Origin of the sequence: Geotalea daltonii FRC-32 (assembly GCF_000022265.1) — a bacterium.
Classification (GTDB): Bacteria; Desulfobacterota; Desulfuromonadia; order Geobacterales; family Geobacteraceae; genus Geotalea; species Geotalea daltonii.
Map to the genome: position 1 here is coordinate 3,554,462 of NC_011979.1, position 115,343 is coordinate 3,669,804.

General features: G+C 54.8%; 92 protein-coding genes, 2 pseudogenes and 1 riboswitch (2 of these 95 running past the window's edge). Of the genes and pseudogenes, 55 read left to right on the forward strand and 39 right to left on the reverse strand.

From position 1 onward, the window contains the following. The 3 genes from shc to GEOB_RS16070 all read right to left on the reverse strand — a co-directional run. Positions 1-1,541, reverse strand: the 5' portion of a protein-coding gene (gene shc, locus GEOB_RS16060) for a squalene--hopene cyclase (protein WP_012648305.1). Its footprint begins 604 nt before the window's first position; 1,541 of the gene's 2,145 nt are visible here — the first part of the coding sequence; the start codon lies at positions 1,539-1,541; its stop codon lies off the left edge, out of view. Positions 1,542-1,629: 88 nt separating this feature from the next. After that, positions 1,630-2,250, reverse strand: coding sequence for a TetR/AcrR family transcriptional regulator (locus tag GEOB_RS16065; RefSeq protein ID WP_012648306.1), 621 nt, complete (start codon positions 2,248-2,250; stop codon positions 1,630-1,632). A gap of 91 nt (positions 2,251-2,341) precedes the next feature. Next, on the reverse strand, positions 2,342-4,819 hold the full coding sequence (locus tag GEOB_RS16070) for an AMP-binding protein (RefSeq protein WP_012648307.1): 2,478 nt from the start codon (positions 4,817-4,819) through the stop codon (positions 2,342-2,344). 212 nt (positions 4,820-5,031) lie between these two features. On the opposite strand from GEOB_RS16070, the gene GEOB_RS16075 reads away from it, so the two are divergent. After that, complete coding sequence (locus tag GEOB_RS16075) at positions 5,032-5,586, forward strand: hypothetical protein (RefSeq protein ID WP_012648308.1); 555 nt, start codon at positions 5,032-5,034, stop codon at positions 5,584-5,586. A 70-nt stretch (positions 5,587-5,656) separates the two neighbouring features. On the opposite strand, the gene GEOB_RS16080 is transcribed toward GEOB_RS16075, so the two are convergent. After that, entirely contained in the window at positions 5,657-7,693 is a 2,037-nt protein-coding gene (locus GEOB_RS16080; protein ID WP_012648309.1) for an amylo-alpha-1,6-glucosidase, read from the reverse strand. Continuing rightward, positions 7,690-9,579 (reverse strand): malto-oligosyltrehalose trehalohydrolase, encoded by a 1,890-nt coding sequence (gene treZ / locus GEOB_RS16085; RefSeq protein WP_041267174.1) that lies wholly within the window; start codon positions 9,577-9,579, stop codon positions 7,690-7,692. Before treZ ends, GEOB_RS16080 begins: the two co-directional genes overlap by 4 nt. 284 nt (positions 9,580-9,863) lie before the next feature. Here treZ and GEOB_RS16090 point away from each other — a divergent pair, with 284 nt between their 5' ends. The 17 genes and pseudogenes from GEOB_RS16090 (at position 9,864) to GEOB_RS16170 (ending at position 26,592) form a co-directional block, all read left to right on the forward strand. Then, positions 9,864-10,988: an SDR family NAD(P)-dependent oxidoreductase gene (locus GEOB_RS16090; RefSeq protein ID WP_012648311.1), complete on the forward strand. Its 1,125-nt coding sequence runs from the start codon at positions 9,864-9,866 to the stop codon at positions 10,986-10,988. Then, positions 10,985-13,063: an NAD-dependent epimerase/dehydratase family protein gene (locus GEOB_RS16095; RefSeq protein WP_012648312.1), complete on the forward strand. Its 2,079-nt coding sequence runs from the start codon at positions 10,985-10,987 to the stop codon at positions 13,061-13,063. The genes GEOB_RS16090 and GEOB_RS16095 overlap by 4 nt, the downstream gene beginning before the upstream one ends. Beyond that, the gene (locus GEOB_RS16100) at positions 13,060-14,025 is read left to right on the forward strand and encodes an MDR/zinc-dependent alcohol dehydrogenase-like family protein (RefSeq protein WP_012648313.1); all 966 of its coding nucleotides are present in this window, start codon (positions 13,060-13,062) and stop codon (positions 14,023-14,025) included. The genes GEOB_RS16095 and GEOB_RS16100 overlap by 4 nt, the downstream gene beginning before the upstream one ends. Before the next feature lie 52 nt (positions 14,026-14,077). Continuing rightward, complete coding sequence (locus tag GEOB_RS16105; protein WP_012648314.1) at positions 14,078-15,079, forward strand: Gfo/Idh/MocA family protein; 1,002 nt, start codon at positions 14,078-14,080, stop codon at positions 15,077-15,079. Then, positions 15,060-16,262, forward strand: a complete 1,203-nt coding sequence (locus GEOB_RS16110) for a glycosyltransferase family 4 protein (RefSeq protein WP_230198971.1) — start codon at positions 15,060-15,062, stop codon at positions 16,260-16,262. Before GEOB_RS16105 ends, GEOB_RS16110 begins: the two co-directional genes overlap by 20 nt. An 8-nt stretch (positions 16,263-16,270) precedes the next feature. After that, positions 16,271-17,407 carry a CgeB family protein gene (locus tag GEOB_RS16115; protein WP_230198972.1) on the forward strand — a complete coding sequence of 379 codons (1,137 nt, stop codon included), beginning with the start codon at positions 16,271-16,273 and terminating at the stop codon, positions 17,405-17,407. After that, entirely contained in the window at positions 17,404-18,513 is a 1,110-nt protein-coding gene (locus tag GEOB_RS16120) for a CgeB family protein (protein ID WP_012648317.1), read from the forward strand. The genes GEOB_RS16115 and GEOB_RS16120 overlap by 4 nt, the downstream gene beginning before the upstream one ends. Next, positions 18,510-19,625 (forward strand): CgeB family protein, encoded by a 1,116-nt coding sequence (locus GEOB_RS16125; protein ID WP_012648318.1) that lies wholly within the window; start codon positions 18,510-18,512, stop codon positions 19,623-19,625. The genes GEOB_RS16120 and GEOB_RS16125 overlap by 4 nt, the downstream gene beginning before the upstream one ends. Next, complete coding sequence (locus tag GEOB_RS16130; RefSeq protein WP_012648319.1) at positions 19,606-20,391, forward strand: TIGR04290 family methyltransferase; 786 nt, start codon at positions 19,606-19,608, stop codon at positions 20,389-20,391. Before GEOB_RS16125 ends, GEOB_RS16130 begins: the two co-directional genes overlap by 20 nt. Before the next feature lie 350 nt (positions 20,392-20,741). Then, positions 20,742-21,224, forward strand: a complete 483-nt coding sequence (locus GEOB_RS16135) for a DUF4234 domain-containing protein (protein ID WP_012648320.1) — start codon at positions 20,742-20,744, stop codon at positions 21,222-21,224. Positions 21,225-21,339: 115 nt separating this feature from the next. Then, a complete protein-coding gene (locus GEOB_RS16140; protein ID WP_012648321.1) occupies positions 21,340-21,618 on the forward strand; it encodes a hypothetical protein in 279 nt (92 codons plus the stop codon). A 55-nt stretch (positions 21,619-21,673) separates the two neighbouring features. Continuing rightward, complete coding sequence (locus GEOB_RS16145) at positions 21,674-22,126, forward strand: hypothetical protein (protein WP_012648322.1); 453 nt, start codon at positions 21,674-21,676, stop codon at positions 22,124-22,126. Positions 22,127-22,726: 600 nt separating this feature from the next. After that, a pseudogene (locus tag GEOB_RS20775) lies at positions 22,727-23,080 on the forward strand (transposase); the annotation flags it as partial. A 78-nt stretch (positions 23,081-23,158) separates the two neighbouring features. Then, entirely contained in the window at positions 23,159-23,389 is a 231-nt protein-coding gene (locus GEOB_RS20780) for a hypothetical protein (protein WP_230199061.1), read from the forward strand. 179 nt (positions 23,390-23,568) lie between these two features. Then, positions 23,569-24,690, forward strand: a complete 1,122-nt coding sequence (locus GEOB_RS16160; protein ID WP_154650512.1) for an NHL repeat-containing protein — start codon at positions 23,569-23,571, stop codon at positions 24,688-24,690. Between the two features lie 122 nt (positions 24,691-24,812). After that, positions 24,813-25,331 carry a hypothetical protein gene (locus tag GEOB_RS16165; RefSeq protein ID WP_012648325.1) on the forward strand — a complete coding sequence of 173 codons (519 nt, stop codon included), beginning with the start codon at positions 24,813-24,815 and terminating at the stop codon, positions 25,329-25,331. A 514-nt stretch (positions 25,332-25,845) separates the two neighbouring features. Beyond that, positions 25,846-26,592: an SAM-dependent methyltransferase gene (locus GEOB_RS16170; RefSeq protein WP_012648326.1), complete on the forward strand. Its 747-nt coding sequence runs from the start codon at positions 25,846-25,848 to the stop codon at positions 26,590-26,592. Here the strand turns inward: GEOB_RS16170 and GEOB_RS20565 are convergent. Beyond that, positions 26,541-26,768 (reverse strand): type II toxin-antitoxin system ParD family antitoxin, encoded by a 228-nt coding sequence (locus GEOB_RS20565; protein ID WP_268741656.1) that lies wholly within the window; start codon positions 26,766-26,768, stop codon positions 26,541-26,543. The two genes, GEOB_RS16170 and GEOB_RS20565, sit on opposite strands and share 52 nt — an antisense overlap. Positions 26,769-27,246: 478 nt before the next feature. Here GEOB_RS20565 and GEOB_RS16175 point away from each other — a divergent pair, with 478 nt between their 5' ends. The 17 genes from GEOB_RS16175 (at position 27,247) to GEOB_RS16255 (ending at position 45,591) form a co-directional block, all read left to right on the forward strand. Next, the gene (locus GEOB_RS16175) at positions 27,247-28,311 is read left to right on the forward strand and encodes a metallophosphoesterase family protein (RefSeq protein ID WP_012648327.1); all 1,065 of its coding nucleotides are present in this window, start codon (positions 27,247-27,249) and stop codon (positions 28,309-28,311) included. 9 nt (positions 28,312-28,320) lie between these two features. Next, a complete protein-coding gene (locus tag GEOB_RS16180) occupies positions 28,321-29,235 on the forward strand; it encodes a 4Fe-4S dicluster domain-containing protein (RefSeq protein ID WP_012648328.1) in 915 nt (304 codons plus the stop codon). 37 nt (positions 29,236-29,272) lie between these two features. Next, positions 29,273-31,834: a pyruvate formate lyase family protein gene (locus tag GEOB_RS16185; protein WP_012648329.1), complete on the forward strand. Its 2,562-nt coding sequence runs from the start codon at positions 29,273-29,275 to the stop codon at positions 31,832-31,834. Next, positions 31,831-33,756, forward strand: a complete 1,926-nt coding sequence (locus GEOB_RS16190; protein WP_012648330.1) for an aldehyde ferredoxin oxidoreductase family protein — start codon at positions 31,831-31,833, stop codon at positions 33,754-33,756. Before GEOB_RS16185 ends, GEOB_RS16190 begins: the two co-directional genes overlap by 4 nt. Before the next feature lie 209 nt (positions 33,757-33,965). Then, a complete protein-coding gene (locus GEOB_RS16200) occupies positions 33,966-34,832 on the forward strand; it encodes an alpha/beta hydrolase (RefSeq protein ID WP_012648332.1) in 867 nt (288 codons plus the stop codon). A gap of 102 nt (positions 34,833-34,934) precedes the next feature. Beyond that, positions 34,935-35,081 (forward strand): hypothetical protein, encoded by a 147-nt coding sequence (locus tag GEOB_RS20190; protein ID WP_012648333.1) that lies wholly within the window; start codon positions 34,935-34,937, stop codon positions 35,079-35,081. Positions 35,082-35,371: 290 nt separating this feature from the next. After that, complete coding sequence (gene pyrR / locus GEOB_RS16205; protein ID WP_012648334.1) at positions 35,372-35,908, forward strand: bifunctional pyr operon transcriptional regulator/uracil phosphoribosyltransferase PyrR; 537 nt, start codon at positions 35,372-35,374, stop codon at positions 35,906-35,908. Positions 35,909-35,962: 54 nt separating this feature from the next. Next, positions 35,963-36,898, forward strand: coding sequence for an aspartate carbamoyltransferase catalytic subunit (locus tag GEOB_RS16210; protein WP_012648335.1), 936 nt, complete (start codon positions 35,963-35,965; stop codon positions 36,896-36,898). A gap of 117 nt (positions 36,899-37,015) precedes the next feature. Next, positions 37,016-38,293 carry a dihydroorotase gene (locus GEOB_RS16215; protein WP_012648336.1) on the forward strand — a complete coding sequence of 426 codons (1,278 nt, stop codon included), beginning with the start codon at positions 37,016-37,018 and terminating at the stop codon, positions 38,291-38,293. Positions 38,294-38,383: 90 nt separating this feature from the next. Next, positions 38,384-39,505 carry a glutamine-hydrolyzing carbamoyl-phosphate synthase small subunit gene (gene carA / locus GEOB_RS16220; RefSeq protein WP_012648337.1) on the forward strand — a complete coding sequence of 374 codons (1,122 nt, stop codon included), beginning with the start codon at positions 38,384-38,386 and terminating at the stop codon, positions 39,503-39,505. A gap of 82 nt (positions 39,506-39,587) precedes the next feature. After that, positions 39,588-40,514 carry a radical SAM protein gene (locus GEOB_RS16225; RefSeq protein ID WP_012648338.1) on the forward strand — a complete coding sequence of 309 codons (927 nt, stop codon included), beginning with the start codon at positions 39,588-39,590 and terminating at the stop codon, positions 40,512-40,514. Then, positions 40,511-40,840, forward strand: a complete 330-nt coding sequence (locus GEOB_RS16230) for a DMT family protein (protein WP_012648339.1) — start codon at positions 40,511-40,513, stop codon at positions 40,838-40,840. Before GEOB_RS16225 ends, GEOB_RS16230 begins: the two co-directional genes overlap by 4 nt. 104 nt (positions 40,841-40,944) lie before the next feature. Next, positions 40,945-41,157, forward strand: a complete 213-nt coding sequence (locus GEOB_RS16235; protein ID WP_012648340.1) for a type II toxin-antitoxin system VapB family antitoxin — start codon at positions 40,945-40,947, stop codon at positions 41,155-41,157. Next, a complete protein-coding gene (locus GEOB_RS16240; RefSeq protein WP_012648341.1) occupies positions 41,144-41,497 on the forward strand; it encodes a type II toxin-antitoxin system VapC family toxin in 354 nt (117 codons plus the stop codon). Before GEOB_RS16235 ends, GEOB_RS16240 begins: the two co-directional genes overlap by 14 nt. 52 nt (positions 41,498-41,549) lie before the next feature. Continuing rightward, positions 41,550-44,792 carry a carbamoyl-phosphate synthase large subunit gene (carB, locus tag GEOB_RS16245; RefSeq protein WP_012648342.1) on the forward strand — a complete coding sequence of 1,081 codons (3,243 nt, stop codon included), beginning with the start codon at positions 41,550-41,552 and terminating at the stop codon, positions 44,790-44,792. 83 nt (positions 44,793-44,875) lie between these two features. Then, positions 44,876-45,352 (forward strand): transcription elongation factor GreA, encoded by a 477-nt coding sequence (gene greA, locus GEOB_RS16250; RefSeq protein ID WP_012648343.1) that lies wholly within the window; start codon positions 44,876-44,878, stop codon positions 45,350-45,352. A 41-nt stretch (positions 45,353-45,393) separates the two neighbouring features. After that, positions 45,394-45,591, forward strand: a complete 198-nt coding sequence (locus GEOB_RS16255; protein WP_012648344.1) for a DUF1858 domain-containing protein — start codon at positions 45,394-45,396, stop codon at positions 45,589-45,591. Between the two features lie 189 nt (positions 45,592-45,780). Here the strand turns inward: GEOB_RS16255 and GEOB_RS16260 are convergent, their stop codons facing one another. From GEOB_RS16260 to GEOB_RS16285, 6 genes are all read right to left on the reverse strand, one after another. Further along, positions 45,781-46,632: a metal-dependent hydrolase gene (locus GEOB_RS16260; protein ID WP_012648345.1), complete on the reverse strand. Its 852-nt coding sequence runs from the start codon at positions 46,630-46,632 to the stop codon at positions 45,781-45,783. Between the two features lie 186 nt (positions 46,633-46,818). Continuing rightward, positions 46,819-47,565: a GltB/FmdC/FwdC-like GXGXG domain-containing protein gene (locus tag GEOB_RS16265; protein WP_012648346.1), complete on the reverse strand. Its 747-nt coding sequence runs from the start codon at positions 47,563-47,565 to the stop codon at positions 46,819-46,821. 73 nt (positions 47,566-47,638) lie between these two features. Beyond that, complete coding sequence (locus tag GEOB_RS16270; RefSeq protein ID WP_012648347.1) at positions 47,639-48,745, reverse strand: class II glutamine amidotransferase; 1,107 nt, start codon at positions 48,743-48,745, stop codon at positions 47,639-47,641. Between the two features lie 17 nt (positions 48,746-48,762). Continuing rightward, a complete protein-coding gene (locus tag GEOB_RS16275; RefSeq protein ID WP_012648348.1) occupies positions 48,763-50,040 on the reverse strand; it encodes an NAD(P)/FAD-dependent oxidoreductase in 1,278 nt (425 codons plus the stop codon). Further along, entirely contained in the window at positions 50,037-50,486 is a 450-nt protein-coding gene (locus tag GEOB_RS16280) for a 4Fe-4S dicluster domain-containing protein (protein WP_012648349.1), read from the reverse strand. The genes GEOB_RS16275 and GEOB_RS16280 overlap by 4 nt, the downstream gene beginning before the upstream one ends. 48 nt (positions 50,487-50,534) lie before the next feature. Beyond that, positions 50,535-52,064, reverse strand: coding sequence for a glutamate synthase-related protein (locus GEOB_RS16285; RefSeq protein ID WP_012648350.1), 1,530 nt, complete (start codon positions 52,062-52,064; stop codon positions 50,535-50,537). 350 nt (positions 52,065-52,414) lie between these two features. Between GEOB_RS16285 and yhbY the strand changes: the two genes are divergently transcribed. After that, a complete protein-coding gene (gene yhbY, locus GEOB_RS16290) occupies positions 52,415-52,735 on the forward strand; it encodes a ribosome assembly RNA-binding protein YhbY (RefSeq protein ID WP_012648351.1) in 321 nt (106 codons plus the stop codon). Between the two features lie 66 nt (positions 52,736-52,801). On the opposite strand, the gene GEOB_RS16295 is transcribed toward yhbY, so the two are convergent. Together GEOB_RS16295 and GEOB_RS16300 are read right to left on the reverse strand one after the other, a co-directional pair. Next, positions 52,802-53,371: a YXWGXW repeat-containing protein gene (locus tag GEOB_RS16295; RefSeq protein WP_012648352.1), complete on the reverse strand. Its 570-nt coding sequence runs from the start codon at positions 53,369-53,371 to the stop codon at positions 52,802-52,804. Positions 53,372-53,441: 70 nt separating this feature from the next. After that, positions 53,442-53,518: riboswitch (cyclic di-GMP riboswitch) on the reverse strand. Between the two features lie 115 nt (positions 53,519-53,633). After that, positions 53,634-54,785: a deoxyguanosinetriphosphate triphosphohydrolase gene (locus GEOB_RS16300; protein WP_012648353.1), complete on the reverse strand. Its 1,152-nt coding sequence runs from the start codon at positions 54,783-54,785 to the stop codon at positions 53,634-53,636. Between the two features lie 361 nt (positions 54,786-55,146). Here GEOB_RS16300 and rsmD point away from each other — a divergent pair, with 361 nt between their 5' ends. The 5 genes from rsmD to lepB all read left to right on the forward strand — a co-directional run bounded on the left by rsmD (position 55,147) and on the right by lepB (position 59,047). Beyond that, the gene (rsmD, locus tag GEOB_RS16305; protein WP_012648354.1) at positions 55,147-55,710 is read left to right on the forward strand and encodes a 16S rRNA (guanine(966)-N(2))-methyltransferase RsmD; all 564 of its coding nucleotides are present in this window, start codon (positions 55,147-55,149) and stop codon (positions 55,708-55,710) included. Positions 55,711-55,719: 9 nt separating this feature from the next. Beyond that, on the forward strand, positions 55,720-56,205 hold the full coding sequence (gene coaD, locus GEOB_RS16310) for a pantetheine-phosphate adenylyltransferase (protein WP_012648355.1): 486 nt from the start codon (positions 55,720-55,722) through the stop codon (positions 56,203-56,205). 36 nt (positions 56,206-56,241) lie between these two features. Then, positions 56,242-56,436, forward strand: coding sequence for a DUF1858 domain-containing protein (locus GEOB_RS16315; protein ID WP_012648356.1), 195 nt, complete (start codon positions 56,242-56,244; stop codon positions 56,434-56,436). Between the two features lie 102 nt (positions 56,437-56,538). Next, positions 56,539-58,338 (forward strand): translation elongation factor 4, encoded by a 1,800-nt coding sequence (lepA, locus tag GEOB_RS16320; RefSeq protein WP_012648357.1) that lies wholly within the window; start codon positions 56,539-56,541, stop codon positions 58,336-58,338. Between the two features lie 49 nt (positions 58,339-58,387). Further along, positions 58,388-59,047, forward strand: a complete 660-nt coding sequence (gene lepB / locus GEOB_RS16325) for a signal peptidase I (RefSeq protein WP_012648358.1) — start codon at positions 58,388-58,390, stop codon at positions 59,045-59,047. Positions 59,048-59,117: 70 nt separating this feature from the next. On the opposite strand, the gene GEOB_RS16330 is transcribed toward lepB, so the two are convergent. The 6 genes from GEOB_RS16330 to dnaE all read right to left on the reverse strand — a co-directional run bounded on the left by GEOB_RS16330 (position 59,118) and on the right by dnaE (position 65,615). After that, on the reverse strand, positions 59,118-59,552 hold the full coding sequence (locus tag GEOB_RS16330; protein ID WP_012648359.1) for a pyrimidine dimer DNA glycosylase/endonuclease V: 435 nt from the start codon (positions 59,550-59,552) through the stop codon (positions 59,118-59,120). Positions 59,553-59,568: 16 nt separating this feature from the next. Beyond that, a complete protein-coding gene (locus GEOB_RS16335; RefSeq protein WP_012648360.1) occupies positions 59,569-60,291 on the reverse strand; it encodes a pseudouridine synthase in 723 nt (240 codons plus the stop codon). Between the two features lie 12 nt (positions 60,292-60,303). Continuing rightward, complete coding sequence (locus GEOB_RS16340) at positions 60,304-60,624, reverse strand: nucleotidyltransferase domain-containing protein (RefSeq protein WP_012648361.1); 321 nt, start codon at positions 60,622-60,624, stop codon at positions 60,304-60,306. Continuing rightward, the gene (locus tag GEOB_RS16345; protein WP_012648362.1) at positions 60,617-61,042 is read right to left on the reverse strand and encodes a nucleotidyltransferase substrate binding protein; all 426 of its coding nucleotides are present in this window, start codon (positions 61,040-61,042) and stop codon (positions 60,617-60,619) included. The genes GEOB_RS16340 and GEOB_RS16345 overlap by 8 nt, the downstream gene beginning before the upstream one ends. Positions 61,043-61,127: 85 nt before the next feature. Continuing rightward, positions 61,128-62,084: an acetyl-CoA carboxylase carboxyltransferase subunit alpha gene (locus GEOB_RS16350; RefSeq protein ID WP_012648363.1), complete on the reverse strand. Its 957-nt coding sequence runs from the start codon at positions 62,082-62,084 to the stop codon at positions 61,128-61,130. Between the two features lie 60 nt (positions 62,085-62,144). Continuing rightward, the gene (gene dnaE, locus GEOB_RS16355; protein ID WP_012648364.1) at positions 62,145-65,615 is read right to left on the reverse strand and encodes a DNA polymerase III subunit alpha; all 3,471 of its coding nucleotides are present in this window, start codon (positions 65,613-65,615) and stop codon (positions 62,145-62,147) included. A 204-nt stretch (positions 65,616-65,819) separates the two neighbouring features. Here dnaE and wrbA point away from each other — a divergent pair, with 204 nt between their 5' ends. From wrbA to GEOB_RS16375, 4 genes are all read left to right on the forward strand, one after another. After that, positions 65,820-66,437, forward strand: a complete 618-nt coding sequence (gene wrbA / locus GEOB_RS16360; RefSeq protein WP_012648365.1) for an NAD(P)H:quinone oxidoreductase — start codon at positions 65,820-65,822, stop codon at positions 66,435-66,437. Positions 66,438-66,587: 150 nt separating this feature from the next. Beyond that, positions 66,588-67,976 (forward strand): TatD family hydrolase, encoded by a 1,389-nt coding sequence (locus GEOB_RS16365; RefSeq protein ID WP_012648366.1) that lies wholly within the window; start codon positions 66,588-66,590, stop codon positions 67,974-67,976. Positions 67,977-68,099: 123 nt separating this feature from the next. Beyond that, positions 68,100-68,480: a desulfoferrodoxin gene (locus GEOB_RS16370; protein ID WP_012648367.1), complete on the forward strand. Its 381-nt coding sequence runs from the start codon at positions 68,100-68,102 to the stop codon at positions 68,478-68,480. A 123-nt stretch (positions 68,481-68,603) separates the two neighbouring features. Continuing rightward, positions 68,604-69,848, forward strand: coding sequence for an MFS transporter (locus GEOB_RS16375; protein ID WP_012648368.1), 1,245 nt, complete (start codon positions 68,604-68,606; stop codon positions 69,846-69,848). Positions 69,849-70,432: 584 nt separating this feature from the next. On the opposite strand, the gene GEOB_RS16380 is transcribed toward GEOB_RS16375, so the two are convergent. Beyond that, positions 70,433-71,443, reverse strand: a complete 1,011-nt coding sequence (locus GEOB_RS16380; protein WP_012648369.1) for a transglutaminase-like domain-containing protein — start codon at positions 71,441-71,443, stop codon at positions 70,433-70,435. Between the two features lie 355 nt (positions 71,444-71,798). Here GEOB_RS16380 and GEOB_RS16385 point away from each other — a divergent pair, with 355 nt between their 5' ends. Then, a complete protein-coding gene (locus tag GEOB_RS16385; RefSeq protein ID WP_012648370.1) occupies positions 71,799-72,704 on the forward strand; it encodes a selenium metabolism-associated LysR family transcriptional regulator in 906 nt (301 codons plus the stop codon). Between the two features lie 442 nt (positions 72,705-73,146). On the opposite strand, the gene GEOB_RS16390 is transcribed toward GEOB_RS16385, so the two are convergent. The 14 genes from GEOB_RS16390 to GEOB_RS16455 form a co-directional block, all read right to left on the reverse strand. Beyond that, complete coding sequence (locus GEOB_RS16390) at positions 73,147-73,842, reverse strand: Bax inhibitor-1/YccA family protein (protein ID WP_012648371.1); 696 nt, start codon at positions 73,840-73,842, stop codon at positions 73,147-73,149. 71 nt (positions 73,843-73,913) lie between these two features. Next, positions 73,914-74,468: a YaeQ family protein gene (locus tag GEOB_RS16395; RefSeq protein WP_012648372.1), complete on the reverse strand. Its 555-nt coding sequence runs from the start codon at positions 74,466-74,468 to the stop codon at positions 73,914-73,916. A 49-nt stretch (positions 74,469-74,517) separates the two neighbouring features. Beyond that, the gene (locus GEOB_RS16400; RefSeq protein ID WP_012648373.1) at positions 74,518-75,021 is read right to left on the reverse strand and encodes a tRNA-uridine aminocarboxypropyltransferase; all 504 of its coding nucleotides are present in this window, start codon (positions 75,019-75,021) and stop codon (positions 74,518-74,520) included. A gap of 44 nt (positions 75,022-75,065) precedes the next feature. Then, positions 75,066-76,397 (reverse strand): DEAD/DEAH box helicase, encoded by a 1,332-nt coding sequence (locus tag GEOB_RS16405; RefSeq protein WP_012648374.1) that lies wholly within the window; start codon positions 76,395-76,397, stop codon positions 75,066-75,068. 73 nt (positions 76,398-76,470) lie between these two features. Further along, positions 76,471-76,671: a cold-shock protein gene (locus GEOB_RS16410; protein WP_012648375.1), complete on the reverse strand. Its 201-nt coding sequence runs from the start codon at positions 76,669-76,671 to the stop codon at positions 76,471-76,473. A 161-nt stretch (positions 76,672-76,832) separates the two neighbouring features. Further along, complete coding sequence (locus GEOB_RS16415) at positions 76,833-77,123, reverse strand: putative quinol monooxygenase (RefSeq protein WP_012648376.1); 291 nt, start codon at positions 77,121-77,123, stop codon at positions 76,833-76,835. Positions 77,124-77,190: 67 nt separating this feature from the next. Continuing rightward, entirely contained in the window at positions 77,191-78,402 is a 1,212-nt protein-coding gene (locus GEOB_RS16420; protein ID WP_012648377.1) for an HD domain-containing protein, read from the reverse strand. Positions 78,403-78,421: 19 nt separating this feature from the next. After that, the gene (locus GEOB_RS16425; protein WP_012648378.1) at positions 78,422-79,579 is read right to left on the reverse strand and encodes a polysaccharide deacetylase family protein; all 1,158 of its coding nucleotides are present in this window, start codon (positions 79,577-79,579) and stop codon (positions 78,422-78,424) included. A 301-nt stretch (positions 79,580-79,880) separates the two neighbouring features. Further along, a complete protein-coding gene (locus GEOB_RS19485; protein WP_012648379.1) occupies positions 79,881-84,137 on the reverse strand; it encodes an IgGFc-binding protein in 4,257 nt (1,418 codons plus the stop codon). Then, positions 84,134-89,974: a carboxypeptidase regulatory-like domain-containing protein gene (locus tag GEOB_RS16435; RefSeq protein WP_012648380.1), complete on the reverse strand. Its 5,841-nt coding sequence runs from the start codon at positions 89,972-89,974 to the stop codon at positions 84,134-84,136. The genes GEOB_RS19485 and GEOB_RS16435 overlap by 4 nt, the downstream gene beginning before the upstream one ends. A gap of 19 nt (positions 89,975-89,993) precedes the next feature. Continuing rightward, on the reverse strand, positions 89,994-90,377 hold the full coding sequence (locus GEOB_RS16440; RefSeq protein ID WP_012648381.1) for a hypothetical protein: 384 nt from the start codon (positions 90,375-90,377) through the stop codon (positions 89,994-89,996). Positions 90,378-90,451: 74 nt separating this feature from the next. Continuing rightward, positions 90,452-90,934, reverse strand: a complete 483-nt coding sequence (locus tag GEOB_RS16445; protein WP_012648382.1) for a hypothetical protein — start codon at positions 90,932-90,934, stop codon at positions 90,452-90,454. 110 nt (positions 90,935-91,044) lie between these two features. Continuing rightward, positions 91,045-91,527, reverse strand: a complete 483-nt coding sequence (locus GEOB_RS16450; RefSeq protein WP_012648383.1) for a hypothetical protein — start codon at positions 91,525-91,527, stop codon at positions 91,045-91,047. Positions 91,528-91,534: 7 nt separating this feature from the next. Further along, positions 91,535-96,664, reverse strand: coding sequence for a transglutaminase domain-containing protein (locus GEOB_RS16455; RefSeq protein ID WP_012648384.1), 5,130 nt, complete (start codon positions 96,662-96,664; stop codon positions 91,535-91,537). Between the two features lie 419 nt (positions 96,665-97,083). Here GEOB_RS16455 and GEOB_RS16460 point away from each other — a divergent pair, with 419 nt between their 5' ends. Then, positions 97,084-97,371 carry a DUF1540 domain-containing protein gene (locus GEOB_RS16460; protein ID WP_012648385.1) on the forward strand — a complete coding sequence of 96 codons (288 nt, stop codon included), beginning with the start codon at positions 97,084-97,086 and terminating at the stop codon, positions 97,369-97,371. 48 nt (positions 97,372-97,419) lie between these two features. Here the strand turns inward: GEOB_RS16460 and GEOB_RS16465 are convergent, their stop codons facing one another. Continuing rightward, positions 97,420-97,923 (reverse strand): nitroreductase family protein, encoded by a 504-nt coding sequence (locus GEOB_RS16465; RefSeq protein ID WP_012648386.1) that lies wholly within the window; start codon positions 97,921-97,923, stop codon positions 97,420-97,422. 15 nt (positions 97,924-97,938) lie between these two features. Further along, positions 97,939-98,265 (reverse strand): annotated as a pseudogene (locus GEOB_RS16470) (peptide chain release factor-like protein); the annotation flags it as partial. A gap of 107 nt (positions 98,266-98,372) precedes the next feature. On the opposite strand from GEOB_RS16470, the gene GEOB_RS16475 reads away from it, so the two are divergent. Next, on the forward strand, positions 98,373-98,942 hold the full coding sequence (locus GEOB_RS16475; RefSeq protein ID WP_012648388.1) for an HD domain-containing protein: 570 nt from the start codon (positions 98,373-98,375) through the stop codon (positions 98,940-98,942). An 18-nt stretch (positions 98,943-98,960) separates the two neighbouring features. Beyond that, the gene (locus GEOB_RS16480) at positions 98,961-100,052 is read left to right on the forward strand and encodes an AAA family ATPase (protein ID WP_012648389.1); all 1,092 of its coding nucleotides are present in this window, start codon (positions 98,961-98,963) and stop codon (positions 100,050-100,052) included. Positions 100,053-100,403: 351 nt separating this feature from the next. Here the strand turns inward: GEOB_RS16480 and GEOB_RS16485 are convergent, their stop codons facing one another. Further along, positions 100,404-103,025, reverse strand: coding sequence for a cation-translocating P-type ATPase (locus GEOB_RS16485; protein WP_012648390.1), 2,622 nt, complete (start codon positions 103,023-103,025; stop codon positions 100,404-100,406). A gap of 101 nt (positions 103,026-103,126) precedes the next feature. Between GEOB_RS16485 and GEOB_RS16490 the strand changes: the two genes are divergently transcribed. Next, a complete protein-coding gene (locus tag GEOB_RS16490) occupies positions 103,127-104,353 on the forward strand; it encodes an endonuclease Q family protein (RefSeq protein ID WP_012648391.1) in 1,227 nt (408 codons plus the stop codon). A gap of 2 nt (positions 104,354-104,355) precedes the next feature. Here GEOB_RS16490 and GEOB_RS16495 read toward each other — a convergent pair whose 3' ends face one another. After that, positions 104,356-105,066 carry a DsbC family protein gene (locus GEOB_RS16495; protein WP_012648392.1) on the reverse strand — a complete coding sequence of 237 codons (711 nt, stop codon included), beginning with the start codon at positions 105,064-105,066 and terminating at the stop codon, positions 104,356-104,358. 342 nt (positions 105,067-105,408) lie between these two features. Between GEOB_RS16495 and GEOB_RS16500 the strand changes: the two genes are divergently transcribed. The 5 genes from GEOB_RS16500 to GEOB_RS20570 all read left to right on the forward strand — a co-directional run. After that, complete coding sequence (locus tag GEOB_RS16500; RefSeq protein WP_012648393.1) at positions 105,409-107,631, forward strand: peptidase domain-containing ABC transporter; 2,223 nt, start codon at positions 105,409-105,411, stop codon at positions 107,629-107,631. 39 nt (positions 107,632-107,670) lie between these two features. Further along, positions 107,671-108,252 (forward strand): hypothetical protein, encoded by a 582-nt coding sequence (locus GEOB_RS16505; RefSeq protein ID WP_012648394.1) that lies wholly within the window; start codon positions 107,671-107,673, stop codon positions 108,250-108,252. Next, positions 108,249-108,425, forward strand: coding sequence for a hypothetical protein (locus GEOB_RS20195; protein ID WP_012648395.1), 177 nt, complete (start codon positions 108,249-108,251; stop codon positions 108,423-108,425). Before GEOB_RS16505 ends, GEOB_RS20195 begins: the two co-directional genes overlap by 4 nt. Beyond that, positions 108,425-109,063, forward strand: coding sequence for a hypothetical protein (locus tag GEOB_RS16510; RefSeq protein ID WP_012648396.1), 639 nt, complete (start codon positions 108,425-108,427; stop codon positions 109,061-109,063). The genes GEOB_RS20195 and GEOB_RS16510 overlap by 1 nt, the downstream gene beginning before the upstream one ends. A 173-nt stretch (positions 109,064-109,236) precedes the next feature. Then, positions 109,237-115,343, forward strand: the 5' portion of a protein-coding gene (locus tag GEOB_RS20570; RefSeq protein ID WP_195892555.1) for a putative Ig domain-containing protein. The gene runs 5,434 nt beyond the window's last position; 6,107 of the gene's 11,541 nt are visible here — the first part of the coding sequence; it begins with the start codon at positions 109,237-109,239; its stop codon lies off the right edge, out of view.

Sequence of the window (115,343 nt, forward strand, 5' to 3'; positions counted from 1 at the left end):
TCGGCGGTGCTGGGATCCAGCAAGGCCCCGTGGTCGGCAAAGGGGATATCGTTCAGGTAGAAATAGTCGTTATCCACATCAAAGGCCCCCCAACCGCCGTCCGTGCTTTGCATCCCCTGCACCCACCTGATCGCCCGTTCAATCTTTTCACGATATTCCGGTTTTTCCAGCGCCCCGGCACGGAACAGGCTCATCAGTACTTTTGCTGTATCATCCACATCGGGATAGCGGCTGTTTTCGTACTGGAAGGCCCACCCTCCCGACTCCAGCCCCGGACATTTCTCCGACCAGTCTCCCGGTGTGGCAATCTGCTGGCTGAACAGCCATTTGATGGCCCTGTCCGTTACTCCCGAGTTGTTTTCGGCATAACCTGACTCACACAGGGCCGACAGACTCATGCAGGTGTCCCAGATGGGGGAGTTGCAGGGCTGACAGAAACTGAACTCCGTGTTGCCGGCTGTATCGGTCAGGTAGGTTGGAGATAGTTCAGGCGCTGCTGAAGAGTTGTCTATGGCAATGCCGCCACTGTCATCATCCATGGGGATGGTGCCTGTCTTCAGATTGCGGTGCACCATCAGGTTATCGACCGCCTCCAGGCCGCGCAAATAATCGGCATCGTCATCGCTGCACCCCAGCGTCTTCAGGGCCATGACTGCATTGGCCATAGCCGGGTAGATGGCGCCAATGCCGCCGTCTCCCTGCATTCTGGCCCGTGTCCAGCGTTCAGCCTCGGCCAGGGCATGTTGTTTGATCCGGCCGGGGACCAGGTGCATGGTGCGTTTCAGCACCCGGTCCAGGGCGATGAAGACGTTTTTGCGCCAGGCATGGTGACGGAACTTATCCAGATGGACCAGCATGTCCGGCGGAGTGGTGAACAACTCGGTGATCCCCTCGTTGTATTGCAGACGGCAGATCGGTTGTGTAGCGTAAAGGATAAGTAGCGGCACAATTACAGTCCGTGACCAGTAGGCTACCTTGTTCAGGTGAAAGAAAAACCAGCGCGGCAGCAGCATGATCTCGATCGGCATGGCCGGTGCGGTATGCCACGGGATCTGACCGAAGGTAGCCAGGGTGATGCGGGTGAATACGTTGCACTTGGCCGCCCCGCCGAGGGAGAGAATCAGCTGGCGCGCCCTGACCATATGGGGAGCGTTCTTGTCGTGCCCCAGCAGCTTGAGGGCAAAATAGGCCTTAACGCTGGCACTGATATTGACATTGCCGTCAACGGCATACAGCGGCCAGCCGCCGTCAGGCAGCTGGCGCTCCTGCATGTAGGCGGCCAGCCGCTCGGAAATCTCCGGATCGATCTCACGGCCGATAAAGCGCTGCAGCATCACGTACTCCGCAGGGATGGTCACATCCGCCTCCAGGTCAAAGACCCAGTGTCCGTCGTCCTGCTGCTGCCCGGCCAGCTGTGAAGCAGCCACACTGGTCACTTTTTCCAGATCGGCAGCGTCCATGATGGCGCAGGTTTCGCTCCCCCTGGCTTGGGTGGTTTTGCCCCCCTCGATCACACTGAAAGTACCTTTATGCTTATTCATGTTTTTCCTCCATAACGCCAAACATTTACATTAACACTGTTAAGTAAAGTAATAAAAAAAACTGCCTGCGCGCAGCGTTGTCGTCGTTTCAGGGGTGATCCGCCCGATAGCCCGAGAATATCCCGTCCAGCATCATCTCTGTCATAATGGCCGGGTCCGGCATGGGGAAATCCTTGGTAAAGATTGTACTGGTAACCAGTCCGTGCATGGCGCTCCACAATACTGTAGAGAGAGTGTAGCAATCCAGGTGGCGGAAATAGCCACTCTTGATGCAGTTGTCGACCAGTTCGCAGAACTGCTTCCAGCAGCGCAGTGACATGGTGTCGCGGGAAAGGTAATCCTCCGGCTTGCCGTACAGCTGCGGGTTGGAAAAGAAGACCACTTTGTACAGTTCAGGATGCTTCAGACTGTAGCTGACATAACAGAGAAAGGCCTGGCGCAGGTGCTGCTCCGGTGGGGCGTCTGCGATCATGCCCTGCAGCTGCTCCTGCAGAAGGTTCGCATAGAAGTTTTCGCAGATGTGCAGCAGCAGGTCGTCCTTGTCGCGAAAATAGAGGTAGATCGTGGTGGGAGAGTACTCAATGCGCGACGCCAGCTTGCGCATGGAAAACCCGTTATAACCCTCCTGTACAAACAAAGCCAGTGCCGCTTCCAGGATCTCGGCCTTGAATTCGTTCTTATGTCTTTGTCTGCGTTCTTTTAACCCCATACTTAACACCGTTAATTTCAGTTTTTAGATTAATAGCAGTTGCGGAGAGATTATTCAAGACGTTTGTTGTCTGCCGGTGCACGCCCCGCCTTCACAGCCTCTCCACCGCCCCCCGCGCCAGCTCCACAATCGTATCCGGTTCCTCCCGGCTCAAGTAAAGGGGGCTGCCGAAGGTTACCGTCACCCTTCCCCGTTTGGGCCAGCTTGCTCCCCGGGGCAGAACCTTCTCGACCCCCTCGATCTTCACCGGTACTACCGGTATGTCCAGTTCCTTGACCATGATCCCCAGCCCCCGCTGGAACGGCAGCAGTCGGCCGTCAATGGAGCGTTCCCCTTCCGGGAAGATGAGGATGTTGTGGCCGGAGTCCACGAGCCTGCCCATGAAGCGGAAGGATTTGCGGAAACCGCTGCTCTGGGGCAAGGGAAAGACATTGTGAAAGAAGGTGGCATATTCGTAGGTGAGCCGTTTCCAGAGCCACTGCAGGGCGTTGTGGTAATTGCGGAAGAAGAACTCCTCCCAGGCAGCGGTTGCGGTGTTGTAGCGGATCTCCCGGGGCAGGGCGAACATGATCGCCGACTGGTCGATGTAGCTCAGGTGGTTGGAAACGAAGAAGACTGGCCCATTTATCTCTGCCAGCCTTTCCCGGCCCCGCGCCTCAATTGTGGCCATACTGCGGAAAAGAGGATAGGTGAAAACCGCATCCCAAACCATGCGCAGTGCCCTGACCGGCTTCGAGTTGGTCCAGAAGCGGAAATGATTTTTGCCATCGACTTTCTCCCGTTTCTCGATGATGCGGCGGAGCTCCTGCACCCTGGTCTCCGGGCCGATGACGGAATCCTCCAGGTCCAGGCGGAATTCCTGCTCCAGGTAGTTGACCAGCTCCAGCCTGGCGATGGATGTGAGCCCCAGATCGGCTACCAGCCTTGACTCCTCCTTCACCTCGTCAACACCGGCTCCCGTTACCCGGGCGATCAAAGTGATCAGCCGGTCAGCCGCGGCGCCCGCACCTGTCCCCTTTTCTCCTTTTTGCAGCTTTTCCTTGACCTGGAATTTCCTGATCTTCAGGGTTGTTGTTTTGGGAAATTCCGCCTCTGGCCAGACGGAGAAGCCGGTTACCTGGTGCAGGGAGTCGAGCCGCTTGTTGACCTCAGCGACGATTTCTTCCGGCTTTCTGCCGCTGCCGTCCAAAAGCAGCACGGCATGGACCTCCTCGCCCCCTCCCCTGTCCATGCCGATGACGCACGATTCACGCACACCCTTGGTCCGGTTGAAGATATCCTCGATCTCGTCCGGATAGACATTGATCCCGGCGCCGGTGACGATGAGCTCCTTGGCCCGTCCCTTGATGGTCAGCCAGCCGTCTGCCGAGACTTCCCCCATGTCCCCGGTGCGGAACCGGCCGTCGGCGGTGAACGCCTCCCGCGTTGCCGCCTCGTTGCGGTAATAACCGGGGGTGATGTTCTTTCCCCTGGCGAGGATCTCGTTGTCCTCGATGGTGATCTCTATACCGGGAAGAGCTTTCCCCACCGCTCCCGCCACCTGCTTGTCCATGGTGTTGGCGGCCAGAACCGGCGAGCATTCCGTAAGGCCGTAGCCTTCGACAACCCTGAACCCCAGGTTCTGCCAGAATAGGAAGACATCCAGGGAGAGGGGTGCCCCTCCTGAGACGAAGAGGCTGAAGTGGCGGCCGAATTTGCGCTGGATCGGGAAAAAGAGCAGCTTCCGCGCCCCCGGGGAGAGCGCCTCCCCCTTTTTCATCAGGAATCTGAAGAGATTACCGAGCCCCTTCTCATCCAATTCCCGTTCCATGGAGCTCTTCAATAGCTGGAGCAACCGGGGAACGGCGATCATGGCATAGATGTCCTCTTCCCCAAGCGCCTCCATGATGGCCGATGGCTTCAAGGTCCGCAAGTAGACGATGGTGGAGCCGTTGTAAAGCGGGGTAAAGAATCCCCCCATCTGCTCGAACATGTGGGAAAGCGGCAACAGCGAGAGAAAGTTGAATTGTGAGGTTACAACAGGGATGTGCTCATTCACCTGAATAATATTGGCCATCAGATTGCCGTGGGTGAGGATGACCCCCTTCGGATTCCCTGTCGTACCGGAAGTGTAGATAAGTTCGGCAACATCGTCGGTCGCCGGCCTGGCAATTTCAGCGAACGGTTCAAGACCGGCAAGATCGTATTCCAGGTCCTCCAGCAGAATGGATGATGCATGGTTCAGAGGCTCGATCTTGAAGCGGCTCTGGATGACGACTTTGGCCTCGGTAAGTCCGGCAATGGTCTCAGCCCGCTCCCTTTCCGACATGAAATCGACGGGTACCGCTACAGCTCCGCGAACAATGGCTCCCCAGAATGCCACAGCCCACCACGGAGAGTTCGGTCCCCAGATCAGCACCCGGTCCCCGGTTGCCACACCCCGGTCAGCCAGCAGGCGGGCCATTTTTCCGGAAAGCAGGTGAAACTCCTGGTAAGAGAAGATGAACCTGCGGACGCCGGTTCTGTTGACGAAGGCGGTATCCTTTCCTCTTGCGGGGAATGTCTCAAAAAGATCGATCAAGGTCTGCATGCAATTTCCTTTTCCCGGCTTACCTGAAAATGTCGCTTTTTTCCTGACAGTATATGGCGGTCGCCACCCAACGCAAGAAGATATTATGGGGGTCCCTGCTGCAATTAATTATTTTAAATTTGAACATCTTAACCCGGATGATATAGTTTCATCTATAGCTCTGCGCTACCTTTACATGTGCGCATAAACAAACAGAAAGAGGAGGAACAACGATGAAGAATGTAAAACGTATGGTTTTTACCGCTGCAGCGTTGATTGCTCTATCGGGATTTGCTTTCAGCGCAAGTACCAGCGGTAGCAGTATGGGCAGCTCTTCCGGTTCAGACAGTTCATCCGGCATGACCGGCAGCGGTTCTGGCGGATCGACAACCGGTTCTTACGGCAGTGACACCGGCAGCGGCATGGGTGGCTCGACCGGTGGGTCGACAAGTGATACATACGGTACTGGTTCGGGCACAGGTGGCTCCACTAGTGACACTTATGGGACCGGCACCGGTGGTTCGACCAGTGATACTTATGACACCGGTACTGGCGGAGCAACTGGCGGCACATTTGGAACGTATACCGGCGCAGGCACAGGTGGTTCCACTGGCGGCACTTATGGATCGGATACGGAAATGGGGACCGGCGGCTCCATGGGTGGCACCTATGGCACAGGCACCGGCGGAAGAAGTAGCGACATGGAGAAAGGGAAATCCGGTCACATGGGAACCATGGGTTCATACACCAGTTCGAGCCGCGGACACATGGGTACCAAAGGCTACTGATTTTCTACACGGATCCACATGAAAAATGGCCTGCTTATGCAGGCCATTTCTTTTTTCCGGCAATGAGTCATCATCCGGTCTTCAACCAACATCTGAGCATCTCCGCCACGCTCCACGCCTGTGCCACGCACCCCCGCGGCGAATAGGGCTCTTCCGCATCGAACACCTCATTGATGCTGCCGACACATTTCTGATTCAGCTGGTCTTCCAGCCCTTCCAGGAACCCCCTTGCTTCCGCCTTGCCTTCCGGATGCTGCCGCAGCCAGGCATCGACGAACGGCCCCAGAAGCCAGGGCCAGACCGTCCCCTGATGATAGGCTGCATCCCTGGACCGCAGATCGCCGAAATATTTTTCCTTGTAATCTGGGTGCCCGGGGGCCAGCGTCCTCAAACCCACCGGCGTCAGCAAACGCTCTTTGACGACGGACAGGACCCTCTCCCATCGGGATGGTTCCAGCACCGGATAACGCAGTGACATGGCAAATATCTGATTGGGGCGACAGGCCGGGTCGTCTCCCCGTTCACCATCCACAACATCATAAAGGTACCCCCCCTCCTCGTACCAGAAACGTTTGTTGAAGGAGCGGCTCGTCTGGTCGGCGAGGGAACCAATCTGAGCCGCAAGCTTTTCGTCGGCCTCCTCACGGCTCCATTTCTCCAGAAGCCGCAGCGCATTGTACCAGAGGGCATTGATTTCCACCGCTTTGCCCCGCCGAGGGGTAACGACCCAGTCGGCCACCTTTGCATCCATCCAGGTCAGCTGGTAACCTTCGGCACCCTGCCACAGCAGGCTATCCGCCGGGTCGATGCCGATACCGAAACGTGTTCCTGCCAGATGCCGGTCTATTATTTCCTTCAGTTTGGGCAGGATCAACACCAGTGTCGCCCGGTCCCTGGTGACTTCCACATAACGGTCCAGGGCATGGAAGAACCACAGGGTCGCATCGGCGGTGTGATAGAGCCCTTCCGTCTTCCCTTCGGGGAACATGTTTGGAATGAGGCCGTCGCGGATATAATGGGAAAAGGTCCTGAGAATCCAGCCCGCTTCATTGATCCGCCCGGTGCAGAGGGTGAGACCCTCAAGGGAAATCATGGTGTCCCTGCCCCAGTCGGTGAACCAGTGGTAGCCCGCTATGACCGTGCGAATCTCATCTCCCATGGCATTGGCACGGACATAATCCTCCACTCTTCCGGTTGGAGAGATAATGAACTGATCGGCGGCAAAGACCAGTTCGGCCGGCAAGCCTGACCGTGCCCCCGGATCGGCGGCAGCCAAAAGCAGACGCCGGCGCTCCTTCTCCAATCTGAAGGCTTCACTGGGGGACAAGGCAGCGATGGTTTCCCATTTTTCCGTGGAAGCGACGAGGGTGGCATCTTCTCCCCTGGCCAGATCGATGGCAAAATAGCCGGGACTCCAGAGATCTCCTCCGTCTTCATAGCCACGGTTGTGCTCGATGCGGTAAAAGATATCCGGAATGGTCTTTTCTTCCAGGGTAAAGGTCCCGTGCAGCCCGTGGAGCACCAGGCGAAGCTGTGGCGACCTTCTGCCGGAGGATATCTGGTAGCGGTTTTCCACTGCCGAGAAAACATAGGAATCAATGGCGGGGGTGTTAACCGGCGCATCGTGGGGGCGGAAATGGACCGTCGGCTGCAGCTTGAGCCGTACCTTCTGCTCCCCCTCGAGCATCTTGTAGTTCACATGAACCGTATTCTGCTTGTGCAGAAGGAATATCCTCTTTTCGATGACTGCGCCGTTGATGTGGTATTGCCACACCGGCAGCCCGTCTTCCAGGACGAATGAGAAGAGGTTTTCGGAACCGAACAGCTCCACTGAACCGTCCCCACGCTCGTTACCTCCCAGCATGACGACGCTTCCGTCTTCGAACCTGATCCGTTCCGTAACCTTGCTGAAAACCATATTGCGACCCATTGGGGTTGGATAGGCGGCAACGAGCAGGCCATGATAGCGGCGGGTCAGGGCACCGCTCACCGTCCCGGAGGCATAGCCGCCAAGGCCGTTCGTCACCAGCCATTCCCTTTTCAGCAGCACTTGATCGCGGGTCATGTTCGGCCCGGTAAAAGGCATCTCCCTGCGTATTGATGTCATGATCCTCCTCCGTTGGGGGCCGGAGCCAGCACTACTGCGGCATGGCCCAGAATTCTCCAGAAATTTTCCGTCTCCGGCTCAGGATACCCGGAGCCGCCATACTCGGGCTTTTCGCTGGACCAGGCCACCTTCCACACGCCACCCTGGGGTGGTGCCAGCAGCGGTTCAGGCGCCGGCCTCAACCGCAATTCCCGCCCGAGATTCACCAGCAGCAGCCTTTCATCATCATTATGAAAAAAACGAATGACAAAACCCTCTGCACCAAGGACAGCCCCGTCAATGAAAGAAGATGCACCGGCACTGAAAACCGGGTCTTCCCGCCTCAGCCTGATAAGATCCCGGTGCATGGTGTAGATCCTGTCATGTTTCTGCCTTTCCTCCAGATTGAGCCGTGATCTCTCGAAAGTGTTCATGGCTGCCGGACTGTCCAGACTGTCGATTATCTCCTGGGAGGCAACATTGGTGAACTGGCTGAGAAATTCCACCCTCCCCTTGCGCACCATGTTTGCAACCTCTGCGCAGAGGTCGGCGAAGTATAGAAACGGGGTCGAAGCGGCAAATTCCTGCCCCTGAAAAAGCATCGGCGTACTGGGCGCCAGGAGCAGTAATGCGGTGATGGCCCGGTAGCTGCCGGGGCTCGTCAACTGGTGGATGCGGAATCCCCAGGCAGAGTTGGCGATCTGATCATGGTTCTGGATGAAGTTGACAAAACAGGATCGCTTCACCCCCCTGGTGGAGCTGCCACGACGCTTGCCCTGCCAGAAATAACGCTGGCCCTGGTACAGGTACCCGTATTTCACTGCCGATACCAGTTCCTGGGAGGTCCCCAGATATTCGCTGTAATAGGCCTCATTGTACCCGGTGACGGCCGCATGGGCAGTGTGATGAAAGTCATCGTTCCAGACCACATCGAAACCATAGCCTCCCTGCTCGGGTGGTTGCAGACATTTAATCTGCTGGGGCTCGTTTTCCCCCACCAGGAATATGGATTTTTCTCCGGCTGTCTTTCGCACCTTTTCGTTGATGCAGGCAATGATATGCCGGGGAGAAGCATCATAGATCTGCTGGGTGGCATCGACGCGCAAACCGTCCAGGTGGAACTCGTCGATCCAATAGGCAGCATTGGCCATGAAAAATTCCCTGACCGGACCGGCCCCATCGCCATCGAAATTGACAGCCTCGCCCCATTCATTCCGGTACCGGTCGGTGAAATAATGATCGGAAAACTGCTTCAGGTAGTTTCCCTCAGGGCCCAGATGGTTATAGACAACATCCAGAATTACTCCTATTCCGCAGGCGTGGGCCGTATCCACGAAAGACCTCAGGTCGTCGGGACACCCGTATAATCTGGTCGGAGCAAAAAGGTCGACGCCATCATAGCCCCAGCCGAACTTGCCCGGAAACTCCGCCACCGGCATTAGCTCCACGACGGTAATTCCCAGCTGGGCAAGCTCCGAAAGCTCTTTTGCCGCCCCTTGCCAGGTACCATCTCTGGAAAAAGTGCCGATGTGCATTTCATAGACGACGTTGCCCTCTTTGCCTATGCCGCGCCAATGGGAGTCGGTCCAGTTGAAGCTTGGATCGATGATGCAAGAAGGTCCGTGGGGTCCGGAAGGCTGAAAACGCGAGGCGGGATCGGGAAAAGCAACGCTGCTGTCAAGACGATAGCGATAAAGCCAGCCAGACATTGCGTCCCGGCAAAACCCGGAGAAATATCCGCCCGCCTCGGCGGTGAGCCTGAAAGAGAAACTTTCACCCTGTTCTCCGTCAAGACTCCCCTCCATCAGGACTTCCACAGTTTTCCGTTTCGGTGCCCAGACGCGAAAGTGGACACCTCCATGGGCCATGACATCAGCTCCAATGGGCAGTCTTCTGGCACCGATCATGCGGCCCCCCCCACAAATAAATGTATTTTAATATTACCATACTCCAGCCATAAAAAAATTATTTGACACTAATGCCAGCACTGTTAATATTAGTATTGTTTAATTACCTTCAATTCATTACAAATGGCCCCTCCCTACGAGGAGGGACAGGAATGGGGGGGTGAAACTCTACCATCACTTCCTTCTGCTTCACCCTCCCCCTCGCCCCCTCCCGCTTCTGGAGGGGGTATAAAAACTTCGGCAGGCAGAAAATCCCTAACCGCCAATCTGAAGGAGGATTTTTTATGACCTGTGGCAGCGTGCTTGTAACGGGTGGAGCCGGTTTTATCGGTTCGCACCTGGGGGACGAACTGCTCCGGCACGGCTACCGTGTCAGGGTACTTGACAGCCTTCTCCCCCAGGTTCATGGGCCGGCAGCCGGAAGGCCCGAATATCTGGATAGTGAAATCGAGCTGATAAAAGGGGATGTACGTGATCCCGATGCGGTAAAAAAGGCACTGGAAGGGATGGATGCGGTTTTTCATCTTGCCGCAATGGTCGGTGTCGGCCAGAGCATGTATGAAATCGAGCGCTATACGTCGGTGAACAATAACGGCACGGCAGTGCTCATGGAAGCTATCGTCCACAGTGGCAGGGTCGAAAAGGTTGTCGTTGCATCCAGCATGAGCATATACGGTGAAGGGCTTTACCATGACAGCCTGGGAAATGAGTACCATGGCAGTCAGCGCTGCCTGGAACAGCTTAAGACCGGCACATGGGAACTTTACAACGATGAAGGGGAGCACCTGGTCCCGGTTCCAACCCCGGAAACGAAAAATCCGAGCCTGGCCTCGGTTTATGCCCTTTCGAAGTATGATCAGGAGAAGATGTCCATCATCGTCGGCAATGCCTACCACATTCCAGTGGTCGCCCTGCGATTTTTCAATGTCTTCGGTACCAGGCAATCCCTGTCCAATCCTTACACTGGTGTACTTGCCATATTCGCCTCCAGGCTGTTGAACAGCAACTGCCCCTTGATCTTTGAGGACGGGTTGCAGCAGCGGGATTTCGTCAGCGTCTACGACGTGGTCCAGGCCTGCAGGCTTGCCCTTGAAGTCCCACAGGAATCCTGCCAGGTGTTCAACGTCGGCAGCGGTACGAGCCACAACATCCTCGAGGTGCTTGAACAGCTCGCCCAGCTGCTGCAATGCGAGCAGATCAAGCCGGCAATCACCAACAATTATCGGGCAGGAGATATCAGGCACTGCTTTGCCGATATTACGGCAGCCCAGAATCTGCTTGGTTACCGGCCGCGGGTAAGTTTCGAGGAAGGGCTGACGGAGCTGGCAGAATGGCTCCGGGGACAGATCCCTGAAGACTATGCCCCGGTTGCCCATGCCGAACTATCCGCCCGGGGGCTGACCCTATGAGTTTTCAGGCCAAAGATCTGAAAATGAGGGAAACGCTCCCCGACCATCTTGGCCTGGTGGAATGGTTCCGGCCCGGTGAATTCAGTAGGGTGGAGAAAGTCCTGTCCATGATGAAGAAAATCGGCATCGGACGTCTGCGAACCGGCGTGTCATGGGCTGACTGGTATACAAGCGCAGGAACAAGCTGGTACGAGTGGTTGATGCCGCGACTGGCCGCAGAGGTGGAGATTCTTCCCTGCTTCCTCTACACGCCGCCTTCCATCGGCATCGAGCAGAAAACCTCCTCTCCCCCTGTGTGCAACAAGGATTACGCAGATTTCCTGGACCTGTTCACCAGCCGCTTCGGCCGGTTCTATGAATATGTCGAACTGTGGAACGAGCCCAACAACCTGAGCGAATGGGACTGGACCCTTGATCCCCACTGGACGAAATTCGGCGAGATGATCGGTGGTGCCGCTTACTGGATGAAGCAGCGAGGCAAAAAAACCATTCTGGGGGGCATGAGCCCCGTGGATGGTCACTGGCTCTGCCGCATGTTCGAACTGGGGGTCATGGAATACATAGATATTGTCGGCATTCACGGCTTCCCCGACATCTTCGATTACACCTGGAAGGGATGGGACAGAAACATCGTCATGGTGCGGGAAGTACTGGAAAGCAAGGGGAGCAGTTGCCGGATCTGGGTTACGGAAGCGGGATTTTCCACCTGGCAGTATGACGAACTGAAGCAGATGGGGGTCTTCCTCGAATTTCTTCAGGCGCCAGCCGACAGAATCTACTGGTACGGGGCAGATGATCTCGATCCGGCTCTTGCCGCAGTCAACCGCTTCCATCTGGATGAAAGGGAGTACTCCTTCGGCCTGAGGAAGGCTGACGGGACGCCGAAGCTTTTATGCCGGCTCCTGGAGAATGGCGGCGTTACAGCCGTTCGCCAGGTGACTGAGGGATTTCCAGCCACGACAAGCTATCTGGGAGAGAAGCAAAAGGGAGTGCTCATTACCGGCGGCGCCGGCTTTATCGGCACCAACCTTGCCGACCGGCTACTGGCTGCAGGAGAACGGGTGATCATCTACGACAACCTTTCCCGCCCCGGAGTGGAAAAAAATCTTTTCTGGCTGCAGGAAAAATACGGCGACAGGCTGGATGTGAGAATTGCAGATATCCGCAACAGCCTTCTGCTGGAGCAGGCAGTGTCGGAGGCGAAGAACGTCTTCCATTTTTCTGCCCAGGTGGCCGTTACCACCAGTATTGAAAATCCCGCAGCCGACTTTGCCGTGAATGCCGCCGGGGCCTTTGCCCTCCTGGAAGCCATCAGGAAGGCCCCCGCACCCCCGACCCTGCTGTTTACTTCCACGAACAAGGTGTATGGGGCAATGGAAGGAATGCAGCTACAAAAGAACAACCAGCGCTACGAGCCGGTTGACCGGTCACTCCAGTCTTTCGGTATGGGGGAAGATGTTCCCCTGAATTTTCTCAGCCCTTACGGCTGCTCCAAAGGGTGTGTCGACCAATATGTGCTGGATTACGCCCACACTTACGGCATTGCGGCAGCAGTTTTCCGTATGAGCTGCATCTATGGCCCCCACCAGTTCGGCACCGAGGACCAGGGATGGGTTGCCCATTTCGCCATCCAGACCCTGTGCAACAATCCCATAAGTCTCTATGGCGACGGATGTCAGGTGCGCGACCTGCTTTTCGTTGAAGACCTGGTGGATGCATTCCTCCTCGCCCGCCAGTTGATGCCGGAAATAAAAGGACAGGCCTTCAATATCGGCGGCGGGCCGGAAAGATCGACAAGTCTCCTTGAGCTTCTCCAGCTTCTCCAGGAAATCCACGGCGACCTGCCTTCCGTAAGCTTTGGTAATTGGCGTACCGGCGATCAGCGCTACTACATATCAGACATACGCAAGTTCTCGGCGGTTTCCGGGTGGGAACCCCGCCATTCGGTAGAAGAAGGGGTGAAAAAGCTTTACCACTGGCTGTCGGCCTCGCTGACAACCGGCAAGAGAAACCTGTCCAGGGACTACCCCCATCCCCCCCTTTATCCCTCGGCAGCAGTGGAGGCTATGACTTGATACATTCCATGCAGGCAGCAATCATTACCGGTCCCGGACAGGCAGGACTGACCGAGATTCCCATACCCGATCCCGGCTCAGGCGATCTTTTGATCAGGGTAGAAGGATGCGGCGTATGCCCGTCAAATCTGCCCCTGTGGCAGGGAAGGCCATGGTTCACCTATCCCGCTCCCCCCGGGAATCCGGGGCATGAAGGTTGGGGAACCGTCGAAGCCACAGGCCACGGCGTCAAGGGTTTTGCCGAAGGTGACCGGGTGACCTTTCTTTCGTCCCAGGCCTATGCCGAATACGATCTGGTTCCCGCCGAAGCGGCAGTAAAGCTGCCCTCCAGCCTGGATGGAAAGGCATTCCCCGGCGAACCGGTCGGCTGTGCCGTCAACGTCTTCCGGCGCAGCCAGATCCGGGCCGATCAAACGGTGGCGGTCATCGGCGCCGGATTTCTCGGTATCATTTTTACAGCGCTCGCAGCAGCCCAGGGAGCCAACGTGGTCGCCATAACCAGACGGAGGGCATCGCTCGACCTGGCAAAAAAATATGGCGCCGCCGAATCGGTGACTTTGGATGATCACCAGGGCATCATCGACCGCCTGAATAAAATTACCGGAGGAAAAGGCTGCGACCGGGTCATCGAGGCCACCGGCCATCAATGGCCCTTGGACCTGGCGGGAGAACTTGTCGGCGAGCGCGGCACGCTGGTCATAGCCGGATACCACCAGGACGGCCCCCGGCAGGTCAACCTCCAACAGTGGAACTGGAAGGGCATCGATGTGATAAATGCCCACGAACGGGACCGGAAGGTCTATCTGGAAGGGATAAGGGAAGGCATCAGGGCTGCAGAATCGGGTCTGTTCCGTCTCGATGATTTGGTAACCCACGATTTCAGCCTCAGGGAACTGGACAAGGCATACGCCGCAATTACCGAGCGCCCCGAAGGATTCATCAAGGGAATAATCCGCATGTAGTTCAAGAGGACACCCGGGAAATTCCCCCTCTAAAACACAGGAAGGAAAGAGCATGACTAAGCACCACGCCCGCCGGCCGCGACTCGGCTTTCTCGGCACAGGCTGGATCGGCAGACATAGGATGGAAGCCATTCATCGTTCCGGCGAGGCGGAAATTACCGCCATTGCCGACAGGTCGCCGGAAAATGCCCGACAAGCCGCCAAGATCGCCCCGGAGGCAATACTTGTGGATTCCCTCGACGATCTTTTGTCCATGAAAAAACTGGATGGCATCGTCATTGCCACTCCAAGCGCCTGCCATTCGAGCCAGGCAATACAGGCACTGGACGCCGGTTTTTCAGTTTTCTGCCAAAAACCCCTGGCCCGCACCGCCGAAGAAACGGGACAGGTAATAGACGCAGCCCGCAAGGCAGACCGGCTCCTGTCGGTTGATTTCTCCTACAGATATACCGATGGCTTCCAAAAAATCAATAGCCTGGCCAAATCCGGCGGGCTTGGCGACATCTATGCCGCCGATCTCGTCTTCCACAATGCCTATGGTCCGGACAAGCCCTGGTTTTACGATGCCGCCCTTTCCGGCGGCGGTTGTCTAATGGACCTGGGGATACATCTTATAGACCTGGCCCTGTGGGTCCTTGATTTTCCAAGGCTCAAGGCTGTCTCAAGTTCGATCTATGCCGGAGGGACCAGGCTGAACGGTCCAGGAATGGTGGAAGACTACGCAGTGGCATCCCTGGGGCTTGAAAACGGCAGCATTGTCCGCATCGCCTGCTCCTGGAACCTCCCGGCAGGTCAGGATGCCGTGATAGAGTCAACCTTTTTCGGCACCAAAGGTGGAGCCCGCTTCAGCAATATCAACGGCTCTTTTTACGACTTTACGGCAGAAAGGTTCACCGGAACCTCACGGGAAACACTCTCCGTTCCACCTGAAGACTGGGGCGGAAGGGCCTCAGTAGCCTGGGTGCAACAATTGAGAAACGGGGGCGGGTTCTCGCCTGCCACGGAAAATCTGCTGTTTACTGCAGCAGCACTGGATGCAGCCTATGGTCGTTAAATCGGCAACTAGAAAAAGATTCAGCGTCTGGAACCAGCAACAGGGCCTTTCCAGCGAAGCTTCGGCAGCGCCCCGGCGCATTCTCATGACCACAGACACCGTCGGCGGAGTATGGCATTACTCCCTGGAACTGGCAAGGGGGTTGGCGAAATTCGGCGTGGAAGTGGCGCTGGCCACCATGGGCCCCCTCCCCACGGCGGAACAACGGCGCCAGGTCGCCCGCATTCACAATATCACCCTTTTTGAAAGCAGTTATCGCCTGGAATGGATGGAAGACCCCTGGGAGGATGTGGAGAAATGCGGTGCCTGGCTGATGAACCTGGAAGATGAACTGAAGCCCGACCTGGTGCACCTGAATGGTTATGCCCATGCCGACCTGCCCTGGAACTGCCCATGCATGGTGGTTGCCCATTCCTGCGTTATTTCCTGGTGGGAAGCAGTGAAGAAAGAACCGATTCCACAGCGGCTCGGCCCTTACCGGGAAAGGGTGGCGCAGGGCCTGGCACGGGCTCACCTTGTGGCAGCACCGACAGCAGCAATGCTCAATGCCGTGGAAACGAGCTATCTGCCCCTGGCCAATACCAGGGTTATCTACAATGGACGCTGCCGGAAAAGGTACCGACCCGACAACAAGATAAATTTCATCCTCTCCGTGGGGAGGATCTGGGATGAGGCAAAAAATATCAACGCCATCGCCGAGCTTGCCGGCTCTCTCCCCTGGCCCGTGTTCATAGCCGGTGAGCAAAAGCACCCGGAGGGGGAAACGACCTTCCTGGACAACGTCAACCACCTGGGAAATCTTCCCCCGGCCAGGCTTGCTCCCTGGTTTGCGACGGCAGCCATATATGCCTTGCCGGCCCGTTATGAGCCTTTCGGCCTGACCGTACTCGAAGCGGCCCTGTCAGGCTGCGCCCTGGTCCTGGGGGATATTCCGAGCCTGCGCGAATTATGGGAAGGAGCGGCTGTCTTTGTGCCGCCCGATGACGCCGATGTTCTGGCCGATGTTCTCCAGTCCCTGTGTCAGGATCGCACTCTCCGGGAAAGAATGGCAGAGAAGGCTTTTGAAAGAAGCCGCTTTTTCAACCCGGACAAAATGGCAGCGGAATATTTTGCCGCCTATCTTTCCCTGAATTCCGGCCTCCGCCGTCAGGCGCCAGATGAAGCCGTGAACTTCAGCAGTTGAAAGGAACCATGATGCGTATTGTAATGTTCTACCATTCCATAATATCCGACTGGAATCACGGCAATGCCCATTTCCTGCGGGGAATAGTGACGGAACTTCTGGGGAGAGGCCATCAGGTGGAAGTTTATGAGCCGAAGGAAGGCTGGAGCCTTACCAATCTCCTGCGTGAACAGGGGGAGATTGCCATCAGGCAGTTCCGCAGGATGTACCCGCTACTGGACAGTAAACAGTATGTTGCCGAACGTCTGAACCTGGACCAGATTTTTGAGGGGGCCGACCTGGTAATAGTCCATGAATGGAACGACCACGAGGTTGTCAGGAAAATCGGCGAGCACCGGAAAAGAAACGGCTATTACCACCTCCTGTTCCACGACACCCATCACCGGTCGGTCACCGACTATGATTCCATGAACGCCTACGATCTGTCGGGCTACGATGGCGTACTGGCCTATGGTACCAAGATCAGGGACATCTACCTGAAAAGCGGCTGGACCAAGCGGGGCTGGGTCTGGCACGAGGCTGCGGATATCCAGGTCTTCCAGCCCCACAGCCCGATGGATTATGCCGGTGATGTGGTCTGGATCGGCAACTGGGGAGATGACGAGCGCAGCGAGGAAATCTGCGAGTTCTTTGTGGAGCCGGTGAAACGGCTCAAGTTGAAGGGGATGGTCTATGGGGTCAGGTACCCGGAAAAGGCCCTGAAGCTTCTGGAAAAAGCGGGCATTGAGTATGGAGGCTGGCTGCCCAATTTCGATGTGCCCAAGGTCTTCAACCGGTACCGGCTGACCATGCACATACCGCGTCGTCCCTATGCCAGCGCCCTGCCCGGCATACCGACCATCAGGCCCTTCGAGGCCCTGGCATGCGGCATTCCGCTCATTTCGGCACCATGGTCAGACTGCGACAGGCTGTTCACGGCAGGGGAAGACCTGCTCTATGCCGAGGACGGCTTCCACATGGAAAGACAGATGAAGGCAGTCCTGGACCAGCCTTTGAAGACCGAACAGATGGTCAACCATGGCCTGAAGACCATCAGGGAGCGCCACACCTGCAGCCACAGGGTCGATGAGCTGCTGCGCATCTGCACAGAGTTGGGCATGGACACCAGCCTGCCCAGGAACAGGAAAATCGGGGGAAAAGGATGAAAGGTTTTTCCATCGCATTTTTCGGGTCGAGCCTGGTCTCTTCCTACTGGAACGGAGCAGCCACCTATTACCGTGGCCTGATCTGCGCCCTCCATGCACGGGGCCACAGGGTAACTTTTTACGAGCCGGATGCCTTTGATCGGCAGCAGCACCGGGACATGGAAGATCCCCCCTGGGCGAAGGTACAGGTTTATTCGGCGACAGAGGAAGGTGTCTTTCGCTCTCTTGAAGCGGCCATGGGGGCAGATATAGTCGTCAAGGCCAGCGGCGTCGGGGTATTTGACGAGCTCCTGGAGAAAGAGGTGCTCTCCCTGAAGACGGCCGATAACAAAGTCGTTTTCTGGGATGTGGATGCCCCGGCAACCCTGGAGCGGATCAGTCACAATCCCCACGATCCTTTCCGCAGCCTCATTCCCGGCTATGACCTGATCCTCACCTATGGCGGCGGCGATCCCGTAGTTGACGGCTATGGCTCTTTCGGCGCCAGGGAATGCATCCCGGTCTACAACGCACTTGACCCGGACACCCATCACCCGGTCCCCTCCGACCATCGTTTCTGTGCCGATCTGGCCTTTTTGGGCAATCGCCTCCCGGACCGGGAAAAACGGGTGGAGGAATTCTTTCTCAGAACCGCCGCCAGCCTTCCCCACAAAAGGTTTCTCCTGGCAGGAAGCGGCTGGGACGACAAACAGCGACCACGAAATGTGGACTACCTGGGGCATTTGGGGACGGCCAGTCACAACGCCTTCAACTGCAGCCCGCTGGCTGTTCTCAACATCAGCCGGGAAAGCATGGCGAAGAACGGCTTTTCACCCGCCACCAGGGTCTTCGAGGCGGCCGGTGCGGGAACATGCATCATCACCGACAGCTGGCAGGGGATCGAGCAGTTCTTTGAGCCGGGCAAGGAAATACTGGTAGCCGGCTCGGGGGAAGAAGTTGCGGATATTCTGGAACGCCTGACCCCCAGGGAAGCATCCATGGTCGGCCTGCATGCCTTCGCCAGGGTCCGGGCCGAGCATACCTATGCCCACCGGGCCAGGCAGGTGGAAGCCATTTTTATGGAAGAAGAATCGAGCATGGGCTCATATGCAGGAGGGGCAGCATGAAAATAGTCATTTTCGGTCTTTCAATAACATCCTCATGGGGAAACGGCCATGCCACAACCTATCGGGGGCTGGTGCGGGAACTGGCAAAGCTCGGCCATGAGATACTGTTCCTGGAGCGGGACGTGCCGTGGTACGCAACGAGCCGGGATCTCCCCTCCCCCCCCTATTGCCGGACGGTGCTCTATAACTCGGTGGATCTGCTCCTGAGTGACTACGGACGAGAGATCATCGAAGCCGACTGTGTCATCGTCGGCTCCTATGTGCCGGACGGCATCGAAATCGGCAGATGGGTGACACGCAAGGCCAAGGGCATCACCGCCTTCTATGACATCGACACGCCGGTGACCCTGGCAAAACTGGAACGGGGGGACTGTGAATACCTCAACCCCGAACTGATACCCATCTACCGTCTCTACCTTTCCTTTACCGGCGGGCAGATCCTGGAGCGCATCAGGGAACAGTATGGGGCACGGGAAGCAGTGCCGCTCTATTGCTCGGTGGACCCGGAGGTTCATTACCCCATGCAGCAGCCTGCCAGATGGGACCTGGGCTACCTGGGCACCTACAGCACCGATCGTCAGTCCCCCCTGGAGCGCATGCTCTGCGAAACCGCCAACCTTTGGAAAGAAGGACGTTTCGTCGTCGCCGGCGCCCAGTATCCGGCGGGAATCGCCTGGCCGGACAACATGAAACACATCGAGCATCTCCCCCCGGAGCAGCATCGGGATTTCTATAGTGCCCAGCGTTTTACCCTCAATATCACCAGAAAATACATGATCCAGGCAGGCTATTCCCCCAGCGTCCGCCTGTTCGAGGCGGCTGCCTGCGCCGTGCCGGTCATCAGCGACCAGTGGCCCGGCATCGAGGAGTTTTTCATCCCCGGCGAGGAGATCCTTTTGGCCTCCACAGCCGAAGAGGTACTGGGTTATCTGCGGGAGTTGTCCGATGAGGACCGTCAGGCCATGGGCCAGCGGGCTCGCAAGAGGGTGCTCCGGTCACACACCGCCGGACGCAGGGCGACCGAACTTTTAAACTACATCGCCGGCTGTGAACAATTCAGAAGTAAACTTCCTTTATCAGGTGGTACCCATTATGGACTATGCCGATTCTGACGGTATTTCCGACAAAATAAAAGCCCTTTCCCCCTGGTTCCACAACCTGCACTTCGAGGATGGCACCCAGACCGCGCCGGACCATTTCCTGGGGGATTTCCCCAGATTCAAGTGGCTGCAGCTGGCACCCTTCATACCGGAGGATTTGAGCGGCTGCCATGCCCTGGATATCGGCTGCAATGCGGGGTTTTATACCTTCGAGTTGGCCAGGCGCGGGGCAGAGGTGACCGGTATCGACATTGACCAGCGCTACCTGGAGCAGGCCGACTGGGCGGCCCGGCAATACGGGCTTCAGGACAGGGTAACCTTCAGGCAGATGCAGGTCTACGACTTGGCGCGGGAGAAGGGAGAGTACGATCTGGTCCTCTTCATGGGTGTCTTCTATCATCTGCGCTATCCGCTGCTGGCCCTGGACATCATCGCCCAGAAGGTAAAGGGAATGATGGTCTTCCAGACCCTGGCCATGCCCGGCAAGGAGATCTACAAGCAGGTGGACCACCCCATCAACGAAAGGGCTTCCCTTCTTGAGCCCGGCTGGCCCAAGATGGCCTTCATCGAATACCGCTTTGCAGGCGATCCCACCAACTGGTGGATACCCAATCACGCCGCCGTAGAGTCTTTGCTCAGATCAGCCGGCATGCGCATCACCGGCTATCCCGGACACGAAATATACCTCTGCGAACCAGACCATGAGGCGCCATCGTGCATCAGCACCTGGAACCGGGAGGAGTACCTGGCGGCGCTGGGGGAAAATCCGGGCCGGTGAAAACCTCGATTTTAATCCGCGTTTTCCATGGCTGGGCAGCAATGCCCGGCCATTTATTTTTCCCACCTCTTGCTTCTCACCCAATACTGATTTTAATTTTTCCAATTGAGTTGCACACATTTTTGGTGTAGTGATTGTGGTGGCTGGCACTTGGTTGTTAATCGGCAGAAAAATCCCACCAGATGGGAATAATCCGTACTATGGCCCCAGATTTCTCCTGATGGGAATAATCCGTACTATGTCCCCAGATTTCTCCTTCGAAGTGAAGTTCGAAAGGAACAGATGGTTCAACCAGCGCCAAGACCGGTCTAAAAACCGCCGGTCAGGCTTTTGGACGTTGGTCAAAAAATATGAGAAAAGAAAAACTACAAAAATTCCCATCCGAATCTACCCTTGAAGTCGCCAGTGGAGCAATTATTACGTTGGGCATCTACTTGCTTTTTTGGCGACGTAACCACGGTAGAGCGATCAATCAACTTCTGCCTGAAAACCAGATAAGTGAAAAGTGGTATACCACATGCCTTTGGCTGAAAATCGCTATTGCTGCATTTGCCGTAACTAAAATATTTGTTCCACATCCTGCTGTTAAAATTATTCTTCAACATTTAGGAAACGTCAGCTGGGTCTTGGAAATCATCTGGAACTTTAAAATCAGAAGCAGAATGAACTTAATTCTTGAAAGCCAATGGAAGACATCATCATGGTACAGCGCTTGTTGGACTTTCATATTTGGCGCTATTTACCTGCAATACAAGCTGAACTGCCTCAAGAAGGAAGAAGGCCTGAGTATTGAGCCGGATAAAAATATCGATTTAGCCCAAAAGGCTGACTAAGTCTTGATAATCAATAGAGGCGATTCCCAACCAGCCCCATGGACGCCGACCGCCATAAAACCCTGGGCGGGCGGGTCATGGGGGCACCCCGTTGGTCGTAGGAAAAGGAGAGCAGATGAAAACCGAAGAAATTGAAGAGATCAGAAAAGAAGTTGCAAAAGTGGCTCACATTTTAGCAACACCTATTGATTTCGATAAGTTAATAAGTGATGGCCTGCTCAAACAAGTCGGCACATCATACTACACAGACAACGTGCATGCGCTTCCGGAAAATATTTCAAAAAAAATAAAAACCTTCACCCCGACAAAAAAAGGGCTGAAGCTGACATTCTACAAAGAAACCAAAAAGATGATAAAGCTAGCAAAAGACACAGAGCATTTACGAGATAAATGATTTAAACGAGTCAGCACCTTGAACTAAAGGATTTTTCCGTGAAGGGGTAAGGTCAATGAATACAGCTCTCATTGCAGGCTTATTTGCTTTTATAGGAGGTATCATTGGGCAGCTTCTAAACCGAAACACACAACGGGAAACGTGGCTTTTACAAAAAAGGGCAGAGGTATTCTCTGAATATCTTGCTGCTGTTGAAAAGTATAATCAGGAATTATCAAAAATTGTAGAAATGAATCTCAATAGTTCAGAAGAATGGAGACTAAGAACCGATGCAAGGAACGCGGTGAGAATATCTGAAAAGATTGTCTGTTTATATTTATCAGACGATAACAAAGAAGAGTTCAGAACTTTAGTTGAAAATTACTTTGACTTTGAACCTGATATTTATACGGATGGCGTTTTTGACACAGACAAATTAAAAACATGTTGGGACCCACATTTTAAGATCGAAGATAACATCCAGAAGTTATTTGAAAAAAATATCTCTGATATATCTTGGTATAAGTAAAAATAATGGAGCGGTGAAGCACGCTCACCGCCCACGACGTTGGAAGCATAGAAAAGACTTCATCGGGGTACAAATGAGAAAGTCAGGTTTTGTCGGAGAGCAAGAAATCTATCTTGTTAAAGGATACGCTGGGGTGCTTTCTTGGATTAGTAACGTTAAAAGCACAGAGAGATTTACTGACATAGAATTGATTTTTTATTCTACTGTTTTTCAATCAGGGATACAGCAGTATATTTTCCCAGAGTCTGTTTCCGATAGAACATCGACTGTTAGTTTCGTCAAGAATGGGACGAATTCCGGGACGAATTCCGGGGACACCTTACTTGGACGAATTCCGGGGACACCTAATGACGAATTCCGGGGACTGACGAATTCCGGGGACGACGAATTCCCAACGAATTCCGGCAACGAATTCCGGGGACACCTTACTTAATTACCGGCAACGAATTCCGGGGACACCTTACTTAATTACCACTTGACTTATAAGAAGCATTAAATTAATTTCTGCACATGGCACGTATCGCTCGCGTCAACGAATTCCGGGGACACCTTACTTAATTACCACTTGACTTATAAGAAGCATTAAATTAATTTCTGCACATGGCACGTATCGCTCGCGTAATAGCAACCGGCATCCCTCACCATGTTACTCAACGTGGCAATCGGCGATTGACAACCTTCTTCGGAGATGAGGACTACCAGAGCTATATTGATCTCATGGCCGAATGGTGCCGGAAGTGTGGTGTGGAAATATGGGCATACTGTCTGATGCCTAATCATGTGCATCTTATCGCCGTGCCGGAGAGTGAAGACGGGTTGCGGAGAGGGATTGGAGAAGCACACAGGCGATATAGTCGGATGGTTAACTTCCGGCAAGATTGGCGAGGGCATCTCTGGCAAGGAAGATTTGCCTCCTTTCCGATGGATGAATCCTATCTTTTAGCAGCGGCCCGATATGTAGAAATGAATCCAGTACGAGCCCACCTTGTACCGGAACCGGAATTATGGCCCTGGAGCAGCGCACGAGCGCATATGGCGGGCGCAGATGATCAATTGGTAAAGGTGGCCCCGCTTCTGGAGATGGTTGGGGATTGGAAACTTTTTCTTAGTGCAGCAACTGATGAAGAGATGGAAAAGATAAGACGCCACGAGCGAACCGGCAGACCTTTGGGTTCAGACGGTTTTGTAAATCAACTGGAGTCGGCCCTGGACCGCATGCTGACGCGCGGAAAGCCAGGCCCAAGGGGCAGGAGAATTAAGTAAGGTGTCCCCCGAATTCCGTCCCGCGCGGAAAGCCAGGCCCAAGGGGCAGGAGAATTAAGTAAGGTGTCCCCCGAATTCCTCCCCCGAATTCCGTCCCCCGAATTCCCAGTCCCCCGAATTCCCGTCCATCGGGTAGTGCGGTCCAAGCCCGCACACCCTCAGCCCCGTTGAAAGGAGAAATGATGAGGAGAATCTTTATACGAACCGCACTTGCCGCAGCAATTGTTTCAGCTTTGTCACTTGGAGGATGCGGCAGTAATCAGAATGGCATTTCTACAATTCAAATGGGCGGTGCTAAACAGGGAAATCTCCTCACGCTTACTGGAACGGTATCCGTTCTTGCAGGTCAGGCACCGCAAATGGGTACAGCCGATGGAACCGGTTCAGCGGCTCGATTTAATGCTCCCTCCGGTATAACGACCGACGGTACTAACCTCTATGTGGCGGACACAGGAAATAATTTAATCCGCAAAGTAGTGATTACGACCGGTGCAGTTACTACACTTGCAGGGACAGTTGGGACAGGTACTGCCCAAACGAGTGGATCAACCGATGGAACAGGCTCTGCGGCTAAGTTCAACGCTCCATTTGCCATTACCACCGATGGAACAAACCTTTATGTCGCTGACACAAACAACAATACAATTCGTAAAGTAGTCATTGCGACTGGTACAGTTACAACTTTGGCAGGCAGTGTCGGGATACCAGGCTCAGCTGATGGGATTGGCCCTGCAGGGCTGTTCAATTCACCAGGTGGAATTACAACCGACGGCACAAACCTCTATGTGTCAGACACAGGCAACAGAACAATTCGTAAAGTTGTAATTGCAACTGGCGCCGTAACCACCCTTGCAGGCAGCGCCGGAACGCCTGGCTCAACCGATGGGGTCGGTCCGTCGGCCCTTTTCGGTACAGTATTCGGAATCACAACAGACGGAACGAGTCTTTTTGTCGCCGACACTGATAACAGCACAATTCGCAAAATCGTAATTGCGACAGGGATGGTAACTACTTTGGCCGGAAGCGCTGGGGTTAGTGGCATAGCTGATGGAACGGGCTCTACTGCCAAATTCAATGCACCATTTGGCATCACAACTGACGGTACAAACCTTTATGTAACTGATTCAAGACAAGGCTCAATTCGCAAAGTCGCAATTGCAACTGGTGTTGTGACAACTTTGGTAAATGGCAGTTCATTGACCACAATATCTCCTTTAAATTTTCCCTTAGGTATCTCGACTGATGGCCTAAACCTTTATGTTGCGGACACAGATAACAGCACTATCGACTTGATCAAGTAATACTCCTACAAAGAAGAAGGCTAACTTTCAACAAAGCGCGGCAGACGGTCTCCGCTTCGCTCCGCCGCTCCGCCGCTGCGGCTCTCAGCCGTTGAACAGCAAGGATAAAAGAGAGGGAGGTCATGCAAATAAAAAAGGGATACTTAATCTTCTTGCTACTCTTTATGTGGCTTATTTTAACTGGCTGTGGGTCTAGTTCTTCTGATGCACAAGGAACTTCTTCTCTTCCAACAAACGAGAGCAAGGTTACTGCAACTCAAGGGGTATGGGGCAATGTCTGGTTTTGGACGGGCAATTTTATGCCATCGGTTGCAGGCACTACAAACTCCTCTGGTAACATAACGCCTGTGGTTCGTGAAATTTTTGTCTATAAAGCCACCACGATAAGTGATGTCATGCCCTATTCTTTAGGAGAATTTTACTCATACATTCCCTCCGAGCTTGTTGCGAAAACGTCATCAGATGAGACTGGTTTCTTTCAAGTCACCCTTTCACCCGGCACCTACAGTATTTTTGTCAAGGAGGGCTCAGCGTTTTATGCTAACAAGTTTGATGGACAGGGCAGAGTCAACCCTGTAGAGGTAGTGCCTGGTGCAGTGACGAAACTTCAGATAGACATAAATTATCAAGCCACTTTTTAAGAGAACGCGGTTCAATCGGGTAGCCAGGGGTCTTAGCCCCCCAGCCCCCCACACCACCCGGCATGCGGGTCCGCACCGGGCGGTTCGTTGAAGTTACCGGGCCGTAGCCGGGTAGTGGATCTTCACCCACTGTTCTTTGACAGATACAAGACCTTGATCTTTCAGCCATTGATTGGTCATACCGTGCTGGGCTGCCAGTCGGCGGGGGGCCTTAAGGGGACGTGGGGCCTTAAGGGGACGGATTAGCACTGCGGGTTAGTCAACTAATGGGGTCTGCCCTTGAAGTGGGAAAATAAAAATGGATTCCCAACGAGACCAGTGGACCCGGTCGCGTTAAACCTGCGTCGGGTCACCGGCCGAGCCGTTATACAACCCATATCTGAACGTGCGAGATATCTAAATGATTGAAATAAAGACCATAGCCCTATTCCTTATATACACGACCTGCTGCCGTTGGGGTTCCGGGGACATCCATGATAAGAATTAATTCACACCCATAAGGAGATTTCCCGAAATGGACATCCCCCGGATATTCAACATCACCGAAAGTGCTCACCGCATCCATAACCCGTTCACACCCGAAAAACTCGCCACTCTCGGCGCGGCGCTGCGTCTGGAAACGGGGACCCGCGTGCTCGACCTCGGCAGCGGTTCGGGGGAGATGCTGTGCACCTGGGCACGCGATCACGGCGTCATCGGCACCGGCATCGACATGAGCCAGTTGTTCACCGAGCAAGCGAAACTCCGTGCTGTAGAACTCGGCGTAACCGAACAAGTCAAGTTCATCCATGGCGATGCTACAGGCTACGTCTCCGACGACAAGGCCGGTGTGGCAGCCTGTGTCGGTGCCACTTGGATCGCCGGGGGAGTCGCCGGCACTATCGAGCTTCTGGCGCGGAGCCTGCGCACCGGAGGGATCATCCTCATCGGCGAGCCCTACTGGCGGCAGTTACCGCCGACGGAAGATGTCGCCAAGGGGTGTCTTGCCAACTCAATCTCCGATTTTCTCATGCTTCCAGAACTTCTCGCGTCTTTCGGCCACCTTGGCTGCGACGTAGTTGAAATGGTTCTGGCTGACCAAGACGGCTGGGACAGATACGAGGCGGCCAAATGGCTCACCATGCGCCGATGGCTTGAAGCCAATCCCGACGACGAGTTGGCACAAGATGTTCGAGCCAAACTGACCTCGGAACCCGAGCGCTACGCCGCTTACACGCGTGAATACCTGGGCTGGGGTGTGTTCGCGCTGATGCCGCGGTGATGCGTTGGCGCATCCGGCGGATCGTCAACGGGTGCGGCGCAACAGCTGGTGGCTCGCCGAGATGTGAGTGAGCCTAGAAACAATGAAAGTTTGGTTTCACGTTCTTCCAGAAGCCGTAACCCGGCCCGGATCGCCTCGCTTGCGGCCTGCGTCGCCGCGCCTTGCCGGGAACCCAAATCCCTCGAAATCTTGCAGAGAACATTGCGTTGTCATCCCCGCAATCCACTCATTAGCAGAAAATAACACTCAGAGCTCCCCGCCACACAAAACAATCAACATCTTATTTTAAAAGGCTTTAAGCCTGTTGAGCTGCCAATCCATGCACGCTCTGCGTGTGTTTCTTTGGGGTAAATGCACGTTTTGCATAGTAGCAATTTATGAATACTTTGTTATGGTCTTTTTCGTCCGGATTTAATTAATGCAGTAAAACGTGCCAGTTGCGCAGCATTACCATGGAGCAACAGAGGTGTCAGTCTATTTCCTTGATCATTACATCGGCCTCCAATTCTGACTCTTCAAGTCCTCTTACTTCATCCAGCCATGCCATGACCGCGCAGCAGGGACCAGGCATTCCGCACCCACTAGCCGCACACTTCTGTTTCGCACGACATAAACCTGCTACCTATAGGTATTCACAGCAAAGGGAGGCTGTCCATGCGTAAAAAAGTTTTGTTCAGAACCGGCTTGTTCGCCCTCAGCCTGCTCATGGTGATCCAGTTCACCTCGGGCACCCCCGGTGGAGCCACCAAAGCCGCACCGTGGAAGTTTGCCGTTCTCTGCGACAATCGCAGCAACCCCTGTGTACCCGGGGGTGGCGTTCAAGGGGTGAATGTGGAGGTGCTTGGCAAGATGGCTGCGGAGGTGGCTGCGGAAAAGGTGGATGTGGTGCTTGTGCCGGGGGACATTGCCCTGGGCAACGGCTATACCTGTACGCCGCCGACACCACCCCCCAATCCCGCCGATCAGCAGTACCAGCTCTGGCGGCAGACCATGAAGCCGGTCTACGACTCGGGTGCAAAGGTCTTGCCGGTCCGGGGCAACCACGAGATGGACAAGGACGCAGTCTTGAGCGACTGGAGCAGCTGTCGCAAGCGGGTACCCATCGAATCGAAGCTGTTGGACGCCTACCGGTCCGTATTCAACGATCCATACCTGAAGAAAATCAGCCCCGATAGCCAAAAGGGCCTGACCTATGCCCTGCCCCACAAGAATGCCCTGTTCATCGGTTTCGACCAGATCACCGATCAGTTCCAGGTGGACCAGAAATGGTTCGACCGGGTCCTGGCCAAGAACAAGCGGGAACATCTGTTCGTCTTCGGCCACTATCCCGCCTTTGCAGTGAAGCATAAAGACTGCCTGGCCTGCTATGGAGCGGCGCGGGATCGCTTCTGGAATGCCATCGGCAATGCCGGCGGCCGTCTCTACTTCTGCGGCCATGACCATTTCTACGACCGGGCGATTATCCCGGACGCCAAAGGACGCCTGCTCCAACAGGTGCTGGTGGGTAACGGCGGCGCACCATTCGCTTCAACCACCGCACCCTATGCCGATCCCCGAGTCGAACCCGCCGAGCACATCGAAAATGCCTATGGCTATATGGTGGTAACGGTGGACGGGGACAGCGTCTCGGCAAAGCTGAAGGTGCTGGATCTCCCATCGGGAACGTGGCGGAACGCCGATGCCTTCTGCTACGCCCAGCGGCGCACTGCCGGAAAATAGCCCGCTGATATGACGCCGGTTTCCATCAGATATTTCGCCATCGAATGGCTTTCCAAACACGACGGCCCAGGGGCACGGGTCGTCGTCTTCCTCCAGGGCTGTCACTTTGCCTGCCCCTGGTGCCATTCGCCACACTCCAGCTTCGAATGGTCGCCGATCCTCTTCTTCAAGAACCTCTGCCTCTCCTGCAACCGCTGTCAGGAGGTCTGCCCCGAAGGATTGCGAGGGGCGCTGCCCACGAAAACCGCCGATATCAGCGCCCGTTGCCGCCGCTGCGGCGCCTGCGTGGTTGCCTGCCCCGCCTCCCGTCCGGGTGGGATGGCCAGTGCTCTGGTCTTGCCGACCCAGGAGGCCACGCCGGAGACGCTGTTCGCGACGATCCAGCCGCAGCTGGAAATGGTGCGCAAAATCGGTGGGCTGACCCTGAGTGGCGGCGAGGCCCTTCTCCAGGGAGAGGCGGTAGCCCACCTGCTCCGGCTGGCCCGCGATGCCGGCTTCCATACCACCGTGGAAACGTCCGGGCTCCTGCCCCTGGCGTGTTACCAGTCGATCGCTGCGCTCGTGGATTGCTGGCTGTTCGGTCTCCGCTCCGACATCCCCGGAGCAAAGGCCGCCGACCGTTTCGGGATGCGGGGCAGCAACCTGCATTACCTTGCGTCCCTGCCGTCGCGTATCGTCGTCAGGAAACCGCTGGTGGCAGGTTATACCGACACTGAAGAGGAAATAGAGGTCACCATCGACGTCATGAAAGAATGCGGCGTCAGCGAAATCCAGCTGCTCCCCCTCAATCCCCATTCCGGCCATTATTACAGTGCTTTGGGACTGTCGTGTCCCGAAGCCACCAGAGCTACGCCGACGGCCGCAGCCGTCGCCACTGCCGTCAATCGTTTCACCGCATCGGGTTTTACGGTAACCGTCGGATAATCAATAGTAATCGAGATGAAATAAAAGGAGATTCTGCATGGAAAGAGCACTTCCCGTAGCAATGACCCCGAGAACCAAAGCCCTGCTTGAGGCGCTGAAGCGGCAGGGGCGGAAGAACCGGGCGGATGAGTGGTTCCGCAACAGCATGTTTCCCGATGTCGGCAAGGAATTTCCCCAGGAGCCGGTGATCGTCCGCACCGCCCTGGCCAGCGAGGCCATGCTGTGCGCCATGACCGACGAGCGCAATTCGCTCCATACCGGCACCTATGCCATCGCCGATGGTGAGCTGATCGTCGGTGTCCTCCCCATGGGCTCCAACGGCCTGGGCAAGGTTTTTCCCAATTACCTGACTGAGGACGAAAAGCGTGCCGCGCGGATCACCAATCGGACCGAACTGTCGCTCCTGGGACATAACACTGCCGATTACGACCGGCTGGTGCGCTACGGCATCCGCGGCATTCTGGAGACCTGCGAGAGCAAGAGTGCGGAAATCAAGGCCAAGCAGCCGCTTACCGAGGACGATCAGAACAAGCTCGATTTCTACCGGGCCGTGCGCATTGCCAGCGAGGCCGTGGTCGAGTATGCCGGCCGCTTCGCCGACCTGGCCCGGGATAAGGGGCGAACGGAGAGCGATCTCCGCCGACGGGCCGAACTGGCCGAGATTGAGCGGATCTGCCGCAAAGTGCCCCTGGAGCCTGCCGACACCTTCCACGAGGCGCTGCAGAGCATCTGGTTCGTCCACACTGCCCTCCACGCCAGCATGAATCTCATCTCCCTCGGCCGGCTCGATCAGGTGCTGGCCCCCTACCTGGCGAGCACAGTCGAAAAAGGTGTGTACGACCCGGCCAAGGGGGTGGAACTGTTCGAGTGTTTCCTGATCAAGGCGGCGTGGCGGCTCAACTACACCACCGAATACCTGGTGCAGCAGGACCACATGGACTACAACGCCGCCCTGGGCGTCAACCCCTATTATCTGGACCAGCGGGCCGGCGCCAACAACTTCCTGCAGAACGTCATCATCGGCGGACTGAAGCCCGATGGCAGCGATGCCACCAACGACTGCACCTTCGTCATCCTTCGGGCCTACCGCAACGTCAACCTTCCTACCCCCGGCATCTATGTCCGCATGGGCAGCTCTTCGCCGGAGAACCTCAAGTTTGCCGTGGCAGAATCGCTCCACGAGACAGGAAACAACCCGTCGATCCTCAACGACGATGTCCTCATCCCCGCTCTGTACCGGGCCTTCTGCGAAGGGGAAGACCCGACCGACCGGGCACGCCTGGCCGAACTTAAGGCCGTGGTCAACGACTACTGCGTGGACGGCTGCTGGGAACCGATCCTGAACGGCAAGAGCGACTGGACCTTCGGCATGATCAACGGTATGACCATCCTGGAGTGCTCCCTCAATAAGGGGGCGACCCTGGACAACAACCCCGGCACCCTCCGCGGCGGCAAGCTGAGCTACTCCTCCGGCGAGATCGCCAGTTATGGAGCGCTGCGGGAATCCCTGCGCGGCCACCTGCAGTTCTTCGTCGATCAGTCCGCCTTCGGCCTCTACAAGTACTACATGACCGACGAGTACGTGGTCCCCTGCCCGCTCTTTTCCGCCTTCCTAGGCACCTGCCTGGAGCGGGGACGGGACAAAGCCTGGGGCGGCGCCGAGTACAACATCGGCGGCACCATCCTCACCGGTGTACCGAACATGGTCAACACCGTCTGCGCCATGAAAAAATGGGTCTTCGACGAGGGCAAGTACCACCTTGACGACGTGCTGGAGGCGTTCCGCAACAACTTCGTCTCGCCCCAGACCACCAACCCGGCGTCCCAGCGCACCTACGACGCCATCCGGGTCGACTTTGCCACCAATAGCCCGCTCTTCGGCTCCAATCATCCCGAAGCCAACGCAGTCACCCGCTGGATCCTGGATGACTATTTCGATGCGGTGATGAGTTCCAAGTCCATGGCCGACCGAATCTTCCTCAAGAAGCCTGCGACGACCGAAGAAGAGCGCGAGGTAAAGCGGCTGCGTTACATTGCCGGCTACTTCGGCGAATCGTTCCAGGAAAAATTCGGCCCCCAGTTCAATATCAAGTTCACCGCCGGCTGCGGCACCTTCGAGCAGTATCCCCTCCAGGGAGCCGGCATTGCCGCCTCTGCCGACCGCGCCGCGGCAGCACCGCTGGCCCCCAACTTCACTCCCCCTCCCGGTACGCAGATAAATGGTATCGGCAACCTGCTCGCCTCGTTCAGCGGCCTCGGTCTCGACCGGTTAGGCGCGGGGGTCATCACCGACCTCTGCCTCGACCAAAGCCAGAATGACCCGGAGGTGATCCGGGGGATCATGGAGCAGTTCATCGCCAACAAGGGGAATATGATGACCCTGGCCATCGGCAACAGCGCCGTCTACCAGACAATCTACGAACTTTCCTGGGCTGCGTCAAAGATGTCGGACCAGACGGAGGCGGTGCGCAAGCTTGAGGAATATTCCGCCATCAACGTCCGGGTCGGTGGTTGGCAAGCCCCCTTCATCACCATGTCACTGGACCAGCAGGAAAACTACATCAACCGCCCGGTTACAGCCGGGGGAGGTGCCCGATGAGCAAAGGTTATATGGGACGCATTCTCTGGGTCGATCTAAGCAAGGGAACCTTTCACACCGAGCACCTTGACGATGCCCTCTACGAGCAGTTCCTCGGCGGCTACGGCCTGGCGGCGAAGGTCATCTTCGACCGGCAGAAGCCGAGGCTGTCCGCCTTTCACCCGGACAACATCCTGGCCATGATGAGCGGGCTCTTGACCAACGGCCGGGCCATCTTCAACGGGCGGTGGATGCTGGCCGGCAAGAGCCCGTTAACCGGGACCTGGGGCGATGCCAACTGTGGCGGCGACCTGGCTCCGGCCATTAAAGAAAGCGGCTTCGACGGCATCTTTTTTATCGGCAAGAGCGAGAAACCGGTCTATCTGCTGATCGACGGGAAGAAGATGGAGTTGCGGGATGCCTCGGCGCTCTGGGGAATACTGGATGCGGTCGAGACCGAAAATCGCCTCAGGGCGGTACATGGCGACGATTTCCGGGCCGCCTGCATCGGCGCGGGAGGCGAACGGCGCTCGCTGATCGCCGGTGTCGTCAACGGCAAGGGACGGCTTGCAGCCCGCAGCGGTCTGGGTGCCCTGATGGGCTCGAAGAACCTGAAGGCGGTCTGTCTCAGGGGAGACCACCAGACCGGCTGCCATGACGAGGCTGCGGTCTGGCAGCATACCACCCAGTTTCTCACTAGCCTGGAAACCGACCTCAACGATTTCGGCAAGAAGATGAAGCAGGCCGGTACTGCCGGCACCCTCACCGATTCCACCACCTCGGGGGACTCGCCGCTCCTGAACTGGCAGGGGGTACCGGCGGATTTCCCGGCGGAAAAGGCCAACAAGATCGATCTCTTCTCCGTCACCCGGTATGAAACCCGCAAATACCATTGCTACGGCTGCCCCTTCGGCTGCGGCGGTCTCTGCATGATCCCGGACGAACCACTGCTGAAGGAAACGCACCGCCCGGAGTACGAGACCATCTGCGGCTTCGGCGCCCAATTGCTCAACGACAACATCGAAAGCATCTTCATGGTCAACGAGCTCTTGAACCGGGCCGGCATCGACACCATCAGCTGCGCCACCACCGTCAACTGGGCCTTCGAGGCTTACGCCAAGGGCATTCTGACGCAGGAAGACACCGACGGGCTGGAGCTTACCTGGGGCAACCATGGAGCGCTGGTCGCCCTGGTGCAGAAGATCGTCGCCGGCGAGGGGATCGGCGCCATCCTGGCCAACGGGGTAAAAAAGAGCGCCGAGCACTTCGGTGGCGAGGAGCTGGCGGCGCCCATGCACGTGCACGGCCAGGAACTGCCCATGCACGATTCCCGCAGCACCAGCGGCGGGCTCGATCTCGGTGTGGGATACGAAACGGAACCGACCCCCGGCCGTCATACCGCCACCTTTGCCGGTTGGGACCAGTACAAGCATTCTGACCATCCCAAGAACAGGCTGTTCGACAAGTTCCGCCTGAAGAGCCGCTATGAAAAGCCGGTCGATGACGACCACGAGAAACAGGGGGAACGCCTGCGGGGGGCCAGCTGTGCGGAGGACATCATCAACGGGGCCGGGCTCTGCAACTTCGGCTTCTATCTGGGACCGGCGCCGCCGCTGGTGGAGTGGCTCAACGCCACTACCGGCTGGCGCAAGACCTTCGACGATTACCTGCTGGTCGGTCAGCGGATCAAGACCGTCCGTCATGCCTTCAATATCCGGGAAGGGCTGGAGGTTGCCGAGATCCGCATGCCCGAGCGGGCGCGGGGAAATCCTCCGCTTACCACCGGCCCCAACGCATACAGCGGCAATGTCCTGGCGTGGGATGACGCGAAGAAGGACTACTACCGGGCCATGGGATGGGACGAAATCACCGGGCGTCCCTTACGGGAGACACTCCGGTCCCTGGAGCTGCCGGAAGTGGAAAAGGCCCTGTACGGGGAATGACCTTATTCATGCCGGCGGATATTGCCAGGGAATCGCAGGACTGGTTCAACAGAAAAAATTTTTACCTGGTCAGCAATCGGCAAATAGAGGATAACTGCATCAAGAAAGAGTTGCTCTCGGAATTACATGGTTTCGAGACCATTGCACCTTTGTATCAGTATCTATACAAAGTGGCAGCATACAAAATGTCCAACAAGAGAGGGCATTAAATGACCAAAATTTTACTATTGGTCTTGCTGATCGCCCTAACCGTCCTTTGCCAGGGATGCGTCGGCAGGCTTTTCTACTACCCGGACAAAGAAACCTACGACACACCGGCTCGCCATGGTCTTCCCTTTGAGGAGGTCACCTTTGCCAGCAAGGATGGCACAAGACTTTCCGGCTGGTTCATTCCGGCAGTCGGCAAGCCCAAGGGCACGGTGATCCATTTCCACGGCAATGCCCAGAACATGACCGCCCATTTCGGCTTTGTCTCCTGGCTCCCTGCTGAAGGCTTCAACCTCTTTGTCTTCGATTACCGGGGCTACGGAAAGTCGGCGGGGCGCCCGAACCGGCAGGGGGTCTTTGAAGATTCCGTCGCAGCCATATCTTACATTGCCGCACGAAAGGACGTGGACCAAAACCGGCTCCTCATCCTTGGTCAGAGCCTTGGCGGCACCAACGCCATTGCTGCAGTGGGCATGAATCGCTTCACCGGCATCCGGGCCGTTGCCATCGAATCCACCTTTGCCTCCTATCGGGAAATCGTCCGGGACAAGATCGGAGAGATCCCTATAGTATCCCTTTTTAAATGGCCCCTCTCCTATCTCCTTGTCGGCAACAGTCACAGCGCCGATCAGGTGGTGGACAAGATCGCGCCCCTACCCCTCTTGCTCATTTACGGTGATGAAGATCCGATCATTCCATACCGTCACGGCAAGAAACTGTTCGAGAAGGCAAAGGAACCGAAACAATTCTGGACCATCAAGGGGGGCAGCCACACTGAGGCCTTCCTGGAGGCAGGCTCGCCATACCGGGCCAAGCTGGTCAGCTTCTTCCTCGAATCACTTGATGGCAAACTGAAAATCCCAAAGTGAACCTGCTTCTCTCCTCTTCCATCCTGTGCTACAATCCATCCGTTTTTAATCTCAAAACGGAGGAGCCCTCCCGGCAGAGGACTTCTTCAGAGGGGTACTGCCATGAAAAACTTGATCTATATCTTGTCGGTAGGAATTTTTCTGATATCCGGTTGCGTGTGGGTGGGGCCAGGCAAATCGGCTCCTCCAGGGCAGGTAAAGAAAGCCACCGGATATAATCCGGCATCGGGCAAGTTCAAGGTCAAGTAGTCATCATTGCCTGCCCCATGGCCTAATAAGCGACAGCCAATCCCAAAGGGTTCAGTCCGTTTTCTCTCTTGACTCCTGATGGCAACGATGGTACTGTCCTACGACTTTATTCCATACTCCCCTTTTAATTTAGCCCCGTGAGGTTAGCAAAGGTGATGAAGAGAGAACCTCCCAAGATAGCTTGTGAAGAGCCTCTCCGTCTTTTGCGCGGGAGGCTCTTTTTTCATGCCCCCTCATCAGCTGTAACCTCCCTGCTTCACCAACCTGACATGCGAGAAAGGAGTGCCTAAGTGGGAACTGAGAATACCGTAATTTTAGATGGAGTCGGCGTCAAACGAGCTCTAACCCGTATTGCCCATGAGGTGCTGGAACGCAACAAGGGGGTCAAGGACCTGGTGCTGGTGGGAATCCGCACCGGCGGCGTTTATCTGGCCCATGAGCTTGCGTTGCGCCTGGAGGAGATCGAAGGGGAAAAAGTAGGTGTAGGTGCTGTCGACATAACACTGTACCGGGACGATATCAAAGGGCATTCGGAACATCTGCCGGTGGGAAAAACGGACATTCCCTTTTCCATAGAGGGGAAAAAGGTTGTCCTGGTAGATGACGTACTGTTTACCGGCCGCACCATCAGGGCAGCAATGGACGCCATTATGGATCACGGCCGGCCTTCATGCATCCAGCTTGCGGTTCTTGTGGACAGGGGCCATCGGGATCTGCCCATCCGAGCCGATTTCGTAGGGCGTAACGTCCCAACAAGCCTGAAAGAGAATATTACGGTCGCCTTTGACTCTGCCAACAAACCGACCGAGGTCGTTCTGGAAAAATGATCTTTTGCCGGGGCACCTTTCGGGGCTGTCCGATATGGCACACAGGAGGTAACCATGGCTTTCAAGCATAAAGATATCATCGGACTGCAGGACCTGACCAGGGAAGAGATAGAGTTGCTTCTGTCCACGGCTGAAAACCTCAAGGAGATAAACAGCCGGGAGATAAAAAAGGTGCCGACCCTGCGCGGCAAGACGGTGGTGAATCTGTTTTACGAGGCATCCACCCGCACCCGCACCTCCTTCGAAATAGCGGCAAAAAGGCTCTCCGCCGACACCATCAACATAACCGCCTCCACCAGCTCGGTGACCAAGGGCGAAACTCTCTCCGACACGGCGCGCAACGTCCTGGCCATGAACCCGGACATCATCGTCATGCGCCATGCTGTTTCCGGCGCCCACCACTATCTGGCAAAGCGGGTTTCCTGCTCGGTGATCAATGCGGGTGACGGCGCCCACGAGCATCCATCCCAGGGACTTCTGGACATGCTGACCATGCGCCAGCAATTCGGCAAACTTGAAGGGCTCAAGGTGGCCATCGTCGGCGACATCACCCACAGTCGCGTGGCCCGTTCAGACATCTACGGCCTGACCAGGATGGGGGCCAACGTCTTTCTTGCCGGGCCGCCGACCATGATGCCTCCGGGTATCGAGCGTCTCGGCAATGTGACCGTGTGCAAGGACATGCGCGAGGCGGTGGCCGATGCGGACGTGGTAATGATGCTTCGCATCCAGCTGGAGCGCCAGGGGAAGACCCTGCTCCCCACCATGAAGGAATATTCCCGTTATTTCGGTCTGAACCAGAGTGTGCTGAAGCTGGCAAAGAAAGATGCCATGGTCATGCATCCAGGACCGATCAACAGGGGGGTCGAACTGAGCTCGGACGTTGCCGACGGCAGCCAGTCCCACATCCTGAAACAGGTGGAAAATGGCGTCGCAGTGCGGATGTCCATGCTGTATCATGTGAGCGGCGGGGAACTGCCCACCGAATAATAGGAAATTGTAGGGGCGAATCTTGTATTCGCCCATCCCAAGGGGAAATCCTGTATTGCGGCAAGGCATGGGCGATCACAAGGATCGCCCCTACATCTAAATTATGGGGTGATAATTATGAACATATTTATAAAAGGAGGGCGGGTAATTGACCCGTCACAGAACATTGATGAAACCCTGGATCTGCTGGTTGTGGCCGGCAGGATCAAAGAGCTCGGCAAGGGGCTGAAAGCTCCTGCCGACGCAGAGGTCATCGATGCCGCCGGCCTTCTGGTCACCCCAGGCCTCATCGACATGCACGTCCACCTGCGTGATCCGGGGCTGGAATACAAGGAAGACGTCATTACCGGCACCATGGCCGCGGCAGCCGGTGGGTTCACCTCGGTGGCATGTATGCCCAACACCAAGCCGGTCAACGACAATAAGGCCATTACTTCCTATATTGTCAACAAGGCGAAAGCTGAGGCACTGGTAAACGTTTTTCCGGTCGGGGCCATTACCCAGGGAAGCAAGGGAGAAAATCTGGCCGAGATGGGTGAACTGAAGGAAGCAGGCTGTGTCGCCGTCTCCGACGACGGCCGTCCGGTTGTCAATGCCGAGTTGATGCGCAGGGCTCTGGAATATGCCAAGGGCATGGGGGTCATGGTCATCGCCCATTCGGAAGAACTGGCATTGGTGGGTGAAGGGGTGATGAATGAAGGCTTTACCGCCACGGAACTTGGCCTCAAGGGCATTCCCTGGGCAGCGGAAGACGTGGCGGTCGCCCGTGACGTTTATCTGGCCGAATTTACCAATTCCCCCATCCATATCGCCCACATCTCCACAAAAGGATCGGTACGGATCATCCGGGATGCCAAGGCCCGTGGCGTGCAGGTCACCTGCGAAACGGCCCCCCACTATTTTTCCCTCACCGATGATGCGGTGCGCGGCTACGAAACAAACGCCAAGATGAATCCGCCGCTTCGTGAGGCTGAGGACGTGGCTGCCATCAAGACCGGTCTGGCAGACGGCACCATCGATGCCATCGCCACCGACCATGCGCCCCATCACCTTGATGAAAAGGACGTGGAATTCAATGTGGCCCTCAACGGCATCATCGGTTTGGAAACATCCCTCCCCCTTTCCCTGAAGCTGGTTGAGGAAAAGGTGCTGGATATGAAGACCCTGGTGGAAAAGATGGCGGTGAGACCGGCGCAGATCCTTGGTCTTGACCGGGGCACCCTCAAGACAGGAGCACCAGCCGATGTGACCATCATCGATCCCAAAGCCGAATGGGTGGTGGAGGCGGAGAAACTCGCCAGCAAGTCGAAGAATTCCCCCTTTCTCGGACGGAAGATGACGGGGGCTGCTGCCTACACCATTGTCGACGGGAAGGTAGTTCATAAAAGGGATTGATCCCGGTGGGGAATCGTAGGGGCAATTCCGTAGGGGCAATTCATGAATTGCCCCTACACATTAATACATACCAATTCAGGAGCATTAAACATGAAAGCAGTTTTGGCGCTCGCTGACGGGCGCATTTTCAAGGGCAGGTCTTTCGGCGCATCCGGTGAAGCTACCGGTGAGGTAGTCTTCAACACCGCCATGACCGGTTACCAGGAGGTCCTCACCGACCCATCATACAAGGGGCAGATGGTCACCATGACCTATACCCAGATCGGCAATACCGGGATCAATGGAGAGGATATCGAGAGCAAACAGCTCTATCTTTCAGGGTTTATCGTCAAGGAATATCACGACTGCCACTCCAACTGGCGCGCCACCATGAGCCTGGATGCCTATCTCAAGGAAAACGGCATCGTCGGCATTCAGGGGCTGGATACACGAGCGTTGACACGCCATCTGCGTGACAATGGCGCACAGAACGGCATCATCTCCACCGTCGATTTCGATCCTGAGAGTCTTGTAAAAAAAGCGCGTGCTATCCCCAGCATGGCCGGGCTCGATCTCGCCTCCGGCGTCAGCACCGACAAGCCTTACCACTGGACACAGGGGCTGTGGGATCTGGAAGGGGGATACCCTGAGGTTGATGCCAAGAACCTGAAATACAAAGTGGTAGCCTACGATTTCGGCATCAAGTACAACATTCTCCGTTGTCTGGTGGATGCAGGCTGCGATGTGACCGTGGTCCCTGCCACCTTCCCGGCGGAAGAGGCGTTGGCCATGAATCCGGATGGCATATTCCTCAGTAACGGCCCTGGCGATCCGGAGCCACTGGTCAAGGTCCAGGAAGAGATCAGAAAGTTCATCGGCAAGAAGCCCATTTTCGGCATCTGCCTGGGTCACCAGCTCCTTGGGCTTGCCCTTGGCGGCAAGACCATCAAGCTGAAATTCGGCAACCACGGCTCCAATCTGCCGGTCATGGACATGGAGACAAGAAAGGTGGAGATCACCGCCCAGAACCACGGCTTTGCCGTCGATTTGGAATCGTTGGGTGATGTTGCTTGCCTGGGGCATGAGAACCTCAACGACCAGACGGTGGAAGGCATCCGCCACTGCACGCTGCCCATATACTCGGTGCAGCATCATCCGGAGGCATCGCCGGGGCCGCACGATTCACATTATCTGTTCGCGCGTTTTGTAGAGCTGATGGAGAAAAATCGGTAACTGGTCGGCGGTGGATAGTCGACGGTAAAGCAGATTGATGTTTTTTACCTTCCGACCATCGGCTGCCGACCGCCGACTGTTTATGCGTTACATCGATCTTTATCAATCTGGAGAATTATTGCAGCGCATCCGTGCTGCTTATCAGCGACTGAAAAGCTGCGACCTCTGCCCCCACGACTGCCGGGTCAACCGGCTGGCAGGTGAGACGGGCATCTGCCGTAGCGGTGCTTTGCCGAAAATTGCCTCGGCTAACATCCATCGCGGCGAGGAACCGCCGATTTCAGGCTCGCGCGGTTCGGGAACGATCTTCTTTTCCAACTGCAACCTGTCGTGTCGCTTCTGCCAGAACTTCCCCATCAGTCAGTTCGGCAACGGAGAAGAGCTGAGCATAAGGCAGTTGGCGGAGAAGATGCTCAAGCTGCAACGGCAAAAGGCGCACAACATCAACCTGGTTACGCCGAGCCATTTTTTGCCCCAGTTTCTCGCTGCCCTCTTCATGGCCATCAAGGAAGGCTTCAATCTCCCCATCGTCTGGAATTCCAACGGCTACGAAAAGGTCGATGTGTTGCAGCTGCTGGACGAGATCGTAGATATTTACCTGCCAGACATGAAATACGCCGCCGATGAACCGGCCAGGGCACTTTCCGGCGCCCCAGCCTATCCAACCTTCAACAGGCTGGCCGTCCGGGAGATGCTGCGCCAGGTTGGGCAACTGCAGGTTGATGAAGAAGGTATCGGTATTCGTGGGCTGATCGTCCGGCACCTGGTATTACCCGTAAATAAGGCTGGAAGCGATGAAACCTTGCCCTGGATTGCAAAACACCTGGGAGAGGCAACCCACGTGGCGCTGATGAGCCAGTATTTTCCGGCCCATTTGGCAAGAGCCACCCCAGGCATTGACCGGCCCCTGACTGCCGAGGAATACGATGCAGCGGTGGAAGCGCTGGAAGAGGCAGGACTTGAATCGGGCTGGGTACAGGAACTGGAACAGGAGCGCCGGCCGGTATGAGAACTATTGTCCTGTTGATCATCTCCAACGTTTTCATGACCTTTGCCTGGTATGCCCACCTGAAGAACCTGCAGAACCGGCATTGGCTGATTGCCGTGGTCGTCTCCTGGGGCATCGCCTTTTTCGAGTATCTGGTGCAGGTGCCGGCCAACAGGATCGGCTATCGCGGCAGTTTCTCCCTGGCCCAGCTGAAGATCACCCAGGAGGTGATTACCCTGGCAGTGTTCGTCCCCTTTGCCGTACTCTACATGGGGGCACCGCTGAAACTGGACTATCTGTGGGCGGGGTTTTGTCTGGCAGGCGCGGTCTATTTCATCTTCAGATAGGTGCAAAGGGAGTTTAGGAAGCGCTGATTTCCACAGTCGCCCCTTGACATATGCATACAACTGATACATATTTGAGCATATAAAATATACATATGGGGAACCCTATGAGAACAACGCTCAATATCGAAGATGCCCTGTTGGAAAAGGCGGTAAAGCTGACCGGCATAACGGAAAAAACTTCCCTTGTAAAACTTGGGTTACAGGCGCTGATCGCCAAGGAGAGCGCCAGAAGGCTGGCAGGTCTGGCAGGGAGTGAAAAAGGCCTGAAAATGCCCCCGCGGAGAAGGGTAAAGGCTAAAGACGATGATCCTTGTTGATACATCTGTCTGGGTGGAGCATTTCCGCTCAGGCGCAGTCGGCCTTGAAACATTTCTGAATGACGGTCAGGTCATCTGCCACCCCTTCATTATCGGTGAGCTGGCATGTGGGAATCTGAAGAACAGGACACAGATTCTTTCCCTTCTTCAGGACCTCCCCAAGGCTTTTTGTGCCGACGATGACGAGGTGATCCGGTTCATCGACGACCATAAACTGATGGGTAAGGGCCTTGGCTACATCGATATCCATCTGCTAATGTCCGCCTTGCTCACACAGGTGCCCCTCTGGACCATGGACAAAAGGCTGCATGAGGTTTCGCTGTCGCTACTGCGCCACTGAAGCTGCACAACAGTCTAACGTGACCCCTACTACACGAAGGAGTTTGGAATACATGCCAAAACGCACAGACATCAAGAAGATTCTCATCATCGGCGCCGGCCCCATCGTCATCGGCCAGGCGTGCGAATTCGACTATTCCGGTACCCAGGCCTGCAAGGCGCTGAAGGAGGAAGGCTTCGAGGTGGTGCTGCTCAACAGCAACCCCGCCACCATCATGACTGACCCCGACTTTGCCGACCGCACCTATATCGAGCCGGTCACTCCGGAAATTCTCGCCAAAATCATCGAGAAAGAGCGGCCCGATGCGGTTCTGCCCACACTTGGCGGACAAACCGCCCTCAATACGGCGGTGGCTGTGGCTGAGAATGGCGTTTTGGACAAGTTCGGGGTGGAGCTGATCGGTGCCAAGCTCCCTGCCATCAAGAAGGCCGAAGACCGGACCCTGTTCAAGCAGGCCATGGAAAAGATCGGTCTGGCGGTGCCCCGTTCCGGCCTGGCCCACAACAATGCCGAAGCCATGGAGATCATCAGGGAAATCGGTTTTCCGGCCATCATCCGTCCATCCTTTACCCTGGGAGGGACCGGCGGCGGCATAGCCTACAATATGGAAGAATACGAAAAGATGTCGGCCACCGGCATCGATGCCTCCCCCACCGACGAGATCCTGGTGGAGGAATCGGTCATCGGCTGGAAAGAATACGAACTGGAAGTCATGCGCGATACCGCTGACAACGTGGTCATCATCTGCTCCATCGAAAACTTCGATCCCATGGGGGTCCATACGGGCGATTCAATTACCGTTGCCCCGGCCCAGACCCTGACCGACAAGGAATACCAGATTTTGCGCGACGCAAGCCTCAAGATCATCCGCGAAATCGGTGTCGATACTGGGGGCTCCAACATCCAGTTCGGCATCAACCCGAAAAACGGTCGCCTGGTGGTTATCGAGATGAATCCCCGTGTTTCCCGCTCCTCGGCCCTGGCTTCCAAGGCGACCGGCTTCCCCATTGCCAAGATCGCCGCCAAACTGGCGGTCGGCTATACCCTGGACGAGATCACCAATGACATCACCCGGGAGACCCCGGCCTGTTTCGAGCCGACCATCGACTACGTGGTGACCAAGGTGCCCCGTTTCACCTTCGAGAAATTCCCGGCCGCCGATTCCACCCTCACCACCCAGATGAAATCGGTGGGCGAAGTCATGGCCATCGGTCGTACCTTCAAGGAATCACTGCAGAAAGCGCTCCGTTCCCTGGAGATCGGCTCCTGCGGTTTCGAATCCCGTCTCTTCGAACAGACCGCCGAAACCCGTCGGGCGCTGACGGGCAAGGAGCAGCAGCTCCTCATGGAGAAGTTGAGGACCCCAAACTGGGAGCGGCTCTGGTATCTGGGAGACGCCTTCAGAAGCGGCATGACTGTGGAAGAAATCTTTGCCGCCACCGCCTTTGACCCCTGGTTCCTCCACAACATCAGGCAGATCATCGAAAAAGAGGATGAGCTGAAGAAGGTGGATTTAGGAAAGGCAGCCGACCTGAAGGATATCCTGCTGGAAGCAAAACAGTACGGTTTTGCCGACAAGTTTCTGGGCAAATTGTGGGGCAAGAGCGAGGATGAGGTGCGGAGCCTGCGCCTGTCATTGGGTATCAAGCCCGTATTTAAGCGGGTCGACACCTGTGCCGCCGAGTTCGTTGCCTACACCCCCTATCTTTACTCCACCTACGAAGAAGAATGCGAAGCGGAGGTTACCGATCGCAAAAAGATCATGATCCTTGGCGGCGGACCGAACCGGATCGGCCAGGGGATCGAGTTCGACTACTGCTGCGTCCACGGCGTCTTTGCCCTGGCCGATGCGGGCTACGAGACGATCATGGTCAACTGCAATCCGGAGACCGTTTCCACCGATTACGATACCTCCGACCGCCTCTATTTCGAGCCCCTTACATACGAGGATGTGCTCAACATCGTCCAGCTTGAAAAACCGGTAGGGGTGATTGTCCAGTTCGGCGGGCAGACGCCGCTGAAGCTGGCGGTGGCCCTGGAAAAAGCTGGCGTACCCATCATCGGCACCTCTCCCGACGCCATTGACCGGGCCGAAGACCGTGAGCGATTCCAGGAGATGCTGCACAAGCTCGGCCTGCGCCAGCCGGAAAACGGCACCGCCCGCTCCTTCGAAGAAGCGGAAAAGGTTGCCGACCGCATCGGTTATCCCGTCGTCGTCCGTCCTTCCTATGTTCTCGGCGGGCGGGCCATGGAGATTGTCTACGACGTGGACAACCTGCGCCGTTACATGACCACCGCCGTTCAGGCTTCCCCTGAGCACCCGATCCTCATCGACAAGTTTCTGGACGAAGCAATCGAAATCGATGTGGATGCCCTCTGCGACGGCACCGAAGCAGTCATCGGCGGCATCATGGAGCATATCGAGGAAGCCGGCATCCATTCCGGCGACTCAGCCTGCTCCCTTCCCCCCTATTCCATCTCCCGGGCCATCACCGACGAGATCAGGCGCCAGACCAAGCTGATGGCGCTGGAACTGAACGTCAGGGGGCTGATGAATGTCCAGTACGCCATCAAGGGCGGCGTTATATATATCCTGGAAGTGAATCCACGAGCCTCCCGCACGGCTCCCTTCGTCTCAAAAGCCACCGGCAGGCCGCTCGCCAAACTGGCGGCACTGATCATGAGCGGTAAAACCCTGAAGGAGCTCGGCATCACCGAAGAAATCGTCCCTACCCACATTTCGGTAAAGGAAGCCGTCTTCCCCTTCGTCAAATTCCCCGGCGTCGACACAATTCTGGGACCGGAAATGAAATCCACCGGCGAAGTCATGGGCATTGACGACAACTTTGCCATGGCCTTTGCCAAGGCCCAGTTAGGAGCCGGAGTGAAACTCCCCATGAGCGGCAAAGTCTTCATAAGTGTCCGCGATGCCGATAAAAAACATATTGTCACTGCTGCAAAAAAACTGTATGATAACGGCTTTGAGCTGGTGGCAACTCGCGGAACCGCTGCCTACCTGCAGGAAAAGGGCATCACGGTTCAGGTAGTCAACAAGGTCCTTGAAGGACGGCCACACATCGTCGACTCCATCAAGAACAATGAGATCTGCATGGTGATCAACACCACCCAGGGTGCACAGGCAGTGGCAGATTCATTCTCCATCCGTCGCAGCACTTTGCTGAACAACATTGCTTACTACACCACCGCATCCGGAGCAAAGGCGGTCGTTGACGGCATTATCGCCATGCGCCAGGAAGAACTGGCCGTAAAGCCGATTCAGGATTACCTGAATTAACCGCTTTTTAACAATTACTTAGAAAAATTTATGGGGCGGCCGGTTTGGCTGCCCTGTAAAGTTCTGGGAGGAGTATTACAGAAATGTCACAGTCCGTGCCGCTGACCAAAGAAAGTTACGAGTTCCTGCAGGAAGAGCTGAAGCGCCTGATCAAGGAGGAAAGGCCCAAGGTCATTCAGGATATAGCCGAGGCCAGATCCCATGGCGACCTTTCCGAAAATGCCGAATACGATGCGGCCAAGCATCGCCAGGGGTTTATCGAGGGACGGATACTGGAGTTACAGGATAAGCTGGCCCGCGCCTATGTGGTGGACCTCTCCAACCTCAAACCGGACAAGGTTGTTTTTGGCGCCACCGTCACTGTTTACGATACCGCCACCGAGGAGGAAGTGACCTACAAGATAGTCGGTGAGGACGAAGCGGACATCAAGATTGGCAAGATGTCGTGCACCTCTCCGGTTGGCAAGGCTTTGATCGGCCACAAGCTGGACGATACCGTCAAGGTCAGCGTTCCTTCCGGAATGAAGGAATACGAAATAATAGACATCAAATACGAATAAGCGGTGTCGGCCCCGGCAAGCCCACCAAAGGAGAACGAGAAATGAGTCAACAGGTTACCAAGGATATGACATTTGCCCAGGTGATGCGCATGCATCCCGATGTGGTAAAGGTTCTGGCAAAGTATAACCTGGGCTGCGTCGGCTGCATGGGCGCCCAGAATGAATCCCTTGAGCAGGGCTGCAATGCCCACGGCCTCAATGTGGATGATGTGGTCAAGGACCTGAACGCCATCTTCTAGATCCGGGAAGCCACGCAATAATGAAAAGCCGCCTTCAGCATCTGCTGACAGGCGGCTTTTTTTGTCCCTGCAATTTCTTACTGAATGGTTGCCGTGGCTTCCGGAGTGAGTGATCGTGTCGCAGCTGGCAGCGCCGAACGAACGGACGAAGTCACGGCAGTCGTTCGTTTAGCGCCTACCTGCTCTCCTCTATTTCGTCTGCATGGTCAGCTTTTTCTGAGGCCAGCTGAAGGTCTCCCCCACCTGCAGCACCTTGACGGTTGTACTGGGGCTGGTCTTTTTCATCTCGGCGATAAATTCTGGTGCAGTGCCGGTCAGGATAGGAAAGGTACCGAAATGCATGGGAATGGCCAGTTCAGGGTCAACCAGCCTTACCGCCATTGCTGCGCGGCGCGGCCCCATGGTGAAGCGGTCGCCGATGCAGACCATCATGATATCCACCTTACCGAAATCTTTCACCAGCGTCATGTCGCTGAAAAGGTCGGTGTCACCGGTATGGTAAATGGTAGGGCCGTTCTTGATGCTGACCACCATCCCTCCCGGATTTCCTGCGTATTGCAGCCCTTTAGGGTACTTACTGTCATCCGGGGGCTCAATGGACGAACTATGCAGGGCCTGAACGAAAGCTACCTTCACCTCTCCATCCAGCAGGCTTATCTCTCCGCCGAAATTGCCGGTAGTAGGAAAGCCGAACTGCTTTTCGGGGAAGCCTCCATACTGCACCATCGCCTTGCCCAGATCGAAGGATGCCACCAGTTGGGCGCCGGTTTTCTTCGCGATTTCCGAACTGTCCCCCACATGGTCGAAGTGACCGTGGGTAACCATGATCAGATCAGCCTTTTTGATGGCGGCGAGCACCTCTTTGCCCTTGCTGTTGGCCGGATTATTGATCCAGGGATCCATGTAGAGAACTTTACCCGTTGGAGTAGTAATCCTGAAAGCGGACTGGCCGTACCAGGTGATTTCAGTGGCCGGGGCAGCCAGGGCAGTAAAGGGAAGAAGGGCAAGAGTTAAAGTTATAATTAGTTGACGCAGCTTCATTGTGTCCCTCCCGTATCTTTTATTGAGGCCGGTAGCATAAGCTGTGGAACTTTTCACGTCAATAATTTTATTAATGACATGCAAGCAAGAGAAATCAAATTTGCCCCCATGATCAATGGAAAAAGCCGCCTGTCACGACTATGGTGACAAAAGCGGCTTTTGTAAGCAGGCTGCAGACAGCTAATATTATCTGGGCATCGGACAGTACATGTTGCCGTATGGGCGCTTGCTCTTCGGCAATACCTTGACGAACTTCTCCTTCAGGAGCTCCTTTAGGTCCAGCTTGAAATCGGCGCTGTATTCCTTGAGATACCCTTCCAGCTCCTTCTTGTCCTCGGCGGTCAGGTCGCAAACGCCCACCTCCGGTGAGAGTTTGCTTTCGTCCACGCCACCCCTGACGAAAATAACGCCACCATGCATACCGGTGCCGAAACGAAAACCGTGCTTGGCCTTGTCGGGACTGTCGGTGAACATGCCGAGCAGAATCAGCACGCCGCCGGCCATGTACTCTCCGAAGAAGTCTCCTGCCTTGCCGCCGGCGATGAGAACCGGCTTATTCTCATGGTAGGATTTCATGTGGATGCCGACTCGGTAACCTACATCCTTCAAAATATGAATGCGACCGCCACGCATGCCGTAGCCGAGAACGTCGCCGGCATGACCATGGACAATTACCCGGCCGGCATTCATGGTGTTGCCGATGTTATCCTGGGCATTGTCCTTGACGACGATGGTCGCCCCATTCATGAAAGCCCCCAGGTCGTTGCCGGGAACGCCGTTGATGGTGATGGTCACTGGTTTGTTGATGCCGTCGCCGATAAAATACTGGCCGTTGACGTTGTCCAACTGCAGCTTGTCGGCCCCTGCAGCAACCGCTTCGCGGATCTTGATGTTCAGATCTCGATAATATACGCCGTTAGCGTCGATCTTCATTTCTCACTCCTTAAAAAAGTTCGAGGTTCGGGGTTCGAGGTAACGTCGAACTTCGAACTCCGAACTTCGAACCTTAAATATTCAGCTTTGCCACCACCGGTTCGCCGCCGCGGGGAGACCAGACATAATCGGGTGCAGGGCAGATCTCACGAATAGCCGCCTCTTCCGAAGCCATGTAGACGAAATCATCCTTGGTGGCACAGACCAGCGGCCGCAGCTTTACCCGGTCGTTAAGGCCGATCAGACCTTCGTTGCTGGCAAAGAGGATGGCAAAGGGACCATTGAGGAGGCCACTGCCGTATACCTGGCGAATGGCGGTAAGCAGCTGGCGGTCATCTTCTGGCAATCGGTCGATCATGTCCCAGAAAGGGGCGGCCAGGGCCATGCTGGCAAGTTCCGGAGTCAGACCGTGCTTGCGGATGAGCAGGTCGAGCATGTAGGCGACAACCTCGGTATCGGTGAGCATGGTGCAGAGATAGCCGTACATCTCCAGGTAACGCTTGTTGATGCCATAGGAGGAAATCTCGCCGTTGTGGACGATGGACCAGTCCAAAAGCGTAAAGGGATGAGCACCGCCCCACCAGCCCGGAGTGTTGGTGGGAAAACGATTGTGGGCGGTCCAGATGTAGCCCTTGTACTCCTCCAGGCGGAAGAAATCGGCAATTTCTTCCGGATAGCCTACCCCTTTGAATGCCCCCATGTTCTTGCCGGAGGAAACGACGAAGGCCCCTTCGATCTCGTTATTGATGCGCATCACATGGCCGACGATGACATCTTCAACGGTCATGTTCTGGAACTCGATGGCCTCTTTGTAATCGGCGGTCTCCAGCGGTTTGACGAAATAGCGCTTGAACGCCGGCGGATTGGCAATGGCGGCAACACGCCTGGTAGGGATTTCTTCCTGGTGCTCGACGAAAAAGTGCTGCTCCAGGTACTCCTCGGTCAACTCCAGGGCAAGACCGCTTTCGTACATGAGGTGAAAGGCATAGAAGTCCTTGAAGTCGGGATAGATGCCGTAAGCGGCAAAGCCGCCCCCAAGGCCGTTGCCCCGGTCATGCATGAGGGAGATGGACTTGATGATCACATCCCCTTCCACCAATTGCCCCGATTTGGAGATGAAGCCGGTCAGGCCGCAGTTGGAGATATCTTTCTGAAATATATGGGTAGGTTTCATTTTCATTCTTGGTAATCCTCCGGTTAGGCTACTTTCCCTTGCGGCGCAAACAGGGTGCTGCGAATCTCTCTGGTCAGGTGGGCAAAACCGAAATCCACCGCCAGAAGCTTGTCCTTGAATGGCGCAACGTCGATCTTCTCCCGCACAAGTCCGGCAAAGATGCCGGCCCGATCAACGGCGCCCACCAGAACGGCGCCGACAAGAATATTGTCCTTGAGGACGATCTTGCGGTACTGGTAGTTCTCCTGGTCAAGATAAGTCAGAATCTCGAATTCCTTCTCATCCTGGGGATTGGTGATACCCATGGAAATGGTCGGCACCTTGAACAGCTCGATGGAGTTCATGGCCAGTCCGCCCACATACCCCTTTTCACTGCCGGTCATGGCAGCGCCGGCCACGTCTCCCTGAATGTATGCATCGGGCCAGATGGGCATGGGGTTCTTGCTTTTTGAAAAGAAATCACTAGCTTCAGCAACGTCACCCGCGGCAAAAATGCCCTTTACCGAAGTTTCCATGCGGTCGTCGACAATTACTCCCCGATTTACTTCGATGCCGCTCCCCTTGAGGAATGAGGCGGCTGGACGAACGCCGATGGCAACGATAACCGTATCGCAGGGAATGAAATCGCCGGATTTGAGGGTAACGCCGGTGATATCCCTTCCCTCCCCCTCGATCTTCACCACCGTATCCTCGGTGATGACGTCGATGCCGTTGGCCTTCATCTTCTTCGCTACAATGCGGCCGGCGGTACGGTCAAAGGCTGCTGAGAGGATGCGATCGGCCAGTTCGACTATGGTTACCTTCTTATCCAGCTGGTAAAGCCCTTCGGCGGCCTTGAGGCCGATAAGCCCGCCACCGATGACAACGACACGCCGGATATCATAGGAAAGAGCCTTGAGCTTAGCCGCATCATCCCAGGTGGTGAAGGTAAAAATCTTTTCTTTGCCCTGCAGCCCGTCAATGGGAGGGACGAAGGGATCACCGCCGGTGGCAATGAGGAGTTTGTCGAAGGGAATGGTCTCACCGCCAGCAAGCTTCACCTGTTTTTTGCCACTGTCGACGGCAACGACTTCAGCGCCTAACCGGATGTTTGCCTGGTTCTTTTCATAGAAGTCTTCCGGCAGGTAGGCCATTTTTTTGTCGGTTATGGTGCCGCCAAGGAGGTAAGAAATCAGAGGGCGGCCGTAAGCAATGCGATTTTCCCTGGAGAGCACCGTTATTGTTCCATTGGCGTCATGGTTGCGGATGCCTCTGATGGCGCCGACTGCGGCAACCGAATTGCCGATGATGACATAGTTCATTTCTGGCTCCCCTCCTTGTAAACGAGGGCCCGGTTGGGGCATGCGTCAACACAGGCCGGGCTCTGCCGATCGGGGCAAAGATCACATTTATTGCCCTTCTTTTTGTTCAGGTTACGCTGAACCGCTCCATAGGGACAAGCCATGACACAGGACCAGCAACCGACACATTTATCCGTGTCCATTAACACCCTGCCGTCATCCAGTTTCTGAATGGCGCCGGAGATGCAGGCCCTGAGGCAATCGGGCTCGTCACAGTGGCGGCAGTTTGTGGAAAACGACACCACTCCGCTGTCAATCTCCTCCACCGTACAGCGCGCGATGGGACGCTCAGGCTCATGGAGAAAAGCCTTGATGGGATCTTTCGATTTTGAGTGCTCGGTAATGCAGGCCACCTCGCAGAGATGGCAACCGATACAGGCGTCTTCGATGCTATAGATTCGTTTCATTGCTTTATCCTTCATGGTTCAGAGGATTAAATAGTTGCGTTTCCGGCTTTATTCACCGGCCGGCATGACACCCAAAAGGTTCATATCCTTTTCGGAAAGTCCGACCGCCCGCAGCTTGTAGCGGTTGCCACGCAGGGACTCCAGGGCATTCAGCCCCATGCCGCCGAGAATTTCCTTCATCTCGTGACCCCAGGCGTGAACCAGGTTGACGAGCTTTTCGGCACCGACTTCCGGATTGAGGCGCTTGGCCAAATAGGGGTCGTTGGTGGTGATCCCCCAGGGACACTTGCCGGTGTAGCAGCGTTGGCAGAGGGTACAGCCCATGGCGAGCAGTGTCGAGGTCCCCAGGTTGATGGCATCGGCACCAAGGGCGATGGCCTTGATGGCGTCGCCCGAGTTCCTCACCCCGCCGCCGACGACGATGGAAACCTGGTTCCTGATCCCCTCGTCGCGCAACCGGGAATCGACTGCAGCCAGGGCCAATTCCATGGGAATACCCACGTTGTCACGTATAACCTGGGGTGCGGCACCTGTACCCCCGCGGAAACCGTCGATGGTAATGATGTCTGCACCGGCCCTGGCAATACCGGAAGCAATGGCCGCCACGTGATGAACTGCAGCAATCTTGACCGAGACAGGCTTCTCGTAATTGGTTGCCTCTTTCAGGGCGAAGATCAGCTGGCGCAGGTCTTCTATTGAATATATATCATGGTGCGGCGCTGGAGAGATGGCGTCTGAGCCCATGGGTATCATGCGGGTTTCGGAGATCTGGTCATTGACCTTTTCTCCGGGCAGATGACCGCCGATACCAGGTTTGGCGCCCTGCCCCACCTTGATCTCGATGCCGACACCGGCATTCAGGTACTGCTCGCTGACACCGAAACGCCCGGAAGCAACCTGGACGATGACATTCTTGCCGTATTTATACAGATCCTTGTGCAAACCGCCTTCGCCGGTGTTATAGATGGTTCCCAGTTCCTGGGCGGCGGCAGCCATGGCCCGGTGCGCGTTGAGATTCAAGGCGCCATAGCTCATGGCAGAGAAGATAAAAGGATATTCAAGCTTGAGCTGGGGTGAAAGCTTGGTCTTCAGCGTCGGCTTGCCCGTCTTCTTGTCCTGGACAACTTCTATGGAATGGGGCTTTTTCCCCAGGTAGGTGCGCAGCTCCATGGGCTCCCGCAATGGGTCGATAGAGGGATTGGTAACCTGCGATGCATCCAGCAGCATATGATCCCAATAAATGGGATATTTGGCCGGATTGCCCATGGCGGCAAGGAGAATACCGCCGGTATCGGCCTGGGCATAGAGATTGCGGATATGGGCAGTGGACCAGGACTCGTTTTTCTTGAAAACTTCCTCGTTGGACCGGATGGTGATGGCGCCGGTCGGGCAGAGGGCCGAGCAGCGGCGACAGCCGATACAGCTGGTATTATCCTCAATCAGGACATTATCTTGTTCCACATACGAATGGACCCCATAAGAACACTGACGGACACAGACCTTGCAGCGAATGCACTTGGCATCGCTCCTGTCGATAACAAATTCGTTGAATGACTCGTTGACAGTTTTGTAAAGCACCTTGACCTCCCGAAACCAGGTACAGCGGATATACATGGGGCAGCTGTTTCGGCTATCTATATGCCAGATCCATGCCACCCAACATTCACCCGTGCTAACCCTGCGTAACTAGCGATTTTAGCAGCACCCACCCTTAAAACCCTATTAATAATTTACCAGTAACTCGACAATCATCCAATAAATATGAGTAACAGCATTACATAAATAATTTACTTTTTCTACACCTTACATAGGAAACGGTAAATGCAACACCAGAACGACATATCTCCAAACCTGCCATAATAAATTTGCCTTGGGTGGCTGGAGATGGTATTAATCGCAGCGATCAAAATAATTTACGGGGAACAGATATGCTGACAGGAAAACAGAAGAGATTTCTCAGGGGGTTGGGACACCCTCTGAAGGCGGTCATTACCATCGGCAAAGGCGAGATTAATGAGTCCCTGATCAGGGAAACAATGGAAGCCCTTGCCGCACACGAATTGATCAAGGTTAAAATACTGGAGAGTTGCCTTTTGGACAGATATGAAGCTGCTGCCGAACTTGCCGGATCATGCGGTGCCGAGGTTGCTCAAGTGTTGGGCAGAACCTTTCTGCTCTATAAGAAAGCCGACAAGCCAGCCATAGAGCTTCCCTCGGAAAAAGCCGCAAAAAAACCTTCCCGCAGATAAAGATCATAAAAAAGGGCGAGGAGAAAAACCTCCCCGCCCTTTTAATCAGATTATACAGATGTCCAGTTAGTCCTCATGCCGCCCATGCTTCCGCTCGTGCTTTTCCCACTTGCGTTCTTCCTTTTCCCACTTGCGCTCTTCCTTCATACGCTCGCGCTCTTCCTTACGATGCTCTTTTATTTCATGCTTGTCGGGACGGAAGTGCCTTCCACGATAATGATCGCCATCCCCACGGTAGCGTCGGTACTCTTCATCCCTGACATAGCGGATTCTTTCAAATTTGTGGCGACGGAGTCCCTGAGGAAGCCTGCGATACGAAGTAGCTACCCACGGTCCGTTATAACGGGGAGAACGATACCAGGTGTTGTCGCGGTATACATAGTAAGTATTGGAGATATAGAACATGTCGTAGGGGATACCCACTGCCACATAAAAACCTAGAGCTGACGGAATGATGAACTCGGGTGGTTCTTCTACGAAAATGGGAACGGGTGCCGGTGAAGGAACGACCACTGTTGCCGGCTGCCTGCCACCGCCATTTCCGATGTTGATGTTCATGTCGAAGCCGACATTTGCCAAAACAGGCTGTGCAGACAAAATTGCTGCCATCATCGGCACTAAAAGCAGTTTTTTCATACCATATCTCCTTTCAATTTGCCGGACCTGAAAATAGAAACAGCCGGGACCGGATATCTATAATTGATATTTCGGCAACCCGGCTGTCTCCTTGAGACCCATTAGGCTTTCCGCCCCACCTTCGCAGGTGGTTTAGTATTATCGTCTATCTGAATCAAATTGGTGTTGAAAAATCTATCCCATCACGGGCTAATGAGTCAAGATATTTCTCTTCAGGTTGTCGCCTGCCCAAAAGGTGATATAAGCCATCACTCGGCGTTTTCTAAACCCTCTCATATGGTTCGAAGAGCCGCTTGTATTCGTCCAGGGCAAAGCGGTCGGTCATGCCGGCAATGTAATCGCAGACCACCCGTTCCCGCTCTTCACGCTCCATTTTCTCCAGATATTTGCGCGGCAGCAGGGTCGGATGGGAAATGTAGACATCGAACAGCTGTGAAAGGTATCGCTCTGCCTTTACCCGCATCCTTTCCACCTTGTAATGATGGTAGAGGTTTTCCATCAAAAATCTCTTCAGCTGCCGGTTTTTCTCTGCCACCTGAGGGCTGAAACAGACCACCTGGTTGTTGACCCGGCGCAGGTCGTCGAGATCCTTGATGTTATTGGTCCTGATGTTGCCCATGGTGGTTTCGGTGATATCGGTGATCAAAAGGCCGATGATGGCACTTATGGTCTGACACTTCTGCCTGTCGGGATCAATGCCCGGATATTGCTCTGAAATATTCTGCCGGACCTCACGCCACAGATCCACACTCTCCAGTTGCTCCAGGGTTATGTATCCGGATTTGAGTCCGTCATCTATATCATGATTGTTATAGGCGATCTCGTCGGCAAAATTCATCAGCTGGGCTTCTACAGTCGGAACGATCCCCGGCAGAAATTCGGCAATGCCACCTTCAGGCCTGTCATAGGGAGAAGAATGCTTGATAATCCCTTCCCGAACTTCCCAGGACAGGTTCAGGCCGTTGAATTCCGGGTATCTTTCCTCAAGTTCGTCAACCACCCGGAGTGACTGGAGGTTGTGCTCAAAGCCGCCAAATCCCTTCATCAGCCGGTTCAAGACCTCTTCTCCGGTATGGCCGAAGGGGGTATGGCCCAGATCGTGGGCCAAGGCCAGGGCCTCAGTCAATTCCTCATTCAGCTTCAACCTGCGGGCAATGCCTTTCGCTATTTGTGCCACTTCAAGGGAATGGGTAAGCCTGGTACGATAGTAGTCCCCTTCGTGATTGACGAATACCTGGGTTTTGTATTCCAGACGCCTGAATGCAGCACAATGGATGATTCTGTCCCGGTCACGCTCGAATGCAGGGCGGTCGTCGCGCAATTCCTCCGGGTACCTGCGTCCGCGCGAAAGGGCGCTTTTTGCCGCATAACCGGCCAGGTCTGGCCTTTCCATCACACTTGCAGCTTCTGACATTTTATATTCCTCCGATTAAGTACTATTTTGTTTCCATCCGGAAACTCCGGATGAGAAACTGGTGGTTTCCGATTCGGAAAGAGGGGATTTTTTGTTCTGGCAGGGAAATCAAGGGCTTGCGCGGAGACGTACATCGGTACGTCGCACAAGTAAGCCCGCAGATTAACGCCGCCAGGGCAGAAAAGAACCCTTTCCGGATGGAAACTATTTAGTATCAGGTCAGGAGGGTGTCAACAACAAACTTCTCCTTGACGAGCCCCCCCCTTCATGGTAGGTTTTTAACCTTTTCAAAAATGCTGTTCTATAATAGCATATGAATCGAGCTTGGCAAAAAAGATCAGGTTCATGGAGAAACTGGCAATTGCGCATCATAAGCGGTTCGGCAAAAGGGCGTAAACTGGCTTCGCCCAAAGACATGCGGGTAAGGCCTACTGCCGACCGGGTAAAAGAATCCCTGTTCAACATTCTGACCAACCTTATGGACGACCTTTCAGCCGTCAGGACATTGGACATCTTTGCCGGAACCGGCAGCCTTGGCATTGAAATGCTCAGCCGGGGCGGCGCTTATGCCGTCTTCGTCGACAATCACCGCCAGTCTGCAGCCATGATTGCGAAAAACCTGCAGATGCTGGGTTTCGCGGAAAAATCCCGCCTCATGGTCGAAGAAGCGCTGGTAGCCCTGAGGCTCCTGGAAAGGCAGGGGGATGGATTTGATCTCATTTTTCTTGATCCACCATACAGCAAGGGACACACGGAGAAAATTCTTGAATTTTTATCCCACTCTTTGCTTGCTACCGATGATACTATAGTGGTTGCGGAGTTTTCGGTGCAGGAAGATATCCCTGCCGGTTTTGGCCAGTTGCAGCAGTTCGACAGAAGGGTCTACGGAGACACCGTCTTGGCTTTTCTTAAAAAATCAAGCTAGAGGATTAACATGCCCCTGAAAATAGCTGTCTATCCCGGTTCCTTCGATCCCATTACCTACGGCCATCTGGATATCATCGAACGTGGACTGAGGATCTTCGACAAAATTATCGTCGCTGTGGCTAAGAACTCGGAGAAAAACTCCCTGTTTCCCACAGATGAGCGCATTGCCTTGATCAAGGAGGTATTGGGCGACAGTGAACGGGCAGAAGTCGACACCTTTACCGGCCTTCTGGTGGACTACGTACGCGATCAGGGGGCAACGGTGATCATCAGGGGATTGCGGGCGGTATCGGATTTCGAATACGAATTCCAACTGGCCCAGATGAACAGAAGTATCACCCAGGATATCGAGACCCTGTTCATGATGACATCCGTACCCTATAGCTACCTCTCATCATCCATAGTCAAAGAGGTCAGCTCCCTCAACGGACCCATAGAAGGCCTTGTTCCCCCTGCGGTCAAGAAGGCTCTGGATGCGAAGTTCAATCGCTGAAATAATTTGCCGAAGATGGCACAAGGAGAAGCGACCATGATCAACAAGGACATGACCATTGGTGACATTATCCGGCGGTATCCCCAAACCATCACCATCTTCGAGCGGTACGGACTCGATTGCCATGACTGCCAGATAGCCGATTTTGAGGCAGTGGAGCATGGTGCCTCGGTACATAAGGTGGATGTAGATAAACTTCTTCATGAACTGAATGAAAAAATAGCTCCCTAATCTCACCCCTTTCCCCTCCTGGCAAAACCTCAGAAATCCCTTTACATTCAAGGTATAGTTATATATTGTTACTTGTTCAACTACAGGTAATAAAAGGGTAATATGGTACTGGATAACATACGCAACTTCTCCATCATTGCACACATAGATCACGGCAAATCGACCCTTGCCGACCGTCTTCTCGAATATACCGGAGCGCTGACCGAACGGGAAATGCAGAACCAGGTTCTGGACAAAATGGACCTGGAACGGGAACGGGGCATCACCATCAAGGCCCAGGCCGTCAGGTTGAACTATCAGGCTAATGACGGCAGGCAATACATACTGAACCTCATCGACACCCCAGGACACGTGGACTTCACCTATGAAGTTTCCCGCTCTCTGTCCGCCTGCGAAGGCGCTCTGCTGGTGGTTGATGCATCACAGGGGGTAGAGGCCCAGACCCTGGCCAATGTCTATCTCGCCCTGGAAAACGATCTGGATGTCTTTCCGGTTTTGAACAAGATCGATCTTCCTGCCGCCGAGCCGGAACGGGTCAAGCAGGAAATAGAGGACATCATCGGCCTCGATGCCCATGACGCCGTTCTCGCCAGCGCCAAGGAAGGCATCGGCACCAGGGAAATTCTCGAGGAAATCGTCAATAAAATTCCGCCCCCCAGGGGTGATGCTGCAAAACCCCTCAAGGCGCTTCTTTTCGACTCATGGTACGACCAGTACCAGGGGGTAATCGTCCTTGTCCGTATCCTTGACGGCTCCGTCAAGAAAGGGGACAAGATTCAGCTCATGTCCAACCGCCGTAACTATGAAGTCCTCAAGGTGGGTGTCTTTTCCCCCGCCATGTGCGAAGTGGCAAGCCTTTCCGCAGGCGAGGTCGGCTTCATTATCGGCGGCATCAAGGATGTGCAGGACGCCAAGGTCGGTGACACCATCACCAATCTGCACAACCCCTGCGATGCGCCCCTGTCCGGATTCAAGGAAGTGCAGCCGATGGTCTTCTCGGGGCTGTATCCCATCGACACCTCCCAGTATGAGCAGTTGCGCGATGCACTGGCCAAGCTGAAACTGAACGATTCGTCTTTTTCCTATGAACCGGAAACATCCCTTGCCCTTGGCTTCGGCTTCCGCTGTGGTTTTCTCGGCCTTCTGCACATGGAGATCATACAGGAGCGCCTGGAGCGGGAGTTCAACCTTGACCTGATCACCACTGCCCCCACCGTCGTTTACAAGGTTCACCGGCTTGATGGATCGATTATCACCATCGAGAGCGCTAACCAGCTCCCCCCGACCCAGGAAATAGAGTTCGTGGAAGAGCCATTCATCCTCGCCTCCATCCATGTGCCCAACGAATTTGTCGGTGGCATCCTGGCCCTGTGCGAGGAAAAACGCGGCGTGCAGCGAGAGATTAAATACCTGACACCGACCAGGGTGATGATTGTCTATGAACTGCCCCTGAACGAAGTGGTGCTGGATTTCTACGACCGACTGAAATCCATTACCAAAGGCTACGCCTCTTTGGATTACGAGCACCTGGACTACCGGCGCAGCAACCTGGAGCGGCTCAACATCATGATCAACGGGGAGGTGGTAGATGCCTTGTCACTGATCATCCACAAGGAAAAGGCCTATTACCGCGGGCGCGATCTGGTGTCGAAAATGAAGGAGCTGATCCCCCGTCAGATGTTCGAAATTGCCATTCAGGCAGCCATCGGCAATAAGGTAATAGCCAGGGAAACCGTCAAAGCCCTGCGCAAGGACGTCCTTGCCAAATGCTACGGCGGCGACATCACCCGAAAACGGAAACTTCTGGAAAAGCAGAAGGAAGGCAAGAAGCGCATGAAGAACGTCGGCAATGTGGAACTGCCCCAGGAGGCATTTCTCGCCATCCTCAAAGTAGAAGGATGAAGAGGATAAAGCAAAGCCCTCAATCTCTGATACAGACAAAGGATAATCCATGGAAGATTACAAGAACATGACATCGGAATCGGCGAAACCAGAGCTGCAGGTCAAGAAAAAACACATTGTTCGGGAATATGCCGAGTCCATAATTATTGCCGTTATTCTGGCACTTATTATCCGTACCTTTATCGTCCAGGCCTTCAAGATCCCATCCGGTTCCATGGAAGACACCCTGGCCATCGGCGATCATATCCTGGTCAGCAAGTTCATTTACGGTACCCAAATTCCTTTTACCAGTACAAGATTGCTGAAGATCAGGGATCCCCGGCGTGGCGATGTCATTGTCTTCGAATATCCCGAAGACCCCAGCAAGGATTTCATAAAAAGGGTCATCGGCACCCCAGGCGATACGATTCAGGTGATCGACAAGAAGGTCTACGTCAACGGCAAGCTGTACGAAAACCCCCACGAAGTCCACAAGGAGAAGGACGTTATCCCAAAAGAGCAGAATCCCCGGGATAACACCGATCTGATTACCGTACCGACCAATGCCTATTTTGTCATGGGAGATAACCGGGACCGTTCCTACGACAGCCGCTTCTGGAAATTCGTCAGGAATGACCAGATCAAAGGGCTCGCTTTCATCAAGTACTGGTCATGGGACAAGGAAAATTTCGGCGTACGCTGGAGAAGCATCGGCAAGCTGATCGATTAAGGACTAAGGCAGGAAATATGCACTTTAAAAAAAAATCCCGGTCACCGAGCAAGGTGTAACGGGATTTTTTTTATTCTTTCAGCCGCTCCCACTCAGCGACAATGCCGGGGACAATGGGAAACAAGGGGTGAGGGTCTGGAAGGGAAATGGACTGGATATTCATTAGCAACGACGGAGCACGAACCTGCAGTTTCTCTTTCAGGTGAACCCATTCGTACTCCAGCTGTCCCGAAGTGGCCACGATGAGTTCAGCACCCTCCGTCGGACCAATTTTTGTATTATCGAAGGAATAGCCCCGTTTCAGGGCCTCCCTGTGCACCTCCAGCAGATATAGTGCGATGGAAGCCGCCGGAGCAGCCGTTTGCCGAAAGCGGATCAATTGGGGATGCCGGGTATAGCCCCGGGTCTGCCCATTGAGAACAGCCTGGGCCAGCAGCGCTTCCCGCCACAGGGCAACCAGTCCCTTCTGGTCCAGGTATTTGGGATGCAGGGTCCAGAGGCGCACAATCAGATCCTCATATCTACTTCCGCTCTCCCTGCTGCAGGCGCTCAACCTCTGTTGAACTCAATTCCCGGTACTGACCCGGCTTGAGTTCCCCTATCTCCAGGAAGCCGTAACGGGAACGTTTCAGCCGGACCACAGTCAGCCCCACCGCTTCGCACATGCGGCGCACCTGGCGGTAACGCCCCTCGTGGATGGTAATGGAGATCCAGCAGTTATGGTCGCTTTCCCGCACCAGTGAGACCTGCGCCGGTGCGGTCATGCCGTCTTCCAGGTCTACCCCCATCTGCAGATGCTTCAGTTGCGAAGGGCTCGCCTGGCCCCTGATCCGCACCAGATAGCCCTTATCCACCTCGTGGCTTGGGTGTGCAAGTCTGTTTGCCAAAGCACCGTCATTGGTCAAAAGCAGCAGCCCTTCCGTGTTGTAATCGAGCCGCCCCACCGGATAGACTCTCTCCTTCACATCCTTGAGCAGATCGGTGACAATGGGCCGCCCTTCCGGATCTTTCATGGTGGTCATGTAGCCGACCGGCTTGTAAAGGAGGAGATAACGCTTGCGGGACTCCTGCCTGATGGGCTTGCCATCCAGAGTAATCCGATCTGATTCGGCATCTGCCTTGGAACCCAACTCGGTGACGACTTGTCCGTTAACGGCAACGCGACCGGCGGTAATGATTTTTTCAGCCTCCCGGCGGGAGGCGATGCCGGCCTGGGAAAGTATTTTCTGTAAGCGTTCCTGCATGTAAATTCCTTCTTAACTGTCGGTTCTTTCGTAGAACACCTTGCCTACTCTACGGATATGCTCCACCAGATTGGGATTGGTGATTTTATGAAACAGAGAAAGGTCTATCTTGTAGGGAAGCAGGAGGTCATCCAGCTCGTTCGCAAGGCGCAGCATTTGTGGATGAGTCAACTCATTGCCGATGATAGTCAAATCGATGTCGGAACCGTGGCGATAATTTCCTTTTGCGCGCGAGCCATAGAGAATGACCTTCTCTATTTGCGGACAGGAGGTAAAAACTCCATTTATCTTCTCGATGGTGCTTTCCTTGAGACCGAAGCGCTGGTCACTCATTCAAACCGCCCTGGGAATCGGCCAGATGTTGCATTGTTTCCTCTAATGCCTTGAAGAGTGCGAAGTAGCGATTGACGATATTCTCGGCTATGGTGCGGGCAGTATCTTCATTGTAGGTGTGCACTGTGAGGTTGCGGTCCTTCAGCATATCCATCCAGCCGTCCCCGTCAACGATCAGTTCAAGGGCGAATGCCTCTCGGATGGCGTCTCGCGACCCGTAAATATTCCGGTTGCCCTGCTCGCGCAAATAGTCGCGAATCACGTTCCAACCCAGTTCGTAGGTGTACTCGAAAGCCTGGATAACTCCCTGCTCTTCAAGCTCGCTCAGATTACCCTTATCGACAAATTTCTTCAATTGGGCCAGAGCTTTGTTGTAGTTAGCAAATCTTTGCTGCCAACGAATGTCATCCCTGTCCATGAAACCTTTCCCCCAACATGAATGAAGAACTCTGCGTAAAAACAAAAGGCGGGAAACCTTCCCGCCTCGATGCTTCATCTGCTGGCTATTCCACAAACCGTGACATCTTTCTGAATTTCTGGTAACGCTCCTCGATCAGCTGCTCGGCGGGAATCTTGCGCAGCTCTTTCAGGTTCCTGGCCAGGGCCTGGTGCAGGTTCTTAGCCATTGTCTCATGGTCCCGATGGGCTCCTCCCAGGGGTTCCTTGACGATCTCGTCGATGACCTCCAGCGCCTTGATATCCTTGGCCGTCAGTTTCAGCGCCTCGGCTGCCTGCTCACCCTTGGTGCCGTCGGACCAGAGAATGGCTGCGCATCCTTCAGGGGAGATAACCGCATAGACCGAATGCTCCAGCATCAGAATCCGGTCGCCCACCGCTATGGCCAGCGCCCCCCCCGAGCCCCCCTCGCCGGTGATGACAACGATGATCGGCACTGTCAGGCGTGACATCTCCCGCAGGTTGCGGGCGATGGCTTCGGCCTGCCCCCGCTCTTCTGCACCGATGCCCGGGAAAGCACCCGGTGTGTCAACAAAGGTGATGATGGGCAGCTTGAACCTTTCAGCCATTTCCATGAGACGTAGCGCCTTGCGATAGCCCTCAGGGTTAGGCATGCCGAAGTTGCGGAAGACCTTTTCCTTGGTGTCTCGCCCTTTCTGATGGCCGATAACCATGACCGGCTCGCCGTCGAGCCTTGCCAAGCCACCAACTATGGCATGGTCATCTCCAAAGTTGCGATCCCCATGCAGCTCGTTGAACTCGGTAAAGATAAGCTCAAGATAATCAAGGGTAAATGGACGATTGATGTGGCGAGCTACCTGGGCGGTCTGCCAGCGGCTGAGATTGGAATAAATATCAGCCTGTACCTGCTCTGCCTTTTTCTCCAGCTTGCTGATCTCGGTCTTCAAATCCAGGGTATCGTTTGATAGTTCGTGCAGCTCCTGGATCTTGCGCTCCAGGTCTGCCAGCGGTTTTTCAAACTCCAGGTAGGTCTGTGTCGCCATTTATTCGGGTCTCCTTTAGGTTGCACTGAATTTGAACCAGACATTGGTGAACTAACTGGGCTACTCGAAAGAAACGGCATTATAACCCAGCAGATTCTTTACTTCCAGAGATAAATCTTCAGAGGCAGACAGCATGCAGGTATCGGGAAGATTGATGGTGGTCCTGGATTGTTCGGGAATGACGATATGCAGATAGGATCTGCAGGAACCCGGATAGCGTTTGATGATCCCTTTCAGGGATTCAAGCTGTTCACGGGCAATACCTGACTGCACCGTCACATGAACACGGCGCGTCTCCCGCTCGGTTAACTCCCTGAGCAGTACAACATCGCTGGCAATGACCTTGATATTTTTCTCGCCCACTTCCACCGTGCCGCTGACGAGGATGGGGTCATCGCCGGCGAGACACTCGGCAACCCGACTGTAGACCTTTGCCAGCACCACCACCTCCACCGTGCCATGCAGGTCTTCCAGGGTGACGAAGGCCATGCGGTCACCTTTCTTGGTGATGAACTCCTTTTTGGCCACGACGATGCCGCAGATCTTGACCTCGGCCTTGTCTTTGATCTCGGCAAAATCGGAGGTATGGACGGAAGCAAAACGCCTGATCTGGGCAGAATAGCGATCAAGGGGATGCCCGGTAATGTAAAAGCCGAGGGCTTCTTTTTCCTGGTTCAGGAGAAACTTGTCATCCCACTCTGGCAGGTCGGGCAGGCTTCCCTTGCCGTTGCCGTTCCCCCTGGTCATTTCCTCGACACCGAAAAGTGAAACCTGGGCACTCTCCCGCTCCTGCTGGATTTTCTGCCCCAAGGACATGGCATCTTCCAGCCCCGCCATGAGCGGCGCCCGCTTGGCGCCGGTGGAATCGAAGGCGCCGCATTTGATCAATGATTCCACCACCCGCTTGTTGACCTTGCGCTGGTCCACCCGCTCGCCAAAATCGAAGATATCGGCGAAAGAACCCGTTTTCCTCGCCTCCAGTATCGCTTCGATGGCAGATTCACCCACGTTCTTCACCGCCCCCAGACCAAAGCGGATGGAATTTCCCAGGACCCGGAAGGAAAGATCGGAGGCGTTGATGTCGGGGGGCAGCACCTCGATCCCCATATCCCGGCAGTCGCTGATGTTCTTGATGACCTTGTCGGTACTGCCCATGTCCTCGGTGAGGAGGGCTGCCATGAACTCTACCGGATAGTGGGTCTTGAGATAGGCGGTCTGGTAGGCCACCAGGGCATAGGCGGCGGAGTGGGACTTGTTGAAGCCGTATTCGGCGAACTTGGCCATGAGGTCGAAGATGGCCTCGGCCTTTTTCGGATCGATATTCTGCTTTTCCGCCCCCGCCAGAAACGGGATCTTCTCCTTGGCCATGACCTCGGGGTCTTTCTTACCCATGGCGCGGCGCAGGAGGTCGGCCTGGCCGAGGGAATAGCCGGCCAGGACGCGGGAGATCTGCATGACCTGTTCCTGGTAGACGATGACCCCATAGGTGTCCTTCAGGATCGGCTCCAGTTGCGGCAGGTCGTAGACAACCTTTTTGCGGCCATGCTTTCGGTCGATGAAGTCGTCAACCATGCCGCTGCCCAGAGGGCCGGGACGGTAAAGGGCGCAAACCGCGATGATGTCCTCGAAACAGGATGGCTTCAGCTTGACCAGCAGTCCCTGCATGCCGGAGGATTCAAGCTGGAATACGCCAGTGGTGTTGCCGGACTGGAGCAGCTTGTAGGTCTCCTCGTCATCATCGCGCAGGACAGTGATATCGAAATCGGCATTTTTCCCGGCGCGGATCAGTTTCACCGCATTGTGGATGACCGTAAGGTTCTTGAGGCCCAAAAAGTCGAACTTTACCAGGCCGATCTTTTCCACGTACTTCATTGAGTACTGGGTGGTTATTGACCCGTTCTTTTGATCCTTGTAGACCGGGCAGAAAGCCTCCAGCACGTCAGGCGCCACAACCACACCGGCTGCGTGTGTAGAGGCGTGTCTTGCCAACCCTTCCAGGCAAAGAGCCACATCCAGCAACTCCTTAATGCGAGGATCGGCCTCGGCCAGCTCGTTCAGTTTCGGCTCCTGCTGCAGGGCCTTTTCCAGGGTAATGCCCAGGACCTCAGGCACCAGCTTGGCTATGCGGTCCACATCGCCGTAGCTCATGTCCAGCGCCCGGCCCACATCGCGGAGCACGCCTCGAGCAGCCATGGTACCAAAGGTGATGATCTGGCAGACCTTGTCCCGGCCATACTTCTCGGTGACGTACTGGATCACCTCCTCGCGGCGGTCCTGGCAGAAATCCACGTCGATATCAGGCATGGATATACGTTCCGGATTGAGGAACCGCTCGAAGAGCAGGTTGTAAGGAATAGGGTCCAGATCGGTGATACGGATGGAGTAGGCAACCAGCGAACCGGCTGCCGAACCGCGTCCCGGGCCGACGGGAATGCCATGGTCCTTGGCCCAGTTGATGAAGTCGGCAACAATGAGGAAATAACCGGGAAAGCCCATTTGCTTGATGCAGTCGAGCTCAATCCTGAGCCGGTCGTAGTAACCCTTTTCCTGATCCGCCGTCAGGTCCGGATATTTGGCCCGCACCGCCACCAGCCGATCCTTGAGCCCTTCATAGGCCTGCTCCTCCAGGACATCATCAAGGCTTTTATCCGCCGGCTTGATGTATTGGGGAAAGTGATAGGTCTTGAAGTCAAGCTCAAAGTCGCAGCTTTCGGCAATGCGCACCGTATTGGCAATGGCCTCTGGCGCATAATGGAAGGCAGCAGCCATCTCTTGGGGGGACTTGAAGTAGAACTCCTCGGCCGAAAAGTGCATGTGGTTCGGATCGTTCATTGTCTTGCCGGTCTGGATGCAGAGCAAAACCTCGTGGGCCTTGGCATCCTCGCGGTTAAGGTAATGACAGTCGTTGGTGGCAACCAGCGGCAGTGAAAGCTCCGAGGCCACTTCCAGCAGGCGCTTATTGGCCACATCCTGCTCTGGAAGGGTGTTTTCCTGGAGTTCGATGTAATAGCGGCCGGGAAAAAGCTCGGAATACCAGCGGGCTGTGGCAACGGCATCTTCGATTCGGTTACGGCCGCACTGATAGGCAACCTCCCCTTTGAGGCAGGCGGAAAGCGCTATCAACCCTTCGCTGTGCTCAGCCAGTATCTCCTTGTCGATGCGCGGTTTGTAGTAAAACCCCTCCTTGTAACCGGCTGAGACCAGCCAGGAAAGGTTCCTGTAGCCCTGCAGGTTCTGGCAGAGCAGGACCAGATGATAGCTCGAAGTAGACTCGTGGCCATTGCCGCTCTCCTTGCTGAACCGGGAGCCGGGAGCAATATAAACCTCGCTGCCGATGATCGGCTTGATCCCCTTGTCCTTGCACTTGGTATAGAACTCGATGGCGCCGAACATGTTGCCGTGGTCGGTAATGGCAACGGCAGGCATCTCATAGCCCTTGACCTTCTTGATCAGGTCACCGAGGCGAATGGCGCCGTCCAGCAGCGAATACTGGGTATGCAGATGAAGATGTACGAAATCCGGCTGGCTCATGGGTCCTTAAATACAACTATGGGAGCCGGTCCTGCCCATGGCTCCCTTTTAGTCAAACTAAAAAATTTCGGTTATTATTACATAACAACAGCTGGGGTGTCAACAAGCCAACGGGGCAAAACCGCCTTCCCTTGCGCACATGGCAATACGTGATAGAGTATTTGCACTATTCATCGTCTGCACTTTTCGATAGGAGGTAACTGCATGAAAGTACTGGTAGTTTATTATTCCATGTATGGGCACATACACCGCATGGCAGAGGCAATTGTTGAAGGGGCAAAGGAAGTAGTCGGGGCGGAAGTAGTGCTCCGCCGAGTTCCGGAAACGCTTTCCCATGATGTACTTGAGAAGATGGGAGCGGTGGAAGCGCAACGGAGCATGTCCCATATTCCCATCTGCACCGTTGACGAGCTGGCAGAGGCCGATGCTGTAATTTTCGGTTCACCGACACGTTTCGGCAACATGTGCGGCCAGATGCGCCAGTTTCTGGACGCAACCGGCGGTCTTTGGGTAAAAGGATCACTGATCGGCAAAGTGGGGAGCGTCTTTGCCAGCTCCAATACTCAGCATGGAGGGCAGGAATCAACCATCCTCAGCTTTCATACTACGTTGCTCCATCACGGCATGGTCATCGTCGGCCTCCCCTATGCATTTCAGGGCCAGATGCGCAATGATGAGATCACCGGGGGGTCTCCCTACGGCGCATCCACCGTTGCCGGCACCCAGGGGGAGCGGCAGCCGACCGAGAACGAACTTGCGGCTGCCCGCTACCAAGGGAAGCATGTGGCATCCATAGCCTACAAGCTGGTGATGGCCCGCTGAATATCTGTTCACGGAGGGTTGGTACCGTTTCGGCCAGCTCTCTCCTCAATTTTCCTGCCTCACTATTGCCGATTCTCCATGGGAAAAATTTGCATGCAACGGCTGCCGGTGCTATCCTGCCTCCCTAATCAAAACTGAAGGGAATGCATAATGATGCCTTATAACACCTTGATCGACTCACATGCCCACATCTACGGGCCTGAATTCAAAGATGATTTTGCTGATATGCTGAAAAGGGCGGAAGAAGCCGGTGTCAGCGAGATCATCGTCGTCGGCACCGATGTGGCGACAAGCAGGGCAGCCTGTGAACTGGCGACCAAGTATGAAAACCTCTATTGTGCCGTGGGTATCCACCCCCATGATGCCTCAGGGGTGACGGACAAATGCTACGAAGAAATTCGCCATATGGCCAACAGCTGCACAAAGGTTGTGGCCATCGGCGAAATCGGCCTGGATTTCTACCGGGACCGCTCGCCCCGCCACCTGCAGGAAGAGGTCTTCCGCCGTTTCATCCGTCTGGCCAGGGAGGTATCGCTGCCGGTCATCATCCACGACCGGGACGCCCATGACCGGGTAATGGCCATTGTCATGGAAGAGAATGCCGGTGCTGTGGGAGGCGTCTTCCACTGCTTTTCCGGCGATCTGCAAATGGCCAGCCGGTGCATCGACCTGGGTTTCCATATTTCCATACCGGGCACCGTCACCTATCCGTCCAACGAAGGCCTGCGCCAGGTTGTACAGGGTACGAAGATCGAAAAGATGCTGGTCGAAACCGACTGCCCTTACCTGACCCCTGTCCCCCATCGGGGCAAACGCAATGAACCGGCTTACGTGAGTATCACCGCAGCCAGGGTAGCCGAAATCAAAGGATTGTCGGTGGAGGATGTGAGCCGGATAACTACACTCAATGTGCGCAACCTTTTCAATATCGGCGCCAAAGACCAGAATGCCCGCATTGCCTACCGCATCAGGCAATCCCTCTATCTGAACATCACCAATCGCTGCTCCAATCGTTGCTCGTTCTGCGCCAAATTCGAGGATTTCACCGTCAAGGGGCACTATCTGCTTTTGGACCACGAGCCGGGATTCAGCGAGGTTATGGCGGCAATTGCCGAGCACCACGGCTATGAGGAAGTGGTCTTCTGCGGCTATGGCGAGCCGCTCCTGCGCCTTGACCTGATCAAGGAGATCGCTGCTGAGCTGAAGACACGGGGGATCAGGACCAGGATCAATACCGACGGCCAGGCCAACCTTGTTTACGGCAGGAACATTCTGCCGGAGCTGGAAGGCCTCATCGACTGCGTCTCCGTAAGCCTCAACGCCGCCGACCCCGAGACCTATGATCGGCTCTGCCACACCCCCTTTGGCGAAGCCGGTTTCAACGGGGTCTGCGATTTTCTCCGGGAAGCCCTCAAATATATACCGCAAGTTGTAGCCAGCGCTGTCACGGTGCCGGGACTCGATATCGGCCAGGTCAGAGAGCTTGCCCATTCGCTGGGTGTTGAGTTCCGGGAGCGGGAATTTGCGGAAGTCGGCTGAGTCTTTACCCATAGCAATGGGGCAATAAATTTAATGATGCAGGTTGCAATCTTCAGACTACCTGCTATAAGATAAAAAAGACCGAAATGGTCGTCTTAATTTTAAATGAAGGAGGGTAACACTATGAGCAAAAAACTGGAAATCTACAAATGTCAAAGCTGTGGAAACATAATCGAGGTCTTTCACGCCGGAGCGGGTGAACTGGTCTGCTGCGGCAGTCCCATGGCGCTGCAGGTGGAGAATACGGTGGACGCTTCCCGGGAAAAACATCTGCCGGTAGTTGAAAAGAACGCCGGCGGCATCACTGTCAAAGTCGGCAGCATCCCCCATCCCATGGAGGAGCAGCATTTTATTGAATGGATCGAAGTGGTTGCCGATGGCCGGATATTCCGCCAGGAACTGAAGCCGGGCGATGTTCCCCAGGCAGTTTTCCCGGCGGGAAGCGGTAAGGTTGTCGTTCGAGAATACTGTTCTCTTCACGGCCAGTGGGCTACCAACGAATAGCCTTCGACCACGGCTTTCAGACAAAAGCCTGCCCCTCGGCAGGCTTTTTTATTCTGGCTAAAAAATAACCGGCCAGCTATAATGCCCGCCTGAGTTGAGTTCCTTACCCGGAAAAAGGTTATCATGAACCAAAAGACCCGCTGGCTTTTGACCCTCTGCCTGGCCCAGATATTCATCATGCTGGCTTTCATCAATTATTCGGCGGTTCTTCCACTCTTGAAGCAAGAATGGGAGATGAACAACGTCAAAGCCGGTTCCATATTCTCCGTCTACCAGCTGGGATACATTGCTTCTGGGGTCATCCTCTCCACCCTGACAGATCGGCTGAACACCAAGCACATCTTCATTTTCTCGGCCCTGTGGTCAGGCACAGCCAACTTGCTTTTTGCCTTTTGCGCCCATGATTATCTATCTGCCTTGGTGTTCCGGGGCTTGACCGGCATAGGCATGGGGGGGACCTACATGCCCGGACTGAAACTGGTGGCGGAAAAATTTGCTGCCGGCAAGCGGGGAAAGGCAGTCGGCATCTATGTGGGATCGCTGGTTCTTGGTGCATCCCTATCCCTGGCGGTGACCGGCGCCGTCACTTCCCTGGCCGGCTGGAGATGGGCTTTCATCGTCTGCTCCATCGGTGTCTACTGCGGTGCAGCCTTGTCCCTCATCGTCTTCAAAGGCTACCACCCCACTGTGCACGTCGCTTCCGAACAAGGTTTTCGCGGCGAAGTACTTCGCAACAAGCCGGCATTTCTGATGATATTGGGCTATGGCTCCCACATGTGGGAGATGTACGGCATGAGAAGCTGGCTGGCGCCTTTTTTCACCGCCGCACTGGTGGGTCACGGCATAGCCAAAGGAATCGCCACCGGCTGGGCGGCCACTGCAGCAGCGGTTATTATCGGCATCGGCACCTTTTCCACCGCCATTACCGGTACCCTGTCAGATATCCTGGGCAGGACCAGAACCATTTTCATAGTCATGTGCGGCAGCGCCATGCTCTCCTTCACCTTCGGCTGGCTGGTGAATGTCAATCCCTACCTCACCTTTGCCGTCGGCATTGTCTATGGCTATTTGATAGTTGCCGAATCACCGGTTTTTTCGGCAGGACTGACGGAATTGGTGGCTCCCGGCTATATGGGTGCTGCCATGGGACTTCAATCCCTGATCGGTTATTCCCTGGGAATGATCTCGCCAACCGTTTTCGGCTGGGCTCTTGACCTGTGCCACGGCTGGCAACCCTGGCCCGGAATAGATGCCGACTGGGGAGTCGCATTTGCAACTGCAGGCCTGGGCGCGGTCACCGGCCCCATCTTCATGTACATGTTGCGCCGTTGTCCGGAAAGCGAGCGCATGGCAGGCGGCAGGCGCTAGTGTCCCGATCGGTTAATTCATTCCTTACAATTCTGGCTCTTTTGGCCCCTGGCTGCGTTGCGTCTCCTTGGCTTAGGCCCTGCTAGGCCTGCGTCGCCGCGCCTTGCCAGGAACCAAAATCCCTCAGAATTCTTGCGGCGAACTAACCGCACGGGAACCGCCCCCCCGGACAGCGTCAACAGGACCGAAAATGTTTGTCAGTTTTTTGACAGCAAGTGGCAACCAAAGTGATTCCGTCGTGGAAATAAATACTTCCCCCCACTGAGCGGCCGTCAATTAATTGTCGTTTTTGGGAACAATAAAAAAAGTGGAAAACTTTCTGACTTTTATGGATAAAAGCCTGCTGGATGCGCCTGTAATCCACAGAATCTGTGGATAACTTTGTGGAAAAAGGTGTACGAGCAGGTGAATTTCTGCGAAATTTTATATGAATTTAACATTCTGCCTCTTTTTTGGGCAGGCGAGAAACCTTTCTCGACCCTTCTTTCCTTCAGAGCCGCCCTTCTGATGACAATCGCCCATAAAAAAAAGCCGCATCCTTGACAGACGCGGCTTTTAGCTGCCTTTATCCAGCCTGAGGCAGGCTACTTCTCCCGGTAGGTTATTCGGTAACTGAAGGTTGCCGGCTCCAGCCAGTCTATCACGTTGCCACCAACCTCTGCATAGGGATAGCCGAAGGTATTGAGCGGCGCTCCGCTTTGGGCAGGATTAAGGACCAGATCGCGCCCGAAGGCAAGTTTCACCCGATATTGGTCGATCCCTCCCCAAAAGTAGTCATGCAGCTCCCGTGTCCTGACATCCTCTGGCTTCAGCTTTTCCACCAGCATCGCCTTGCGCACGTCTGCCGGATCCACGGGAACCCAGCCGTAACCGGGCAAATAGAACTCGGCCCAGCAGTGCTGCCACCCCGTGATATCCTCTTCTGCCTTTTTGCCCAGCCTGATACCGAAGATCTCGCGGGCCGGAACCCCGGCCGCTCTGGCAAGGGCGACAAAGACCGAAGATATATCAGTGCATTTACCGCCGGGCTTCTTGAGCAGGGCACAGACATCCCCCTTGCCGCAGCCGCGTGTATCTGGATCGCGCCAGGTGTTTTCGCAGGTCCAGTCATAGATGGCCTTCGCCTTCTCCAGTACGGTTGTTTTCCCTTTGGTGATCATTTCAGCAATTTTCTTCACTTCCCCATCGACCGGTCCGAGGCTGGTAGCAGCAAGATATTGTCGATAGTCGTCAGGGCTCCACGACGACTCCTTTGCAGGAAAACTGCGGCGCACCGCTTCCTCCCTTTCCACGGTGAAGGAATAGACCAGCTTACGGCCGGCAGTATTTTTGTCCCATTGGGCATAAAGGATCGGGGTACCGTTGACCCGTTCTGTATACACGGCAGAGGAGGCATAGTCGCCGGAGATCTTCACATGGGAAATCTGCTGCTCCGCATCGGAAACGGCATAGGGGAGCCAGAGTCTTGCCTCCTTGCCCGGCTCCTGCGCGGAAAGATCCACCTCCACCGTGACGACACCGCCACGGCTCTTTGCCAAGCAAGGAGCGGCACTAAGAAGACAGGAAACAACCAACAGCATCAACAACTTATTCATTTATTACTCCTTCCGGTTTTTTATCGTTTTCTAACAGGTTGTTGAAAAACGTCATGAGGAGGTCGCAATGCAAGGCTCAAGCGAGCGAGGAGACGAGGTGTACCCTCTGTACGTCGAGTTTCCGAGCGAGCGGCAACGCAGCAGAGCGATCCCGCAATAGTTTTCAACAACCTGCTAAACTGCTCGGCACTAAACATCAGTCCTTACCTTCTCCCCCTGGACCGGACGGTAGTGCTAATCGGGTTTCTAACTGGAATCGCTACTCTTCTCATAAATGATTGACTCCCCACTGTCAAATTGATAATTTTGATAAAACTTATAATTACCATCGTTTTTCCCAATAGGAGAAATATTCATGAACCTGAAACAGCTAGAGGTTTTTTTGGCAGTGGCCGAAACGGGCAGTTTTTCCCAAGGGGCAGAGGCGACCTTCATTACCCAGTCGACGGTAAGCCTGCACATATCCTCATTGGAAAAAGAATTCGGCGTCAAGCTACTGGACCGGACCGGCAAGGGTGCACTGCTCACTGAGGGGGGGAAGGTGTTCCGGCAGCACGCCCGGCAGGTTGTTGTCGCGGCACAGGAGGTCGCACTGGCCATGAGCCGCTTCCGGGGAGTCGAATACACAACCCTGTGCATCGGTGGCAGCAACATTCCAGGCGACTATATCATTCCTGAAATACTGTCTTTATTGCTGGCCCGTTTTCCTTCGCTCACCGTAAACATGATTCAGGGTGACAGCCGGGAGATTCTTGCCAAGATCCAGAATGAAGAAATTGAAACCGGAATCATCGGCAGTTGGTTCGACAATGATGACTTTATCCTCACACCGGTGGGTAATGACGTAATCAGGCTTGTGGTGGGGGAAAAACATCGATGGCACGGCAGGAAAGCAATAGGCCTGGAGGAGCTGCAGGAGGAGGCTTTCATCCTCCGTGAGTCCGGTTCCGGGACGGGCAAAACAGTAGCTGAAGCCTTGGTGTCTGCAGGAATGAATATAGCCGCCATACAGGTAAAGGCGCGGCTGGGAAGTAACGAGGCCATAAAGCAGGCGGTGATGAACGGATTGGGGATTTCTTTTATTTCACAGATCTCAATAAATAAAGAACTGTCAAGAAAAGAACTAGCAGCAATGGACGTAAGCGGGGTGAATCTTTCGCGACATTTTTATTTGGTACAAAGGAAGGGGCGGGAACTATCGCCCGCAGCCAATGCCTTTGTTGAAATTGCCCGGAAGATGCACTCAACGGAGAAGGCATAGGTTCTTGGTCTATTTCTAGGTTTTAGCAGGTTGTTGAAAAACGTCGAGAGTAGGCCGAAATGCAAGGCTTAAGCGAGCGAAAAGCCGAAGCGTACCCACTGTACGTTGAGGTTTTGAGCGAGCGATAACGCAGCAGATCGGCCACGCAACAGTTTTTCAACAACCTGCCAGGAGTCTGTCTGACATGGGGGATCGCAGCGAGAGGATAGCAGGTCGAGGACAGATTTACGGAAATATGGACTGATCTGCTATTCTCGCGGCAGATTCATTCCTAAGTACGACAGAGTCACGTGCGGCTAATTCTTTCCTGATAATTTCGGGTCTTTTGGCCCCCGGCTGTGTTGCGGCTCCTCGACTTAGGCCCTGCTAGGCCTGCGTCGCCGCGCCTTGCCGGGAACCAAAATCCCTCGAAATTCTTGCAGAGAACTAACCGCACGGGACACTAGCGGCGGTTACCGAGCAGACGTAGCAGCATGAGAAACAAGTTGATGAAATCCAGATAAAGGGTAAGGGCACCGAGGATGGCCGGTTTCCGACCCTCTGCACCGCTCGCGGCCATGGCCTTGATCTTCCAGGTGTCATAGGCGGTAAGACCGGTAAAAACTATCACCCCCAGGGCAGAAATGATCCACGAGGCGGCGCTGCTTTTGGTGAAGATATTGACGATCGAGGCGATGACAATACCGATCAGCCCCATGAAGAGAAAGCTGCCCATGCCTGTCAGGTCACGCTTTGTCACATAACCATAAATGCTCATGGCACCGAAGGTGGCGGCGGTGATGACAAAGGTGGAGCCGATGGATTCGGCGGTGTAGACGGCGAAGATGGCGGACATGGTGACGCCATTCAGGGCGGCATAGAGAATGAACAATGACGAGGCTGCAGTGGCGCTGAGCCTGTTGATGGCGCCGGAAATGGCGAATACCAGCCCCAGTTCGCCCAGGATAAGTGCGTAGAACACCAACCTGTTGCCGAAGATGGCATTGAGCATAACCGGTGAAGAAATGGTGACCATGGCCAGAATTGCAGTAACCAGAAGTCCGCCACCCATCCAGGCGTAGACCTGTCTGATAAGGGTGTTCTGGGCGATGGCAACCTGATCGGCGGTGCGTGGGTAATTCACATTGAAGTCGTCCATTTTGTGCTCCTTCCTTTTTTAGGTTTGCTGATAAAGTTGATTAATATGTGTCCGTTTGTCAAGCGTGCACTCTATGCTTCGCTCAATGGGAGACCGGCCAGCAGTTCCAGTGGAGCTTCCAGAGTCTTGCCGGAAGTAGTTACATAGATAGTGCCACTGGTGATGGTAACTTCCCAGGCGATTGACCGCTCCAGGCCGTCAGCCAGTCCCCTTACAAAATTGAAATCAATGCCGACGACCGAAAGGTTCGGCATGGCGCCAAGCCGGGCCAGGTGCTGGTCCTCCCAGCGGCTCCGGTTCTGGGCGCTCGCCACAAGCACTACCCTGCCCGCATGACGGGCCGCCTTGAGCAAGCGTTCCGGCTCCGGTGTTCCCACTTCGATCCAGAGCGTAACCCGGCCATCGCCCCCCTTGACCCACAGATCGGGCTCGGCTCCGGCGCCGACCCCTTTGGTAAAGGCCAGTTCGGGCACGTAGCAGATGGCATAGGCCAAAAGACGCAACACCAGGCGCTCTGCAGTCTCCGATGGGTGACGGGCAATGGTTGCCTGCAGCGTTTCATAGCTGCTACGATCAACATCGGCCAGTTGGATGTTTGCACGGTAGATGGTGGAAGGTAAGGCCATTATCCGATCGGCTCCTTGTGTTGCTCCGGGTTAAATGCAGTTTCAGGTGCTACTGCCCAACCGCCGCCCCGCGCATGGCACCCGGCGGCCTGATGAAAGAGAGAAAACGCTCCTGCAGCTGCTCGGCCTGCTCAATCCGCCCCGTGCTCCGCAGTATCTCGATGACGCATTCGGCCGTACACAGGCAGGCCTCTTTCTGGTTTTTTCGCAGGTTGTAGCGGGACATGCCGGCCGGCTTGAGGCTGACCCGGTGGGCCTTTCGCAGATAGGGGCTGCGCTGGTGAATCTTGCGGGCCTCGTGCCAGGTGCCGTCGATGAGGATAAAGTGGGTGATGTGCGACAGATTGCCGTTGATTTCTTCGCTTTCGTCAGCAGGTCCAGGATAGACAAGCGCCACCCCGCCGGACTCGATCTCTTCCACCAGCCCGGCAGGGGGATTCATGCGGTCCCAGCGCACCTGCTCGGCCGCATCCCCCATGATTTCCAGCACCAGACGGCCGGTATTGGAGCGCTTATCGAATTCCTTGAAATGGGTCAACAGGGTGATTTTCATTGGTGGGAAAATATCACGTAATGGGGAATTCAACAAGAGCTACGTCACTGGGCGCGCCGCGAGCGATGTACCCGTTGCCGTGAAGCACCAGGGCGAGCTTCCTTACCCGGATGGCCCGCTGCCACCTGTTTTGCAGGCTGGCCGCCTTTGGCAGGAGCCGCGCTTTTATTTGCGGCTGGCTTTGCCTTGGGCTGTTTGCGGACTTGGGGCGTTCTGGGGGGGCGTGCGAATTCAGCGTCGCGGTGCGGTGCCGGGACATTGTAATCGAAGCCCTCGACCGTGCGCCGTTCCAAAGGGGCGCCAAGGGCCTTCTCGATGGTGCGCACCATTGCCGTATCCTCGGCAGTTACCAGGGTAAAGGCGTCGCCGCTTCTTGATGCACGACCGGTACGGCCGATACGATGGATGTAGGTCTCCGCCTTATCGGTAATGTCGTAATTCACCACGTGGGATATCTGTGTCACGTCGATGCCCCGGGCTGCGATATCGGTTGCTACCAGGATCTGGAACGAGCCGTCACGAAAGCCATCCAATGCGGCCTGACGCCTGTTCTGGGAAAGATTTCCCTGGAGGGAAGCGGCCCGGTAACCGGCTTTTTCCAGCTGCTCGCCGACACGCTTGGCGCGGTGTTTTGTTTTGGTGAAGACCAGCACCGACTGCTTGTCGGTGTGGCGCAGCAGTTCCAGGAGCAGAGGGGTCTTGAGGTGTTGGGAAACCGGATAGATTGCATGATTCACCGTAACCGGCGGAGCGGTGGATCCCACCTGCACCGTAACCGGGTTGTGCAAAATTTCTCCGGCCAGGCGTTTGATATCCGGAGGCATGGTTGCCGAAAAGAGCAACGTCTGGCGCTTTTTCGGCAATTGTCCTAGGATGCGGCGGATGTCGGGAAGAAATCCCATGTCGAACATCTGGTCGGCCTCATCCAGGACCAGCACTTCCAGATGGGATAGATCGATGGTCCTTTGGCCCATGTGGTCCAGGAGGCGTCCCGGACAGGCAACGACGATTTCCACGCCATTTCTCAGCTTCTGTATCTGCGGATTGATGTTAACGCCGCCATAGACGGTGGCGCTCTTAAGGCGGGTCTGCTGTCCGAGCACCGTAATGGCCTCGTGAATCTGCTCGGCCAGCTCCCTGGTCGGTGCGATAATCAGGGCGCGCACCCTGCCCCTCGGTCCCTCCATCAGCCTTTGCAGGATTGGCAGAACGAACGCGGCTGTTTTTCCGGTGCCGGTCTGGGCCAGGCCCATGACATCCTTTCCATCCATAACAGGAGGAATTGCCTGGGTCTGAATCGGTGTCGGCGTCACATAGCCTGCTTCCTTCACTGCGGCCGAGATAAGTGGGTGAAAATTAAATAACTGAAAATTCATAAGATCCTTTTTTCAAAAAAAAAGCCGCGGATTTCTCCGAGGCTTTTTTTGCGTTGACGAAGTACTACTTGCTTCAAATTCTGGTTACATTCGCGGCCTGAAGCCCTTTCGGACCCTTGGTGACCTCAAACTGAACCCTATCCCCCTCAGCAAGGGATTTGAATCCTTCGCCGCTGATGGCGGAAAAGTGGCAAAATACATCTTCGCCGTTTTCCTGCTCGAGAAATCCAAAACCTTTGCTGTCATTAAACCATTTTACTGTTCCGTTTACCATTCGTTACTTTTCTCCGATTTCTTTACTGCTTGATATTATCCGGCATATTCCGGACCGAAGTCACCATAACAGCATTGTTTGTACGGAGTCAAGCTAATAAAAATAAATATTAAAATATTTTTCCAGAGGCGGCCTGGGTCTGCAACCGCAGTCGATGGGTTTTATTCTACGCCGGTCATGAGATTCACGGCTTTATCCGCCATCAGGGTTTCGGTAGCCTTCACATAAGCGGTGAAATGAGGCGATGCCATGTGCCGGTCCAGGGCATCCTTGTTCTGCCAGTTTTCGTAGAAAATAAAGATGGCCGGGTCATGGTTATCCTGGTGCAGCCGGTACTCGATGCATCCTTCCTCTTTCCGGGTGGGTGGGATCAGTTTGAACAGCTCCGCCTTCAATGCCTCGATGGATTCCTTTTTTGCCACTACCTTTGCCACGACGGTCAAGTGTGCCATGATACCTTCTCCTTTACTATGTTTACAGGTTACGGCGCAGCATAACAAAACAATGCTGCCAGGGCAATCATGGATATTTTTTCCCTTCCAGCATCCTGAGCATCTCCACACGCTTTTGCAAAATGAAGTCGGCACGCTTTTCTGCCGGAATGGCACAAAGCCGCTCTATCTCGATCCCCAGTTCCGCCGTAGTCATGGCGGCAACTTTCACCGCTGTTTCCCAGCCGAGGGGTATGGTGTTCTCCGGCTTGTCGGCCCCGGCGATCACCGGCAAGATCGAGGCAATACCCGCCTTGGCGGCCTGTTCCGCACTCCTGATCCTGGTAGAAGAGCGCAGCTCAGCCCATTTGTTCAGATGCATATGGAGCCGGCTTGTCCAGGAAAGAGCCTTCATGTAACTGGCAGGCAGACACAGACGCCTGCCCAGACGGTGTCCCATATGGAATCCTGCCTCTTCGTGGCCATGATGCCTGGGATACAGGTCAGGACCGGTGGCCAGCTTGCCGATATCGTGAAAAAAAGCACAGAAGCGGGCCAGCGGGTCGCCGGTCACCGCTGCGGTCCGTTGCAGCACCTGCAGGGAGTGGGTGAACAGGTCTCCCTCTGGATGATGCTCCAGGGGGCCGGCCGGGACTTTCGTCATGGAGAACAGCTCGGGCAGCCACTCCTTGCCCACCCGGCACGCCAGCATCCGCTGAAAGAATATCCCCGGCTCCTTGCCGCCGAGGGCCTTGAGCATTTCCCGGCTGAATCGTTCCACCGGGATATGGCCGAGCCTGGCAGTCCAGTCCCTACCCAGGATCAGCGCCTTGGACCCGGTTGTCATCTGCCAGCCGTCCGCCTCGAAACGGAAGGCCCTGAAGATCCTCAAGGGGTCGTCGGCAAAAGTATTGTCGGTACAGGCCTGCAAAAGGCCTTCCCGCAAGTGGCGGCTCCCGTCAAGGGGATCGTATAGCATACCGGAAAGATGCATGGCAATAGCGTTGATGGTGAAGTCACGGCGGCGCAGGTCCTCAATGAGGGACTCTTCCCTGAGCTGAATGATCTCGATCTTCCCCAGTTCAGGGTGGCACTGGAACCAGATGGGGACGGTCGTCTTGCCCGTGATCGGGTAAAACCCGCAGCTACGGAGCGTTTCATCGGGAAGCGCCGCCACCAGGTCGATATCTTCGCTCTCCTTGCCGAGTAGGAAGTCACGGACACTCCCCCCTACCACATAAATATGTTCATGGCAGTCGGTTGGGAAAAGCGCCTGCAGGGAGATCAGCAAATCCTTCATGGATTCTCCATACTCCTCACTACAACCGCACCTTCGGCCGCCTGTCGCTCTTCGTAGCCGCAACCAGCCCTGTCCCTTGCGGTTTCCTCACCCAGGCTACCTGCGATTCCCTGGAAAGCCCGGCAAAACGATACCCTTCCCGCTTGAGCCTCGGCACCAGTTCCTTCAGCGCCGCCAGGGTTTCCTGGTGCCCCGCTCCGTCGTGGAACAGTATGACGATATTTTCCCGATGCCGGTTCTTCAACTGGTTCAGCACGCTTCTGGCAATGAATGCATGATTACCCAGCCCTTCCGGCCTGGTATCGTTGCTGTCTACGTCCCAATCGATAATCTGTACCGACGGATCGCTGATTTGGGAGATTCGGCGCCGGATGGTGTTCGACCCGTACGGAATGCGGACCAGAAGTCCGTCTCCTCCAAGCTGGTCCAGGAGTGCCGCTGTTCTTGCAATTTCGCCGTTGAGGGCCGATGGGCTGGCGGATAACCTTCTGGCATCATGGGTAAAGGTATGGTTGGCGACCGTATGGCCATTGCCGATGGTATCTTTCACAAGCTGTTCGTGTCCCTTGATATTCCGCCCCACGGCAAAAAAGGTAGCGTTAATCCCTTCGGACTTGAGATATCGGGCGATGGTGAGGGTGAGCGGCGAGGGCCCGTCATCGAAGGTAAGATAAAGGGTCCGTTTGGCCCCCTTGCGATTGGCCTTTTCCGGCGAGCCGGCCGGCCTGGCAGCTGGCTCGGCCGGGCGAAGGGAAAGGATCTCTTCGTTTGCCAGGGCCGCCTGTTCTTTGGCTTGCAGAATTGCACGCTCCCGTGCCCGTTCCAGGGAAGCCCTGTTTGCTTCGCCCGCCCCATGGAGAAGCTGGGCAGTTTTTGCAATGACATTTTTATGCAGCATCCTCCCCTTGATGACGGTCAGCTGGTAAAACCGGTCGGCCTCTTCATCCTTTCCCTGCTGCAACAGGAGTTCGGCCTGGGAAAAGGCGATATGGACACTCTCGAATTCAGTGGGCAGGTGCTTATCGGCACTTTCCTGGCGGGCAGCGTGTAAGGCGTTAACGGCGTCGTCCCGCCAGGGAGACGGGGTTGTGGAGCATGCAGAAAGACACAGGGAGGCAATCAGCAGGAGGAACCAGTGCCTTCGGTTGAATGATGCTTTGAATATGCCTTCAGCCATTACGTCCCTTCCCTCATTCACAATACATTTAGATCAGGCGGCGATTTCACCCTTTATACATCACATGCAGCAGAATTCAATACGCAAAAAACAACAAGTATTCGTAGCATTGTAACGTCATAGCGTCAAGACGTTGCATGCATGGTATGTTATTGAGAAAGTCGGTAAGTCGATCTTGCTTTTAAATATGGAATCACAAAACCAGTAGTACCACAACGTTTAGCTTGACAACACAGCTAGTTACAAAGAAAGCCGGTTCTGGTATGAACCGGCTTTCCTGTAGATCCATTTCCATACGGTACTACTGCTTCTGATACCACCTGCCTGAAAAGCTTACCAGCAGCTTGTCCAGCTCCCTCCTTATAGGGGCGGTATCAACAGTATGAATATCCACCATTGCACCGATCGCTTTAAGCAACTCGTGAATTATTGCATCTAATTCGATAACGGTGTACGAGGCCTGTATCGTTACCTTACTCATTGCTGTTAGTGCTGTTGCAACATTTGCATTTTCTTCATTGGTAAGCGGATAAAGGTTGGCAAGCTGCATTCTTACTATATCAATTGACTCTGCCGTATCACTGGATATTGCCGGCGCAACCGCATAACGTCCAGTCTCATCCCAGATACCGTCAACGGAATAACTGATGCTGCTTTCAAGGGTATACTCCCCCTTCTCAACCGGCAACTGAGCGTAATAGAGCATGGTCTTCTTCTCGTCCGGCATCAGCATGAGATTGTAAACCCATGGGTTATCAGTAATCCATTGACCCGACGCCGGATCGAACAATCTCACACCGGCAGGGTACGACTCGCTGATCTTCAGGCTGAATTCGTCAGCCAGGCTTTTTACCGTGAGTTCAACCGGAACCATCTGCCCCGGTCCGTAAGAGACGGTTGAAGCCGGCTGATGGATATGGCGGAAAGCATTGGTCAGGAGCTGGGCAAAGGCATCATAGTTGCGACTGGTCATGCCCAGGTCGAAGCCAAGGAACACCACATTGCCCAAGCCATACTGTCGCACGATCACAGCCGGATACCTGGTCGGTTTGTTGTTGCTAACCTCGGTGATCCACCCGACAACCTCAGCAGGATTGACCGCTTCCACCTTGATCGACCGGCCATAGGACTGCAGGCTGCCGGCAGCGGAGATCGGACTTGACGCTAATTCCACAAGGTAATCGCTTCCCGAAGCTACTCCTATGGTCTTGATGCCAAACATCGCCTCGTTCAGATTGTTCCTGGTAAACGGCGAGGAGATCAGCCCTTTCCCGCGATTTACTTGCTCTCGCAATTCTTCAGAGAAGTGGTCCTCGGTGGGAAGCTGATCGCCAAGGATGAGGTAATCAGTATAGATTTGATTGCGGATTTCACGTTCGAAATCTTTCTTGTCGGTTACGATGGTATAAAGCACCCCGGCCTCGCGGAGCGCCCGCTCCACAGGTGGCCGCTCAGGACAGTTCTGGCCGCTTGTCCAGGGGTAGTCGAGCCATACAAGTACGTTGCCGATACCCGAAACAGCTTTCGTCACCTCAAGTTTAGGCTTAACGGGAACGACCACTTCGAAATTGGCGCGGGCCAGAGTCTTGGTTTGAGAGCTCCCTGAAAGGGTTGCTTTCAGGAAGGCTGCGTAGGTGCCGACGTTGAGCCCGGCAGTGGAAACGGTCAGGTTATCGGCACTGGTTGCCCCCATCGGCAGCGTAATGGACGCAGGCAGGGTTTGTTTCACCTCCATGGTGACAGCATCGGCAATGACTATGCTTAGTGCAAGATTGAACAGATCTTCATTACCAGTATTGGTCACCGTATAGGCGATTTTCTCCTCTAGCCCCTGATATACCGGACTTGGCTGGGCGGTTATGGTGCCGCTGACCCCTACCCCGGTTGCGGATGTACCCAGGATGTCGAATGCGGTGGAGGAAGTGGTGAGCAGGCCGGAGGCGTCACTCACCTCAAGCTGTGCCATATATTTCCCTTTGGCATGGGAGCCGCTGTTCCAGTCGCTCCTCAGGTCGGTGCTCTGCCCCTGCAGCAGCGTCTTGATCACTTTATCATCGGAAAAGACCTTGTTACCGGCGCTGTCGGTAACGGTTACGCGCGCAGTAAGATCTTGCAGTACGTAGTTAGGGCTCGTACTCCGAATGGTGGAAGTTATAACCACCGGTTGATAGGAGACATACGCGGCCTTGTCGCTGCTGATGTTAGATGTGGCGCTTCTCTCCGGAGTCACTTTAAAGGGGGCGAAGGATTCTCCTACCTGTTTGCCGTTGTCGAGAAGAAGCAGATGAGCCCTGTAGTCACCCGGGTAGCTGGTCCCGGTATTGTAGGTTACGGTAAAGCTTTGCGGGGTGCCGACGGCGAAGGGGACGGCCGGGCGGGTTTCCTGCCCCAGGACATTCCCCATTGCGTCCTCTATAAGGATTTTGACGTCGACTGAACGCTGGTACTGCCCCACGTTTTTCACGGTTGCACTGACCAGCGCATCTGCATTGGGACCATAAGACGGTTTGTCCGTCGCAATTGCAGTTTCGAAAGCTGATGTCAGCACCTGGGCCAAAAGGGAGCCTAACTCGGTGCGGACCGGCTGACCGTTCACGGCGTTGTACAGCAGTTCCACCTTATGGGTCACCAACCGTTGCTCGCCGGGGACAGGATTTTTCAGGATGACGTCGAAGGCGATATCGGTCGACAGATCGGCAGGAAAGCTGTCATATCGCCATTCGATCACCGTGGTGTCTTCGAGGTTCGTCACGCTGTAGGGGGCTTTGGTGAACGAGTTGGTATCAACCTGGATATCCTTGGTCGAAACGGTATCGATAATCCGGACAGCGGTCAAGGTCGGTACCAGCGACAAGGTGATGGGTGAGAGCACTTCATTGCCGACGCCGTCCGTTACCCGGAGCAAGCCGCTTCCCGGCAGAGCCGAATCTATCAAGGTCACACTGAAGCCAACCGACAGTGCACCCGGCACAAAGGCAAGAGTGGTCAATTTGAGGTTGTTCGCCCCCGGCTCCAGCTCAATTTTGAAGACACCGGTATCACGGTCCAGGTATCCGTTGCCGTTAAGATCTTCTCCGGCATCCAGCTTGCCGTTACCATTCACGTCTTCACTGCGACGATCGACCACGCCGTTGCCGTTCAGGTCCTCTCCCGCATCGAGCACACCGTTGGCATTGATATCCTCGCTATCGGTAGCGGTCCCCCAGATAGTGTCGTTTATCTGGTTCAGTCTGACATTTGGCGCGTAGGTATCCCCCATGGGATTGATGAACTCGTAGGCCATCCCTCCGGGATACCCATAGGAATCGTAACTGCCGAAACCGTAGACATAGATGCCGAAGGGGACACTCCCTGTGATGGTATGAGACCCGAGGCTGATGGGAACCTGCCCGCCGCTGAATCCGCTGGAGCCGACCGGGGAAAACAGCGCGGCATTGACCGGTGTGCCGTCAAGCAGCAGAGACGACACCGACGAGGTCGGGACCACGACATTGACATAATTCCTGCTGAACCCGCCGGACGGAGTGCTGAAGGTGTACTGGTTCAAGAACTGCTCAGTCGGTGGAATGAGCATCATGAAAGGGTCCGAGACCACACCATCGAAATCCTGTCCCGCAGAGTATTGGGACACCAGTACCGGCGCACTGGCCTCGATTTGGGAGCGAGCAGTCAAGATTTTCTCGAAAAATCTCCCGCGGTTGATCGTCGCAGCCAAGGCGCCATTGATGTACACCTTGGTGTCATCTTGGGAAGCAAGGATCCTGTAGGGATCACCCTTCAAACGCGTCGCCAGGGGAACCGTCAGGAACGATTTTCCCCAGGTGGCGACCGGAGGCATCATTTCCACAATGTGGTCACAGGCCCAATAACCCACCGGAACGTTGACGCATTGCACACCGCTCATGACCGACACCGGTGCCGTCGCGGTCACAATGGTTCCGGTCAGGTCTGCGGTGCCGGAGCCGCGAACCTCATAGGTGTCGCCGCGATTGAGCCGGATGGTGTACGGGACCCCTGCCGCCCTGCCGTCGGCCGCATTCGAGGGAGTGATGGTGACTTCGGTATTATCATACGCCCCAACAACCGCAACCTGAGACGGCTCATACTGTATGTTTAAGCCGTTATAGCTCATGGCTATATACTCCAGCCCCAGAATGTCGGTCGGAAGAGCCAGGAAGGCATCGGTTGAAGCAGTCCTTTGATTGAGGGCGTATATGGTCACTTCCTTTTGCGCCGTCACGTGGATACCCAGCCTAGCAACCACGTTGCTTCCCAACCGTTGCGCTGATTCTGGAATGCTGATGGTGGTAACCTGGTTTGCCACAACGGTGAAGGTGGTACTGAAATTTATGCCCGCTATTTCAACGACACCCTGAGTATCCTCCTTGCCGGTTATGAACAGAGCAAGGTTGGAGGTATTGGTGTAGTTTTCCTGAAAGGCGAAATAGAAGTCTTTGCCTGAGCTGTCGGAAGCCGCCCGTGATGCCACCGGCATCGTCAACAGCAGGGCAAAAAACGCGCTGAAAAGAAATTTCAATGTATGTTGAGTGGCTCTCATTTCAGCACCTCCCCCTTCAGATGGATGTTTATACGCAGACGCTTGTCGCCGTCAGGGGTCACCTTTGCAGGCGTCAACTGCTGTGTCGGTTCAATGTGGGTGCCCGGTGCCACCGTAACGGCTTCTCCGGTAAAAACCGCAGGCATCGGTCCGCTTTGCAGCGTCACCTGTACGGGATGCACACCGCTCTGCGTGAAGGTAAAGGGGAAGGTTTCCAGCTGCAGGGATTTACTCCCTTCGCCGGGCAGTACCGAAATGGTTCCGGTGCCGCTGTGCAGCACGCCTCCGCTTGGGCTCAGCCACTGGTAGGCGACTGCCAGCTCGATGGGGACGTTCGAGCGGTTCACCAAGCTTGCCAGTAATGCTATCTGCTCGGTTGCGTTAAAGTTTGCAAAACGCGGCAGCGGCGTCAGGGTCAGGCTTGCCACCGCCTGGGTCGGAGCCACCGTGAAGAGAGTCGCGCCTTTGGCGGCAACCACCGTCCCGAAGCTTATGCCCGTTTCCCCTTCGGTGACTTTCAGCACCGCCCGATAAATGCCCGGTTGTCGGTTGCCGGTCTCCCATGGGATAGTGATCACCTTCGGAACCCCCGGTTCGAACCATATCAGGGAATTCTGCACCCCGTTGTCATCGGCGGCCGTTGCCAGCAAATTATCCGTTACCTGCCCGTCGGCATCGAGTATGGTCACGCTCACGGTGCCAGCGATTGCCAGGGTGCCCATGTTAAGAACTTCCGCCTGTATGGAGACCGCTGAGTACGCGGGATAGCTCTGACTATCCGTTTTGAGCGAAGCTATGGACAAGGAGCTCGCCTGGCTGGGGTTCAGGGGGAAGTTCACCCGGTAGAATCCGTTGGCTGCCGAGGAGACGCTTTGCAACAGGGAGTCGTACCCGGTGACGCCGGCTCTCAATGAGAAGTCCAGCAGCGTAATACCGGAGATGCTGTAGGCGCCGTTACTGTCGGTTCTGGCAGAGAGGCTGGTACCCGCCACCGTCACCTCGGCGCCTTCAATCGGGTTGCCGGTCAAAAGGTCGCTGACCACACCGGCTACAGCCGAACTCTCCAGCAGGGGGGTAAGGTAGACGGTCTGGATGTTGGTAGTTATCCCTTCCACTACGATGACAGTGTAATTCAGGCTGACATGATCAGCTGCGGAAATGGTCACATAGCGTGCGCCGGGGACAACACGGCTGGCATGAAAGACCCCATCCGCATCGGTATTCACCGAGATTTCCCCAACCACAGTGATGGTCGCACCGGGGATGGGAAGATTGGTCATGGCATCTACCACAACACCGGTGAATTCCCCTGTGCTGCCTGCAGGGGGCAATTCCTTCAAGGCCCCATTGCTGACCAGCATCCCTCCTGCCTGCACCGTGCCGGTCCCCGTCTGCGGGTAATATCCCGCTTTGGTAATGGCAATGAACACAGGACCAGGTGTTGCCTGGGAAAAGGCATAGGAGCCGTCTGCCTGAGTGACGGTGCTCCCGCTAAAGGAGCCGCTGACTGTGACTGTTGCCCCCGAAAGCGGCAGATTGGTAGACCCGTCGGTGACGACACCCTTGATGAATCCGGTGGTAGCGCTGGAGGCAAGTGGCAGGCTGCCGAGATCGAGGATCACGCCGGCGATCATGTCGAGGGTCACGCGGCTCGTCATGTACCCGGAGAGGCTGAAATCAACGGTATGGCTACCGGGAGTAACGTCCGGTAGCGAGAAGCCGCCTGCGCTGTCGGTGTTCACCACGACCGGGGGATCACCGGCCAAGGTCACGGTGACGCCGCTCAAGGGATGACTATCGACCGCATCCACCACTCGTCCAATGAGAGTGCCGGTAGTTGGCTGGGCTGGTATCGCCTGCAGTTGAGTGTTCAGAGACAGAATCCATCCTGCCATGAGAGTTACCGTACCTGTCGTGGGATAGTAGCCGTTCTTGACTACACTCAGGGTCCGGTCTCCTGTAATAAGTTCCGGAAAGAGGAAGCTGCCATCGGTTCCTGAAATGCCTGTCAGGCCGGCTCCGTCGACCGTGATGGTCGCCCCTTCAATCGCCTTGCCGGTTGCCGCATCGGACACCGTCACTTTCAGCACGCCGGTGGTCGGGTTGGAAGAGAGAGGGAGCGTGCCGAGATCCAGGGAAAAACCGGCTGTGCTGGTGATCTTTGCGACAGCCGCCGAATATCCCGGCAGGGAAAAATCCACAGCCTGGTCACCGACCGGGATATTGCTCAACAGGAAACTGCCGGTGGCATCTGTTACGGTACGGACAGCCGAATCATTTTGCAGGGTCAGCACGACCCCACTTAACGCTTCCTTCGTGGTGGCGTCCACCACCCTGCCGGTTATGGTACCTGTGTCCGGCTGAGGCGGTATCAGGACCAGCTGCGGAGTGAACAGCAGCAAGCCACCTGCGGAAATCGATCCACTCCCTGTAGCCTGGAAATATCCGGCTTTAGATGCAGTAACAGTCACGCTTCCGGGAGTGACCTCCGGAAAGAGGTAAGTCCCGTCAGCACCGGTTATGGCTGTGCCATTGAAGGAGCCGGTAACGGCAACGGTCACTCCTGCCAGCGCTTGCCCATCGGCGGCATTGGTGATGGTGCCTTTTATAACGGCCGACGTCGGATTCAGAGAGAGCGGCAGATCCCCGAGATTGAGCAGAGCTCCGGCTGCCACCTCTACGGCTGCGGTCCCTGAAGCATACCCGGTTAAGGTCACCTCCAGCTGCTGACTCCCAGCCGGTATGGCCGTGAGAGTAAAACTACCTGAAGCGTCGGTGGTCGCTTTGATCGAGCCATTGCTGCCAAGAGTCACAACAGCGCCAGTCAGCGGCAGTTTGCTTGCTGCATCAACCACTTTTCCGGTCACGGTCCCGGTAGTCGGTTGCGGTGGAATCGCGGTCAAGCGGGCGTTCAGGTATAACACGCCGCCAACAGGCACAACCCCGGTCATGGATGCAGGATAAAAGCCACTCTTCGCCCCGGTTACGGTCAGCGCACCAGGTGAAACACCCGACACCGCAAAGCTGCCATCGGCTCCCGTAACCGTAGTGCCGCTGAAAACGCCGGTCATGGTTACTACTACCCCTGGTAGCGGCTGGTCGGTGGAGCCGTCGACCAGTACCCCTTTAACCGTGCTGGCGGTCGGGGTTAGCGAAAGAGTCACCACTCCCAGATTTACGGTAGATCCCCCCACAACGCCCACCGCCGCACTGGTGGGGGCATAACCCGAGAGGGTAAAATTGAGCTTCTGGCCACCTTGCGGTATGCCCGACAAGGTAAACGTGCCGGTAGGATCGGTGGTCGCAGTGATCCCCGGATCGGCTTGCAGTGCCACAAAGGCACCCGACAGGGGCTGTTTCGTTGCTGCATCGAATACCTTACCAGTCACTGAACCGACCAATGGCACGGAAACCGGCGTCTTCATCTGCGGATTGAAAAAGAGAACCTGTCCGGCCACCACGGTCCCGGTAGTGGCAACCTGCTCATATCCCGTCTTGGAGGCTGAAATGGTGACGCTTCCCGGGGAAACATTCCCGATCACGAATGCGCCATCGGTACCGGTCACTGCATTCCCCTGGTAGGCGCCGGTAACAGTCACGCTCACCCCCGATAGGGGAAGACCTGTTGCCGCGGCCGTCAAAGTTCCTTTGATAATGCCGGTTACAGGGTTTGGCGCCAGCTCCAGGGGGCCAAGGTCCGAAATGGCTCCCGCCGTAACCGTCATCGTGCGGGTCAATTGCCCATAATCGTTCAGCGAGACGACAATAGACTGGGAACCCTGTGGGACATCGGCAAGAGTGAAAGAGCCATTAGAGGTCGACATTGCAGTAATGGCGGGATCGCTTGCCAACGTAACGCTCACGCCGGCAAGAGCCTGATGGGTAGTGGCATCGGTGACCGTTCCTGTGATGGTGCCTTTGGTCGTAGGGGGCGTTGGCGGCGGTCTCCTGGCGAAGTTGTATAATGCCTCCACCGCCAGTGCAGTCGTGTAAGGGTCCTGCAGCCATGATCCATCCTCCAACTGTGTCGAGGACAGGTAGCTGGCCGCCAAGCCCAGAATCGTCATATCCGTGATATCTCCGGACAACGCGCCATAAGCGAGAGCCGTTTCATATACTGTTGAAGGGGAACTACCGAAACCTCCATCCACGTTCTGATGGCTCAACAGGAATGTGGTCGCCTTCCTGATAACTGTCGCCAGGAGGCTGTTGGACGGCAGTCTTTGCAGCGTGGCCGAGACCTGGGCCGTTACCAGGACGGCACTGGCCGCGTCGGCATGGAAGCCCCACCCGCCGTCAGGATTCTGCCTGGCAATAAGGAACGTTTTGCCGTTTTCAACGGCGATCCCAGTCGTATGCGCAGCCACGAGAGCCTTCAATGCCAGGGCGGTATCGACCGGATTACTGGAATAGTTTCTGTCGCTTCCCCAACCACCATCCCCATTCTGTCGAGCAAGCAGTTCGGCAAGTAGTGTTGCGGGAATCTGTCCGGCATCCGCCAGCGCCGCAATTCTGGTGGCGAGATAATCAGTGTTACCGTTGCCATTGGCAGTCAGCCACTGCAAACCACGGGCTGCCGCCGATGTGCCGGTGGCGAAATTCCTCAGTACGGTCACGGCTTCCGAGGTCTCCCTTTCCGTAAGCCGGAGATCGGTGGCCCAACTGCCGTCCTCCTTCTGTGCAGCCACTAACCAGGCAGCACCTTCATCGACATTTGCCGCTGCCGTGCGTTTGGTACCTTGTTCCGGGAAAAGCCCCGGATTGTCAGCCACCTCTTCAATCGGCGCCGGCGTTGCCGACAAAAGCGCAGCAGCATCGGTCAAGATTGAATATCTGGTTGCCACCCCCCGCAACAGGTTCTCCAGCGCATTGGTCTCATCACCCGTGAAACTCCCAGGGGTGGTAATAAAAATCACCGCCATGTTGAACTTCTTTTGCGACTGCGAAGCGGACGGTATCCGCTCACCCTCTACGGCAATGATATCGTCTATGGTGACATAACGGGGGATGCCGCTGATGGTGGTCCCGGGCTTTGGAACCTGGTTGGCATCGATCGCAGGATTTTCGATCAACGTAATGGGGGGAACGCGCGACTTGTCGTAAATACCCATCAGGTAGAGATCGAGCGGGCTGAAGTATTTGCCCCCTTCTTGAGCGGTAAATGTCCCGTCTCCGTTATCATGCCAGGTGTTGCCGTAGAGGACAGACCTTTGGGAATCTAGGAGAAAGCTCCAGTGGCTGCCGTCCTTACCGAGAAGGGCGCTACTGGTAGTGCCGTCGGCAGCCTTGAATTTTACCCGCGCCCCCCACCGATGCATCATTTCGTGGTTCATGATATAGAAGGTGTTCTCGAAATCGGGGCTGTAAGGGTCGGTAGCGATGTAAGCCAGGTTTCCCATGTCGATCGTCCCCTGGAGCCTGCCACCGCTGCCGAATAAGCTCGTATTGTCGAACAGTTCCTCGCCGATGCCGCGGGTATCGTTCTTCACCCCCATGTAAAAGGCCCGCGCCTCTGTCTCCGGCATCTTGAAGTCGAAGTTGCTGACAATCACCAGGAAGTCGTACTCATCCTTGTGGGTCTTGTAAAACTCCCTGGCAATTACCGCCCTGGCGTCCGAATTGACTGTGCCATCGGTGTTTTTGGCGTCATAATTCCCGGTCACCTCCATGGCGGTCACGTTGCCGAAATCACCCAGCCATACGGCATTGAAATCGTTTGCAAAGGTGTTGTCAGGGGGAATGAGCAAAGCGATCGCCGACAGCAAAAAGAGCATCAGGCCCTTCATTGCGAAGGCAAACCGACGGTGCGACAGTATCAATGAGCGTTGCGGGTCCATGTTCCCTCCACGACAGTGTCTATTTAACCGGCTGGGCCTCAACCGGGATGCTGAAGGTCCCTGTTGCCGTTAGCGGCCGGTGCTCACCGGATGTTTTGCGAATTTTTTCGATTCTCTGCACGCCGTTATCGAGGATCAGAAAAACTGTCTCCACCCCTTGGTCCGTTGTTTCCTCAACGACGATTTTTCCCTTGGTAATATCAGAGACTTTCGCCCCTTTTCCCAATTCGTCACCGATCTTTAGCAGGTGAAGTATGCCATCCGCAGACTTGACCGTAGCCAAACGGTCCTGGGCTGATATCTTCACGATCTTGATTGTTTTAAGCGATAGCGGAGCGGTTTCCTGCGCCAGCACAGGAAGGGGCAGTAGCACTAAAATCAGCAGCAAAATGCTTTTAATCATTAACTAAACTCCTTGGTATCCTGTTCTTTAGGATGACGTTTAAGCCAAAACCATCTTAACAAGCAGCTTGTGATTCAATTGTTGTCAACAGGTTTTCCGTTCATGGTCCAGACTGCTCCATAGCGTTTTTTCTGATAGTTTTCGTAGGAGTGGTTATAATCTCCCACGACCTTGTTCCCTTTGTACAAAAAATCGGCATGCATGTGAATCGGAGCGGTCCACTCCTTCCAATCGGTTGTGGAACGGACGTGCAAGGTAAGGCACTGCTTTGCGTTGGGAGGCAGATCCCCTTTCCAGTGCAGATCACCATCGAGTAACTTCAATTCCGGCGGCAGAGATACTTTGATATTCACGTTGGATAATGGCTCTACAAAGGAATTCAGACATAAGTCGAAACTATTTTCACTCCCTTTGTGAGCACCGAGACTGCCGGAATACCCCATATCGAACTTGATCATGATCTCATGGTCAGCCGGAGACCATCCTTCCTCATCGCAACCGGCCAAAGCTGAAACGCATATTAGAAGTACAATGATAAATTTCTTCGCAAAAACCATCACTCTCCTCAGTTCAAACAGAAAGACAGATCCAGGTTCTCATCCAGATCGGCCCTGCTCTGGAATACCTGGCCCGCAGCACCTATGACATGACGGCGTTTACATCTTGTTCAGTCGTTTCTGATCTGTTTTCCGTTCATTGTCCAGACTGCTTCATTGCGGTTTTTCTGAGTGTCATCGTAGGACACGTTATAATTCCCCACAACGTTGTTCCCCTTGTACAAAAACTCAGAATGCATATTAATCGGTGTGGACCAGTCCTTCCATTCGGTGGTGGAACGGACATGCAGGGTAAGACACTGCTTCGCGTAGGTAGGCATGTTGCCTTTCCAACGTAGATCCCCGTCGACTAACTTCAATTCTGGCGGCAATGAAACCTTAATGTTTACATTAGATAGCGGGTCGGCAAATGACATTAGGCATAAATCGAAACTGTATCCATTACCTTTGTGAGCGCCAACACCGCCGGAATACCCCATTTGGAATTTTGTCAACACTTCATGGTCAGCCGGAGACCATCCCTCCTCATCACAACCAGCCAGTAAGGTCAGGCCGACAATTAACACCATTATCCACTGCTTGATAAAAAACACCTTTTCCTCAGTTCAAACAAAAAGTTATATCCAGGTCCTCATTCAACTTGGCCCTGCTCTGGAATACCTGCCCCGCACTTCCCAGGACGGCGTTTGAGCCAAAGCCAACCTGGAGTACAGCGGCCCTTTTTCCGAACAGATCATTCTGAAACCATTTCCAATCGTAGACGTCGGTTACCGTTCCGACGACATGCACACCGTTGATACATAAATGTCCAGATTGATCTTCAAGATTGGCATTAATAGTGGTAAGTTCAACTGTTGCCGTCCCGTAGGCCAAGCCAAGATCGTTCAGAATAAACTTGCCGGCAATACGTTCCCTGAAGTCTAAGGAAACTGCGTTAGCAAAAGTCGGATAAAGCTGGCCCGGATTAGCGTTAAACCAGGCAACCATTTTCGCCTTCTCGTTACGCAAAGTCGAATCTATCAACCCTCTGACACTAGGAGCATTGGCAATCTTGGCCATCATCTCCGGGCCTCTTGCTATGTTTTTGTCATAGACTAATTCCGGAATGTCCGCCGAGCAGTCCGCCCTCAGGTAAGCCCCTGAATTAAGGTCAAGCTGTCCAGCCGCTAACGGGGCTGTACCTATCGGCCGTAATGGCTGGATCGGCGCATCAGCCCCCTCACCGATAAACTGCATCAGGAAGGAGGAACCCATCGGTTTTTCCAGTACGCCGGTGGCGCTAAGCAGGAAATAAAGACCCTGCATCTCCAAGGGCATGGTCATTACCAGAGCAGCACACGCCGCGTCAGGCCTGGCGATACACTTGAGCCATTGCCTGCTCAGTTCAAAGTCAGCTTTCGAGATCACCGTAACAGTAAAGGTGCGTACAATATTGTCACCGGAATCAAAGACGCCGTTGCCATTGATGTCGACACCGACAGATAGCTTATAATCCCGTGTCACGAGCGCGGAAATGTCGCTGAACGGATCGCCGGACGTGAAGCTTCCCGATTCGGGGAAGGCACTATTTGGAAACGCACTGAAACCCCAGACAAGTTCTGGAGCCGCACCAGGAGGATCGAGCTCCACGTGCATAGCCACTCGCGCTTTATTGGACGGATCGACGCCAATCACCAGGCTGTCCATCAATTTACCCGGCGCCTGGTTACAAGGGTTATTGGCATCGTAAGCTTTGACGGTGTTCACGCTGCTTAAAACAACTGGTTTCTTGTCGCCGCGAAGTTCTATGTCCCCCCATCCGTAATTCAACACCACTGTTGCATCATAGCTGCTGTTGGTGTCATACCAGAAGCCTTTAGATAAAGTCGCGAAGCCGTTCCCGCTCACTTCCGTGGGGATTGACGCTATGGTCTCACCATTTTTGGTAATCACCACGTAGGCCGACCCAGCCTTATAGTCGGCAGGTTCAATGGAATAGGCAGCCTTCACGTCGTTGTACGAATACCCCTTAATATCCAGGAAAGCCCGGGTTGGCGTTTTCGACACGATTTTGACACCGTATACCGGGATGTTTATGCCGGTGGTTGCTGTAAAATCGACGGTCTGAATGACATTGCACAATTGGCAAATGGAATAAGTCTTTCTCCCTGAGACGGTGGCCGTCGCCGAAACGGCTACATTGTTGAGCCCCGGAGCCAGGGTATATAGCCCCCGGTAAAGCCCTCCCCCCAGGTTGACTCCCGGTTGTCCGCCGAAAGTCACCGTTGCCGATTTGAAATTGGTGTCTATCCGATACTGCCTGTTGCCGACGATTTTCGTGCAGGTCCTCGGACCGCTGCAATTAAGGGTTTCCAGAATCTCCTTTTCCCCTTCGCGCAAATAGAAAACTCTCGCCTTCAGGGGGACGGCAGTACCTGCCTTACCGGCATATATGTTGTTTCCGGCGCTATCTACAGGTTTCGAATAGGTGACGTACAACATGTTGGCTGGCGGCTGATCTCCTCCACAATTGCCGTAAGGCTCAGTGGACTGGGTGAATGTCTCTGTCAAATTTCCGGAAGTAACAATGACACTGTATGTGGCATCAGGGACCCCACCCAAAATCATGTCGACCGACGCCCCTTGCTTGCTGCTGATATCCTGTAGAGTCATGGTTGGAGTTCCACATTGTCCCCATACCGGAAGATTGGCTGTACAGGTATCCCCCGTCTTAATCAGGTACCCTTGCCTGCTATCCTGGTTGGGGAGAGTGCAGGTCGAAAGGTTTGATCTGGCGGCCTGCAAGGCAAACTTCACCACACTGTTGGATATGGGGTTGTCGTACATATCTTCAACCATCACCGACAATGAGCCGGTGTGGGACAGGATCGGCCTGGTTATGTCGTCCCCCAAGGTCTTTTTCAGGTGGTGAGGGGTTTTGGGAAAGGCATAGGCGGTAAACGGCTTGGCAGTGGGAATTCCTGATGCCAGGGTGGCGTCGATTATGTTTTCGCCGATCTGCTGCGCGTAGGTATAGCCGTCCTCCCACCAGTAGGTCGGGTTCGCCCCGGTCTTCTCTCCCACAGTCGGGCTGACTGAGGCAATCCCGGCGCGGTTGGTATAGGTGGTGTAGGATCCTGAATTATAAGCCAGATGGCCCCCTCCTGCACGCACAGTGAAGGTTACGGGGGCATTTTGCACCGCTCTTCCCTGTTTATCGGTAACCCTTACCTGCAGCCACTTGGGCAGTCTCTCCCCGACCTTCACAAACTGCAAATCTCCTGTCATCTTCTGGATAAACAACGCTGCGTTTTGATCGGGATTGGGGGGCTCTGTAAAAGGGGTGGTCAGCATGCTCGCATAATAGGCGGGCCACCGGTCGATGCCCCACGCAGTCATCCCGCCGGCTATCATACCGCTTAACATGTAGCCGGCCTCGCCGGTCGCAGGATTCTCTTTGATGTATCCGGTACCTGTCCAATCCTGAAAGGAGGTAGCAGCTGCGGGTATTCTTACCAGATAATTTTGGGCCACGCTCTGGGTTATATCGGCTTTAATTGCGTCGTCATATGAAAGCGTCGGAAGTACCGTATCGATATTGGTGGAGTCAATGGTCAGCACCTGGCCCCCCAGTTCTTGGAAAAGCCGCGCCGTCGATATTGCCCCGACCTGAAAATCATCCTCGAACAGCCTGTGCTCCAGCACCGACCCCTGCAGTGCGGAAAAGAGCATGAAATCCTTCCGTTTTGCCGCAGCAGAGTCGCCGGCGCCTTTTGCCGCTCCAGGATAGATCCGCCGCAGGGCTGCATCCAGGTATACCCCCTTCCAGGCGAAGCCATGGGGGGTATCGAGGATGTATGAGACATCGATCACGCCACCCAAAATGGCCACCGACGGTATGGGGCGTGCCATCGAGAGGTGCAACAGTGAAGAGAGTTGCTCCTCAGCTTCATACCAGCGACGGGCGTAGTTTTCCGCCTCCTCAAGCAGAATTCGTTCAGCGTCCACATCCTCCGGTTTGACTTCCGGCAGAGTGATGGTTTTCTGTGCAACAACAGAGAGCACCGACAGGTTTCCTACGATGTGATTGCCGCTGACAGTCTCGGTTCCACGTGGGCCGACCAGGGAAACAGTCACGGTGTAATCGCTTCCCATGGGTAGTCCGTCGGTCGCCACCACCATCCGCTCCCCATCCAGCTTCAACACCGGACGCAACCTCACCAGATAACTCGGAGTGTTGTCGAGGCCGCCGTAGGAGCTTATTATCTGCTGGTCTTCGACGTTCTCCGGCTCATAGCTTAAAACCAGGCTGCGGTTGGAAACTTTGAAGGTATCGATAGTGGTTTCGAAAAGTTGCTTGCCATCCCGGTCCGCGGCGGTCACTTTCACCTTGTGGAGCAGCTCATCCGGAATGCTCGAAAGCTCCTGTGTCACTTTGATTTCTCGAAATTGCAAACTGGCTGGGAGGATTTTGAGCAGTTCCGGTGCGTGGGTCCGGACTCGCAGTAAATTGGCATAGACCAGTTCCGGATGATTGGTAGTCAAAAAGTCTTCGATTTTTGTTTGGAGAAATTCGACAGGGGTCTGCTGCGACGGCGCGGATAAATAAAGATCACGAGTATCGGCAAGGGAGATCTCGGGCATGAGATCCCTTGGCGCGTTCCACTGATAGTCGCCACCTTTGATACTCGTGTCCAGGGCGATCCAGGTCCGGCCGGCGCCATCCTTCATGGTGCCGCGGTAATTCAGATAGGGAACCTGAGTTTCTACCCAGACGTGCTCTATCTGAAAATTGTCTATTTTCGAGCCTGATATGAGCGGCCTGTATGGAATCCCCGCATGCCTGAAAAAATTCGCGATCTCCAATGGGTCGTCGATTCCGGTCAAATTCTTCACCCGCTCCATGCCGGGAAAAAACTCTATCACACCTTTGACGTACCGAGCCGGATAACCGGAAGCCCTCAGCAGGGAAACAAGTAGTGCCGCCTGATCACAGTCATTGCCACTTTTCTGGCGCATGGTCTCCTCTGCGCCCTTCATGCTACCCCAGTACCACTCGGTTTCCACGTTGTTCTTTACCCACTCATAGATGCCGACCGGGTTCCAGTCCAACGATTGTGCCAGAGCCGCAATTTCCCTGGAAATCGGCGCCTCAGGGGAACCCTTCAGATCAGCGGCACCGACCGCAGTAGCTGCACCATTCCGGTAGGCCGGCAGTAGCGAGGGGGCATCCGTCGGCTCCACCGCAGGATAATTGATAACTTTGTACGGAAGGGTCCCGAGAATCTGTGTCTTTTTCTTGGGAAGCGAGGTATCGAGAAGCAGTTCAAGCCTGGCCGCAGCTGAGTCGCTGATCGCCTCGCCTGCCGGTATTTGCTCAAATATGGAGATGATTTCCCCTAGCGCTGCGCGGTAGCGCTCGTTCATGGCGTTATGCCGCTCCACTGCAGTTGCAGATACCGATTTTGTCCGTTCCTCTGCCAGTCGGAACCGTTCCGACAGAATCAGGTCTACGGCCTTGATCTGCTGCAGCAGTTGTTTCAGTAACGCTGTCTCGGTAGCCGTATACCTGCCGGTTTCCCGCATCTTTTTGATGACGGCCCGGCTTTTTTCCGAGATTCCTTGCAGGTCCTCCTCGATATTGAAGTCCGCTGCGTAAATGAGCATTGGACTGAGAAGGCTGACCAGCAGAATGAGAAGCTGGAAAAAAGGCATGTTTACAGAGCCAAGGAAGCTGTTTATCGTTTTCATATTCCCTCGCTAGTTCAGATCAAACCCCTAACTTTGGATAATTAATATTTTGTATATAAAATTTTGTCAACAGATTAATAAAACATTTTTATATAAATCACTATCCATCATCGTCTGCCTGATCGGCTACGACTGGATCTATCTATAGCGGCCACGAAGAGAATTCCGGGAAAAGGTTGGTTTACAGCATTCAGTACAGGAGCTGTGATTGCAGGGATATAATAGGTCGCAGAATCGCCGCCGGGCTGGAATAAGATGAAGAATCCTGAGGGGGACATCCATGATTAAAATAAAGTAAGTCAAGGGAGTGGTAGTAATTCCCTGGCTCTATAAGCCTAATGAAGATGCAGGACCGGTTTGACATCGCCGGGAACTATGCCAGACTTTTTAGTGGGAAGGGGTGCACAAGGAGGAAAAATATGGCTCAGACAATGCCGAAGATTAAAGTCTGTGACGTTACCGACTGCGCCTACAACAATGAGAAAATCTGTCATGCCATGGCAATAACGGTGGGGGATTCTCACCCCACTTGCGATACCTTTACCAATTCATCACAGAAAGCGGGTGTGTCGGAAATTACCGGCGGCGTAGGCGCCTGCAAGGTGGACAGCTGCAAGTTCAATCAATCGCTGGAATGTTCCGCCCCCGATATTCAGGTTACTATCCATAAGGACCATGCATGCTGCAAAACGTTCACGGAAAGGTAGTTGTGAGCATTTGACAAAAACCACTCCCCCTTCCCGCCTTACCTTATATCAGAACTCCGCGAGGACCAGCTCTTCCGCGTCCTTGCGGATGGAACGCTGACCAGTGTCTGCAGGATAACCGATGGCTAATACCGCCATCAGCTCCATTTCCGAAGAAACCTGGAGCAGGCGCCCCACCTCGGCGGCACTTTTGAGGATTTCCCCCAGCCAGACCGCCCCCAGCCCGAGCCCGTGGGCGGCAAGAAGCATGTTCTGCAGGCAGGCGCCCATGGCCTGGTGGTCCTTGACATCGTTATACATGACCGTGCGATCGCAAAAAACGGCAATGGCCACCGGTGCACCGCCGATAATGTGCCGGTAACGGGTCAGGGCTGCCAGCTGCTGCCTTATTTCCGCACTCCTGACGATAACAAACCGCCACGGCTGGTTGTTGAGCCCTGAGGGCGCCCAGGAGCCGGCTTTGACTATTTCCAGCACTTGATCCCTGGTTGGTTCTTCATGGGTGTAGCTGCGCACGCTGCGGCGCGAATAGATCCCTTCCATCAAATCCATCAGGACACTTCCTCCTTAATCATCGCGAACAACACGTTCCTTTTTTCTCCGTGACACAATTTTTTTCTCGGAGAGCCGTCGCTCTTTGGCCTTTTTAGGCGTTTTGGTGGCGATTCTTTTTTTTGTTTTTCGCTCCCGCTTGATAAGCGCCTGCTGCAGACGAGACATGGCCAGCTCACGATTTTGCCACTGGGAGCGATTCTCGGCTGCCTGCACCACGATGCCCGTGGGCAGGTGGCGGATACGCACGGCGGAATCAGTGGTATTGCGGTGCTGCCCCCCAGGTCCCGAAGCCCGGTAAAACTCCACTTTTATATCAGTTTCCTTTATCTCCATTGTCACCCGACAACTCCGTTTTAAATCAATAATTATTATTGCGCCTGCTTGTATACAATTGACAGGCAGGCACGCCTCAATATAATAGCTTCAAAATGTTGCGGGGTAAACATATGGATGCGGCAGCACTGCTAAAAAAATATTTTTCCAATGAAGCGGCTCTGGAGATTGTGCTGAAACACAGCCGACTGGTCGCCGATAAGGCCCTGGAGGTTGCCGGAGGACTTGGCATACCGATTGACCTGAAATTTATTGAAGAAGCGGCACTGCTGCATGATATAGGCGTGTCGCGGGTCCACGCGCCGAAGATGTTCTGTTTCGGCAGCCAGCCCTATATATGTCATGGCATCACCGGCAGAGAGATCCTTGAAACAGAGGGCTTGCCCCGCCATGCCATGGTATGCGAGCGACATATCGGGGTCGGACTCACCGCGGAGGACATCCGGCGCCAGAAACTGCCCCTGCCGGCCAGGGACATGGTGCCCCTCTCCCTGGAAGAGGAGATCATCTGCTTTGCCGACCTCTTCTATTCCAAGATTCCCGATTCGGTGACGGTGATGAAATCCAGGGAAGAAGTTCGCGCTTCACTGGAGAAATTCGGTGAAGGAAAAATCACCATCTTCGACCGCTGGTATGCAAGGCTGTGCCCGCAGCCTGAATGTGCATCCGGTTGTCCTGCCTGAGTAAAAAGGAGAAACGTTATGGCTAAAAGGATTTTCATCGGCGCCACCGGTCAGAACTGCGGCAAGACCACCATGAGCGTTTCTCTCATGCACCTGGCGCGCAAGAAGTACAAAAAGGTCGGCTTCATCAAGCCTATCGGCCCAAAGATCGAGCTTTACGAAGATTTCATCGTCGATATGGATGCGGTGCTAATGGCCAGAGCCTTCGGCCTTGAGGAGGATATCGCCCTCATGTCCCCGGTGGCATTGCATAAGGATTTTACCAAGGACTATCTCAGCGGCAGGCTGAACGACCTGTCCCTGGAGGACTGCATAATAGATGCGGTGGAAGAGCTTGATTCAAAATACGACTTTCTCATCATCGAAGGGGCCGGACACGGCGGCGTCGGTTCGGTCATCGGCCTGAGCAATGCCCGGGTGGCAAATATGGTAGAGGCGCCGGTAGTCATCGTCACCGAAAGCGGTATCGGCAAGGTGGTGGATGCCGTACACCTGAACCTGGCCCTTTACGAGCGGGAAAAGGCCGATGTGCGGGCAATTCTGGTCAACAAGCTGTTGAGCAAGAAAAGGGAGCATGTCCTCGGCTACCTGCAGAAGGCCCTTGCACCCAACCACATTCAGGTAATCGGCGGCTTCAACTTTTCTCCGGTCCTGGCCAACCCCACTTTGGGGCATATCGGCAAGCTGCTCAACCTCCCCCTCAACGGGAATCCAGATGAAAAAACCCGCATCATCAATCATATCCAGCTGGGTGCCGCCTCTTCACAGCGGGTTATCGACGGTCTGCTGGACTCGACCCTGATGATCCTGACCAGTTCCAGGGACGAATTGATCGTCACCCTTGCCTCCCTCTATCACATCCCCGCCTACAAGTCCAAGATCGCCGGTCTGGTCATAGCGGGCCATGTGCCCGTATCCAAGATCAGCCAACAGATCCTGGACGACAGCAACATCCCCTATATCCGCGTCGATAAAACCACCGCCAAGGTCTTCACCACCCTGTCGGCAGATGTTGCCAAAATCACCGCCGAAGACGAAGAGAAGCTCAACTGGATCAAGACCAATGCCGAGCAGGATGTTGATTTTGATGCCATCGACGCCCTGCTGTAAGCCCTCCGCCGTAAGCCTGCCGTGGCTTCGGGAGTGAGTGACAGAGCCACAGCGGCGAGCGGACACCCGCCAATGCATAAACGAAGTATCCTCCGCGGCAAATGGAAACTCTGGCATGAGGTCAAGAGACGGTGCAAGGTCCGCAGCTGGGGCGACCAAGCGATCGGACGAAGTCGCGGCAGGCCCCCTCCACGGCTGCCGTGGCTTCGGGAGTGAGTGACAGAGCCATAGCGGCGAGCGGACACCCGCCGATAGCAAATGAAGTCCACTGTGCGGCAATCTTGGTTCAGGCAACGACACCAAAAGGCAGTGCAAGGTCCGCAGCTATGGCGACCGAACGAACGGACGAAGTCACGGCAGGCGTTTTCTCCTCAGCACAGCCTTTTCCAGCTCCGACACCAACAAAACCGCCACAGACAAGGCCAGCACCATCCCCATTTCCCTCAGGTCCAGGGGCTCTGTGGCAAAAACGGGGTTCGTGGCAGGAATCCAGACGACACAGGCATGCAGAATGACAACGAGGAGTATGGCGCCGATCAGCTGACTGTTGCTGAAAATGCCCAGTTGCAGAAGCGACAACTGCCGGGACCGTGCAGAAAGGGCCATGGCCATTCTGCTGAGGATGAGAAAGGTGAAGACCATGGTCTGCCAGGAATGCCCAGCCTTCATGGCATAAACCTGCAGACCCAGGGCGAGACCGCCGATAAAAATGCCATAACGGGCCATGAACCACCCTCGACCTTCGGCAAAGACCCCTGAGGCTGGATCGATGGGGGGCCGATCCATGGCATCCTTTTCTACCGGCTCCACGGCCAGAGCCAGACCGGGAAAACTGTCGCAAAGCAGATTAAGCCATAAAATCTGAATGGGAAAGAGCGGCAAAGGCAACCCCAAAAATGGGGCAAAGGCAATCAGCACCAGGGTGCCGCAATTGGATGAGATGGAATAGATTATGAACTTGAGAATGTTGGCATAGATGCGCCTTCCTTCCCTGACCGCTCTTACGATAGTGGCAAAGTTGTCGTCCAGGAGGATCATGGCTGCTGCCTCCTTGGCAACGTCGGTACCGGTAATCCCCATGGCGACGCCGATATCGGCCCTTTTCAGGGCAGGGGCATCGTTGACCCCGTCCCCGGTCATGGCTACATATTTCCCACGATCTTTTAGCGCCTGGACGATTTTCAGCTTCTGTTCCGGTGCCACCCGGGCATAAACACGGATGTCCTCCACCCGTTTCTCCAGTTCATGGAGCGGCAGCGCCTCAAGCTGGGGGCCGGTCATCACCTCCCCTTCCCCATCGAGGATCGACAACCTTCTGGCGATGGCCGCCGCCGTCGCCGGATGATCGCCGGTTATCATTACCGGAATTATCCCGGCCGTCTTGCATTGGGCTACTGCATCGAAAGCCTCCTCCCGGGGCGGGTCCTCCATTCCCACCAGTGCGAGAAAGGTCATATCCTTTTCTATCGCCTCTGACGAAATATCCTCAGGCAGGGATGCCCATCGCCGCATGGCCACGGCCAGTACCCGCTGACCGGAAGCTGCCATAGCCTCATTTGCCGGGTGAACAGCACCAAAGTCAAGGGAGACAATGGTCGAACCGGAAAGCATGGACGAACTCCTGGCGAGAATTGCCTCCAATCCCCCCTTGGTGTACGACACGACCCCTTCCGAGCCTTCATGGATGGTGGTCATGCACTTCCGATCGGCATCGAAGGGGAGTTCAGCCAGACGCGGAAACTGGGCCGCCAGTTTTACCGGATCGAAGCCATTTTCAGCAGCCATGACATAGAGAGCAGTCTCCGTTGGATCACCACTCAGCCCGTTGTCGCCGTTAGTCCTGGCATCGTTGCACAAGGCCGCTGCAGCCATAAGGTGGAAGAGGGAGGAATTGCCGGCAACCCCGGCATCCCGTGCAGACGTGGCCGCCGGAATAGTCCGTCCATCCGCAAAAAGCCGGGTTACAGTCATTCGATTGCGGGTCAGGGTGCCTGTTTTATCGGTGCAGATATGGGTAACGGCACCAAGGGTCTCCACTGCCGACAGCCGCCGGATAAGCGCTTTCTGCCTGACCATCTTTTTGGCGCCCAATGCCAGCGAGATGGTCACCACTGCCGGTAACGCTTCGGGGATGACCGCCACCGCCAGGGAAATGGCGGTCATGAACATGAGCAAGGGGGATTCCCCCCGCAAATAGCCCATGGCGAAAATGACGCCGCAGATGAAGAGCACCAAAAGGGCCAGACGGCGACCGAAAGCCGCCAGCTTCCTTTGCAGCGGCGTCCTGGTATCCCCTTCCGCCTGGATCATCGACGCTATTTTGCCAAGTTCCGTCTCCATGGCGGTGGCAACAGCCAGTCCAACGCCCCTGCCCGCTGAGACGATGGTCCCCCTATAGGCCATATTGACTCTTTCGCCCAAGGGTAGGGAGGCTTCATCAAGGGTGCTTGATTTTTTTTCGGCGGGAAAGGACTCTCCCGTAAGCGAAGCTTCATCCAGTTTAAGCTGGGCGGCCTCAGTAATCCGCAGATCGGCAGGGACAACGTCACCGGCTCTCAGAAGCACCACATCCCCCGGCACGATCTCTTCCACCGCCATCGTCTGCGGCTCTCCCCCCCGGATGACTTCAGCGGTAAAGCCCGCCATCTTCTTCAGGGCGGCAATGGCCCGTTCAGCACGGTATTCCTGCATAAAACCTATGATTGCATTGAGCAGGACAATGGCAATGATCGGCGCCATATCCCCGGCATCGCCGATTATCCCGGCGATGACAGCCGCAGCTATAAGCACCAGGATCATGAAGTCGCCGAACTGGGCAACGAACATGACAAAGGGAGACCTGGCCCGTTTTTCCCTGAGCTGGTTCCGCCCGTATTGTTCCAGTCGCTTACGAGCCTCCTCAAGGCTGATGCCGCTCTTGGAGGAGCCAAACTTGGCGAATGCTTCTTCAATTGAGAGTAAATGCCAGTCCATATGAAGGTCTTTCTTAGTTGCAGGGCAACTGGAGGAAATCTGGTATAAGTATAAAGGTCGGTCCGGTTATGGCAATTATTGAATTGAAAAGGTGACAAAGCGTGCGTTTCTTTGCCGATCTCCATATCCACTCCCCCCATTCCATCGCCTGCAGCCGAGATCTGAACCCGGAAAACCTCTGTCGGTGGGGTCAGCTGAAGGGGATTTTCGTGATTGGCAGCGGCGATTTCACCCATCCCCTTTGGTTGAAAGAACTGCAGGAAAAACTGGAAGAGGACGAAGGCCGACTGTTTGCCTTGAGAAAGGAGCTGATCCCGGTCAAGGTCCCCTCTTCCTGCCGCGCCCAGGTCAGGTTCCTCCTCTCCGGAGAGATAAGCTGCATCTACCAAAAAGCCGGTAAAACGAGAAAAGTCCATGCCCTCGTCTTTGTCCCCGATTTCACCTCGGCAGTAAAACTGACGGAGCGGCTGGCAAAAATAGGTTCCATCACCTCAGATGGCCGCCCCATCCTCAAGCTTGACGCAAAGAAGCTGCTGGAAATGGTGCTGGAAGTTTCACCGGAGGCGATGTTGGTGCCGGCCCATGTCTGGACGCCACATTTTTCAGTGCTTGGCGCTGCTTCCGCCTTCAGTTCCGTTGAAGAGTGCTTCGAAGAGCTTACTCCATATATCTACGCCGTGGAGACGGGGCTCTCTTCCGATCCGGCCATGAACTGGCGCCTCTCGTCCCTGGACGGGATGCGCCTCATCTCCAATTCCGACGCCCATTCGCCCGCCAAACTGGGAAGGGAAGCGACCATCTTTGATACCGACCTGAGCTACGGCAGCATCATGGCAGCGATTAAAACAGGTAAAGGACTTTGCGGAACGGTGGAATACCTGCCGGAGAAAGGCAAATACCACAGCGACGGACACCGCAGCTGCGGCATACGCCTGACGCCCCGGGAAACCATTGCCCACGGCTTTCGCTGCCCCGCCTGCGGCAAAAAGATTACCGTGGGGGTTTTGCACCGGGTGGAAGAGCTGGCAGACCGGCCGCAAGGGTTCAAGCCGCCGGGGACGCCGCCTTTTCATTCGGTAATTCCGCTGCAGGAATTAATCGCCGAAACGCTGAAAATCGGCGCCGGCAGCAAACGGGTTGAACGGATTTATTTTACCATGCTGGAAAAGCTGGGGAACGAACTGGCCATATTGCTGGAGAAAAGATATGAAGAGATCGCCGGCGCCTCATCCGTGGAGATCGCCGACGCCATCGTGGGAGTGCGGGAAGGAACAATCCGTATCGAGCCGGGGTATGACGGCAAGTTCGGCTCGATACGGATTGAGTAAGATTATTTCTTCAGTAATTGATCGATCTTGTTTGTATCGGCGCCAACCACCTGCTGGCCATTGACAAAGAAGGTCGGCGTCCCCTGGACCCCCATTTTTTTGGCCAGTTCGATGTGTTCCTGGGCCAGCGCCTTGACCTTGTCGCTCACCGCCGGGGCATTGGCAGGAATCTCCTGGCCCAGCATCATCTCGTCATAGGCTTTCACCTTGTTTTCGGCATTGAGGATGTACTGGATCTTGGCGATGGCTGCAGGATGGGCCAGTGGAGTAAAGAACACGTAGCGGGTGACATTCGTCTTCTTCATGAGGTACTCTGAAGCTTTCCGACAGTATGGACAGTCAGGATCGGTAAACTCGACGATAACATTCTTTCCCTCGCCGATTTTCACTGCCTTGTCCAACGGCAGGCTCTGCACCAGCTTGGCTGCCATTTGCCCTTTTTTCTCCGCCGTCAGGCTTTTGCCTTCCTTGGTGAATATCTCCCCGAGTATTACGTAATCCTTCTCCGGCAGGTAATAGAGCACATTCTGGCCGGTAACCACCTGATACAGACCATTGATGTCCGTTGATTCAAAGCTGTCCACCTTTACCTGAGGATAGGCCTGTTTGAAGGCGACCTCGGGCTTTACGGCTGCGGTAGCGGCAAAAGCGGCCGGCGAGCAGACCAAAGCCAGTAAAAATCCTGCGCAAAGCTTTCTGCTGATGATTGTCATCTCTTTTCTCCCCTGTAATCACTGGATTATTCAATTCTAACTCCTAACGCTTTTGAAACTTACCCCAGCACAACAAGGTTGTCAATAGACTGAGGGTCTGTTGCCCAAAGGCTGATTAGGGCAAGCATAGGAGTTCAACTTTCAACTAAATTATTTTTTAGTAATATTCAAAAATTTGACTTGGATTATTCTTGTTAACCATTGGATTTTACTATGGCACTGTAAAAATTTTTTACAGTGTAAAAATTTTTTACACTTATTTTAATATTGATTTTTTTAAGATTCTTAGATAGTTGATTTCTTGAATATAATCACCAATTTAATAAAACGAGCCAACTTAGCATGAGAGTCGCCCCATTCAGAAAAATCCGACACAGGCACGTACCACCTGGCAATCTTACCGGGCCCGACCTGCTGTGGCTGCTTGGCAGTCTCTGCCAACTGCACCGGATCCCATTCGATCCCCTGCTGGTCGAACGCCAGTTTCCTCCCCCCTGCTCATTCACCTCCATCCATAATGCCCTCCATGCCTTCGGTTTTAAAACCGGTGACCGCTCCCTTCCCGCAAGCGGATCTGAACTTAACAAACTGCCACTGCCGGTGGCGGGTTTTCTGCCGCTGCCGGTTACTGACACCCAGCCTCGACAATCGGAAACCTCCGGAAGCACCAGCGAACCTAACCTCACCCCGATACTGATCGTTAAAGTTAATGAAGACAGCATTCTGTTCTTCCGGCCACGCGCCCAGACACCGGAGACTCTTTCACTGACAGAGGCCCAGGCGCAGTTGTCCCCTCAGCTGCTGCTGGTCTCCAGTGGCGAACAGACAACGGGCAGCGTCGGTACGGACGGACTGGACGGCCAGCAGGTTACCCGCCGGTTCGGCTTTCGCTGGTTCATCCCCGAACTGCTCAAGCACAAGCTGATCTGGCGCGACGTGCTCATCGCCTCCCTGATCATCCAGTTGATCGGTCTGGCCACGCCGCTTTTCACCCAGGTGGTTATTGACAAGGTAGTTGTGCACCAAACCCAGAGCACGCTGGTAGTCATCGGTGTCGGTATGCTGATGTTCATTGTCTTCAGCTCCGTCATGACTTGGTTGCGCCAATACCTGGTGTTGCATACAGGCAACCGGATCGATGCGGTGCTGGGTACCCAGGTTTTCAGCCACCTGCTCCGGCTGCCCCTCACCTACTTCGAGCACCGGCCAACGGGCGTACTGGTAGCCCGCATGCAAGGGGTTGAGAGCATCCGCCAGTTCGTCAGCGGCGCGGCTGCCTCTCTGGTGCTCGATTTCCCCTTTCTGCTGATCTTTCTGGGGGTCATGTTCTGGTACAGTTGGCAGCTCTCCCTGATCGCCCTGGGTATGCTCTCCCTGATCGCCTTGATCAGCTTGCTGGTCACGCCGGTCTTTCGTGACAAACTCAATAAGCAGTTCATGCTCGGGGCACGAAACCAGGCCTTCGTCACCGAATACGTCTCAGGCATGTCCACCGTCAAGTCACTGCAGATGGAACCGGTGCTGGAAAAACGCTACGGCGATTACCTTGCCTCCTATCTGGCAGCCGGTTTTTCCACCCGTCAACTCTCCAACACCTACAATACCATTGCCAATGCCATGGAGCAGTTGATGACCCTCGCCATTCTGGTGGTCGGCGCCCTGCTGGTCATGCGCAACGACGGCTTCACCATCGGCAGACTGGTGGCCTTCCAGATGTTCGCCAATCGGATGAGCCAGCCGATGCTGCGGCTGGTAGGGTTATGGCAGGAGTTCCAGCAAGCCGACATCGCAGTCAAGCGGCTGGGCGACATCATGGATATGCCGCTGGAGCCCTATTCCCTGGTTCCTACCCGCAGTTCCTCCTCCCAGGGAGGCGTGATGGAGCTGAAAGATCTGAGTTTCCGCTATTCCGAGCAGCACCCCTTTCTCTACCGCAATCTGAATCTCACCTTCAGGGCAGGCCACTTGAGCCTCCTCATGGGACCGTCCGGTTGCGGCAAGAGCACGCTGGCCAAACTGCTGCAGGGCTTCTATTTCCCCAGCGACGGCCAGATCAGGATCGACGGTCGGGATATCCGCCACATGGCCGCCAACGAACTCCGCTCCATCTTCGGTGTCGTCCCCCAGGAAACGGTCCTCTTCTCCGGCACCATCTACGAGAACCTGAACCACGCCAATCCCCACGCCACCTTCCAGGATATCGTCACCGCCTGCCGGCAGGCCGAGATCCATGATGTGATCGAAGGACTGCCCCAGGGCTACCAAACCGAGATCGGCGAACAAGGGGTCGGCCTCTCCGGCGGTCAGCGGCAACGGATCGCCATCGCCCGGGCACTGCTTAAGCGCCCCCGCATCCTCATTTTTGATGAAGCCACCTCCAATCTGGACCAGCAGACCGCCGAACACTTCGCCGCTACGGTTAACCAGCTTAAGGGCAAAGTTTCCATGATCTTCATCACCCATCAACTGCCCAAGGGATTGCAGGTGGATGAAGTGTTCAGGTTCGGGCAGCAGGCCCAGCCGCAGATGATGGGGGTGGTTGGGGAGGAGAAGCGGGATGAGTAATGGTGAAGACTGGCGATACAGAGGGTTAAGGGAGGAACCATGATAGGCTTAATGTTCCTGGCAGCATTTGGCATCTACCTAGCTTTTTCAATTTGGGTCATCAAAACAACCATAGCCTGGGCAAAAAGAACAGGCAGGGGAGTGAGACGATGGGGCTTAATTGCGTCACTTGTCATGTATCTGCTGGTTTTCTGGGACCATCTTCCTACCCTGCTGCTGTACAAGTACTACTGCGCGACCAAAGCGGGCCTATGGGTTTACAAAACACCCGAGCAGTGGATGAAGGAAAATCCTGGCGTAGCAGAGACATTAACCTGGAAGGAAAACTCACCACAAGTAACTAATGGTACTGGAGATTTAATTTTGCAAGTCAATGAACGATTTGTATGGAGGGAAGCTGTTTCAAAGAGCCACATCCTCCCCGTTCGAATCAGCACTGAAACTATTGTTGATACAAAAAAGGATGAAGTTATGGTCAAACGTGTGAGTATCGGCGCTGGCTACAGGGGCAGTCTGGAGATGCTAAAATTCTGGACATCTATGGGACCCTGCATGCCTAAAATCAAAGAGTATGGATACTATCAAGACAGATTTCATAGAATGGGGAGGGGAATTAAATGAGTGATCTTTCGAAGGTCGATGACACAGCAGCCTGGGGAAACGTAAGCTCTGTATATTTTTGGAATTCGGTTATTTTAAAGCTAACAGAAGTATCCACATTTACTATAAATGACGCCCTTGCCTGTGCTCATAACTTTATGAACAATAAAGGTGGCAAAAGGCTGGTGCCGTAATGGCCAGTTTGCTTGTCCTTGCCGTTATAGGTGGATACATTATTCTCTCGGCTTTAGCTGTTTGTTTTGTTGTGCGTGCAGTTACTAAGGGCCGTAAAATAAAACTGGTAGCTGGAATTGTGGCAACCATAGTAGTAACTCTGCCGGTGACAACAGTGCTATTGGAATACGTCCAAACAAAGCATCGCCTAGAGCGCTATTGCAGAGAAGAGGCAAAAGTAATCATATTTAAGAGCCTTGAAGAGTGGAAGAGAGAAAATCCAGGCGTGGCAAAGAATTTAAAGCCCTATGACGATAAAAATGCGCCGGATATTATAAGCAAAGGGGATGGGCTCCACAATAGTTCAACGACTAAATTCCTCAACCCAAGGTTTGCACACATAACTAAAAAAGAGGGGCCACTACAATTAAATGTGTTCAGACACTCAGAAGAATTGGTCGATACCAAGACAGGTCAAGTCATCGCCATCCTAACTGATTTCAGTTCTGGTTACGGCAACCCCTTTCTCGGAGCTAGGTATGGATGGCGCAGCTACAAAGTCTGGTTGGCCACGGATAACTGTCCTAGTTTTGATAAGAATGTAACTGTGTTTTCAAATTATTTCGAATCGATTAAGAACATAGGGGGGATAAAATAATGTTACAAAATAAAAATTTGTATCAACTGACCCAACTAGCTGAAGCTTCTTATGCTAACTTTTGGAACTCTGCTGTTAATCGACCATTTACGACTGCTGCAGATATTCAGCGACAACTTTCAGCCAAGGGCATTAATGATACCCAAGGCAAAGCAATAACTGACCATTGGTCAGTGGTCAGCCATCAAAAGAACACCGAACACGGTTTTTCCGCTACCGTATTTCAATCTAAAGACGCTTCGTCCCAATATGTACTTGCCATAAGGGGCACAGAAACGGGAACGGGAACTATTGTAGACGACCTGATTAACTCCGACGGTGGCGATCTTGTCCGCGATGGCCTGGCGCTTGATCAGATAGTCGACCTCTATAACTATTGGCAACAATTGACTTCTGCCAAAGGCTCCGTTTATCAAGCCGCTGTTTTTGAAACACTTACGGCGGAAACGGTTGCCTACAATGCTGCAGTTGCATCGGGACCGCTCGGTTTGACATATATTGCTTCCCTTCGTGCCCGAACAGACATAGTCATAGACGAACCCACCGGCCAGGTTCGAAAAATTCTGTTCGTCGATTCCAATGTTATCTACTCCGATAGTCGCAGCCAGGGACTCGGCGTTAACCCTGCCTCTGTAACAGTAGTCGGTCATTCGCTGGGTGGACACTTGGCAGCCGCCTTCTCTCGGCTCTTTCCTACAGCAACTACTGGCACTCTCATGATCAACGGCGCCGGATATGGTGACGGCTTTGCGATGGGGGCGGGAGGTAACGGACCTTCCAATGTAAACAACCTGTTCAGCATGCTTAATGGCACAAGCTCCTTCGATTCGAGCAATATAACAAATCTGGTCGGTTCGGCTGGAATGGACTTCGTTGCCCAGGACTGGTGGATTGGCTTGCACCAGCCCGGTTCGAAATTGACAATCCAAACGGAAAGCGCGAACCTGAGTACCACTTTCGGACATGGTTCCTCCCAAATGACGGACAGCATGGCTATCTACGACCTGCTCTTCCGCCTTGATACTAACCTAGCCGCAAGGAGCACTGCAGATGCCTTGGCACGGCTTGAGTCAACCTTCAAGTCCAGCAGCCCCACCGCAAACAACACCTTCGAATCTATCGTCAACACCCTGAGCAAACTACTTGTATCGGCTAACGCCACACCCATTCCTATCGCTAACAGAGAAGCGCTCTATGCCCGCATCAAGCAAATCAGGACCGCAATCGACAGCATACCTGCCGGTTCGGTAACTGTTGACCCCCTGCCGATCTACCCAGTTAGCACCATCATCAACATGGCCAAAGGTATCGACCTCAACACCAACGATTCTCTGGCTTATCGCTATGCGCTTAAGGAATTAAACCCCTTTGCTGTGCGCGGGCTTGATTACAGCAACGCCAACAAAAACGGTGAACTTAATCTGCTCAACATGAGCACCGGCCAAGGCAGCCTTTCAGAAGCATGGATTGCCGACCGCGCCGCCATGCTCTCCTGGATCATACAGGCCAATACCCTTGATCAGGGCACCGTTCCGACTTCCTTCAGCGATGGATCTGTCTGGCATTTCTCCGACTTGACCACCGGAAAATCCGTGAGGGCAGGTCAAGGCCTTTTTCCCCCTCGACATTACGTCATTTTCGGTAAGGAAGGGGCCGACACCATCACCGGTGGCGAGTATGCCGACCGCTTTTACGGCGCCGGCGGCAATGATGCCATGTATGGATATGGCGGCAACGACTACCTGGAAGGGGGCAAAGGTGACGATACTCTCTATGGCGGCAAGGGCAACGATATTCTTTACGGCGGGCAGGGATACGATACCTATATCTATAACATAGGCGATGGGACCGATACCATCGTTGACCAGGACAATCTGGGCCGCATCCTCATCAGGCGCAACGGGCAAACCATCCAGACCGGCACCCTGTACAGCAGAGGTAACAACATCTGGACCGATGCCAGCGGCAAGGTGCTTCTCACCCACAACTCCCCCTGGCGGTTGGTTCTTGAGGATGGCGGCATTATCGAGCTCGGCGAAAACTTCCAGGACGGCGATTTCGGCCTTGACCTGACCGAACTCCCAGCCAATAACATATCCAACACCATACTCGGCGATTACACTCCGGTGCCGGCGGAATCCAACGAATACCAGTATGATGCTATCGGCATTCCAATCGCTAATGCGAAAACCGATTCTTTGGGCAACATAATTTACGATGCCACCGCACCTTCTCCCACGCGACGGGATTACCTGTATGACAGTGCCGGCAACGACTTGATCAAGGCCGGCGGTGGCAGTGACATCATCAACGCAACCAGGGGAGGCGACAATATCATTGAAGGTGGCAGCGGCAGCGACATCGTAGCAGACTATGGCAATGGCAACAATGTCCTCTTTGGCGAGTTCCAAGGAGATATGGCCGATCTGGTCAGTGCGGGGGAAACTGCCGAAGGCATCAATGAAAAGGGTGACCTAGTCTCCTCCGGTAGCGGTAACGACCAACTGTATGGGTCGATTCGTAACGACGCCCTCTTTGGCGGTGGAGGAAATGACCTGCTGGTTGGCGGAGGCGGAAACGATACCATCCTTGCGGATGCAGCCATAAGCTCTGCCTCGCGGGAATGGAACGTCAACAACGCCGACTTCACAGGCCTTTCTTTCGATGAGGCATTGGTAGGCGGCATAGACAATATCTATGGGGGCAGCGGCAACGATATTATCTATGCCGGCGGAGGCAACGACAGCGTCGATGGCGGTATCGGTAACGACAATCTTTATGGCGAAGGAGGCAATGACTCCATCACCGGCGGTGGGGGTGACGACTTTATCCAGGGAGATGCCGACTGGCAGGCGTTGGATACCCACGGCAACGATTATATTGACGGCGGCGCAGGTAATGACCGGATTGCCGGCCTGGGAGGCAATGACGAAGTATTCGGCGGTGATGGCAACGACGTACTTCAGGGAAATGACGGGGACGATTATTTGGATGGAGAAGCAGGTGATGACCTGTTGGTAGGAAATAATGGCAATGACCAGCTGATGGGTGGCGACGGCCTTGACGAAATGGCAGGTAACGAGGGAGACGACTATCTTGATGGCGAGGCCGGTGACGACAAGATGTATGGTGACGACGGCAAAGATGAGCTCTTTGGTGGCGATGGTAACGACTGGCTTGAAGGTAATAAGGACGGCGATTATCTGGATGGAGAAGATGGCGACGATGTCCTTCTTGGTGGAGAAGAAAATGATCGACTCTTCGGTGGTGAAGGTAATGACCGTCTTCAGGGAGACATGGGCGACGATTATCTGGATGGGGAAGCCGGCAATGATAACCTGATGGGCCTCGAAGGTAACGACAGGCTCTTCGGTGGCGACGGCAACGACTTGTTGCAGGGAGGTGCCGGAGACGATTATTTCGATGGTGGCAACGGCGATGATGAATTGACGGGTGAAGCCGGCGACAACCGAATCTTCGGTGGTTCAGGCAATGATCGTCTACAGGGCGGTGTTGGTAATGATTACCTTAACGGCGGTGAAGGGGATGACAACCTGTATGGGGGTGATGGTACGAATGTCCTGGTTGGAGGCTCAGGAAACGATACCTATTACATTGATCCGACCAGAGAAATAACGGAAATTTATGACAACTTCAATGGTGATGAACAAAACACCATCAAGGTACTTGGTGACATAAATCTGGACAATGTAGTTACGGAGGTAAAAGACGGCAAACTTACCCTTACCTTGCGCACTAAACCCGATAACGGAAACACTGGCGGCAATTCCAGCGGTACAGTTGGCGAATGTGCTTCACAACTGGGTGATCCAATTACCTTTTACATCGGCAATGAAATTTCCTATGCAATCTATGATCTGGGTTACACTCCCGGACCGATGACTGTGGAATCAGCTCTTATGCAGCTTGGCCTCCCGCTCCCCGGAGACAACGGCGGCTATTTGGATGAACAACAGCTTAGCCTGGACGAACTGGTGGCATTGAGCCGCGATCAGAATGAGGTGGATTTCTGCAGGGCCGGCTCTACCCCACCGAGCAGAAAACCGGATCCGCTCTTGGTTGACCTTGACGGTGACGGCATTGAAACAACCAGGATCAACACAACCACCTACTTTGACCATGATGCTAACGGAACCGCAGAACGAACTGCCTGGATCGGTAAAGATGACGGCCTGCTTGTGATGGACAGGAACGGCGACGGTATTATCAACAACGGCCGGGAACTGTTCGGGGATAATACCTTGTTACGGAGCGGAAGTTTAGCAGGCGGCGGTTTTGCAGCCCTGACAGATCTGGATTCGAATAAGGATGGCAAAATCGATGCCACAGATCCAGGATTCGATCGCTTGCGGGTCTGGCAGGATGGTAACGGAGATGCCGTCAGCACGCCTGACGAACTGATTGACCTTTACACTCTTGGTATCAAGGAAATTGCACTGGCAACACAATCAGTAAACGCACTCGACGGCAAAGGAAACACAATAGTCAGTAACGGCACATTCACTCGTGAGGATGGCAGTACAAGCACGATTGCCGAATATCGCCTTAAACGCAACCTCACTCATACCATTTCTGCCGGTGGTACTGCCGGTGCTGACGAAGTGGCGACACTGCCGGAACTAAAGGGCTCAGGCAATCTTATCGACCTGAGTCAGGCAATGGCTGGCAACCCGGCATTGAAGACACTGGTGGGACAATTTTTGACTGAGGGCAGCGCCACCGCCCGTGCCGGCCTGATGGAGCAGATACTTTTTACATGGTCGGGAGCCGATTCGGTAACTGCAGGTTCACGAGGTTGGTTTATAGACGCTCGCAAGGTGGCCTTCATCGAGGCATATATGGGCCGCGAGTTCACCAGCAGATGGGGAAGCTCGCCCAACGATCAGGCGGCAATCCTCCTGGACAACATTTACCAGAGGGTTTCGGAAACCAGTTATGCCCAATTGATGATGCAGACCCATCTACAAGACCTGTACAGCCAGGTGGAATGGAAATGGGATGATGCACAGCAACGGCAAGTAGCAGACCTGTCGCAGGTAACCGCGACCATTGCCGAAACCATGGCAACGGATGCTGAAGCAGGCAGGCAACTGCTCACAGAATTTGCCCGCACCTGGCGGGCATCCAATTCCACCAATAGCACTGCCTACCTTAACTTCCGCGAGTACTTCATCAACATGGATCCAGATCTTGCCTGGATGATGGATACCGGCGGCCTGACCGCTACTGCATCCAGCTTCGGGACCAACAGATCGGAAGCTTTAGACGGCCGCACCATGTCGCAAACCTACCTGTCTTCGGGTGACGGAGACGATGTCCTCTATGCCGGTTCTGCCGATACAAAAATGTTCAGCAATGGAGGCGATTCGCTCCTTGTCGGCGGCACCGGCAACGACTATTTAGTTGGAGGAGAAGGTTCAGATGTCCTGGAAGGGGGCAACGGCTACGATATTCTTACGGGCGGAGCTGGTAACGACACATATATCTTCAGGCGAGGAACAGGCATTGACTCGGTGTCGGATTATGGGATCAGCGCATCGCAGGACGTTATTTATGTGGGTGATTTCATTACTGCGGAAGAAGTGTCCCTGCGAAGAACCGGAGACGATCTTGTTCTGACCATCACCGACAGCGGCGATCGGATGGTCGTCAAAAACTGGTTCTGGAATGATACGTCACAGGTGGAACGTATACAGTTTGCCGATGGAACATTCTGGAATGTGGATACCATTAAAAAGAAGGTTTTGCAGGGTACTGAAAATGCTGACATCCTTACTGGATACGAGTCGGATGATACCATTACGGGTTTGGACGGTAACGACCTTCTTAAGGGTGGCGCCGGCAATGACAGCCTGGATGGAGGGACAGGAAACGATTACCTTAGCGGAGGCTCAGGTAACGACACCTATCTGTTCGGCCGCGGCAGTGGCAGCGACGTTATAGAGGAAGTCGCTAATCCTGCCACTGAGCAGAATATCGTGCAGCTGGGTGATGGGGTTGGACCGGACGACCTGGAATTTATGGTCACCGGAGAGGATCTCTTTATTGCTGTAAAAAACAGCAACGATCAACTCCAGATCAAAGGCTGGTTCGCTGCCGAACCGGCACGTATCGAAGAATTGCACTTTGCCGACGGCACCGTCTGGGATCGCAACGCGATCTTGTCGATGATGGCTGTCCCCACCAATACGGACGACTATCTGGCCGGCACGCCCAACGGTGATCTTTTGAATGGCGGTGGTGGATATGATTCCATCTA

Coding starts and splice junctions, on each gene's coding strand:
- GEOB_RS16065 (WP_012648306.1), bottom strand. CDS start 2,250: ATGGGGTTAAAAGAACGCAGACAAAGACATAAGAACGAATTCAAGGCC.
- GEOB_RS16070 (WP_012648307.1), bottom strand. CDS start 4,819: ATGCAGACCTTGATCGATCTTTTTGAGACATTCCCCGCAAGAGGAAAG.
- GEOB_RS16075 (WP_012648308.1), top strand. CDS start 5,032: ATGAAGAATGTAAAACGTATGGTTTTTACCGCTGCAGCGTTGATTGCT.
- GEOB_RS16080 (WP_012648309.1), bottom strand. CDS start 7,693: ATGACATCAATACGCAGGGAGATGCCTTTTACCGGGCCGAACATGACC.
- treZ (WP_041267174.1), bottom strand. CDS start 9,579: ATGATCGGTGCCAGAAGACTGCCCATTGGAGCTGATGTCATGGCCCAT.
- GEOB_RS16090 (WP_012648311.1), top strand. CDS start 9,864: ATGACCTGTGGCAGCGTGCTTGTAACGGGTGGAGCCGGTTTTATCGGT.
- GEOB_RS16095 (WP_012648312.1), top strand. CDS start 10,985: ATGAGTTTTCAGGCCAAAGATCTGAAAATGAGGGAAACGCTCCCCGAC.
- GEOB_RS16105 (WP_012648314.1), top strand. CDS start 14,078: ATGACTAAGCACCACGCCCGCCGGCCGCGACTCGGCTTTCTCGGCACA.
- GEOB_RS16110 (WP_230198971.1), top strand. CDS start 15,060: ATGCAGCCTATGGTCGTTAAATCGGCAACTAGAAAAAGATTCAGCGTC.
- GEOB_RS16115 (WP_230198972.1), top strand. CDS start 16,271: ATGATGCGTATTGTAATGTTCTACCATTCCATAATATCCGACTGGAAT.
- GEOB_RS16120 (WP_012648317.1), top strand. CDS start 17,404: ATGAAAGGTTTTTCCATCGCATTTTTCGGGTCGAGCCTGGTCTCTTCC.
- GEOB_RS16125 (WP_012648318.1), top strand. CDS start 18,510: ATGAAAATAGTCATTTTCGGTCTTTCAATAACATCCTCATGGGGAAAC.
- GEOB_RS16130 (WP_012648319.1), top strand. CDS start 19,606: ATGGACTATGCCGATTCTGACGGTATTTCCGACAAAATAAAAGCCCTT.
- GEOB_RS16135 (WP_012648320.1), top strand. CDS start 20,742: ATGAGAAAAGAAAAACTACAAAAATTCCCATCCGAATCTACCCTTGAA.
- GEOB_RS16140 (WP_012648321.1), top strand. CDS start 21,340: ATGAAAACCGAAGAAATTGAAGAGATCAGAAAAGAAGTTGCAAAAGTG.
- GEOB_RS16145 (WP_012648322.1), top strand. CDS start 21,674: ATGAATACAGCTCTCATTGCAGGCTTATTTGCTTTTATAGGAGGTATC.
- GEOB_RS20780 (WP_230199061.1), top strand. CDS start 23,159: ATGGCGGGCGCAGATGATCAATTGGTAAAGGTGGCCCCGCTTCTGGAG.
- GEOB_RS16160 (WP_154650512.1), top strand. CDS start 23,569: ATGATGAGGAGAATCTTTATACGAACCGCACTTGCCGCAGCAATTGTT.
- GEOB_RS16165 (WP_012648325.1), top strand. CDS start 24,813: ATGCAAATAAAAAAGGGATACTTAATCTTCTTGCTACTCTTTATGTGG.
- GEOB_RS16170 (WP_012648326.1), top strand. CDS start 25,846: ATGGACATCCCCCGGATATTCAACATCACCGAAAGTGCTCACCGCATC.
- GEOB_RS16175 (WP_012648327.1), top strand. CDS start 27,247: ATGCGTAAAAAAGTTTTGTTCAGAACCGGCTTGTTCGCCCTCAGCCTG.
- GEOB_RS16180 (WP_012648328.1), top strand. CDS start 28,321: ATGACGCCGGTTTCCATCAGATATTTCGCCATCGAATGGCTTTCCAAA.
- GEOB_RS16185 (WP_012648329.1), top strand. CDS start 29,273: ATGGAAAGAGCACTTCCCGTAGCAATGACCCCGAGAACCAAAGCCCTG.
- GEOB_RS16190 (WP_012648330.1), top strand. CDS start 31,831: ATGAGCAAAGGTTATATGGGACGCATTCTCTGGGTCGATCTAAGCAAG.
- GEOB_RS16200 (WP_012648332.1), top strand. CDS start 33,966: ATGACCAAAATTTTACTATTGGTCTTGCTGATCGCCCTAACCGTCCTT.
- GEOB_RS20190 (WP_012648333.1), top strand. CDS start 34,935: ATGAAAAACTTGATCTATATCTTGTCGGTAGGAATTTTTCTGATATCC.
- GEOB_RS16210 (WP_012648335.1), top strand. CDS start 35,963: ATGGCTTTCAAGCATAAAGATATCATCGGACTGCAGGACCTGACCAGG.
- GEOB_RS16215 (WP_012648336.1), top strand. CDS start 37,016: ATGAACATATTTATAAAAGGAGGGCGGGTAATTGACCCGTCACAGAAC.
- carA (WP_012648337.1), top strand. CDS start 38,384: ATGAAAGCAGTTTTGGCGCTCGCTGACGGGCGCATTTTCAAGGGCAGG.
- GEOB_RS16225 (WP_012648338.1), top strand. CDS start 39,588: ATGCGTTACATCGATCTTTATCAATCTGGAGAATTATTGCAGCGCATC.
- GEOB_RS16230 (WP_012648339.1), top strand. CDS start 40,511: ATGAGAACTATTGTCCTGTTGATCATCTCCAACGTTTTCATGACCTTT.
- GEOB_RS16235 (WP_012648340.1), top strand. CDS start 40,945: ATGAGAACAACGCTCAATATCGAAGATGCCCTGTTGGAAAAGGCGGTA.
- GEOB_RS16240 (WP_012648341.1), top strand. CDS start 41,144: ATGATCCTTGTTGATACATCTGTCTGGGTGGAGCATTTCCGCTCAGGC.
- carB (WP_012648342.1), top strand. CDS start 41,550: ATGCCAAAACGCACAGACATCAAGAAGATTCTCATCATCGGCGCCGGC.
- greA (WP_012648343.1), top strand. CDS start 44,876: ATGTCACAGTCCGTGCCGCTGACCAAAGAAAGTTACGAGTTCCTGCAG.
- GEOB_RS16255 (WP_012648344.1), top strand. CDS start 45,394: ATGAGTCAACAGGTTACCAAGGATATGACATTTGCCCAGGTGATGCGC.
- GEOB_RS16260 (WP_012648345.1), bottom strand. CDS start 46,632: ATGAAGCTGCGTCAACTAATTATAACTTTAACTCTTGCCCTTCTTCCC.
- GEOB_RS16265 (WP_012648346.1), bottom strand. CDS start 47,565: ATGAAGATCGACGCTAACGGCGTATATTATCGAGATCTGAACATCAAG.
- GEOB_RS16270 (WP_012648347.1), bottom strand. CDS start 48,745: ATGAAAATGAAACCTACCCATATATTTCAGAAAGATATCTCCAACTGC.
- GEOB_RS16275 (WP_012648348.1), bottom strand. CDS start 50,040: ATGAACTATGTCATCATCGGCAATTCGGTTGCCGCAGTCGGCGCCATC.
- GEOB_RS16280 (WP_012648349.1), bottom strand. CDS start 50,486: ATGAAACGAATCTATAGCATCGAAGACGCCTGTATCGGTTGCCATCTC.
- yhbY (WP_012648351.1), top strand. CDS start 52,415: ATGCTGACAGGAAAACAGAAGAGATTTCTCAGGGGGTTGGGACACCCT.
- GEOB_RS16295 (WP_012648352.1), bottom strand. CDS start 53,371: ATGAAAAAACTGCTTTTAGTGCCGATGATGGCAGCAATTTTGTCTGCA.
- GEOB_RS16300 (WP_012648353.1), bottom strand. CDS start 54,785: ATGTCAGAAGCTGCAAGTGTGATGGAAAGGCCAGACCTGGCCGGTTAT.
- coaD (WP_012648355.1), top strand. CDS start 55,720: ATGCCCCTGAAAATAGCTGTCTATCCCGGTTCCTTCGATCCCATTACC.
- GEOB_RS16315 (WP_012648356.1), top strand. CDS start 56,242: ATGATCAACAAGGACATGACCATTGGTGACATTATCCGGCGGTATCCC.
- lepA (WP_012648357.1), top strand. CDS start 56,539: ATGGTACTGGATAACATACGCAACTTCTCCATCATTGCACACATAGAT.
- lepB (WP_012648358.1), top strand. CDS start 58,388: ATGGAAGATTACAAGAACATGACATCGGAATCGGCGAAACCAGAGCTG.
- GEOB_RS16335 (WP_012648360.1), bottom strand. CDS start 60,291: ATGCAGGAACGCTTACAGAAAATACTTTCCCAGGCCGGCATCGCCTCC.
- GEOB_RS16340 (WP_012648361.1), bottom strand. CDS start 60,624: ATGAGTGACCAGCGCTTCGGTCTCAAGGAAAGCACCATCGAGAAGATA.
- GEOB_RS16345 (WP_012648362.1), bottom strand. CDS start 61,042: ATGGACAGGGATGACATTCGTTGGCAGCAAAGATTTGCTAACTACAAC.
- GEOB_RS16350 (WP_012648363.1), bottom strand. CDS start 62,084: ATGGCGACACAGACCTACCTGGAGTTTGAAAAACCGCTGGCAGACCTG.
- dnaE (WP_012648364.1), bottom strand. CDS start 65,615: ATGAGCCAGCCGGATTTCGTACATCTTCATCTGCATACCCAGTATTCG.
- wrbA (WP_012648365.1), top strand. CDS start 65,820: ATGAAAGTACTGGTAGTTTATTATTCCATGTATGGGCACATACACCGC.
- GEOB_RS16365 (WP_012648366.1), top strand. CDS start 66,588: ATGATGCCTTATAACACCTTGATCGACTCACATGCCCACATCTACGGG.
- GEOB_RS16370 (WP_012648367.1), top strand. CDS start 68,100: ATGAGCAAAAAACTGGAAATCTACAAATGTCAAAGCTGTGGAAACATA.
- GEOB_RS16375 (WP_012648368.1), top strand. CDS start 68,604: ATGAACCAAAAGACCCGCTGGCTTTTGACCCTCTGCCTGGCCCAGATA.
- GEOB_RS16380 (WP_012648369.1), bottom strand. CDS start 71,443: ATGAATAAGTTGTTGATGCTGTTGGTTGTTTCCTGTCTTCTTAGTGCC.
- GEOB_RS16385 (WP_012648370.1), top strand. CDS start 71,799: ATGAACCTGAAACAGCTAGAGGTTTTTTTGGCAGTGGCCGAAACGGGC.
- GEOB_RS16390 (WP_012648371.1), bottom strand. CDS start 73,842: ATGGACGACTTCAATGTGAATTACCCACGCACCGCCGATCAGGTTGCC.
- GEOB_RS16395 (WP_012648372.1), bottom strand. CDS start 74,468: ATGGCCTTACCTTCCACCATCTACCGTGCAAACATCCAACTGGCCGAT.
- GEOB_RS16400 (WP_012648373.1), bottom strand. CDS start 75,021: ATGAAAATCACCCTGTTGACCCATTTCAAGGAATTCGATAAGCGCTCC.
- GEOB_RS16405 (WP_012648374.1), bottom strand. CDS start 76,397: ATGAATTTTCAGTTATTTAATTTTCACCCACTTATCTCGGCCGCAGTG.
- GEOB_RS16410 (WP_012648375.1), bottom strand. CDS start 76,671: ATGGTAAACGGAACAGTAAAATGGTTTAATGACAGCAAAGGTTTTGGA.
- GEOB_RS16415 (WP_012648376.1), bottom strand. CDS start 77,123: ATGGCACACTTGACCGTCGTGGCAAAGGTAGTGGCAAAAAAGGAATCC.
- GEOB_RS16420 (WP_012648377.1), bottom strand. CDS start 78,402: ATGAAGGATTTGCTGATCTCCCTGCAGGCGCTTTTCCCAACCGACTGC.
- GEOB_RS16425 (WP_012648378.1), bottom strand. CDS start 79,579: ATGGCTGAAGGCATATTCAAAGCATCATTCAACCGAAGGCACTGGTTC.
- GEOB_RS19485 (WP_012648379.1), bottom strand. CDS start 84,137: ATGAGAGCCACTCAACATACATTGAAATTTCTTTTCAGCGCGTTTTTT.
- GEOB_RS16435 (WP_012648380.1), bottom strand. CDS start 89,974: ATGGACCCGCAACGCTCATTGATACTGTCGCACCGTCGGTTTGCCTTC.
- GEOB_RS16440 (WP_012648381.1), bottom strand. CDS start 90,377: ATGATTAAAAGCATTTTGCTGCTGATTTTAGTGCTACTGCCCCTTCCT.
- GEOB_RS16445 (WP_012648382.1), bottom strand. CDS start 90,934: ATGGTTTTTGCGAAGAAATTTATCATTGTACTTCTAATATGCGTTTCA.
- GEOB_RS16455 (WP_012648384.1), bottom strand. CDS start 96,664: ATGAAAACGATAAACAGCTTCCTTGGCTCTGTAAACATGCCTTTTTTC.
- GEOB_RS16460 (WP_012648385.1), top strand. CDS start 97,084: ATGGCTCAGACAATGCCGAAGATTAAAGTCTGTGACGTTACCGACTGC.
- GEOB_RS16465 (WP_012648386.1), bottom strand. CDS start 97,923: ATGGATTTGATGGAAGGGATCTATTCGCGCCGCAGCGTGCGCAGCTAC.
- GEOB_RS16475 (WP_012648388.1), top strand. CDS start 98,373: ATGGATGCGGCAGCACTGCTAAAAAAATATTTTTCCAATGAAGCGGCT.
- GEOB_RS16480 (WP_012648389.1), top strand. CDS start 98,961: ATGGCTAAAAGGATTTTCATCGGCGCCACCGGTCAGAACTGCGGCAAG.
- GEOB_RS16485 (WP_012648390.1), bottom strand. CDS start 103,025: ATGGACTGGCATTTACTCTCAATTGAAGAAGCATTCGCCAAGTTTGGC.
- GEOB_RS16495 (WP_012648392.1), bottom strand. CDS start 105,066: ATGACAATCATCAGCAGAAAGCTTTGCGCAGGATTTTTACTGGCTTTG.
- GEOB_RS16500 (WP_012648393.1), top strand. CDS start 105,409: ATGAGAGTCGCCCCATTCAGAAAAATCCGACACAGGCACGTACCACCT.
- GEOB_RS16505 (WP_012648394.1), top strand. CDS start 107,671: ATGATAGGCTTAATGTTCCTGGCAGCATTTGGCATCTACCTAGCTTTT.
- GEOB_RS20195 (WP_012648395.1), top strand. CDS start 108,249: ATGAGTGATCTTTCGAAGGTCGATGACACAGCAGCCTGGGGAAACGTA.
- GEOB_RS16510 (WP_012648396.1), top strand. CDS start 108,425: ATGGCCAGTTTGCTTGTCCTTGCCGTTATAGGTGGATACATTATTCTC.